This window comes from Variovorax sp. P5_A3 (assembly GCF_056400665.1).
The window spans coordinates 54,400-151,678 of record NZ_JBFUKW010000015.1 but is presented as its reverse complement, the minus strand read 5'-3'; the positions used below and the strand labels follow the sequence as shown (position 1 = coordinate 151,678).

Annotated in this window: 89 protein-coding genes and 1 pseudogene; 39 read left to right on the top strand and 51 right to left on the bottom strand. The window is 66.1% G+C overall.

Annotation, left to right across the window (positions count from 1 at the left end):
• The 5 genes from AC1D3B_RS22735 to AC1D3B_RS22715 all read right to left on the bottom strand — a co-directional run.
• Window positions 1-1,097 (bottom strand): tripartite tricarboxylate transporter permease (locus AC1D3B_RS22735; protein WP_478192936.1); only part of this gene is annotated, 1,097 nt, incomplete at its 3' end.
• A 10-nt stretch (window positions 1,098-1,107) separates the two neighbouring features.
• A complete protein-coding gene (locus AC1D3B_RS22730) occupies window positions 1,108-1,596 on the bottom strand; it encodes a tripartite tricarboxylate transporter TctB family protein (protein ID WP_478192935.1) in 489 nt (162 codons plus the stop codon).
• Window positions 1,597-1,814: 218 nt separating this feature from the next.
• Window positions 1,815-3,599, bottom strand: a complete 1,785-nt coding sequence (gene tfpB / locus AC1D3B_RS22725; protein WP_478192934.1) for a type IV pilus assembly ATPase TfpB — start codon at window positions 3,597-3,599, stop codon at window positions 1,815-1,817.
• Window positions 3,600-3,713: 114 nt separating this feature from the next.
• A complete protein-coding gene (locus tag AC1D3B_RS22720; protein ID WP_478192933.1) occupies window positions 3,714-4,457 on the bottom strand; it encodes a class I SAM-dependent methyltransferase in 744 nt (247 codons plus the stop codon).
• Window positions 4,454-4,987 carry a DNA-deoxyinosine glycosylase gene (locus tag AC1D3B_RS22715; protein ID WP_478192932.1) on the bottom strand — a complete coding sequence of 178 codons (534 nt, stop codon included), beginning with the start codon at window positions 4,985-4,987 and terminating at the stop codon, window positions 4,454-4,456. The genes AC1D3B_RS22720 and AC1D3B_RS22715 overlap by 4 nt, the downstream gene beginning before the upstream one ends.
• 47 nt (window positions 4,988-5,034) lie before the next feature.
• On the opposite strand from AC1D3B_RS22715, the gene AC1D3B_RS22710 reads away from it, so the two are divergent.
• On the top strand, window positions 5,035-5,862 hold the full coding sequence (locus AC1D3B_RS22710; RefSeq protein ID WP_478192931.1) for a mechanosensitive ion channel family protein: 828 nt from the start codon (window positions 5,035-5,037) through the stop codon (window positions 5,860-5,862).
• A 49-nt stretch (window positions 5,863-5,911) separates the two neighbouring features.
• Here AC1D3B_RS22710 and AC1D3B_RS22705 read toward each other — a convergent pair whose 3' ends face one another.
• The gene (locus AC1D3B_RS22705) at window positions 5,912-6,292 is read right to left on the bottom strand and encodes a hypothetical protein (protein ID WP_478192930.1); all 381 of its coding nucleotides are present in this window, start codon (window positions 6,290-6,292) and stop codon (window positions 5,912-5,914) included.
• A 128-nt stretch (window positions 6,293-6,420) separates the two neighbouring features.
• A complete protein-coding gene (locus AC1D3B_RS22700) occupies window positions 6,421-7,281 on the bottom strand; it encodes a TatD family hydrolase (RefSeq protein ID WP_478192929.1) in 861 nt (286 codons plus the stop codon).
• Window positions 7,282-7,367: 86 nt separating this feature from the next.
• Between AC1D3B_RS22700 and AC1D3B_RS22695 the strand changes: the two genes are divergently transcribed.
• From AC1D3B_RS22695 to AC1D3B_RS22675, 5 genes are all read left to right on the top strand, one after another.
• Window positions 7,368-8,360 carry a S1C family serine protease gene (locus AC1D3B_RS22695; protein WP_478192928.1) on the top strand — a complete coding sequence of 331 codons (993 nt, stop codon included), beginning with the start codon at window positions 7,368-7,370 and terminating at the stop codon, window positions 8,358-8,360.
• Window positions 8,361-8,389: 29 nt separating this feature from the next.
• Window positions 8,390-9,406: an AAA family ATPase gene (locus AC1D3B_RS22690; protein WP_478192927.1), complete on the top strand. Its 1,017-nt coding sequence runs from the start codon at window positions 8,390-8,392 to the stop codon at window positions 9,404-9,406.
• Window positions 9,387-10,376 (top strand): DUF58 domain-containing protein, encoded by a 990-nt coding sequence (locus tag AC1D3B_RS22685; RefSeq protein WP_478192926.1) that lies wholly within the window; start codon window positions 9,387-9,389, stop codon window positions 10,374-10,376. The genes AC1D3B_RS22690 and AC1D3B_RS22685 overlap by 20 nt, the downstream gene beginning before the upstream one ends.
• Window positions 10,373-11,413, top strand: coding sequence for a VWA domain-containing protein (locus tag AC1D3B_RS22680; RefSeq protein WP_478192925.1), 1,041 nt, complete (start codon window positions 10,373-10,375; stop codon window positions 11,411-11,413). The genes AC1D3B_RS22685 and AC1D3B_RS22680 overlap by 4 nt, the downstream gene beginning before the upstream one ends.
• Before the next feature lie 113 nt (window positions 11,414-11,526).
• Complete coding sequence (locus AC1D3B_RS22675; protein ID WP_478192924.1) at window positions 11,527-12,285, top strand: SDR family NAD(P)-dependent oxidoreductase; 759 nt, start codon at window positions 11,527-11,529, stop codon at window positions 12,283-12,285.
• Window positions 12,286-12,305: 20 nt separating this feature from the next.
• Here the strand turns inward: AC1D3B_RS22675 and AC1D3B_RS22670 are convergent, their stop codons facing one another.
• Together AC1D3B_RS22670 and dctP are read right to left on the bottom strand one after the other, a co-directional pair.
• The gene (locus tag AC1D3B_RS22670) at window positions 12,306-13,766 is read right to left on the bottom strand and encodes a metal-dependent hydrolase family protein (RefSeq protein ID WP_478192923.1); all 1,461 of its coding nucleotides are present in this window, start codon (window positions 13,764-13,766) and stop codon (window positions 12,306-12,308) included.
• Between the two features lie 89 nt (window positions 13,767-13,855).
• Window positions 13,856-14,299, bottom strand: a complete 444-nt coding sequence (gene dctP / locus AC1D3B_RS22665) for a TRAP transporter substrate-binding protein DctP (protein ID WP_478192922.1) — start codon at window positions 14,297-14,299, stop codon at window positions 13,856-13,858.
• Between dctP and AC1D3B_RS22660 the strand changes: the two are divergent.
• The 3 genes and pseudogenes from AC1D3B_RS22660 to groL all read left to right on the top strand — a co-directional run.
• Window positions 14,263-14,826, top strand: a pseudogene (locus AC1D3B_RS22660) (IclR family transcriptional regulator); the annotation flags it as partial. The gene dctP and the pseudogene AC1D3B_RS22660 sit on opposite strands and share 37 nt — an antisense overlap.
• A 350-nt stretch (window positions 14,827-15,176) precedes the next feature.
• Window positions 15,177-15,467, top strand: a complete 291-nt coding sequence (groES, locus tag AC1D3B_RS22655; RefSeq protein WP_442284792.1) for a co-chaperone GroES — start codon at window positions 15,177-15,179, stop codon at window positions 15,465-15,467.
• A 49-nt stretch (window positions 15,468-15,516) separates the two neighbouring features.
• The gene (groL, locus tag AC1D3B_RS22650; RefSeq protein WP_478192921.1) at window positions 15,517-17,166 is read left to right on the top strand and encodes a chaperonin GroEL; all 1,650 of its coding nucleotides are present in this window, start codon (window positions 15,517-15,519) and stop codon (window positions 17,164-17,166) included.
• Between the two features lie 95 nt (window positions 17,167-17,261).
• On the opposite strand, the gene AC1D3B_RS22645 is transcribed toward groL, so the two are convergent.
• From AC1D3B_RS22645 to tal, 3 genes are all read right to left on the bottom strand, one after another.
• Complete coding sequence (locus tag AC1D3B_RS22645) at window positions 17,262-17,612, bottom strand: DUF805 domain-containing protein (RefSeq protein WP_478192920.1); 351 nt, start codon at window positions 17,610-17,612, stop codon at window positions 17,262-17,264.
• Between the two features lie 76 nt (window positions 17,613-17,688).
• Complete coding sequence (gene pgi / locus AC1D3B_RS22640) at window positions 17,689-19,245, bottom strand: glucose-6-phosphate isomerase (protein WP_478192919.1); 1,557 nt, start codon at window positions 19,243-19,245, stop codon at window positions 17,689-17,691.
• A complete protein-coding gene (gene tal, locus AC1D3B_RS22635) occupies window positions 19,242-20,192 on the bottom strand; it encodes a transaldolase (RefSeq protein ID WP_478192918.1) in 951 nt (316 codons plus the stop codon). The genes pgi and tal overlap by 4 nt, the downstream gene beginning before the upstream one ends.
• A gap of 112 nt (window positions 20,193-20,304) precedes the next feature.
• Between tal and AC1D3B_RS22630 the strand changes: the two genes are divergently transcribed.
• On the top strand, window positions 20,305-20,976 hold the full coding sequence (locus AC1D3B_RS22630) for a lipocalin family protein (protein ID WP_478192917.1): 672 nt from the start codon (window positions 20,305-20,307) through the stop codon (window positions 20,974-20,976).
• On the opposite strand, the gene AC1D3B_RS22625 is transcribed toward AC1D3B_RS22630, so the two are convergent.
• From AC1D3B_RS22625 to AC1D3B_RS22610, 4 genes are read right to left on the bottom strand one after another with little or no spacing between them, the layout of a single operon-like run.
• Window positions 20,952-21,584: an HAD family hydrolase gene (locus AC1D3B_RS22625; protein WP_478192916.1), complete on the bottom strand. Its 633-nt coding sequence runs from the start codon at window positions 21,582-21,584 to the stop codon at window positions 20,952-20,954. The two genes, AC1D3B_RS22630 and AC1D3B_RS22625, sit on opposite strands and share 25 nt — an antisense overlap.
• A complete protein-coding gene (locus AC1D3B_RS22620) occupies window positions 21,581-22,627 on the bottom strand; it encodes an ABC transporter ATP-binding protein (protein ID WP_478192915.1) in 1,047 nt (348 codons plus the stop codon). Before AC1D3B_RS22620 ends, AC1D3B_RS22625 begins: the two co-directional genes overlap by 4 nt.
• 14 nt (window positions 22,628-22,641) lie before the next feature.
• Window positions 22,642-24,849 carry an ABC transporter permease gene (locus AC1D3B_RS22615; protein ID WP_478192914.1) on the bottom strand — a complete coding sequence of 736 codons (2,208 nt, stop codon included), beginning with the start codon at window positions 24,847-24,849 and terminating at the stop codon, window positions 22,642-22,644.
• Window positions 24,850-25,869, bottom strand: coding sequence for an ABC transporter substrate-binding protein (locus AC1D3B_RS22610; protein ID WP_478192913.1), 1,020 nt, complete (start codon window positions 25,867-25,869; stop codon window positions 24,850-24,852). It abuts the gene before it with no gap.
• Between the two features lie 137 nt (window positions 25,870-26,006).
• Here AC1D3B_RS22610 and zwf point away from each other — a divergent pair, with 137 nt between their 5' ends.
• Window positions 26,007-27,476 (top strand): glucose-6-phosphate dehydrogenase, encoded by a 1,470-nt coding sequence (gene zwf / locus AC1D3B_RS22605; RefSeq protein WP_478192912.1) that lies wholly within the window; start codon window positions 26,007-26,009, stop codon window positions 27,474-27,476.
• 9 nt (window positions 27,477-27,485) lie between these two features.
• Here the strand turns inward: zwf and AC1D3B_RS22600 are convergent, their stop codons facing one another.
• From AC1D3B_RS22600 to AC1D3B_RS22570, 7 genes are all read right to left on the bottom strand, one after another.
• Window positions 27,486-28,478, bottom strand: coding sequence for an ABC transporter ATP-binding protein (locus AC1D3B_RS22600; RefSeq protein WP_478192911.1), 993 nt, complete (start codon window positions 28,476-28,478; stop codon window positions 27,486-27,488).
• A complete protein-coding gene (locus AC1D3B_RS22595) occupies window positions 28,475-29,467 on the bottom strand; it encodes an ABC transporter ATP-binding protein (protein WP_478192910.1) in 993 nt (330 codons plus the stop codon). The genes AC1D3B_RS22600 and AC1D3B_RS22595 overlap by 4 nt, the downstream gene beginning before the upstream one ends.
• A 15-nt stretch (window positions 29,468-29,482) precedes the next feature.
• Window positions 29,483-30,394 carry an ABC transporter permease gene (locus AC1D3B_RS22590; RefSeq protein WP_478192909.1) on the bottom strand — a complete coding sequence of 304 codons (912 nt, stop codon included), beginning with the start codon at window positions 30,392-30,394 and terminating at the stop codon, window positions 29,483-29,485.
• Between the two features lie 109 nt (window positions 30,395-30,503).
• Window positions 30,504-32,087 carry an ABC transporter substrate-binding protein gene (locus tag AC1D3B_RS22585; RefSeq protein ID WP_478192908.1) on the bottom strand — a complete coding sequence of 528 codons (1,584 nt, stop codon included), beginning with the start codon at window positions 32,085-32,087 and terminating at the stop codon, window positions 30,504-30,506.
• 30 nt (window positions 32,088-32,117) lie between these two features.
• Entirely contained in the window at window positions 32,118-33,371 is a 1,254-nt protein-coding gene (locus tag AC1D3B_RS22580) for a M20 aminoacylase family protein (protein ID WP_478192907.1), read from the bottom strand.
• The gene (locus AC1D3B_RS22575) at window positions 33,371-34,351 is read right to left on the bottom strand and encodes an ABC transporter permease (protein ID WP_478192906.1); all 981 of its coding nucleotides are present in this window, start codon (window positions 34,349-34,351) and stop codon (window positions 33,371-33,373) included. Before AC1D3B_RS22575 ends, AC1D3B_RS22580 begins: the two co-directional genes overlap by 1 nt.
• A gap of 163 nt (window positions 34,352-34,514) precedes the next feature.
• On the bottom strand, window positions 34,515-35,792 hold the full coding sequence (locus AC1D3B_RS22570; RefSeq protein WP_478192940.1) for a porin: 1,278 nt from the start codon (window positions 35,790-35,792) through the stop codon (window positions 34,515-34,517).
• Between the two features lie 283 nt (window positions 35,793-36,075).
• Here AC1D3B_RS22570 and coq7 point away from each other — a divergent pair, with 283 nt between their 5' ends.
• Window positions 36,076-36,705 (top strand): 2-polyprenyl-3-methyl-6-methoxy-1,4-benzoquinone monooxygenase, encoded by a 630-nt coding sequence (coq7, locus tag AC1D3B_RS22565; RefSeq protein WP_478192905.1) that lies wholly within the window; start codon window positions 36,076-36,078, stop codon window positions 36,703-36,705.
• A gap of 18 nt (window positions 36,706-36,723) precedes the next feature.
• Here coq7 and AC1D3B_RS22560 read toward each other — a convergent pair whose 3' ends face one another.
• Window positions 36,724-37,173: an OsmC family protein gene (locus AC1D3B_RS22560; RefSeq protein ID WP_478192904.1), complete on the bottom strand. Its 450-nt coding sequence runs from the start codon at window positions 37,171-37,173 to the stop codon at window positions 36,724-36,726.
• 258 nt (window positions 37,174-37,431) lie between these two features.
• Here AC1D3B_RS22560 and ilvA point away from each other — a divergent pair, with 258 nt between their 5' ends.
• On the top strand, window positions 37,432-38,979 hold the full coding sequence (ilvA, locus tag AC1D3B_RS22555; protein WP_478192903.1) for a threonine ammonia-lyase, biosynthetic: 1,548 nt from the start codon (window positions 37,432-37,434) through the stop codon (window positions 38,977-38,979).
• Between the two features lie 3 nt (window positions 38,980-38,982).
• Here ilvA and AC1D3B_RS22550 read toward each other — a convergent pair whose 3' ends face one another.
• Window positions 38,983-39,495 carry a type II secretion system protein N gene (locus tag AC1D3B_RS22550; protein WP_478192902.1) on the bottom strand — a complete coding sequence of 171 codons (513 nt, stop codon included), beginning with the start codon at window positions 39,493-39,495 and terminating at the stop codon, window positions 38,983-38,985.
• A gap of 22 nt (window positions 39,496-39,517) precedes the next feature.
• On the opposite strand from AC1D3B_RS22550, the gene gspG reads away from it, so the two are divergent.
• The 12 genes from gspG (at window position 39,518) to AC1D3B_RS22490 (ending at window position 51,229) form a co-directional block, all read left to right on the top strand.
• Window positions 39,518-39,958, top strand: coding sequence for a type II secretion system major pseudopilin GspG (gspG, locus tag AC1D3B_RS22545; protein WP_478192901.1), 441 nt, complete (start codon window positions 39,518-39,520; stop codon window positions 39,956-39,958).
• A complete protein-coding gene (locus AC1D3B_RS22540) occupies window positions 39,933-40,436 on the top strand; it encodes a prepilin-type N-terminal cleavage/methylation domain-containing protein (RefSeq protein WP_478192900.1) in 504 nt (167 codons plus the stop codon). Before gspG ends, AC1D3B_RS22540 begins: the two co-directional genes overlap by 26 nt.
• Entirely contained in the window at window positions 40,433-40,807 is a 375-nt protein-coding gene (gene gspI, locus AC1D3B_RS22535; RefSeq protein WP_478192899.1) for a type II secretion system minor pseudopilin GspI, read from the top strand. Before AC1D3B_RS22540 ends, gspI begins: the two co-directional genes overlap by 4 nt.
• Window positions 40,807-41,454 (top strand): PulJ/GspJ family protein, encoded by a 648-nt coding sequence (locus AC1D3B_RS22530; RefSeq protein ID WP_478192898.1) that lies wholly within the window; start codon window positions 40,807-40,809, stop codon window positions 41,452-41,454. Before gspI ends, AC1D3B_RS22530 begins: the two co-directional genes overlap by 1 nt.
• Window positions 41,451-42,554, top strand: coding sequence for a type II secretion system minor pseudopilin GspK (gspK, locus tag AC1D3B_RS22525; RefSeq protein ID WP_478192897.1), 1,104 nt, complete (start codon window positions 41,451-41,453; stop codon window positions 42,552-42,554). The genes AC1D3B_RS22530 and gspK overlap by 4 nt, the downstream gene beginning before the upstream one ends.
• Window positions 42,555-42,685: 131 nt before the next feature.
• Entirely contained in the window at window positions 42,686-43,894 is a 1,209-nt protein-coding gene (gene gspL / locus AC1D3B_RS22520) for a type II secretion system protein GspL (protein ID WP_478192896.1), read from the top strand.
• On the top strand, window positions 43,891-44,457 hold the full coding sequence (gspM, locus tag AC1D3B_RS22515; protein WP_478192895.1) for a type II secretion system protein GspM: 567 nt from the start codon (window positions 43,891-43,893) through the stop codon (window positions 44,455-44,457). The genes gspL and gspM overlap by 4 nt, the downstream gene beginning before the upstream one ends.
• 5 nt (window positions 44,458-44,462) lie before the next feature.
• Complete coding sequence (gspN, locus tag AC1D3B_RS22510; RefSeq protein ID WP_478192894.1) at window positions 44,463-45,263, top strand: type II secretion system protein N; 801 nt, start codon at window positions 44,463-44,465, stop codon at window positions 45,261-45,263.
• A 2-nt stretch (window positions 45,264-45,265) separates the two neighbouring features.
• Window positions 45,266-47,539 carry a type II secretion system secretin GspD gene (gspD, locus tag AC1D3B_RS22505; protein ID WP_478192893.1) on the top strand — a complete coding sequence of 758 codons (2,274 nt, stop codon included), beginning with the start codon at window positions 45,266-45,268 and terminating at the stop codon, window positions 47,537-47,539.
• Window positions 47,540-47,548: 9 nt separating this feature from the next.
• Window positions 47,549-48,967, top strand: coding sequence for a type II secretion system ATPase GspE (gene gspE, locus AC1D3B_RS22500; RefSeq protein ID WP_478192892.1), 1,419 nt, complete (start codon window positions 47,549-47,551; stop codon window positions 48,965-48,967).
• Between the two features lie 126 nt (window positions 48,968-49,093).
• Window positions 49,094-50,326 carry a type II secretion system inner membrane protein GspF gene (gspF, locus tag AC1D3B_RS22495; RefSeq protein WP_478192891.1) on the top strand — a complete coding sequence of 411 codons (1,233 nt, stop codon included), beginning with the start codon at window positions 49,094-49,096 and terminating at the stop codon, window positions 50,324-50,326.
• Between the two features lie 3 nt (window positions 50,327-50,329).
• Window positions 50,330-51,229, top strand: a complete 900-nt coding sequence (locus tag AC1D3B_RS22490; RefSeq protein ID WP_478192890.1) for a 5'-nucleotidase — start codon at window positions 50,330-50,332, stop codon at window positions 51,227-51,229.
• Between the two features lie 18 nt (window positions 51,230-51,247).
• On the opposite strand, the gene phnX is transcribed toward AC1D3B_RS22490, so the two are convergent.
• Genes phnX through AC1D3B_RS22465 form a run of 5 tightly spaced genes read right to left on the bottom strand, consistent with a single transcriptional unit; the run spans window position 51,248 to window position 57,071 of the window.
• The gene (gene phnX / locus AC1D3B_RS22485) at window positions 51,248-52,075 is read right to left on the bottom strand and encodes a phosphonoacetaldehyde hydrolase (RefSeq protein ID WP_478192889.1); all 828 of its coding nucleotides are present in this window, start codon (window positions 52,073-52,075) and stop codon (window positions 51,248-51,250) included.
• A gap of 23 nt (window positions 52,076-52,098) precedes the next feature.
• The gene (locus AC1D3B_RS22480) at window positions 52,099-53,226 is read right to left on the bottom strand and encodes a TIGR03364 family FAD-dependent oxidoreductase (RefSeq protein WP_478192888.1); all 1,128 of its coding nucleotides are present in this window, start codon (window positions 53,224-53,226) and stop codon (window positions 52,099-52,101) included.
• The gene (locus AC1D3B_RS22475; protein WP_478192939.1) at window positions 53,223-54,920 is read right to left on the bottom strand and encodes a putative 2-aminoethylphosphonate ABC transporter permease subunit; all 1,698 of its coding nucleotides are present in this window, start codon (window positions 54,918-54,920) and stop codon (window positions 53,223-53,225) included. Before AC1D3B_RS22475 ends, AC1D3B_RS22480 begins: the two co-directional genes overlap by 4 nt.
• A 38-nt stretch (window positions 54,921-54,958) precedes the next feature.
• Complete coding sequence (locus tag AC1D3B_RS22470) at window positions 54,959-56,026, bottom strand: ABC transporter ATP-binding protein (RefSeq protein ID WP_478192887.1); 1,068 nt, start codon at window positions 56,024-56,026, stop codon at window positions 54,959-54,961.
• A gap of 10 nt (window positions 56,027-56,036) precedes the next feature.
• Window positions 56,037-57,071 carry a putative 2-aminoethylphosphonate ABC transporter substrate-binding protein gene (locus AC1D3B_RS22465; protein WP_478192886.1) on the bottom strand — a complete coding sequence of 345 codons (1,035 nt, stop codon included), beginning with the start codon at window positions 57,069-57,071 and terminating at the stop codon, window positions 56,037-56,039.
• Between the two features lie 197 nt (window positions 57,072-57,268).
• Between AC1D3B_RS22465 and AC1D3B_RS22460 the strand changes: the two genes are divergently transcribed.
• The gene (locus AC1D3B_RS22460; RefSeq protein ID WP_478192885.1) at window positions 57,269-59,044 is read left to right on the top strand and encodes an ABC transporter ATP-binding protein/permease; all 1,776 of its coding nucleotides are present in this window, start codon (window positions 57,269-57,271) and stop codon (window positions 59,042-59,044) included.
• On the opposite strand, the gene queC is transcribed toward AC1D3B_RS22460, so the two are convergent.
• From queC to AC1D3B_RS22445, 3 genes are read right to left on the bottom strand one after another with little or no spacing between them, the layout of a single operon-like run.
• On the bottom strand, window positions 59,023-59,724 hold the full coding sequence (gene queC, locus AC1D3B_RS22455) for a 7-cyano-7-deazaguanine synthase QueC (protein ID WP_478192884.1): 702 nt from the start codon (window positions 59,722-59,724) through the stop codon (window positions 59,023-59,025). The two genes, AC1D3B_RS22460 and queC, sit on opposite strands and share 22 nt — an antisense overlap.
• A 10-nt stretch (window positions 59,725-59,734) precedes the next feature.
• Window positions 59,735-60,202: a cyanophycin metabolism-associated DUF1854 family protein gene (locus AC1D3B_RS22450; protein ID WP_478192883.1), complete on the bottom strand. Its 468-nt coding sequence runs from the start codon at window positions 60,200-60,202 to the stop codon at window positions 59,735-59,737.
• Window positions 60,199-62,475, bottom strand: a complete 2,277-nt coding sequence (locus AC1D3B_RS22445) for a cyanophycin metabolism-associated ABC transporter (protein WP_478192882.1) — start codon at window positions 62,473-62,475, stop codon at window positions 60,199-60,201. The genes AC1D3B_RS22450 and AC1D3B_RS22445 overlap by 4 nt, the downstream gene beginning before the upstream one ends.
• Window positions 62,476-62,602: 127 nt before the next feature.
• Between AC1D3B_RS22445 and AC1D3B_RS22440 the strand changes: the two genes are divergently transcribed.
• The 5 genes from AC1D3B_RS22440 (at window position 62,603) to AC1D3B_RS22420 (ending at window position 70,102) form a co-directional block, all read left to right on the top strand.
• The gene (locus AC1D3B_RS22440; protein ID WP_478192881.1) at window positions 62,603-64,843 is read left to right on the top strand and encodes a cyanophycin synthetase; all 2,241 of its coding nucleotides are present in this window, start codon (window positions 62,603-62,605) and stop codon (window positions 64,841-64,843) included.
• Between the two features lie 233 nt (window positions 64,844-65,076).
• A complete protein-coding gene (gene cphA, locus AC1D3B_RS22435) occupies window positions 65,077-67,644 on the top strand; it encodes a cyanophycin synthetase (RefSeq protein WP_478192880.1) in 2,568 nt (855 codons plus the stop codon).
• A gap of 200 nt (window positions 67,645-67,844) precedes the next feature.
• The gene (locus AC1D3B_RS22430; RefSeq protein ID WP_478192879.1) at window positions 67,845-68,210 is read left to right on the top strand and encodes a hypothetical protein; all 366 of its coding nucleotides are present in this window, start codon (window positions 67,845-67,847) and stop codon (window positions 68,208-68,210) included.
• 107 nt (window positions 68,211-68,317) lie between these two features.
• On the top strand, window positions 68,318-68,572 hold the full coding sequence (locus AC1D3B_RS22425) for a hypothetical protein (RefSeq protein ID WP_435518570.1): 255 nt from the start codon (window positions 68,318-68,320) through the stop codon (window positions 68,570-68,572).
• 30 nt (window positions 68,573-68,602) lie between these two features.
• A complete protein-coding gene (locus tag AC1D3B_RS22420) occupies window positions 68,603-70,102 on the top strand; it encodes a CYTH and CHAD domain-containing protein (protein ID WP_478192878.1) in 1,500 nt (499 codons plus the stop codon).
• Here the strand turns inward: AC1D3B_RS22420 and AC1D3B_RS22415 are convergent.
• The 11 genes from AC1D3B_RS22415 to AC1D3B_RS22365 all read right to left on the bottom strand — a co-directional run bounded on the left by AC1D3B_RS22415 (window position 70,099) and on the right by AC1D3B_RS22365 (window position 84,006).
• On the bottom strand, window positions 70,099-71,103 hold the full coding sequence (locus AC1D3B_RS22415) for a polysaccharide pyruvyl transferase family protein (protein WP_478192877.1): 1,005 nt from the start codon (window positions 71,101-71,103) through the stop codon (window positions 70,099-70,101). The two genes, AC1D3B_RS22420 and AC1D3B_RS22415, sit on opposite strands and share 4 nt — an antisense overlap.
• Before the next feature lie 133 nt (window positions 71,104-71,236).
• Window positions 71,237-72,166 carry a dihydrodipicolinate synthase family protein gene (locus AC1D3B_RS22410; RefSeq protein ID WP_478192876.1) on the bottom strand — a complete coding sequence of 310 codons (930 nt, stop codon included), beginning with the start codon at window positions 72,164-72,166 and terminating at the stop codon, window positions 71,237-71,239.
• A 16-nt stretch (window positions 72,167-72,182) separates the two neighbouring features.
• Window positions 72,183-73,919: an IlvD/Edd family dehydratase gene (locus AC1D3B_RS22405; protein WP_478192875.1), complete on the bottom strand. Its 1,737-nt coding sequence runs from the start codon at window positions 73,917-73,919 to the stop codon at window positions 72,183-72,185.
• A 35-nt stretch (window positions 73,920-73,954) separates the two neighbouring features.
• Window positions 73,955-74,983 carry a galactofuranose ABC transporter, permease protein YjfF gene (gene yjfF / locus AC1D3B_RS22400; RefSeq protein ID WP_478192874.1) on the bottom strand — a complete coding sequence of 343 codons (1,029 nt, stop codon included), beginning with the start codon at window positions 74,981-74,983 and terminating at the stop codon, window positions 73,955-73,957.
• Window positions 74,980-76,023: an ABC transporter permease gene (locus AC1D3B_RS22395; protein WP_478192873.1), complete on the bottom strand. Its 1,044-nt coding sequence runs from the start codon at window positions 76,021-76,023 to the stop codon at window positions 74,980-74,982. Before AC1D3B_RS22395 ends, yjfF begins: the two co-directional genes overlap by 4 nt.
• Window positions 76,020-77,549 (bottom strand): sugar ABC transporter ATP-binding protein, encoded by a 1,530-nt coding sequence (locus AC1D3B_RS22390; protein ID WP_478192872.1) that lies wholly within the window; start codon window positions 77,547-77,549, stop codon window positions 76,020-76,022. The genes AC1D3B_RS22395 and AC1D3B_RS22390 overlap by 4 nt, the downstream gene beginning before the upstream one ends.
• Window positions 77,546-78,763 carry a multiple monosaccharide ABC transporter permease gene (mmsB, locus tag AC1D3B_RS22385; protein ID WP_478192871.1) on the bottom strand — a complete coding sequence of 406 codons (1,218 nt, stop codon included), beginning with the start codon at window positions 78,761-78,763 and terminating at the stop codon, window positions 77,546-77,548. The genes AC1D3B_RS22390 and mmsB overlap by 4 nt, the downstream gene beginning before the upstream one ends.
• Window positions 78,753-80,276, bottom strand: coding sequence for a multiple monosaccharide ABC transporter ATP-binding protein (gene mmsA, locus AC1D3B_RS22380; protein WP_478192938.1), 1,524 nt, complete (start codon window positions 80,274-80,276; stop codon window positions 78,753-78,755). Before mmsA ends, mmsB begins: the two co-directional genes overlap by 11 nt.
• Before the next feature lie 29 nt (window positions 80,277-80,305).
• Window positions 80,306-81,379, bottom strand: coding sequence for a multiple monosaccharide ABC transporter substrate-binding protein (chvE, locus tag AC1D3B_RS22375; protein ID WP_478192870.1), 1,074 nt, complete (start codon window positions 81,377-81,379; stop codon window positions 80,306-80,308).
• A 161-nt stretch (window positions 81,380-81,540) separates the two neighbouring features.
• Complete coding sequence (locus AC1D3B_RS22370) at window positions 81,541-82,506, bottom strand: ABC transporter substrate-binding protein (protein WP_478192869.1); 966 nt, start codon at window positions 82,504-82,506, stop codon at window positions 81,541-81,543.
• A 48-nt stretch (window positions 82,507-82,554) separates the two neighbouring features.
• Window positions 82,555-84,006: an aldehyde dehydrogenase family protein gene (locus tag AC1D3B_RS22365; protein ID WP_478192868.1), complete on the bottom strand. Its 1,452-nt coding sequence runs from the start codon at window positions 84,004-84,006 to the stop codon at window positions 82,555-82,557.
• 88 nt (window positions 84,007-84,094) lie between these two features.
• On the opposite strand from AC1D3B_RS22365, the gene AC1D3B_RS22360 reads away from it, so the two are divergent.
• The 6 genes from AC1D3B_RS22360 (at window position 84,095) to AC1D3B_RS22335 (ending at window position 89,648) form a co-directional block, all read left to right on the top strand.
• Window positions 84,095-85,054: a LysR family transcriptional regulator gene (locus AC1D3B_RS22360; RefSeq protein WP_478192867.1), complete on the top strand. Its 960-nt coding sequence runs from the start codon at window positions 84,095-84,097 to the stop codon at window positions 85,052-85,054.
• Window positions 85,055-85,383: 329 nt separating this feature from the next.
• Window positions 85,384-86,313 carry an SMP-30/gluconolactonase/LRE family protein gene (locus tag AC1D3B_RS22355; RefSeq protein WP_478192866.1) on the top strand — a complete coding sequence of 310 codons (930 nt, stop codon included), beginning with the start codon at window positions 85,384-85,386 and terminating at the stop codon, window positions 86,311-86,313.
• A gap of 448 nt (window positions 86,314-86,761) precedes the next feature.
• Complete coding sequence (locus AC1D3B_RS22350) at window positions 86,762-87,433, top strand: response regulator transcription factor (RefSeq protein ID WP_478192865.1); 672 nt, start codon at window positions 86,762-86,764, stop codon at window positions 87,431-87,433.
• A 38-nt stretch (window positions 87,434-87,471) separates the two neighbouring features.
• Entirely contained in the window at window positions 87,472-88,350 is an 879-nt protein-coding gene (locus AC1D3B_RS22345) for a sensor histidine kinase (protein ID WP_478192864.1), read from the top strand.
• A 102-nt stretch (window positions 88,351-88,452) separates the two neighbouring features.
• Window positions 88,453-89,412 carry a formylglycine-generating enzyme family protein gene (locus tag AC1D3B_RS22340; protein ID WP_478192863.1) on the top strand — a complete coding sequence of 320 codons (960 nt, stop codon included), beginning with the start codon at window positions 88,453-88,455 and terminating at the stop codon, window positions 89,410-89,412.
• Window positions 89,409-89,648, top strand: a complete 240-nt coding sequence (locus tag AC1D3B_RS22335) for a hypothetical protein (protein WP_478192862.1) — start codon at window positions 89,409-89,411, stop codon at window positions 89,646-89,648. Before AC1D3B_RS22340 ends, AC1D3B_RS22335 begins: the two co-directional genes overlap by 4 nt.
• On the opposite strand, the gene AC1D3B_RS22330 is transcribed toward AC1D3B_RS22335, so the two are convergent.
• The 3 genes from AC1D3B_RS22330 to AC1D3B_RS22320 are packed head-to-tail and all read right to left on the bottom strand — an operon-like array spanning window position 89,603 to window position 91,052.
• Entirely contained in the window at window positions 89,603-90,040 is a 438-nt protein-coding gene (locus AC1D3B_RS22330; RefSeq protein ID WP_478192861.1) for a glycine zipper 2TM domain-containing protein, read from the bottom strand. The genes AC1D3B_RS22335 and AC1D3B_RS22330 overlap by 46 nt on opposite strands.
• A 46-nt stretch (window positions 90,041-90,086) precedes the next feature.
• Window positions 90,087-90,641 (bottom strand): hypothetical protein, encoded by a 555-nt coding sequence (locus AC1D3B_RS22325; RefSeq protein WP_478192860.1) that lies wholly within the window; start codon window positions 90,639-90,641, stop codon window positions 90,087-90,089.
• A 12-nt stretch (window positions 90,642-90,653) separates the two neighbouring features.
• Window positions 90,654-91,052, bottom strand: coding sequence for a hypothetical protein (locus tag AC1D3B_RS22320; RefSeq protein WP_478192859.1), 399 nt, complete (start codon window positions 91,050-91,052; stop codon window positions 90,654-90,656).
• A gap of 557 nt (window positions 91,053-91,609) precedes the next feature.
• Between AC1D3B_RS22320 and AC1D3B_RS22315 the strand changes: the two genes are divergently transcribed.
• Window positions 91,610-91,999: a hypothetical protein gene (locus tag AC1D3B_RS22315; RefSeq protein ID WP_478192858.1), complete on the top strand. Its 390-nt coding sequence runs from the start codon at window positions 91,610-91,612 to the stop codon at window positions 91,997-91,999.
• Here the strand turns inward: AC1D3B_RS22315 and AC1D3B_RS22310 are convergent.
• Window positions 91,987-92,736: an acetoacetate decarboxylase gene (locus AC1D3B_RS22310; protein ID WP_478192857.1), complete on the bottom strand. Its 750-nt coding sequence runs from the start codon at window positions 92,734-92,736 to the stop codon at window positions 91,987-91,989. The two genes, AC1D3B_RS22315 and AC1D3B_RS22310, sit on opposite strands and share 13 nt — an antisense overlap.
• Window positions 92,733-93,884 (bottom strand): patatin-like phospholipase family protein, encoded by a 1,152-nt coding sequence (locus AC1D3B_RS22305; RefSeq protein ID WP_478192856.1) that lies wholly within the window; start codon window positions 93,882-93,884, stop codon window positions 92,733-92,735. Before AC1D3B_RS22305 ends, AC1D3B_RS22310 begins: the two co-directional genes overlap by 4 nt.
• A gap of 215 nt (window positions 93,885-94,099) precedes the next feature.
• Here AC1D3B_RS22305 and AC1D3B_RS22300 point away from each other — a divergent pair, with 215 nt between their 5' ends.
• Window positions 94,100-95,929 (top strand): tannase/feruloyl esterase family alpha/beta hydrolase, encoded by a 1,830-nt coding sequence (locus AC1D3B_RS22300; protein ID WP_478192855.1) that lies wholly within the window; start codon window positions 94,100-94,102, stop codon window positions 95,927-95,929.
• A 12-nt stretch (window positions 95,930-95,941) separates the two neighbouring features.
• Here AC1D3B_RS22300 and AC1D3B_RS22295 read toward each other — a convergent pair whose 3' ends face one another.
• Together AC1D3B_RS22295 and AC1D3B_RS22290 are read right to left on the bottom strand one after the other, a co-directional pair.
• Complete coding sequence (locus AC1D3B_RS22295; protein WP_478192854.1) at window positions 95,942-96,277, bottom strand: hypothetical protein; 336 nt, start codon at window positions 96,275-96,277, stop codon at window positions 95,942-95,944.
• Between the two features lie 65 nt (window positions 96,278-96,342).
• Window positions 96,343-97,227: a hypothetical protein gene (locus AC1D3B_RS22290; RefSeq protein ID WP_478192937.1), complete on the bottom strand. Its 885-nt coding sequence runs from the start codon at window positions 97,225-97,227 to the stop codon at window positions 96,343-96,345.
• Window positions 97,228-97,279: the final 52 nt, after the last annotated feature.

Genomic DNA, 97,279 nt, shown 5'->3' with positions numbered 1-97,279 from the left:
CACATCGAGGCGATCAGGCCCCAGAAGAGTTCGGGGTTGCTGGTCATCACCTGCGGGCCGGGCTGGATGTTGTGGATGGTCATCGCACCCACCATCAGCGCCATCACGGCGTTGGGCGGAATGCCCAGCGTCAGCAGCGGGATGAAGGAGGTCTGCGCGCCGGCGTTGTTGGCCGACTCGGGCGCCGCGACGCCGCGGATGTTGCCCTTGCCGAAGGGCACTTCGCCCGGATGCAGCTTGGTCTTCTTCTCGATGGTGTAGGCCGCGAAGGCCGCCAGCAGCGCGCCACCGCCCGGAAGGATGCCGAGTGCCGCGCCGAGGGAGGTGCCGCGCAGCACCGCGGGCAGCATGCGCTTGAAGTCTTCCTTGGTCGGGAACAGGCCGGACACCTTGGCGGTGAACACCTCACGCTCGTGCTCGGGGCGCGACAGGTTGGCAATGATTTCGCCGTAGCCGAACACGCCCATGGCGATGGTCACGAAGCCGATGCCGTCCGTGAGTTCGGGGATGTCGAAGCTGAAGCGCGCGACACCCGAGTTCACGTCGGTGCCGACCAGCCCCATCAGCAGGCCCAGCACGATCATCGCAATGGCCTTGAGCAGCGAGCCCGAAGCCAGCACCACGGCGCCGATCAGGCCGAGCACCATCAGCGAGAAGTACTCGGCAGGACCGAACTTGAAAGCCAGTTCGGTCAGCGGCGGTGCGAAGGCCGCCAGGATCAGCGTGCCGACGCAACCCGCGAAGAACGAGCCCAGGCCGGCAGCAGCGAGCGCGGGACCGGCCCGCCCCTTGCGCGCCATCTGGTAGCCGTCGATCACGGTCACCACGGAAGACGATTCGCCTGGCAGGTTCACCAGGATGGCGGTGGTGGAGCCGCCGTACTGCGCGCCGTAGTAGATGCCGGCCAGCATGATCAGCGCCGACACGGGGGGCAGCGCGTAGGTGGCGGGCAGCAGCATCGCGATGGTCGCGACGGGGCCGATGCCCGGCAGCACGCCGATCAGCGTGCCCAGGATGCAACCGACCAGGCAATACAGCAGGTTGGTGAAGGTGAAGGCGACGCCAAAACCCAGCGAGAGATTTGCTACGAGATCCATGTTGTCGTCCTCAACCCGTGATGAAGGTGGGCCACACCTGGATCTGCAGCTTCAGCGCCCAGATGAAGGCGATGTAGCTGCCGACGGCCAGCACCGTCGCGAGGATCAGCACCTTGCGGAGATCGAATTCGCTGCCCGCGAGGCTGGCGATGATCACGAGCGCATAGATCGCGATGATCATGCCCATCGCCGGCACGCCGATGCTCGGCAGGCCGCCGAGCAGCACGCCGAAGGCGAGGTTGGCGCCGATGATGTACACCACCTGCTTCCAGGCCCACTTGCCAATCAGCTCACCGTCCTCGGTCTCGACCGTGAGGCCGGTGAACATGATGGCGAGGCCGATGATGGCCATCAGGATGCCCAGCATCAGCGGGAAGTAGCCGGGCCCCATGCGGGCGCCGCTGCCGACGTTGTAGGTCGTCGCGCCCCAGGCGAACGCGACCCCGACGACGGCAAACATCACCCCCGAGAAAAAGTCTTTCTGACTCTTGATCTTCACGAATGGTCTCCACGAAAAATTTCGATCGGAGATTGTGTGGTCAGGCAGAAGTCAGGTGGATGTGGATTCCACTAATCGCGGGCTCCGGGTAATCCCGAGCTCGCCCCCAGGCTTACTCACTTCGTGTGGACGCCACCCCCTGCCGGGGGCAACACCGGCGGCCCGGCAAAGCCGGTTCCTCGGTGTTCCACGAAGGGGCCTGGCTGCGCCGGCCGCGACTATTCCAGCGGAGGCGTGGCGCTGAGGACTTCTTCTATGGTCGTGACGCCCTCCGCGACGCGCAGGGCGCCGGCGAGACGCAGGGGGCGCATGCCGTCGGCGACGGCCTGGCGACGCAGGGAGACCATGTTGGGCTCCTTGGTGACCTCGCCCTTGAACGCCTCGGTGATGCTGAGGAGTTCATACAGGCCCATGCGGCCCATGTAGCCGGTCATGCGGCAGTCGACGCAGCCGACCGGCTTGTACGCGCGCACGGAGCCGTTGATCTGCCACGGCGAGACGAACTCGGCGAGCTTCTCGCGGGTCACCGATTCGTCAGGTTCCTTGCAATGGGGGCACAGGGTGCGGACCAGGCGCTGGGCGAGCACGCCGAGCATCACCGCGTTGATCAGGTAGGACGGTACGCCCAGTTCCATCAGCCGCGTGATTGCGCTCGGGGCATCGTTGGTGTGCAGCGTGCTGAAGACGAGGTGGCCGGTCAGCGCCGACTGCACAGCCATCTCGGCCGTCGCCAGGTCGCGGATTTCGCCGACCATGATGATGTCCGGGTCCTGCCGCATCAGGGCGCGCAAGCCTTCGATGAATCCGAAGTCGAGCTGATGCTGCACCTGCGTCTGGTTGAAGGAAGGCTCGATCATTTCGATCGGGTCCTCGATCGTGCTGACGTTGACTTCCTCGGTCGCGACGCGCTTGAGCGTGGAATACAAGGTGGTCGTCTTGCCCGAGCCTGTCGGCCCGGTCACAAGGATGATGCCGTGCGGCCGCGACACGAGCTGCTCCCAGCGCCGCGCGTCATGCTGCGCGAAGCCGAGCGCGTCGAGGTCCTTGACCGCCGTGTCGGGGTCGAAGATCCGCATCACCATCTTCTCGCCGAAGGCTGTCGGCAATGTCGAGAGGCGCATTTCGACCTCGTCGCCGCGGATGTTGCGGGTCTTGATGCGACCATCGAGCGGCCTGCGCTTTTCGACCACGTCCATGCGGCCGAGCAGCTTGATGCGCGCGACCATCGCGTTCATCACGCCCATCGGCATCTGGTAGGCGGGATGCAATACGCCGTCGATGCGAAAGCGGATCACGCCCTGGTCGCGGCGCGGCTCCAGGTGGATGTCGCTCGCGCGCTGGTCGAAGGCGTACTGCCAGAGCCAGTCGACCACCTGCACCACGCTCTGGTCGTTGGCGTCGAGCTGCTTGTTGCTCTTGCCGAGCTCGACGAGCTGTTCGAAGCTCGCACCGCCCGTGTTGCCGCCGGCCTTCTGCGCCGCCCGGACCGACTTGGCCAGCGCAAAGAACTCGGCCGTGTAGCGCTGGATGTCGGTCGGGTTCGCGACCACGCGCCGCACCGAACGGCGCGATTGGCGTTCGACTTCAGCGATCCAGTCGGTGAGGAAGGGCTCGGCCGTGGCGACCACGACTTCGCTCGGGGTCACCTGCACCGGCAGCACCTTGTGCCGCTCGGCGTAGGCCGCGCTCATGGTGTCGGCCACCTTGCCCACGTCGACCTTGAGCGGGTCGATGCGCAGATAGGTGAGCCCCGCACGACCTGCGAGCCATTGCGTGAGCATCTCCAGATCGAGCGGCTTGCCGTCGCTCTCGCGCGTCATCGCCACGTTGGCCAACCGAACCAGCGGCGCCTGGCGGCTCTCGGCCTGCGCGCAGCGCGCGAGCGTGCGCTTGGCTTCCACCGGCGAGATCACGCCATCCTTCGCCAGCCATTCGATCAAATGGCGCAGATCGAGCGGGCCTTCGTGGCTCGAAGAGGCAGGTAGCGACACAGCAGCATTCATATCAAGACAATGTTCGTTCGAGAAACACCGCGGAACCGGCTCCGCCGGGCCGCCGGTGTTGCCCCCTGCAAGGGGGTGGGCGGCCACGCGAAGCGGGCAAGCCTGGGGGTGTGCTCATACTTGAGGTTTGAACACGCGCAGCCACTTGGGTGCGGGCAGGCCCCATCGAGTCTGGATGGTTTGGGCGCGCTCGGCAAGCGCGGGGCGCTTGGGCCGGCTGGCGTTGCGCTGGGCGACCACGACCGTGTTGCCCTCGCGCGTCGGCTTGAACGCCCAGACCGCGTCTTCGCCGAACACCGCGGAGATCTTCTCCAGGCTGCGCTCGTAGCTGGACGACCGGCCGAACAGGTTGACCGTCATGCAGCCGTCTTCGGTCAGCATGGCGCGGCAATCGGCATAGAAGTCCTCGCTGTCGAGCACGGGCGCTGCGGCCTCGTGGTCGTAGAGGTCGACCTGGAGCGCATCGACCGTGCCCGCCCACTGCGGTTTGCGGATCTCGACGGCCGCGTCGGCCACCACCACCTGGAGCTTGGTGTCATCGGCCGGCAGCTTGAACCACCCCCGGCATGCCGCGACGACCTGCGGGTTGAGTTCGACCGCCGTGGTGCGCATGCGGAGCGTCTTGCGGCAGAACTTGGTGAGGCTCGCCGCGCCCAGGCCCAGTTGCATCGCGTGACGCTTGGGCACGCTGGTGGCTTCGACGAAGAGCAGCCACGCCATCATCCGCTGCACGTATTCGAGTTCGATCTCGAAGGGCGCGTCGAGCTTCATCGAGCCCTGCACCCACTCGGTGCCCAGATGCAGGTAGCGCACGTCTCCCCAATCGGAGAAATTGACCTCGGGTAGGGAGACCTTCATGGAATGACCAGATACCTTTCGAACACCTCGCGCCATGCCTGGACCTTGCGCTCGAAGCTCCACGACGCATTGGCCGGGCTCGATGATGGCAGCCGATGGACCGGCACACCCAGCGTGCGCGTGTGCCGCGCATGCTTGAAACTCTCGCCGCCGTTGTGGGCGATCGCCGCCAGCTCCGGCAGTTGGAGACTCGCGATGTCGTTGACGACCGCATCGCGGATCGCCGAATCGAGGCTGCCCTCGCGCTCGCAACTGGCGTAGACATCCCACACGCCAAGCCCGCGGTCGAGCAACCACTTGCTACGCTTTTGATAGCTGTCTTCGCCCGCTGGAAGCGGGTTTCCGGGCCACAGGGCCTGCAAAATTCTCCAGAAGTGGTTCTGCGGGTGCGCATAATACCGCTGCTGCGCAATCGACCGAGCTCCTGGAAAGCTGCCGAGTACCAACAGGGCGGTGTTGCCAGAAACGATTGGCGCCAGCCCCGTGAGCACAGCCTTCGCGTCGCCTGGGTGCGAAGCTGGCTTATCCATAACGCTTGCCGGACTGCAGAAGCACCGGCACCTGTGAGGAGAAGAACATGAATACGGAAGCGATCTGGATTTTCCTGACGACGCAGGGGGTGGATTTTGGCCTGAAAGTGATCGGCGCCCTGATCGCCTGGGGCATCGGGCGATGGCTGATCGGGCTCGCGCAGCGCCTCGTAGCCAAGGCGCTGGCGCGCGGCAAGCGCATGGATCCGACGCTGAGCAACTACATGGTCTCGATCCTCGGCGTCATACTCAACATCGTCCTGATCCTCTCGATCCTGGACATGTTCGGCGTCAGGACGACTTCGTTCGCGGTGCTGCTGGCCGGCGCCGGTCTGGCGATCGGCACGGCGTGGGGCGGCTTGCTGACGCACTTCGCGGCAGGCGTGTTCCTCCAGGTGCTGCGGCCGTACAAGGTAGGCGACTACGTCACCGTCGGTGGCGGCATCAACGGGACTGTCAAGGAACTGGGCCTGTTCGGCACCACGCTGGTCACGCCCGACAACGTCATCGCTACGGTGGGCAACAACAAGGTGTTGTCGGAGACGATCCAGAACTTCAGCCAACTTCCGATTCGGCGTGTCGACACCACCGCGAAGGTTGCCAACGGCGTGGACGTGAACCAAGCCATCGCGTTGCTCAAGGCCGAGGTGAGCAATATTCCCAACGTCTCCAAGGAGCAGCCGCCCGATATCGAGATCCTCCAGTTCACGCCCGAGGGTCCGCTACTGGCCGTGCGGCCGTACACGCATACCGATCACTACTGGCAGGTGTATTTCGACACGCACCGCGCGGTAGTGAAGACGTTCGGGGCGGCTGGTTACCCGACGCCTGAGACGCCGTTCGTCCGCCGGGCCGTCGGAACCCCGGCGACATAAAGAAAAAACCCGCCGAGGCGGGTTTTTTCGTTCGAGGGCTGAACAAGGATCAGGGCTTCGCGCCCTGCTTGACGGCCTCGTTCTGAGCCGTGCCCGGGATCTTCTCGCCGATCTTGTCGCCGACCTTGCGTGTGCCCGCGGCAGCATCGCTGGCCACGTTGTCCACGGCCTTGCCGGTTGCCTTCGCGCCCTTCTCGGTCGCCTTCACGGCCTTGTGAGTGCCGCTCTTGGTGGCATCCCAGGCCTTTTCACTGCCGCTCTTGGTGGCGTCCCACGCTTTCTCGGTACCGCTCTTGGTCGCGTCCCAGGCCTTCTCGCCGGCGTTTTCGGCCTTCTGGGTGGTGCTTTGCGCAAATGCCGACCCGCCGATGCAGGCGAGGGCCACGGCCATGGAGGCCGACAGGGTGCGAACGTTGATGGATGAGGTCATTGGAAAGGTCCTTGTATGAATGAGTTGGAGTGACAGACTCGCCACTGTGATGCAACGAGTGCACAGGGCTCAAGGATGACACCGAAAACCGCGGCATCAGGTGCCGGGACGCAAATCGGGCGCTCTTCCTACGCGGCACCCGGGCGTCCGACCGACACGCCGATCAGCGAAGACAGACGAGGCAGGGCCGCGACGGCATTGCGAGTGGTCGCTTCGGCCAGAACCGCCGGCTCGATGCCGCGCAGGCCGGCCACCACCTCGGCGATGCGCGGCAGTTCGCCCGGTTCGTTGCGCCCCTGCGGCTCCCCCGCATCGCGCTGCGCCTGCGTACGGTAGATCCAGTGCGGCTGGATGTCGGGCGAATCGGTTTCCATGACGATGGACTCCAGCGGCAAAGTCGCCGCGAGCCGCCGCAATTGCAGCGCGCGCTCGAAGGTCACCGCGCCGCCGAAACCCAGCTTGAGCCCGAGGTCGATGCAGGCCTGCGCCTGTTGCTCGCTGCCGTTGAACGCATGCGCGATGCCGTGCCACGTCTGCCCCGGCGCGACCTGCCGCAAGTGCTTCAGGACCTTGTCCACCGAGCGCCGCACGTGGATGACCACCGGCAGCTCGTGCTTGCGCGCGAGTTGCAACTGAGTGTGAAAGAAGCGCTCCTGCTTTTCAGGATCCAGCCCCTCGACGAAATAGTCGAGGCCGATCTCGCCCACGGCCACCAGGCGGGGGTCGTCGCGCCGCTGACTGAGTTCGCCATCCAGTATTTCAAGATGCTCGTCCAGCGCCTCGCCCGTGCACAGCGGATGGATGCCGAGCGCATAGGCATCGCCCTGAAGATGGGCCAGTTCCCGGACCGCCGTGAAGTTGAACGCGGCCACCGCCGGAATGACGCAAAGCGCCACGCCCCGACGCGACGCGCGCGCCCGTATCTGGGGCATTTCCGCTCCGAATTCGGGCGCGTCGAGGTGGCAATGGGTATCGACGTAGGAGACCATCGGGCGATGATGCCCGAATGGATGCACGGCCGCGGAAAGCGTGCTACCGTGCCTCCTCAAGCGTTCTCTTTTGCCGGAGGTGCCCGATGCGCAGGCCTGCTTTCTACAGCCGCTCGCCCCGAGGGCCGCAGGATGCGGCCGAACCCGTGGCGCCCGGCGCTTCCGGTCCACCTGACGCGCCCGTCGTGCCTGCGGCAGTGGCTGCTCCACGCTGGCAACCCGGCCGCCGCAGCTTCGGCGCCCTGGTGGCCTTGGTCGTTGCCATGGGTGCCACCGGCGTCGCGATGTGGCCACGGCAGGGCACGCACACGCTCACGCAGAAAGACATCGACTCGGCCGTCTTGCGCACCTTGCAGACCGCCACCCTGCCCTCGCCCGCAGCCAAGGCAGCCGAGATCATCCGCCCGTCCGTCGTGCGCGTCGTCGGCTACGGCACCGAGAAGACCACGCCCGAAGCCAAGACCGAGAAGCGCGGGCGCAACCTCGCCAAGGGCAAGCCGCCGGAAGCGCCACCGGAACCGTCCGGACCCGGGCAACTGGTCGAGCGCGGCGTGGGCACCGGCGTGGTGATCGTCGACAAGGGGATCATCCTGACCAACCTCCACGTCGTTGCCGGCGCGGAGAGCATCAAGGTCACCTTCGCCGACGGGCTCGAAGCGCCCGCCACGGTGACCGGCGTGCAGCCCGAGAACGACCTCGCCGTGCTGCAGGCCCAGAAGCTGCCCGACGACCTCATCCCCGCGACGATGCGATCGACGGCCGACCTGATGCCAGGCGACCAGGTGGTGGCTGTCGGTTTCCCGTTCGGCATCGGTCCCTCGGTGTCGGCCGGCGTGGTGTCGGGCCTCAAGCGCTCGTTCCGCTCGCCGGAAGGCAAGCAGGAACTTGGGAACCTGATCCAGTTCGACGCCGCCGCCAATCCCGGCAATTCGGGCGGGCCGCTCATCAACATGAATGGCGAGGTGCTCGGCATTGTGACCGCCATCCTCAACCCGACCCAGCAGCGCACATTCATCGGCATCGGATTCGCCGTGCCGATCGAGAACGCCGCCAGCGCAGCCGGCTCACCGCCGTTCTGATTCCGACGACACCAACGAAAGCACTTCGCATGAGCACAGAGACCGAATCGCCCGGCGCCGCCACTGCCACTGCCGAACTGATGGAGCAGATCCTCTATCAGGTGAAGCGGGTCGTCGTCGGACAGGACCGCTTTCTCGAAAGAGTCATGGTCGCGATGCTGGCGGGTGGACACCTGCTGGTCGAAGGCGTACCCGGTCTCGCCAAGACGCTGACGGTGAGGACCCTGGCCGACACCGTGCGCGGGCAATTCAAGCGCATCCAGTTCACGCCCGACCTGGTGCCGGCGGACCTGGTCGGCACGCGCATCTACAACCAGAAGACCGGGGACTTCAGCACCTCGCTGGGCCCCGTCTTCGCGAACCTGCTGCTGGCCGACGAAATCAACCGCGCGCCGGCCAAGGTGCAGAGCGCATTGCTCGAGGTGATGCAGGAGCGCCAAGTCACGATCGCCGGCGAGACGCACAAAGTGCCGCGCCCGTTCCTCGTGATGGCGACGCAGAACCCGATCGAGACCGAAGGCACCTACCCGCTGCCCGAGGCGCAGGTCGACCGTTTCATGATGAAAGTGCTGGTCGACTACCCGACCGACGAGGAAGAGTTCGTGATCGTCGAGCGCGTGATCGGCCCGCTGGTCGAAGCCGCGCCGGTCGCGACCACCGACCAGCTCGCGGCCTTGCAGGCGGAGGCCCGCCGCGTCTACGTCGACCCTTCGCTGATCCAGTACGCGGTGAAGCTCGTGTCGGCGACACGCACGCCGGAGAAGCACGGCCTCAAGGAGATGCGCCGCTTCATCACCTTCGGCGCCAGTCCGCGCGCCAGCATCAACCTGACCGAAGGCGCGCGCGCGCTGGCGCTGCTGCGCGGCCGCAGCTATGCGCTGCCGGAGGACATGACCGCGCTGGTGCCCGACGTACTGCGCCACCGCGTGACGCTTTCGTACGAAGGGCTTTCCGAAGGGCTCACGCCGGACAGCCTGGTCGACAAGATCATGCGGGCCGTGCCCGCGCCAGCCAAGCCGCTCGAACATGAAAAGCTGGTGGCCTAGACGCGCGAAGGCAGCGAACGACGAACAACTCGCCGCGGCCGAAGCTGCGGCGAGCGGTGTCGAGCGCGCCCTGCGCCGCCTCGAGTGGACGGTCATCCGTCGGCTCGACGGCCTGTTGCAGGGGGACTACCGCACGCTGATGCGCGGCACCGGCCTCGACCTGGCCGACCTGCGCGAATACCAGCACCACGACGACGTGCGCCATATCGACTGGAACGTCACCGCGCGCCTGCAGACGCCGCACGTGCGCGTGTTCACCGAAGACCGCGAGATGGCCGCGTGGTTCGTGCTCGACCTGAGCCGCTCCGTCGACTTCGGCTCCGGCACCCGCGCCAAGCGCGAGATCTCCGCCGGTTTCGTCGGCGTCATTGCGCGCCTGCTGACGCGGCATGGCAACCGGGTCGGCGCGATGGTCTACGGCAACGATGTCGAGGCGGTGATTCCGCCGCGCAGTGGCCGGCGGCACGTGCTGCACCTGCTGCATGCCATGGAGCGCCGCGCGGACAAGATCGCGCCCAACCAGAAGGGCATGACCCGCCTCGCGGACCTGCTCAAGTCCGCCGCCATGCTGATGCCGCGTCGCTCGACCGTGTTCGTGGTGTCCGACTTCATGAGCGAGCCGGGCTGGGAACGCCCGCTGGCGCACATCGTGCAGCGGCATGACGTGGTGGCGGTGCGCCTCTTCGATCCACTCGAACTCGAACTCCCCGACCTCGGACTGGTCCCGCTGCGCGATGCCGAGACCGGCGAGCAACTCTGGGTGGACACCCACGACGCGGGTTTCAGAAAGCGATTCGCGCGCATCGCCGCGGAACGCGAAGCCACCTTGCGCGAGACGCTGGCCAAGATTGGTGTGGATGCGCTGGAACTCTCCACAGATGACGACCTGGTGGAAGCCATCGTGCGCTTTGCCGACATGCGCAAGCGCCGCGTGCGCGCCGGGCCGGCGAACCCCAAGGCGGCAGCATGACTTTTCTCTGGCCCCAATTCCTCTGGCTCCTGCTTGCGATTCCGCTGCTGGTGCTGTTGTATGTCTGGCTGATGCGCCGAAAGAAGAAGCTCGCCTTGCGCTACGCCAGCCTCTCGATCGTGCGCGAGGCGATTGGCGCCGGCCAAACCGTGCGCCGGCACATTCCGCCCTTCCTCTTCATGCTCGCGCTCGTCGCGATGCTGATCGCCGCCGCCCGGCCGATGGCCGTGGTTGTGCTGCCGTCGAACCAGCAGACCATCATCCTGGCGATGGACGTGTCCGGCAGCATGCGCGCGGCCGACGTGCTACCCAATCGGCTCGTCGCAGCACAGGACGCGGCCAAGAGCTTCATCAAGGAACTTCCGCGCACCGTGAAGGTCGGCATCGTCGCCTTCGCGGGAAGTGCACAGGTGGCGCAATTGCCGACCACCAATCGCGAGGACTTGATCACGGCGATCGACTCGTTCCAGCTTCAGCGCGCGACGGCGACCGGCAACGCCATCGTCGTCTCGCTTGCCACGCTGTTCCCGGACGCGGGCATCGACATCTCCGACTTCGGCCCGCAAAGCCGCGAGCGCGGCGTGGCGATCGATCGCGTCGGGAAGCCGCCGCCGAAGGAATTCACCCCGGTCACGCCCGGCTCGTACACCTCGGCCGCGATCATCATGCTGACCGACGGCCAGCGCACCACCGGTGTCGACCCGCTCGACGCGGCCAAGGTGGCGGCCGATCGCGGCGTGCGCGTCTACACGGTGGGCATCGGCACGGTCGACGGCGAGACGATCGGCTTCGAGGGCTGGTCGATGCGCGTGCGGCTGGACGAGGAAACGCTCAAGGCCATCGCCAACAAGACACAGGCCGACTACTTCTACGCGGGCACCGCGAACGACCTGAAGAAGGTCTACAACACGCTGAGCTCGCGCCTGACCGTCGAGAAGAAGGAGACCGAAATATCGGCGCTCTTCGCGATGGGCGCCGCCGCGCTGGCGCTGCTCTCGGCCGGCCTGTCGCTGCTCTGGTTCAACCGCATCCTGTAGCTGTCGCAATAATTCCACGCGCCCCGGCGATCCGTGCCGAGGCGGGGTTGCCGAGCCCGCCGCGCGCGGAGGCAAAGGGCAAGAACTAGAGCCCGTCCACAAAGGAGCACCGGATGTTTGATCTGACTGGGAAAGTCGCGCTCGTCACTGGCGGCAACGGCGGCATCGGCCTGGGTATGGCGAAGGGGTTGGCGAAGGCCGGGGCAAGAGTCGTCGTGGCGGCGCGCAATCCCCAGAAGTCGTCCGCCGCGGTCGATGCGCTCCAGGCGCTGGGCAGCGACAGCTTCGCGCTGGCGGCCGACGTGACCGATGAGGGTTCGGTGCAGACGCTCTTCGATGAGGCGGCCGCGCGTTGCGGGCGGCTCGATATCCTGGTCAACAACGCGGGCACCACGGTGCGCAAGCCCGTGGACCAGCTCACGCTGGCCGAGTGGAACCAGGTAATGGACACCAACCTCACCAGCGCCTTCCTCTGCTGCCGCGCCGCCTATCCGCACCTCAAGGCGGCCGGTGGCGGAAAGATCATCAACATCGGCTCGATGATGTCGATCTTCGGCGCGCCCTATTCGCCGGCCTACGGTGCGAGCAAGGGCGGTATCGTGCAATTGACCCGGTCGATGGCCACCTCGTGGGCGGCCGACGGCATCCAGGTCAATGCGGTGCTGCCCGGCTGGATCCAGACCGAGCTGACCGATGGCGCGCGGGCGCAGGTGCCCGGCCTCAACGAACGCGTGATCGCGCGCACCGCCGCAGGACGCTGGGGCCAGCCCGAGGACATGGCGGGCATCGCGGTGTTCCTCGCCAGCGCGGCTTCGGACTTCGTGACGGGCACCGCCATCCCTGTCGATGGCGGTTATTCCATCGCCGGCTGACCGCCTGCAGAGCTGGCCGCTCAGGCCTTGAGCGTGTTCTTGTGGATCTTGCCGTCCTTCATGACGATCAGAAGGCTGCTGTCGGGATTCGCCAGGAGCGCGATGTTCTCGATCGGGTTGCCGTCGACCAGCAGCAGATCGGCGTAGGCGCCCTCCTCGATGACGCCGAGCTTTCCCGGATAGGGATTGCGCGGCCCCGAGAGGTTCAGGAGCTCCGCATTGTTGGAAGTCGCCATCACGAGAATCTCGCTGTTCGAATACCACCTCGCCAGGTGCGACAGCATGATGCCCTGGCGCTGCGCGAGCGCCGCCGAGAACAGCATGTCGGAGCCCCACGCCGTCTTGATCTTGTGCTTCCTGGCGAGCTTGTAGGCGTTGTCGGTTCCCGCAAACACCTGCCGCGCGGCCACAAGATTCGGACCGCCCAGCGGCCCGGTGTCTTCCTCCGACAGGAAAGGCTGGATGCTGAGCCAGACGCCCTTGTCCGCGAACATCTTCGCGGTCGTCTCGTCCATCAGGTGCGCGTGCTCCACGCAGCGGGCGCCTGCCGTGATCGCGCGCTGCACGGTCGTCGACGCATAGGCGTGCACGGTGACGTAGGTGTTCCAGTCCTTGGCGACCTCGACGCCCGCGCGGAGTTCAGCTTCCGACAACGTGGTCAGGTCCAGCGGGCTGCGCGGTGACGAGACACCGCCGCCACCCACGAGTTTGATCTGCGACGCGCCTTGCGTGAGTTGCTCGCGCACACGCAGCCGGATCTCGTCGGGACTGTCGACGATGGCGGCGGCGCCGGTTTGCTCGACGAAGCTCGGGGTCCCCGGATTGCGCGGCACGTCGGACAGCGGGCGCAGGTCGCCGTGCCCGCCGCTGCCGGTGATCATTGCACCCGAAGGGTAGATGCGCGGGCCTGGTATCAGTCCCTCGTCGATCGCCTGTTTGAATGCGAACGCGGGACCGCCCAGGTCACGCACCGTGGTGTAGCCACGCAACAACGTGCGCTCGGCTTCGGCGCTGGCCGCAAGATGGATGTAACCGATGTTGCCCTGCAGGAGCACCGGGAGCGGCAAGCCCGCGAACAACGCGTGCCAATGGGCGTCGATGAGTCCTGGCATGACGACACGGCCACCGCAGTTGATCGTCTGTGCACCCGCGGGCGCGGCCGGCGCGCCGCTGCCGACCGACTTGATCCGGTTCCCTTCGACCACCAGATGGAGGCCATCGCGCAATGTGGCGCCCTTGCCGTCGAACAGGCGGAAGTTGGTCAGGACGATCGGCCCGGCCTGCGCAGGCGGCGCGGGCTGGGCGTTCACGCGGAACGGAAGCCCCAGCGAGGCCACCGAGGCGGCCATGCCGACGACGAATCCGCGCCGCGAGAGATCCGCGTTGATCCGACGGGTGAGGGCTCCGATTTCAGGCCGGTGACAAATACAGACGGCACGGCTGATCTCGGAGCCGTCTGCCATGGATTCGCATGCGTACATGAATAACCTCCAGTGCCCGACAGTCTGCCGTCACCCGCACTGAATGCCAAGGCGAACGAGCAGCCCTGCTCGTCGCCTCCCGGACTTCCCTACTTGCGAACCTTCGAGATTTCGGCCCTTAGTTCCTTGACGGTGTCTTCACCCACCGACGCCGTGTACTTCTCGACCACCGGCTTGACCTTCTCACGCAGCCTGGCCATTTCGGCCGGCGACAGTTCGGTGACGGTCATGCCAGCCGTCTTGAGCGCTTCGAGCGCGCTGTCCGCGGCACCGCGCGAAACCTGGCGCTGGAAGGTCGTTGCCTCGGCGGCCGCATCGGAGATGATCTTCTTCTCCTCGGCGCTCATGCCGTCCCAGGTCTTCCTGCTGACGATCAGCGCCTGCGGGTTGTAGATGTGACGCGTCTGCGTGAGGTACTTCTGCACCTCGGCGAACTTGGACGACAGGATCACGGTGTTGGGGTTTTCCTGCCCGTCGACTGCCTTCTGGTCCAGCGCTGAGCAACACCGGCGTCGTCGATGTCGCGCAGCCATTGCTCGATCGCCTCGCCGCGGAGTCCGGCGAACTGGTGCGCCTCGCGGTCGTCGATGGCGACGAGCTGACCTTCGTCGCCAAGGCGCAGGGCGCGACGACGGGCTTGCGCTACGACCCGGACATGGGTCTTTCGGTCAACCTGTCGTGCAGTTCCGCGGGCCATGCATGGTTCTCGACCATGACGGACGAAGAGGCCCTCAAGCTCGTCGCCAAGCAGGGTTTCGGCAAGCCGGAAGACTTCGGCCCGAAGGCGCCGACGACCGTCAAGGCACTCCTGACCTACATCCGCGCGGCACGCAAGCGCGGCTTCAGCATGATCAACGAGGTGTTCGCGCCCGCCATGGCGGCGATGGCCGCGTCGGTGCGCAGCGGCAATGGCGCAGCCATCGGCGTGATCACGATTGCGGGGCCGTCGGTGCGGCTGACGGAGGAACGCATGCTGGCGCTCGGCCCGGCCCTGCTCGCGACCGCCTATGACGTTGCGCTTGCCAGCGGCGGCTCGGCGATGTTCAAGCGCAGGGCCTGAAGCCCGCGACAGAGCGACGGAAACCTAGGACGCGCCGTCCGGACGGCCCTCCTGACGATACGCATCGCCCGATCGGGTGGATGCACAGCTTGCCACCGAAGCCGAACCGGCGCGAACGCAGCGCGTCCGCCCGCATGCGCGCGTCGTCGTCGAAATTGAGGCTCACGCCGTCGACCCCGCTGGCCACGGCGCAGGACCGATCGAAGCGGTCAAGCCTTGAAACCGTGAAAAACACCCTTATGATTAGCACTCGTTGAAGCTGAGTGCTAACAACACCTGTCTTCAGACGATGTGGCGCCGGCAACCACGCCAGTGCCCGAACAAAACCCCGTTTCTTATCAGGAGATGCAATGAAACTTCGTCCTTTGCACGATCGCGTGATCGTCAAGCGCATTGAAAGCGAAACCAAGACCGCCTCGGGCATCGTGATCCCCGACAACGCGGCCGAAAAGCCCGATCAGGGCGAAGTCCTGGCCGTTGGCCCTGGCAAGAAGAACGACAAGGGCGACCTGATCGCCATGAACATCAAGGTCGGTGACCGCGTCCTGTTCGGCAAGTACAGCGGCCAGACCGTCAAGGTCGACGGCGACGAACTGCTGGTCATGAAGGAAGACGACCTGTTCGCGGTCGTCGAGAAGTAATTTCTCGCCCCGGTCATCCCCCCATCCAACTGAATCTCGGAGAACTCTCATGGCAGCAAAAGACGTAGTCTTCGGCGGCGAAGCCCGCGCGCGCATGGTCGAAGGTGTGAACATCCTCGCCAACGCAGTCAAAGTGACCCTGGGCCCCAAGGGCCGCAACGTGGTGCTCGAGCGCTCCTTCGGCGCCCCCACCGTGACCAAGGACGGCGTATCGGTCGCCAAGGAAATCGAGCTCAAGGACAAGCTCCAGAACATGGGCGCCCAGCTCGTGAAGGAAGTGGCCTCCAAGACTTCGGACAACGCCGGCGACGGCACCACCACCGCGACCGTGCTGGCACAAGCCATCGTTCGCGAAGGTTTCAAGCTGGTGGCTGCCGGCATGAACCCGATGGACCTGAAGCGCGGCATCGACAAGGCGGTCACCGCCCTCGTCGCCGAGCTGAAGAAGGCTTCCAAGGCCACGACCACCTCCAAGGAAATCGCGCAAGTCGGCTCGATCTCGGCCAACAGCGACGAAACCATCGGCAAGCTCATCGCTGACGCGATGGACAAGGTCGGCAAGGAAGGCGTGATCACCGTGGAAGACGGCAAGTCGCTCGACAGCGAACTCGACGTCGTCGAAGGCATGCAGTTCGACCGCGGCTACCTGTCGCCCTACTTCATCAACAACCCCGAAAAGCAAAGCGCGATCCTTGAGAACCCGTTCGTGCTGCTGTTCGACAAGAAGATCAGCAACATCCGCGACCTGCTCCCCACGCTGGAGCAAGTGGCCAAGGCCGGCCGGCCGCTGCTGATCATCGCCGAAGAAGTCGAAGGCGAAGCCCTGGCAACGCTGGTCGTGAACACGATCCGCGGCATCCTGAAGGTCGTGGCCGTCAAGGCACCTGGCTTCGGCGACCGCCGCAAGGCCATGCTGGAAGACATCGCCATCCTGACGGGCGGCAAGGTCATCGCTGAAGAAGTGGGCCTGACGCTCGAGAAGGTGACGCTGGCCGACCTGGGCCAGGCCAAGCGCATCGAAGTGGGCAAGGAAAACACCATCATCATCGACGGCGCCGGTGCCGCTGGCGACATCGAAGCCCGCGTGAAGCAAGTGCGCGTGCAGATCGAGGAAGCGACCAGCGACTACGACCGTGAAAAGCTGCAAGAGCGCGTGGCCAAGCTGGCCGGCGGCGTGGCAGTGATCAAGGTCGGCGCTGCCACTGAAGTCGAAATGAAGGAAAAGAAGGCACGCGTCGAAGACGCCCTGCACGCAACCCGCGCTGCAGTGGAAGAAGGCGTGGTTGCCGGTGGTGGCGTGGCCCTGCTGCGCGCCAAGCAAGCCGTGGGCGACAAGCTCAAGGGCGACAACGCTGACCAGGACGCCGGCATCAAGCTGGTGCTCAAGGCCATCGAAGCGCCCCTGCGCGAGATCGTCAACAACGCCGGTGGCGAAGCCTCGGTGGTCGTGAACGCTGTGTTGGCCGGCAAGGGCAACTACGGCTTCAACGCCCAGAACGACAGCTATGGCGACATGCTCGAGCTGGGCATCCTGGACCCGACCAAGGTGACCCGCACCGCACTGCAGAACGCCGCTTCGGTGTCCTCGCTGCTGCTGACGACCGAGGCCATGGTCGCCGACGCACCGAAGGACGAAGCTGCCGGCGGCGGCATGCCCGACATGGGCGGCATGGGTGGCATGGGCGGCATGGGCATGTAATTCGCGCCCGGCTTCCAGCCAACTGAAAAACCCCGTGGCTCGCGCCGCGGGGTTTTTTTACTTTGAGAGACAGGTGACGGGCTTCGGTGCGCCGATCACGCGCCTACCGGCTCCAGCGCCGGCGGCGGCCCGTACTCGTTGGATTCGGGCTGGCTCGGCTGCACCGCGAAGTACAGGAGCACCAGGCCGCCGATCACCGGGATCAGTCCGAGCAGCAGCCACCAGCCGCTCTTGCCGATGTCATGCAGGCGGCGCGCGCCGGCCGCCAGTTGCGGCAGCAGGAAGGCGAGCACCACGATGAGATTCAGGTACTCGTGAATGAAGCCAGTGACAAACGCGGCGATGAAATACGCCAGGATGAACCACCAGTACTCGGGACGCGATGCCCGACCCGAAAAGTCGACGTACTTGCGAAAGCAGGTCTGAACGGCCTGTTGAAAGTTCATGTGCAAACTCCTCTCGTTGATTCCCACGGGAAAACCCCGCGGCCATCATATCGAGCGGCCGCCAACCCCGAACGCTTCAAACAGGCTGGCGCAGGCGTTCGAGCAACCCGGCGGTGGACGCGTCCAGTCCCTGGGCATTGCCCGAGGCCAGCCGCGGTTCGATGTCCTTCGCCAGCACCTTGCCGAGTTCGACACCCCATTGGTCGAAGCTGTTGATGCCCCAGAGCGAGCCGCTGGTAAACACGCGGTGCTCGTAGAGCGCAAGAAAGGCACCGAGCGATTCCGGCGTCAGCTTGTCCATGACGAAGAAGGTGCTGGGCCGGTTTCCGGGGAAATTCCGGTGGCCGCCCTCGTCGCGCTGGCCGACCATGAGCGCCTGGGCCTGTGCCAGCGCGTTGGCCAGCAGCTTGGGGTGATGGCCTTCGAGATCGTGCGCGGCATCGCGCACCGCGATGAATTCCATCGGAACGACGTCCGTGCCCTGGTGCAGCATCTGGAAATAGGCATGCTGCCCATTGGTGCCCGGCTCGCCCCACAGCACGGGCGAAGTTCCGAAAGTCAGCGTCGTGCCGGTCATGTCCACCTGCTTGCCGTTGCTCTCCATTTCGAGCTGCTGCAGGTAGGCCGGCAGGCGCTTGAGCGCGCTGTGATAGGGGGCGATGCCGCGGCTGGTGTAGCGGTGGAAGTTGCGGTACCACACGTCGAGCAGCCCCAGCCGCACGGGCAGGTTCTGCGCGAGCGGCGCAGTGCGAAAGTGTTCGTCCATCGCATGCGCGCCGGCAAGCAGGCTGCGAAAACCCTCCGCGCCGATCGCCAGCGCAATCGGCAGGCCGATCGCGGACCAGAGCGAATAGCGCCCGCCGACCCAGTCCCAGAAGCCGAAGGTCGTCTCGATCCCGAATGCGCGCGCAGCCTCGACGTTGGTCGTGAGCGCGGCGAAATGGCGGGCGATGTCCACACTGCCGGACTGTTCGAACCAGCGCTTGGCCGACAGCGCGTTCGCCATCGTCTCGGCCGTCGTGAACGTCTTCGACGCGATCAGGAACAGCGTGTGCTCGGGTGCCAGGCCGCGCAGCACGCCCGCCAGTTCGTGCCCGTCGACATTCGAGACGAAATGGAATCGCTTGCCCGGCGCCACGTACTCATCGAGCGCGAGCACCGCCATCTGCGGCCCGAGATCGGACCCACCGATGCCGATGTTGACCACGTCGGTGATCGTGTGGTCGGCGCGGACCTCCTCGGCGAACGCAAGCATTGCCGTCAGAGTGGCTTGCACGTCGCCGAATGCGCCGGCCAGGTCGCCAGCAACAGGCGCCGAAGCCGGCCGCCTGAGCAACGTATGCAGCACCGCGCGGTCTTCGGTCGCGTTGATGTGCTCGCCCGCAAACATCGCGTCCCGATGCGCTTCCAGGCCCGATTCGCGCGCGACGGCGAGCAGCAGCTCTTCGGTCCGCGCATCGGTCAGGTTCTTCGACATGTCGGCGAAGAGATACGGCGCCGACTGGCTCAACGCGCCGAAGCGCTTCGGATCGGCGGCAAAGGCCTTCCGAATATCGAAACCGAGCCCGACCTTGTCGTAGTGCAACTGGAGGTCGGCCCATGCGGCCGTTCGATCGCAACGGGTTCTCGTCATGTCGCCTCCATGAGCTTCTCGAGCTTGACCGCGTCCGCCGCGAATGCACGAATGCCCTCGGCCAGCTTTTCCGTCGCCATCGCATCCTCATTCAACGCGTAGCGGAACGCCGCTTCGTCCAGCGCCAGTTTCGGGATGTCGAGTCGCTTCGCGGCGTCCGCGTCGAGCGCATGCGTCAAAGGTGCTTCACTGGCAGCCAGCTCGGCCAGGAGTTCGGGACTGATCGTCAGCAGGTCGCAGCCGGCAAGCGCCGCGATCTGCCCGACATTGCGGAAGCTCGCGCCCATGACTTCGGTCGCCACGCCGTGCTTCTTGTAATAGTCGAAGATCTGGCGCACCGACTTCACGCCCGGATCGTTGGCGCCCGCGCTGGCGGCTTCGTTCCAGTTGCCGCCGGCCGATTTCTTGTACCAGTCGTAGATGCGCCCGACGAAGGGCGAGATCAGTTTCACCCCGGCCGCGCCGCAAGCCACGGCCTGCGCGAACGAGAACAGCAGCGTGAGGTTGCAGTGGATGCCCTTCTTCTCGAGCTGCCGCGCTGCCTCGATGCCTTCCCAGGTGGAGGCGATCTTGACCAGCAGCCGCTTTTCGATATCGACGCCCTCCGCGCGATAGAGGGCGACGATGCGCTCCGCACGGGCGATGGTGGCTTCCGTATCGAAACTCAACCGGGCGTCGACTTCGGTCGAGACGCGCCCGGGGATGATCGACAGAATCTCGGTGCCGAAGCGCACCAGCAACCGATCGATCACCTCGTCGACGGGCCGGCCCTTGTGCTTCTGGATGGCCTCGTCCAGCAGGGGACGGTATTCCGGCTTCTGCACGGCCTTGAGGATCAGCGACGGATTGGTCGTCGCGTCCCGCGGCTTGAACTGGGCCAGTTGACGGAAATCACCGGTGTCGGCCACGACGGTGGTCCATTGACGGAGTGCATCGAGTTGGTTCATACGGCCATTATCCCGCTGCAAAACTACAGATCGTGTGGTCCATGGCTGACGTGGCGGCGGGCGGGTGGTAACTAATCTTGCGAGTTGATCGACCTTCCCCCGGAGGAACTCCATGCCATTTCGCACTCATCGGGCCCCGCCGCCCACCGTCGTCTTCGATGACCGCGTCCATAGCGCGTCGATCGGTACATTGGCAACGGCCTTCTGCGTGGGCGGCGCGTTGACCCTGCTGGCATTGACAAGTACCCGGGCCATGCGTTCGGCAACCGTTGCAGGGCCGCCCGACGGCGCGCCGCTGATGCGCGCACCGCTCCAGGTCGTCGCGCCGGTCGACCTGAAGCGCTACGCGGGGCTTTGGCATGAACAGGCTCGCCTGCCCAACCGCTTCCAGCAGCAATGCGCAGGGCCCGTCACGGCCGAATACACCATGCTCGACGACGGCACGGTCGAAGTGCGCAATCGCTGCATCCTGGCTGACGGAAATTCCGACGAATCGGTCGGCTCGGCCCGTGTAGTGCCAGTGGCAGGACAGCCGGGCGCCGGCCGACTCGAAGTGCGCTTCGCACCCAAATGGCTCGGCTGGCTGCCCCTGGTGTGGGGCGACTACTGGATCCTGAAACTCGACCGTGACTACCAGGTGGCCCTCGTCGGCACGCCGAACCGCAAGTACCTCTGGGTGCTGTCGCGCGCGCCCCGGCTCGACGAGAGCCTGCTGCAGGCCGAACTGGACTACGCCCGCACGCTGGGCTTCAATGTCGATCAGGTGGAGTTGACCGGCAGATAGGCCGCCAGTTGCGCGGGCACGGCGCTGGGTCGCTCGCAATGGATTGCATGCCAGCCGAATTCACGCGCTGCAACCACGTTGGCCAGTGAGTCGTCGATGAACACCGTTTCCGAGGCAGTGAGCTCGTAGCGGCTGGCGAGCAGTTCGTAGATTTCCCGTTGCGGCTTGATGATGCGCACGTCCCCCGAAAAGATGCCGCCGTCGAACCACTGGAAGAAGGCGTGGCGATACTCCAGCGCGCGCGCATAGGGCGACGGCATGTTGGAAAGGTAGTAGAGCCGCAGATCCTCGCCCGCATCGCGGCGCGCGCGAAGCGAATCCAGCAGATCCACCGTGACGGCGATCGGCTCCAGTCGCTCACCCATCGGCGCCAGCACGTCGCTGAGCCGATCCGAAGGGAGCGCGAGCCGCAGGGCCATGCGGCCGATGGCATCGTCCAGGCTGTGCGTGCCACGGTCGAAGCCGAGCCAGTCCTCGTGATGGAACATCTGCATCGCCAGCGCATGAGCGGCTTCGGCGGTCGGCGCGTGCGGTTCGAAATTCGATTGCACCAGCGCCACCGGCTCCCAGGTCAGGAGCACGGCGCCCAGATCGAAGACGACATTCATAGCGCGGCCGGAACGACAGACACGCCGTGGCTTGTCAGGGACAGCGTGGTCTGCGCACCCGCGGCCAGGGGGTGGGCCAGGTCGGTCGACACCACGAACACGGAACCGAGCGCAGTGTCGAAAGCGTACTCGTAGAAATTGCCCAGGTACGCCGCCTTGCGCAAGATCGCCGGCAAGCCGACAGCCGCACCGATGTACCAGGCCTCCGGCCGCACGGCGACTTTGACGATGCCCGGGGCGATCGGATAGCCGGGCGTCAACATCAGCGGCCCCATCTGCACCCGCCCATCGGGCTGGGCCAGCGCGGGGAACACCATCGCCTCGCCCATGAAGCCCGCAACGAATTCGCTTTCGGGATGGCCGTAGAGCTGTTCGGGCGTTCCGCGTTGTGCGATGACGCCATGGTCCATCACGATGATCTGGTCGCTGACCGCGAGCGCCTCGCTCTGGTCGTGCGTGACGTAGGCGACGGTGAGCTGCAACCGTTGCTGGAGGTTGCGGATCTCTTCCCGCATCTCGCGTCGCAAGCGCGCGTCGAGATTGGACAGCGGCTCGTCGAACAAGAGCACGGCCGGCTCCAGCACCAACGCGCGTGCGAGCGCGACCCGCTGCTGCTGGCCGCCGGACAGTTCGCTCGGCAGCCGCTCGTCGAAGCCGACCAGGCCCACGCCCTTGAGCGCGTCGCGCGCCCGCGCCGCGGCCTCGTTCTTGCGCACGCCGCTCATCCGCAGGCCGTAGCCCACGTTCTCGATCACGTCCATGTGCGGGAACAGCGCGTAGCTCTGGAACATCATGCTCACATTGCGCTCGGCCGGCCCCAGCGTGGTGACGTCCCGGCCGCCCATGAGGATCGAGCCCGAAGTCGGGGACTCAAGGCCCGCGATCATGCGCAGGATGGTCGTCTTGCCGCAGCCCGAGGGGCCGAGGATGGTGGTCAGCGTGCCTGCGGGCACCTCGAAGCTCACCCCCTTCACCGCGAGCGGCGCACGCGCATCGTTGCCGTAGCGCTTGGTGATGTCACGAAGTTCGATGCCGTTGCTCATGGGTTCCTTCGTCATCAATGCACGGGGGCCGCGACGGCCGGCATGCCGACCCTTCGCCGCCCCAGCTTGCGCTCGCCGACGAGCAGTTGAACGAGCGCGATCGCGACCGACATCAGGACCATCAGCACCGTGCAGTATGCAAGCGCGAGGCCGTAGTCTCCGTTGCCCACGCGGCCGATGATGTAGGTCGTCGCGAGTTCGTTCTCGGCCGTGACCAGGAAGATCACGGCGCTCACCGTCGTCATGGCACGGACGAAACTGTAGATCAGCGCGGCCACCAGCGCCGGCTTCAGCAACGGCAGCACAACCCTGAACAGCGTCTGCGACGTCGAGGCGCGCAGCATCAGCGACGCCTCGTCGAGCGAACGGTCGAGTTGCTTGAATGCCGCGGTCCCCGCGCGCACGCCCACCGGCAGGTTCCGGAACATGAAGCACAGCACGATGATGAGTCCCGTGCCCGTGAGTTCGAGCGGCGGCACGTTGAACGCCAGGATGTAGCTCACGCCGAGCACCGTGCCTGGAATCGCGAAGGCGAGCAGCGCCGCGAACTCGAAGGCGCCCTGCCCCTTGAATTCGTTGCGCGCCAGCAGCCATGCGATCAACAGCCCGAGGCCCGCCGTCAGCGGCGCCGAGATGGCAGCCAGCTTCACCGTGGTGATCAGCGAGTTCCACGCCGTGCCTGCCCACACCAGGCCGAACTGTCCCCACTCGAGCGCGAAGGCATTGCGGAAGTGGTTGAGGGTGAAGGTGTAGTCGCGCCCCCAGGTCTGCACGAAGCCGCCCGCGAAGGCGAAGAGATAGACGACCACGGTGAAGGCGATCCACGGCAGAGCGATGCAGTAGATGGTCCGGCGCACGCCGTCGGGCAAGGCCATCGCGATGCCCGCGTCACCCTTGCCGCTCACCGTCGTGTAGACCTGCTTGCCGAGCACCCAGCGCTGGATCGCGAACACGCCGAGCGCGAAGATCGTCAGCACCCAGGCCAGCGAAGCGGCGCGGCCCTGGTCGTACTGGGCGCCGACGATCGCGAAGAAGATGTCCGTGGACAGCACGGAGAACTGGCCGCCGACGACGACGGGATTGCCGAAGTCCGCGATGCTCTCGATGAAGCCGACGAGGAACGCATTCGCGAGCCCCGGCTTGATGAGCGGCAGCGTGACGGTGAAGAAGGCGCGCCGGCGATCCGCGCGCAGCATCTGCGCGGCCTCCTCCAGGCTCGGTGAAACGCCCTGTACGACACCCCGCATGATCATGAAGGCGATCGGCGTGAACGCGAACAGTTGGGCAACGAGAACGCCCGGCATGCCGTAGAACCAGCGCGTGGGTTCGATGCCGAAGGTGCTTTCAAGCAACTGGTTCACCACGCCCGCGCGGCCGAACAACAGGATCAGGCCGAGCCCGACAACAAAGGGCGGCGTGATGATGGGCAAGAGGGCGAGCACGCGCAGCGGCCCTTGCCAGCGCCTGCCGCCGCGCTCGGCCATCAGCGCCATCAGCGTGCCGAGGAAGGTCGTGCCTGCGGCGGTCAGCAACGCCAGCACCAGCGTGTTCCACGCCACGCCGCAGCGAACGCCACCCGTCAGGCAGCCCAGCCCCCAAATCCGCTCCGTGGCGATGCGCGCGAAGAACGCCGCAAAGGACCATCGGCCGTCTTCATCGAGAAAAGCGCCAGCCAGCGCCTTGCTCACCGGATAGGCGATGAACAGCGCCATCAGCACGCCACAACCGACCACCGCCGCGGAAACGAACAGGTCGCCCTTGAAGAAGCCGAGTCGCGCAAGGCCGAACGCCGCAAGGAGCACCAGCGACGCCAGCGCCAGGGCGCCCCCTGCGCCGATGCCGAACTGATTGAGCGGCAACTCACCCAGGTGATTGTTGAGGAAGCCGAAGCTCCAGCCGCGAGAGCCGATGAGGAAACCACTCAGTGCCAACCCAACAGCGCCCACCGCGCCGCCGACCAGCAGCAGTTGGCCTTGCGCACGGCCCGCGCGCAACAAGCCGCCAAACGCGCACACGGCCAGTCCGATCAACCCGATATAGAGCCAGCTCCGGCCTTGCAGTGCCGCCTGCATGACACCGTTTGCACCTTCCGCCTGACCGAAGACCTGCGGCAGCGCTTCGTACCAGGAGGTGTCCTGGATCGCGTACCAGGGCAACGCCACGTAGCCGATCAGGCCGGCAGCGGTGCAGGCCCAGATGGGAGCGTTGGCGTGACGTGTCATTCAGCGGGGCAGCGAGTTGACGTCCTTCTCCCAGCGCGCGATCAGGCGTCGACGCTCGGCACTCGCGCCGTACTTGGCGTAGTCATAGTCGATCATCTTGATCTTCCTGAAGTCCGGCACATTCGCGTCCACCGGCGTCGCCTTGTTCGAAGGCAACTGGTATTGCTTCGCCGCGGCGCCGAAGGTCTGCGCCTGCGGCGTGAGTGCCCATTCGTAGAACTTCTTCGCCTGCTCCAGGTTGCGCGCGCCCTTCACGATGCTCATGGAGCCGATCTCGGCACCCGTGCCCTCCGATGGTGTCGTCGTCTCGACCGGGAAGCCCTGCATCTTTTCCTGCGGCGCGTCGTGCACGAAGCTGATCGACACGGCGGTTTCGCCACGGGCCACTGCCTTGATCGGGCCGGTGCCGGAGCGGGTGTACTGGCCGACGTTGCGATGCAGTCCCTTGAGGTAATCGAAGGCCTTGTCCTCGCCCATCAGTTGCACGAGCGTGGCGATCATCGTGTAGGCGGTGCCGCTCGACGCGGGGTTCGCCACCTGGATGTCCCCCTTGTATTCAGGCTTCAGCAGATCGGCCCAACTGCGCGGCACGGGCAGCTTCTTCTTTTGCAGCAACTCGGTGTTGTAGCCGAATCCCAGCGGCCCGGAGTAGATGCCCACCGTCTTGTAGCCCGACTGCTGCGCCTGCTGCTGTGCCCATGGATAGAGCTGCGACAGCGTCGGCGACTTGTACTCGAGCGTGAGACCCGATTCGGCTGCCTGCAGGTGCGGATCGCCGGTGCCGCCGAACCAGACGTCGGTCTTGGGGTTGTCTTTCTCGGCGATCAACTGCGCGAGCGCCTCGCCCGATCCCTTGAGAGCCATGTTGAGCTTGACGCCGGTGGTGCGCGCATACACCGTCGCGATCATGTTGCACCAGTCCGCCTGGACCGAACATATGACGTTGACGGTCTGGGCGGATGCCGCTGCCGACGCACCCATCAGCGCTGTGGCCACGGTCATACCGAAAAGTTTTTTCATCAGGACCTCGATCAAACAAAAAAGGCCCCGCGGGCCGGCCCACAGCTTAGCGTCGCGTCATGGACGGCCGGATCGGTACAAGTACCATTCGCTGGCGAGCCTGATGCTCGCCCCACACAACATAAACGGATGTATCCATGAGTTTCGACCTCGTCCTCTTCGGCGGCACCGGTGATCTCGCATGGCGAAAGCTGATGCCTGCCCTCTTCCAGGCCTTCCGGCACGGCAGCCTGCCCGAAGACGGCCGCATCATCGGCGTGGCACGCGACGATCTGTCCGACGATGCCTATCGGGAACTGATCCAGTCGCGCTTCGAGGCTGTCGAAGGGGCCAAGCGGCCGTCGCCCGAGGAGTTCAAGAAGTTCGCCTCGATGCTCTACTTCCTGCGCATGGACCTCTCGCAGCCGACGGACTACCAGAAGCTGGCCGAGAAGCTCAAGGCGCGCAACGCGGGAACGGTGGTGATGTACCTGGCCACCGCGCCCGCGCTCTTCACGCAGGTCGTCGAGCAGATCGCCACGGCGGGCCTGAACGGGCCGCACACGCGCCTCGTGCTCGAGAAGCCGCTCGGCCATGACCTCGCTTCGAACCGCGCGATCAACAAGGCCGTGTGCAAGGTCCTGGCGGAGCACCAGGTGTTCCGCATTGACCACTACCTCGGCAAGCCCTCGGTGCAGAACCTGTTCGCGATGCGCTTCGGCAACGCGCTCTTCGAGCCGATCTGGCGCCGCGAGCACATCGCGAACATCCAGATCACGATCGCCGAAGACCTGGGCGTCGAAAAGCGCGGGAGCTTCTACGACCAGACCGGCGCCCTGCGGGACATGGTCCAGAACCACGCGCTGCAGCTCGTCTGCGCGATCGGCATGGAGCCGCCGATCAACGCACATGCGGATGCAATTCGGGACGAAAAGCTCAAGGTGCTGCGCGCGCTCAAGCCGTGGACCGCCGAATCCATCGGCCTGCATGCAATTCGCGGCCAGTACACCGCGGGCACGGCCTATGGCAAACGCGTGCAAGGCTACCGCGACGAACCGGGCGTCGATCCCGAGAGCCGCACCGAGACCTTCGTGTCGCTTCGCACCGAGATCGCCAACTGGCGATGGGCCGGCGTGCCGCTCTATATCCGCACGGGCAAGCGACTGGCGTCGCGCGATGCGCGTATCGAAGTCAACTTCAAGCCGACGCCGCACGCGATCTTCCGGGCACCCGCGAACGCGGTCAACAAGCTCGTGATCAACCTCCAGCCCAAGGACGGCCTGGAACTGCACATGCTCGCGCAAGCGCAGGACAAGCGCCAGCGCAACGGCAATCGCCGCGCCGGGCCGCAACTGGCGCCGGTTCAGCTCGATCTCGATTTCGACAAGCGCTTCGGCTCGGAACGGGTAGGTGCCTACGAGCGCCTGCTCCTCGACGTGATCGACGGTCGCCTGAATCTGTTCGTGCGCAGCGACGAGCAGGAAGAAGCATGGCGCTGGGTCGAGCCGCTGATCGACAGCTGGTCGTCCGACGGTGCGCCCCGGCCCTATGCGGCTGGAACGTGGGGACCCAGCGCATCGAGCGCGATGATCGCCAGAGACGGTTACGCCTGGGGAGAGGAGCAGTAGCCCGCCGGGCTACGCCCGTCCTTCCTCTACCGCGTGGCAGGCGACCTGCACGCCACGCAGCATCTGCAGCGGCGGGCGCTCCGTCTTGCAGCGCTCATTGGCCAGCGGGCAGCGGGGATGGAAGGTGCATCCCGTCGGCGGATTGAGCGGATTCGGCACCTCGCCCTGCACCGGTGTGCGCCGTCGCCCGGTGTGCTTCATCTGCGGAATCGCATCCAGCAGCATGCGCGTGTACGGGTGCTGCGGTGAATCGAACAGCGTGTGCTTGTCCGCCACTTCGACCAGCCGCCCCAGGTACATCACGCCAACCTGGTCGGCGACATGGCGCACCACCGCGAGGTTGTGCGAGATGAAGAGGTAGGTCAACCCCTGCTCGCGCTGCAGGTCCTTCATGATGTTGAGCACCTGCGCCTGCACGCTCACGTCGAGCGCCGAGGTCGGCTCGTCGCACACGAGGAACTCGGGCTGCGTCGCCAGGGCACGCGCGATGGAAATGCGCTGGCGCTGGCCGCCGGAGAACTGGTGCGGGTACTTCACCATGTCCAGCGGACTCAGGCCGACCGACTTCAGCAGTTCGCCGACGCGCGCCTTGAGTTCCGGCCCCTTGCCCAGGATGCCATGCTCGCGCAGCGGCTCGCCGACGATGTCTTCGACGATCCAGCGCGGGTTGAGGCTCGCGTAGGGGTCCTGGAAGATCATCTGGATGCGGCGCCGGAGCGTGCGTCCCTGAGGCGTCTTGAACGCCGCGTGCGCGTCCTGGCCGTCGAACTGCATGCCACCCCGCGTGGGGGCATACAGGCCCACCAGCAGGCGCGCGACGGTGCTCTTGCCGCATCCGGATTCGCCCACCAGCGCAAGCGTCTTGCCGCGCTCGATCGAGAAGCTCACGCCATCGACAGCCTTCAGCAGCACGCGCGGCTTGCGCTCCAGCACCCGGTCGAGCCAGGGCGGCGAGACGTCGAAGCTCTTCGCCAGATCGTGGGCCTGTACCAGTGCCGTCATGCCGCGCCTCCGTAGGCGGGCGAAGCGGTGTGCGCTTCGTGCAGCCAGCAGGCGGCCCGGGTCGCGCCGGCATTCAGCAGGTCCGGTCGCTCGATCAGGCAACGATCGAACACGCGCGGACACCGGGGGTTGTAGGCACACCCCCTGGGGATGGCATTGAGCCGCGGCATTGCGCCGTCGATCTGGTTGAGCCGTTCGCGGTCCATCGTCATGTCGGGGATGGCGGCCATGAGGCCCGAGGTGTACGGATGGGCGGGCTGATGGATGACCTCGTGCACCGGACCGATTTCGGCCACGCGGCCCGCGTACATCACGGCCACCCGATCGCAGGTCTCGGCGATGACGCCCATGTCGTGGGTGATCAGCATCACGGCCGCGCCACGCTCCTTGCAGATGCCCTTGAGCAACTGGATGATCTGCGCCTGGATCGAAACATCCAGCGCCGTGGTGGGCTCGTCCGCGACGATCAGCTTCGGCTCGGCCGCCAGCGCGAGTGCAATCACGACGCGCTGGCGCATGCCGCCGGAGAACTGGTGCGGAAAGTGGTCGATGCGTTGCGCGGCGCCCGGAATGCCCGTGTCCTGCAGCAGGCCGATGGCGCGCCGGCGGGCCTCTTGCTCACCGACCGGCAGGTGCGTGCGGATGGTTTCGGTCAACTGCCGGCCGATCGTGTAGAGCGGGTTCAGCGAAGTCAGCGGATCCTGGAAGATCGCGCCGATCTTGCGTCCGCGAATGTGGCGCATCGCCTCATGGTCGAGGTTGTCGATGCGCCGGCCCTCCAGCAGAATCTGCCCGCCCGCCACGCGACCGGGGGGCTCGAGCAGCCCGATGATCGCCGCGCCGGTCAGGGACTTGCCCGCGCCCGACTCACCCACCACGCCGAGGATCTCGCCCGGCGCGATCTCGAAGGAAATGTCGTCCAGCGCGCGCAGCGTGCCGCGTCGATGCGGAAACTCGACGACCAGGTTCTGAACTTGAAGCAGGCTCATGGAATCGTTTCGCTCTCAGCGCAGTCGCGGATTGAGCGCATCGCGCAACCAGTCGCCCAGCAGGTTCACGCTCAGCGCGATCAGCACGAGCATCGCGCCCGGGAACACCGTGATCCACCACTCGCCCGAGAACAGGTATTCGTTGCCGACGCGGATCAGTGTGCCCAGCGACGGTTCGGTCGGCGGCACGCCCACGCCCAGGAAGGACAGCGTCGCCTCCGTGATGATGGCGGTCGCGACCTGGATCGTCGCGAGCACCAGCACGGGGCCCATCACGTTCGGCAGCACATGGCGCAGCATGATTCGCCAGGGCGACACGCCCGTCACGCGCGCGGCCTGCACGTACTCCCTGCTGCGCTCCACCATCGTCGAGCCACGCACCGTGCGCGCGTATTGCACCCAGCCGGTGAGCGATATGGAAAGGATGAGGACGCCGAAAGCCACGGAGGTGGGCGCGTTCGGGAACAGCGCTCGCCCAACGCCCGCGATGAGGAGGGCGACGAGGATCGGCGGAAACGACAGCATCACGTCGCACACGCGCATGAGAAGGGCGTCGAGCCAACCGCCCCAGAAGCCCGCGAGCAGCCCGAAGAGCACGCCGACGAAGACCGACAGCATCACGGACACCAGCCCCACGATCAGCGAAACGCGCGCCCCGTAGATCAGGGCCGAGAGAATGTCGCGCCCCTGGTCATCGGTGCCGAGCAGGTACTTGGTCGTCCCCTCTGCAGTCCACGCGGGCGGAAGTCGCGCGTCGCCAAGCTCGAGCGATGCAAGATCGAAAGGGTTGTGCGGCGACACCCATCCCGCGAACACGGAACAGAAGACGCAGACGAACGCGATCGCTGCCGCCAGCATCGCGACCGGCGAACTGCGAAAGCTGTGGCCGACATCGCTGTCAAGCCACCGGGCAATTGTTTTTTTCATCGGGAGGAGGAGATGCCGCGATCAGGCCGGCGCCGGGCCGCCCCAAGGCGGCCTGCGGCCCCCTCGGGGGCAGCGACGACGCGAAGTGCGGGAGCGCGGGCTCACATGTTCAAGGCTTGATGCTCATCCACTTGAACATCATCCAGTTGTCCGCAAGCTGGGTCAGTTCGACCTTCTTGCTCACGCCCCATGCAAGCGATTGCTGGTGCAGCGGCAAGTGACCGACATCGTCGGCGTGGATCGCGAAGGCTTCCTTGATCATCGCGTCGCGCTTGGTCTTGTCGGTCTCCGACTGGATCTTCTTGGTCAACTCGTCCACCTTCGGATTGCAGTAGGCGCCCAGGTTGAACTGGCCCGTGCCCTTGTCGTCGACGCAGGCCACGAGCGAACTGAGCGCGTTGTGCGAGTCGTAGGTGGTCGGTGTCCAGCCGAGCAGGTAGAAGCTGGTGTCGCGCCGCAGCACCTTCGGGAAGTAGGTGCCCTTTGTCTCGGTCGCCAGATTGATCTTGACGCCGATCTTGGCAAGGCTGGCCGCCACGCTCTGGCAGATCTGGCCGTCGTTCACGTAGCGGTCGTTCGGGCAGTTCAGCGTCACCTCGAAGCCGTTGGGGTAGCCCGCATCGGCCAGCAGCTTCTTCGCGGCATCGACGTCGTAGGGCAGGCGCTTGTCCTGCTCGGCCGTCCAGCCGTTGATGCCGGGTCCGACCAGCAGGCCGGTGGGACGCGAGGCGCCGCGCATCACCGTGCGCTGGATGCCGGCAATGTCGATGGCCTGGTAGAAGGCCTGGCGAACTCGCTTGTCCTTGAACGGGTTCTTGCCCTTCACGCTGGAATACAGCAGTTCGTCGCGCTTCTGGTCCATGCCCATGAAGATGGTCCGCAGTTCCGGGCCGGCAATGACGCGTGCGTTCGGGCTCGCGTTGACGCGCGCGACGTCCTGCACCGGCACCGGCTCCATCACGTCGACTTCGCCGGAAATCAGCGCTGCGACACGCGTCGCGGGATTGGCGATCGGCGTGAAGATGACCTCCTGCACGTTGCCTTCGATCTTGCCCCAGTAGTTGTTGTTGCGCACGAACACGGTGCGGACATTGGGCTGGCGCTCGCGCACGCGGAACGGCCCGGTGCCGTTGGCCTTGAACGATGCGGTGTTCTCGATGCCCTTGCGGCGATCGACCGGTCGGGTCGCCTGGTTTTCCTCGCACCACTTCTTGCTCAGGATCATCAACTGCGAGATCACGTCGGGGAGGATCGGGAAGGGGCCGCGGGTTTCGATCTCGACCGCGAGATCGCCCACCTTGCGCACTTCCTTGATGTCGGTCGTGTTGCCCTGCATGTCCGAGCCTTCGCCCGCGGCGCGCTTGAAGCTGAACACGACGTCGTCGGCCGTGAACGGCGTGCCGTCATGGAATTGCACGCCCTTGCGCAGTTCGAAGCGCCAGACCGTCGGCGAGGTCTGCTTCCAGCTCGTGGCCAGCAATGGCGCGAGGCTCAGGTCCTTGTTGCGACCGACGAGGGTTTCGTAGACGTTGGCCGTCGTGCTGAGCTGGAGGGACTCGTTGAGGGAGTGCGGGTCGAGTGAAAGTGCATCGCCCTGGTTGGCAATGCGAATGGTTTGCGCACCGGCCATCAGGCTCGTGGCCGTCAGCACGGCGAGTACCGCAGCGGAAACCAGACTTTTATTCAGACTCATGGGAAAGCACTCCTCGAGGGTTGGAAAGACTCAAGACGCCGTCGAGGCGATCTTGTTTTTGGGTTTGTCGACCGGCGCGGCCAAGGGCATGCCCTGCTCCACCAGGCCCGCATGCAACGCGGCGCCGAGCGGTAGGATCTCGTCGTTGAAGTCGTACCGGCTGTTGTGCAGGAAGGCGCCGCCCCTGGCGTCCTGTCCGATGCGCAGATAGGCGCCCGCCTTTTGCTGCAGCATGAAGGAGAAGTCTTCCGCGCCCATGCTCGGCTCCATGTTGCGCTCGACGTTGTGCGCACCGACCAGCGACTGCGCCACGTCGCCGGCAAACTGGGCTTCCGGCGCGGTGTTGATGGTGGCCGGATAGATTCGCTCGAACTTGACGTGGGCGGTTGCGCCAAAACCGGCAGCGACCGCGGCGCACAGTTCCGAGAGGCGTCGCTCGACCTGCTCTTGCACCCTGGAGCTGAAGGTGCGCACCGTGCCGACGAGCGTGGCCTTGCCCGGCACGACACTCATCGCGCCCAGGTCGCCGGCGCTCATCGCACAGATGCTGATCACCGCCGCGTCGATCGGCCGGACGTTGCGCGACACGATGCTCTGCACCGCCGTGATGATGTGCGCCGACACCACCACCGGATCGACCGTCAGGTAGGCATGCGCGCCGTGTCCGCCCTTGCCGGTGACTTCGATCGTGATGCGATCGGCTGCAGCCATCATCGCGCCGCGGTTGATGCCTACGGTGCCGGCAGGCATCCCTGGCCAGTTGTGCATCGCGTAGACCGAGTCGACGGGAAAGCGGTCGAAGAGTCCTTCCTCGATCATCACGCGTGCGCCGGCAAAGCCTTCCTCGCCGGGCTGGAAGATCAGGATCGCGGTGCCATCGAAGTTGCGCGTTTCGGCTAGATAGCGCGCCGCGCCGACGAGCATCGCGGTATGGCCATCGTGGCCGCAGCCGTGCATGAGGCCGTTCTTGGCGGAGCGCCAGGCGAAGTCGTTGTCTTCGCACATCGGCAAGGCATCCATATCCGCGCGCAGGCCGATCATGCGGCCGCTCGACGTCGAAGCGCCGCGAATCACACCCACGACACCCGTCTTGCCGATGCCGGTATGGATCTCGTCGACGCCGCACGCCTTCAATGCCTCCTGCACGCGGCCCGAGGTATAGACCTCTTCGAAGCCAAGTTCGGGATGCGCATGCAGGTCGCGACGGAACGCGGTGATTTCGGGATAGAAGCGAGCGATGTGGGCGAACGCCCTCCCCGCCGCTTGCAGACGCGGCTCAGTCATCAATGACCTCCAACGTTGCCAATACGCAACCGCGGGTCGACGACGAAGTAGAGCAGATCGACCACGAGATTGATGACGACAAAGATGAGTGCAATCAGGCACAGGTAGGCCGCCATCACGGGGATGTCGGCATAGGTCACGGCCTGGATGAAAAGCAGGCCCATGCCGGGCCACTGGAACACCGATTCCGTGATGATCGCGAAGGCGATCAGGCCACCGAGCTGAAGCCCGGTAATGGTCATGACAGGCACCAATGTGTTCTTCAATGCATGTCCAAAATGGATCACGCGGTCCGAAAGTCCGCGTGCGCGAGCGAACTTGATGTAGTCGGTGCGAAGCACTTCAAGCATTTCCGCACGCACGAGCCGCATGATCAATGTGAGCTGAAAGATAGCGAGTGTGACTGCGGGCAACACGATGTGCATCCAGCCATCGGTCTTCAGCAGGCCCGTACTCCACCAGCCGAGCTGTACGGTGTCACCGCGGCCGAAGCTCGGGAACCAGCCGAGCAGCACGGCAAACACGAGGATCAGCAGGATGCCGATCAGGAAGGTGGGCAGGGACACGCCAAGCAGCGAGATCGTCATGAACACCTGGCTCATGAAACTGCCGCGGCGCAGTGCCGTGTAGACGCCCATCGGGACGCCGATGGCCAAGGCGAGAACGGCGGCGACAAGCGCGAGTTCCAGCGTGGCAGGGAAGCGTTCGCCAATCAGGCGCGACACCTTCGAGCCTTGCCGCAGGCTGAGGCCGAACTCGCCTTGCGCCGCGTTGGCGAGGAAGTGCCAGAACTGCACGAAGAAGGGCTTGTCGAGGCCTAAGGCTTCGCGCAAGTCTCGGATCTGCTCGGGCTTGGCGTCCTGGCCCAGCAGGAACACGACCGGGTCACCCACGTACTGGAAGAGAAGGAAGGCGATGAAGGCGACCGCGACCATCACGATCACGGCCTGGATCAGGCGGCGCAGTACGAAAGCGATCATTCAACCGATGAAGTTTTGAAGAATGCTAGCAGAGCAAACTACGTGCCCATGCGGGGGTTCCCCGGGGGTGCAACGCTTGCATCGCCGCAAAGAAAAAAGCCATCCGACTTTCGTCGGATGGCTTCAAGAACTTCCCTTGATGCTGGCTTACACCAGCGTCAGATCAGAAAGCGTGACGGATACCGAAGTCGTAACCCATCGAGCTCTTCGGGGTCAGCGGGCCGGTAATGCCGGTCACTGGCGCGACGAACTGCGGGCCACCGGTCACCAGGTCAGCGCCGTCCTTGTTGTTGATGTAAGCAGCCGTTGCGTACAGAGCCGTGCGCTTCGACAGGTTGTGCACGTAGCCGACGGCGAACTTGTCAGCCTTCGGATCGGAGAACACGCCGAAAACCTGGTTCAGAGGTTGACGGGTGTTGTCGTACTTCACAGCCGAGTAAGCGATGCGGATCAGGCCAGGACCGACCGGCACGGTCGCACCCAGCAGCCAGCCCTTGGCACGCGGGTCGGAGAAGCCGAACGAATTGAACACGGTGATGCTGGAGTTGTCAGTCTTCAGCTTGGCATCCGAGTATTCGCCGAACAGCTTGACGACGCCGAAGTCGTACGAAGCGCCGATGTTGGCCGTGTCGAGGTTTTGCGTGCTGCCTGCGTAGAAGTTGCTGGCCACGGTGGATTCACCGTAGGCGACAGCAACGTCGAGCGGGCCGTTGGCGTAGCCGACGCGACCACCGACGTAGCGACCGGCACGTGCGTTGGTGCCAGGAGCAGTCGGGTTCGCGAGGAAGTTTGCAGCGCCAGGAGGCGTCAGGGTGCCCGGATCGTAGCTGGTGCTCTCGTTGAACGCGTACATCACCTGACCGTAGAAGCCACCGAGGTTCGGCGGCAGGAAGTAGCCGACCGAGTTGCTGGCGCGGACGTACTGGTTGTTCGCGGTGAAACCGTTGGTGAGCTGACCGCTGGAGCTGAAGCCGTTGGCCGTCGAGATCAGGTTGGTACCCACACCGTTGGTGCCGAACGGATCGAACACGGTATCGTTCCAGAACGTCGGGGTGTAGTCGCGACCGATGCGGACTTCACCGAATGCGCCCGACAAGCTCACCGTCGAACGACGGTTGAAGTTCAGGCCACCGCCGGTAACGAACGGAGCGTTGGAGCCACCTGCACCAGTGTCGTTGGCCAAGCCGGCTTCCAGCCAGAAGCTGGCTGCCAGGCCACCACCGAGGTCTTCCGTGCCACGGAAGCCCAGACGGCTGGAGTTGTAGCCGGAAGTGGTTTGTGCCCACTGGCTCGTCTTGAATTGCTGACCAAAAACGTTTTCGGTCTTTTGTTCGTAGTAGCTGACACCAGCATCAACCACACCGAACAGCGTGACAGACGACTGAGCCGAGGCAACGCCGGCGACAGCCAGAGCAGCCAGGGCAACTAGAGATTTTTTCATTGCAAGTTTCTCCAAGGTTAAACATAGGGCTCCGGTGCGAAGGGCTCACCGTGACTGGCACTTTTGTGCTCCCACCGGACCCCGGGCCAACCTCCTTTTGGGAAGTTGTCGCTATTGCACCAGAGCCGCTTCATCAGGGCAAAACAATTCGCCCGAAAACATGGGCGCTCCCGGCGTTTCGTTGCAGCAGTGCAACAAAGGTTCTGGGGCATTTGCGACACCACGATATGAAAGGAATCCATGCCGCAGTTGTGACTTTCTGTGTTTCGGGTCCAATCGCTCCATGACCCCATCCCTCGACTCCGCCCTGGCAGTGGCAGACGCGGCGCTGCGCACACTTTTCGCCAAGCCGCATGCCACCAGGGAAGCCCCCGCGCCGGCAACCCCTGCAGGCGCACTGACCGAGTCCGAGCGACGGGAAGCCGGGGCCCTGATGCGCGTCAACCATGTGGGAGAGGTCTGCGCGCAAGCGCTGTATACAGCTCAAGCGGCAGTGACCAGGGACGCGGCGCTGCGAATGCACTTCAGCGACGCAGCGCGTGAAGAAACGGACCACCTGGCCTGGACCCGGCAGCGCCTTGATGACCTGGGCGCCCATCCGTCGGCGCTGAATCCCCTGTGGTACCTGGGCGCGTTCGGCCTGGGCCTCGTGGCCGGGCGACTCGGCGATTCGTTGAGTCTTGGCTTCGTGGCGGAAACGGAGCGCCAGGTGGAGGCCCACCTCGACGGGCACCTCGACCGCCTTCCGGCGGGTGATACCGCATCGCGGGCGGTCATCAACCAGATGAAACTGGACGAAGCGCGACATGCGGCACAGGCATGGAGCGCGGGCGCGACGGAACTTCCGGCGCCGGCCAAGGCGATGATGCGCCTGGCCTCCAGGGTCATGACGACGGTCGCCCACCGGATCTGAGCGACCTTTGCGGCCGGCTCAGGTCTCGATCAGATCGAAGCTGGTCGTGATCTCGGCGGTCTTGGCCAGCATGACGCTTGCAGAACAATAAGTGTCGTGACTCAGGGCGATCGCGCGTTCCACCGCGGCGGTCGGAATGCCTTTGCCCGCGACGGTGAAATGCATGTGGATCTTCGTGAAGACCTTGGGATCCTTTTCGGCGCGCTCGCTGGTGAGCTTGACGCTGCATCGCTCGACCTGGTGGCGCCCGCGCTTCAGGATGAGCACCACGTCATAGGCCGTGCATCCGCCGGTTGCGGCAAGCAATGTCTCCATCGGACGGGGCGCAAGGTTCTGCCCTCCGTTTTCGGGCTTCGCGGCATCCGGCGCTCCGTCCATCATCAGGACATGGCCCGTACCGGTCTCCGCGACAAAGCCCATCGCCGACCGTGTTCCGGCATTGCCGGTCCAACTCACTGTGCATTCCATCTTTGCTGACTCCGGGACGCGCGACGAGGGCCAAGACCCTCCTTGCAACGTGATCAAGTGTTCGAAAAGCGCAACTCGCTTGTTGCAATGCAACAAACAGTCGATATACTTTATTTCATTGCACACCGACGCGTGTGCGCAGGTTGTCTCCTCCACCCTCCCAATTGGTGGATTTAGCCCCGAGCCGCAAGGCCCGGGGCTTTTTTCTTTGGCGCCCGCCCCCAGCGTCGGCAGGCCTATGATCGCGGCCCTATGTCCATGCCGACCACGCCTCTCACCCCCGCCGACTACCTCAAGAAAATCCTCAACGCGCGTGTCTATGACGTCGCGGTCGAATCGGCCCTGGAGCCCGCGCGCGCGTTGAGCGCAAGGCTCGGCAATACCGTCCTGCTCAAGCGGGAAGACCAGCAACCGGTGTTCAGCTTCAAGCTGCGCGGCGCGTACAACAAGATGGCCCACCTGAGCGCGGAGCAGCTCGCCAAGGGCGTGATCTGCGCTTCGGCCGGCAATCATGCGCAGGGCGTGGCCCTCGGCGCCCACAGGCTCGGCGCCCGCGCGGTCGTCGTGATGCCGGTGACCACGCCCCAGCTCAAGGTCGATGCCGTCCGGGCCCTTGGCGGGGAGGTGCATCTGCATGGCGACAGCTATTCCGACGCCTATGTGTACGCGCTCGAGCAGCAAAAGCAGCAGGGGCTGACCTTCGTCCACCCCTTCGACGACCCGGACGTCATCGCCGGACAAGGCACGATCGCCATGGAAATCCTCCGCCAGCACCAGGCACCGCTGGATGCCGTGTTCGTCGCCATCGGCGGTGGCGGGCTGATCTCGGGCGTGGCCAACTACATCAAGGCCGTGCGTCCCGAGATCAAGGTCATCGGCGTTCAGATGAACGATTCGGACGCAATGATGCAATCGGTCGCGGCCCATGAGCGCGTGACGCTGTCCGACGTCGGTCTCTTCTCGGACGGCACTGCGGTCAAGCTGGTCGGCGAGGAAACCTTCCGCGTCGCCAGCGAACTGGTGGACGAGTTCATCACCGTCGACACCGATGCGGTCTGCGCCGCCATCAAGGACGTGTTCATCGACACGCGCAGCATCGTCGAGCCCGCCGGCGCGCTCGCCGTGGCGGCGATCAAGCAATACGTCGAGGTTCGCGGCACGCGCGGCGAAACCTATGCAGCCATCCTCTGCGGCGCGAACATGAACTTCGACCGGCTCCGCTTTGTGGCGGAGCGCGCCGAAGTGGGCGAGGAACGCGAGGCCCTCTTCGCCGTGACGATCCCCGAGGAGCGGGGCAGCTTCCGCCGTTTCTGCGAACTGGTCGGCCAGTTGCCGGGCGCCTCCCGCAACGTGACGGAGTTCAACTACCGGATCAGCGATGCGAAGGAAGCCCACGTCTTCGTCGGACTGACAACCACCACGCGCGGGGAATCGAAGACGATCGCGGACACCTTCGTGGCGCACGGTTTCGGCGCCATCGACCTCACGCACGACGAACTTGCCAAGGAGCACATCCGCCACCTGGTCGGCGGTCGCACCGGCCTGGCCAGCGACGAGCGCTTGCTGCGCTTCGTCTTCCCGGAACGCCCCGGCGCGCTGCTGAAGTTCCTGAGCCTGCTGGGACCGAACTGGAACATCAGCCTCTTCCACTACCGGAACCAGGGGGCCGACTACGGACGCATCCTGGTCGGACTGCAGGTTCCCAGTGCCGAGAAGGCAGCCTTCGACGAGTTCCTCCAGGCGCTGGGCTATCCCTTCGTCGAGGAAACCGCCAACCCCGCCTACCGCCTGTTCCTGCAGGCCTGACCGCTAGCGCGGCGCACCCGGCGCGATCACCGGCGGCACCGTCGGCACGGCCGGCGGCGACATGACGGCCAGCGGTCGCGTGGGCAATTGAAGCGTGAACGCTGCCGCCGAATCCGCGCTGGCGCCGAACGACGCGGCACGCGTGGTGACCGACTGCAGCACGTATCCGTCTGCAACCTTCGCACCGACTCGAAACGGTTTCGGCGGCTTGCCATCTACCACGAGAAGCGCTGCGCCCTGGCCATCGCTGTCTGCCACGACGCCGAGCAGGGAGAAGCGGCTCGCGGCCTCCGGCGTTGCCACCACCGTCGCCTGGCTCGGCACGGCACCCAGCAACTGGGCCACCGCGGCGGGGTCCGCGACCGCCTGCGGCGCAGCCACGGCGGGCGGCGCGATAGCGTCGGAAGGCGCTGCCAGCCTCAGTCCCCAGAACACGATGCTCGCGGCGGCAAGCGCCCAGAGAACGGTCGTTGCGGTGGCTACGGGCCAGCGGGCAGGGGCATAGGGAACTGACATGGGGCCGGATTATGATTCTTTCATGCCCCTTTCTCATCGTTCTCTTTCGCGCAGCCTCCAGCGCGGCTTCACCCTGATCGAACTCATGGTCGTTCTGGTGATCATCGGCGTACTCGCCGCGCTGATCGTCCCGAACGTCATCGAACGCGCCGACGATGCGCGCGTGACCGCCGCCAAGACCGACGTCAACAACATCATGCAGGCGCTCAAGCTCTACCGGCTCGACAACCAGCGCTATCCCACGGCCGAACAGGGATTGCAGGCGCTTCTCGTCCGCCCCACGACCGGCCCTGCGGCCCCGAACTGGAAGCCTTATGTCGAGAAGCTGCCCAACGATCCATGGGGCCATGCCTACCAGTACCTGAATCCGGGCATCAAGGGCGAGATCGACGTGTTTTCGCTCGGCGCCGACGGCCAGCCCGGCGGCGAAGGCAAGAATGCCGATATCGGCAGCTGGCAGTAAGCCGCGCTGCCGTTCTCCCGAAAGCCCTCGCCGCAGGACCGGCGGCTTCACGCTGTTCGAACTGCTGGTGGTGATCGCGATCATCGCGCTGGCCACGGCCGGCGTCGGGATGGCGATGCGGGATTCCGGCCAGGCCACCCTGGATCGCGAAGCCGAGCGGCTCGCGGCCTTGCTCGAGGCCGCGCGCGCGCAATCGCGTGCCGCAGGCGTGGCGGTGCGTTGGCGCCCGACGCCCGACGGCCCGGGCAACTTCAGCTTCGATGGGCTGCCATCCAACTCGCTCCCCACGGCGTGGCTCTCCGACGGCATCACGGCCCAGCCGATGAACGCGGATGGCGTGGCCACGCCGGCGCTGCAACTGGGTCCCGATCCGATCATCGCCGCACAGCAGGTGCTGATCACATCCGACGGTCCGCCGAGCCGCAGCCTGCGCATCGGCACCGACGGCCTGCGTCCCTTCGCGGTGGTTTCGCCATGATCCGGCAACGCCGCCAAACCATGCTCGGCTTCACGCTGATCGAGGTGTTGGTCGCCCTCGGCATCGTCGCCATCGCGCTCATGGCGGGCACGCAGGCGACGATGGCGCTCACGCGCAATGCGCAGCGCCAGTCCGACGTGATGCTGGCCCAGATGTGCGCCGAGAACGAGCTGATCAAGGCCCGCCTGGCACGACAGCTTCCCGCGGTCGGCGATGCGGGCCTGATCTGCACGCAGGCGAACGTGAACTTCGGCGTCACGGTCTCGACCACGCCGACGCTGAACCCCAATTTCCGCCGGGTCGACGTGCAAGTGCGCGATGCCGACGACGCACCGGTGCTGCGGCTTTCCACCGTGGTGGGACGCTACTGATGCGGAAGACGCGCGGCTTCACGCTGATCGAACTCCTGGTCGCGATCTCGGTCATGGCTTTGCTCGCGCTCATCAGCTGGCGCGGTCTCGACGGCATGGCGCGCGCGCAGGCGCAGAACCGCGAACGCGGCGATGCCGTGCTCACGCTCCAGACCACCCTGACGCAATGGGGCGCCGATCTCGACGCCACCGTGGCGCTGTCGCAGATTCGCCCGATGGACTGGAACGGCCGCGTGCTGCGCCTCACCCGGCGCAGCACCGATGGCGGCACGGCGCAGGTCTACGTGGTGGCCTGGACCCTGCGCACGGACACAGCGGGAGTCAGCCACTGGCGCCGCTGGCAGTCGCCGGGCTTCGGCACACGGGCCGAGTGGCAGCAGGCCTGGGATCGCGCCGCCGCCTGGGGGGAGGACGGCAGCAACGCGGCGCGCGATGCGGAGGTCGACCTGATGCCGGTCAACGGCTGGCAGATCTACTACTTCCGCAACGACAGCTGGTCGCCCGCGGTCAGCGCAGAGGCATTGGGCACCAACACACCCCTGCCGGACGGCGTGCGGCTGGTGCTGAGCCTGCCGCCCGGTCCCGCGCTGGCGGGCCTCATCACCCGGGACTGGGTACGCCCTTCGGTCACGGTGCCCAAGACATGAAGCGCGGCCCGCATCCTGCAGCAGCCAGGCGTCAGCTCGGCGCCGCGTTGCTCACGGCCATGCTGACCGTCACGCTGGTCGCGACCTTCGCGACAGCGGCCCTCTGGCAGCAATGGCGCGCGACCGAGATCGAGGGGGCCGAGCGGGCGCGCGTCCAATCGGGCTGGATCCTGCTCGGGGCCCTCGACTGGTCACGGCTGATCCTGCGGGAGGACGCCCGCGCCAACGCCGCGACGAGCGGGGCCGACTATATCGGCGAGCCGTGGAGCCTACCGCTCGCGGAAGCGAAGCTGACGAGCTTCCTCGCCGCCGACAAGAACATCGCCAGCGATGCGTTGGAGGGTCTGCCCGATGCGTTTCTCTCGGGACGCATCATCGACGCACAGTCCAAGCTCAACGTGAGGAACCTGGTCGAAGGCGGCAAGCCGGTCGAGTCCGCCGTCAAGGCCTTCACCAAGCTGTTCCAACTGCTCGACCTGCCGGCCCAGGAAGTCCAGTTGATGGTCAGCAACCTGCAACGGGCCCTTCCGGCGACAGTGAGCGCTCCGGCGCCCACCGGCAGCACTGGCACCACGGGCACGACGGGCACGCCGGTGACACCCACACCCACACCCACACCAACACCGACGCCCACGGCGGAAACCGACACCTCCACTTCCCCGACCGGCCCGCTGATGCCGCAGCGCACATCGCAACTGGTCTGGCTCGGCCTGTCGCCAACGACCGTGGCGGCGTTGGAGCCCTATGTCACCGTGCTGCCGGTCAGTACGCCGCTCAATATCAATACCGCCAGCGCCGAAGCCCTCTTTGCCAGCGTGCCGACGCTGGATCTGGCGGGTGCCAAGCGGCTGGTCGAACAGCGCGCACGAGGCTATTTCCGCAGCCTCGCGGACGCGAGCAAGCTGGTCCAGCAAACCTCGTCGCAGTTCATCGAGAACCAGCACAGCATCGGGTCCATGTTCTTCGAGGTTCACGCCCGCCTGCGCCTCGAAAGCGCCTGGGTCGACGAACAAACGCTGCTCCGCCGCGACGGCATCGAGGTGCGAATCGTCTGGCGAGAACGTGGCGCCGGCGCCACGGTGGCACCGCCCAAATCCTGAAGCCAAGAGCCTCGTCGCCCCGATTGGATAAAAAATTAGCGCAGCGCCCGTAGCATCTGATTCAGCCGCTATCAATTCTGTAGCGGCCGCAATGACACCACTCCTACAATAGCGACCCTTTTGTTTTCTCCATGGCTTTGCTGCTTGTAACCATTCCCATCACGCCCGGATCGGCTGCCGCGGAATACGGCTGGGCGGTCTGGTCCAGCGATGGTCGCAAGTTGCGTTCACAGGGCAGTGCGCCGGCTGCGCTCCTGCCCACGAGCGACGAAGTCATCCTCGGCGTGCCCGCCGCGGCGCTCTCCTGGCACCAGGTCACTTTGCCGCAGGGCAGCATGAGCGGCGCGGTGCGCCTGCGTTCGGTGCTCGGCGGGCTGCTCGAAGACCGCCTGCTGGACGATCCCGAATCCCTTCACTTCGCGCTGGAACCCGGCGCCCGGGCCGGCGTGCCCGTGTGGGTGGCGGCTTGCGATCGCATCTGGCTTCGCAGCGCCGTGCAGGCACTCGAAGCTGCCGGCCGCCGCGTCATGCACATCATTCCAGAGTTCGCACCGCGGCCGGCAGGGACACCGTCGATGGTCTTCGCCATCGGCGAGCCGGGCTCCGCACTGTGCGTGGTTTGCGGCGCCGACGGTGTCACCATGCTGCCCCTCGACGGGGCCGCCCTCGCGCTCGCCGGGCCCCTGCCGCCGGGCTCGACCGCACTGGCCGAGCCCGCGGTCGCCGAACTGGCCGAAAGCGTGCTGGGCCAACGGGTGCCCATCGTCAAGCCGGCGGAAAGATGGCTCCAGGCCAGCGAATCGCCCTGGGACCTGGCGCAGTTCGATCTCGCCTCCACCGGCCGTGCCCGTGCGAGCAAGAAGTTCGTCGCCATCGCGCGGGCGCTTTGGCGCGGACCGCAGTGGCGCGCCGCCCGCTGGGGCGTCGTGGTGCTGCTGCTCGCGCAACTCATCGGTCTCAATGCCTGGGCGTGGAAGGAGCGCAATGCGCTCGATGCCAAGCGCAATGCGGTACGCAACATCCTGACCCAGACTTTTCCCGCGGTGCAACTCGTGGTCGACGCACCGGTCCAGATGCAGCGCGAAGTCGCCGCATTGCAGCAGGCGACCGGCGGCGTCACGGCCAGCGACCTCGAACCCATGCTCGGCGCCGTGGCCGCGAGCCTCCCAGGTGGCCGCGCACCCACTGCCATCGACTTCAGCGCCGGCCAGCTTCGGCTGCGCGGCCTCGGGCTGCAAGCCGGTGAACTCGGCAACGTGACGGCCGCGCTGGCATCACGTGGCTACAACGCTCGCAGCGAAGGCGACCTGCTCCTCGTGCAGGCGGAGGCCGCACGATGAAATGGCTCGAAGCCCTGGAAGCGCGCTGGCAGGCCTGGTGGCCCGAACTCGAAGCGCGCGAGCAACGCATGATCCTCGCCGCCGCCGCGCTGATCGTCCTGGCACTGCTGTGGTGGGTAGGGCTGGCACCCGCGCTGCGCACGCTGTCATCGGCACCGGCCGAGCACGCGCAAATCGACGTGCAACTGCAGCGGATGACCCAGCTTCAGACACAGGCCAAGGCCCTGCAGGCACAACCACGCGCCAGCCGCGACGACGCCATGCGCGGCCTCGAAACCTCGGTGCGCCAGAACCTCGGCCCCAACGCGCAGATGCAACCCGGAGGCGCCGGCGAAGGCGTGACCATCGCGCTGCGCGCGGCGCCGGCCGATGCCCTCGCCCAATGGTTCGCGCAGGCGCGCAGCAATGCGCGCGCCGTGCCGCGCGAAGTGCATCTGACGCGCTCGCAGGGCAATGCGCCGGCGGCGTCCCCGTCCCATTCTCCGACCAGTCCCGCAGCGGCAGGTGAATCGTCGCGCATCCGATGGGACGGCACGATGGTCATGAGCCTGCCGGCGCGCTGAACCCCATGGCGACCCGTTCATCCAGCCCCGACGCACCCGCCAGGACCGGCTGGCGCTGGGCCGTCCTCGGCATGCTGATCGGCGCCACACTGGCCCTCTCGCTGTACGCACCGGCCCGGTGGCTGGCCGCGGGCCTCGCCCAATGGAGCGACGGCCACCTGCAACTGGTCAATGCGCGCGGCACGGTCTGGACCGGCACTGCCGGCGTCGTGTTCTCGAGCGGCGCAGGCGGCGCGGAATCGATCTCGCTGCCCGGTACGCTCGCGTGGACCCTGAGGCCGCGCTGGGATGGCGTGACGGCCGCACTCGATCTCCCCTGCTGCGCGGCCAAGCCCTTGGCGTTCAGGGCCCGTCCGCGTGCGAGCGGCCTCGAGCTCGAATGGAGCGACGGCCAATCGCGCTGGCCCGCCGCGATGCTCGCCGGGTTCGGCGCGCCGTGGAACACGCTCAAGCTCGAAGGCGTGCTGGACATCTCGACGCAGGCCTTCGTGGTCCGCTCGAACGGACCGCAACTGGGATTCGAAGGGCGCGCAACCCTCGATGCCACCGACATCTCCTCCAGCCTGTCGACCCTGAAACCCATGGGCAGCTACCGCGTTGCCCTGGAGGGCGGCCCGACGCCGACCCTCCTCCTGACCACACGCGACGGAAGCCTTCAGCTCAGCGGCAGCGGCCGATGGAACGGCACCGCCTTTCGATTCGACGGCGAAGCCAGCGCAGCGCCGGGACGGGAAGACGCGCTTTCGAATCTGTTGAACATCATCGGGCGACGCGAAGGCGCGCGCTCGCTCATCACACTGGGTTGACCATGAAGCAAAAGACTTCGTTCGGCATCCGCATCGGAACCATCGCGCTCGCTGCGCAGATGCTGATCGCGGCCTGCATTCCCTCGGCGTTCGCGCAGGAAGCGCCCCCCCCGCAGCGCGGCGAACCGATCACGCTGAACTTCACCAACGCCGAGATCGAATCGGTCGCGCGCACGATGGCCGTGGTGACCGGACGCGACGTGGTGGTCGATCCCCGCGTCAAGGGCACGATCACGCTGCAGACCGATCGCCCGATCTCCCCCAACGCGGCCTTCAACCAGTTCGCAGCGGCATTGCGCCTCCAGGGTTTCGCGGTCGTGCAATCCGAAGGCCTCTACAAGGTGGTGCCGGAAGCCGATGCCAAGCTGCAAAGCAGCACGGTGACGACCTCAACGCCCACCACATCGAGCGTCAACGGCAACCAGATCGTCACGCAGATCTTCAAGCTCAACTACGAATCGGCCAACAATCTGCTGCCGGTGCTGCGCCCGCTGATCGCGCCCAACAACACGATCAACGTGAACCCGGGCAACAACTCCCTGGTCATCACCGACTACGCCGAGAACATGCGCCGCCTGGCACGCATCGTCGCCGCGCTGGACGTGCCGAACGCTTCCGACATCGAGGTGATTCCGCTCAAGCATTCGATCGCCACCGACATGGTGCCGCTGCTCACGCGGCTTCTCGAAGGCGGGGGGACCACCACCGCGGGCACCGCCACGCCGGGGTCCGTCGACTCGTCGTTCCGCACCACCCTGCTCGCCGAACCACGGGGCAACGCGATCATCCTGCGCGCGGCCAATCCGGCGCGTGCGCAACTGGTCCGCACGCTGGTCGACAAGCTCGACCGTGCACCCATTGACAGCGGCAACGGCGCCGCCGGCAATGTCTACGTGGTCTATCTGAAGAATGCCGACGCCGTGAAGCTCGCGACCACGCTGCGCGCAGCGATGTCGGCGGGCACCAGCGCCATCAACACCGGCACAGGCGGCCAGACCGGCACCGGCAACCAACCGGTGGCGCAGCAACTCAACAACCCGCAGGGCGGCCTGACCAGCGCGGCGGCAAGCACGCCGCTCAACAACGCCAACCAGCCATCGACCGGCGGCCAGGTCCAGGCCGACCCTTCCACCAACTCGCTGATCATCACGGCGCCCGAGCCGCAGTACCGGCAGTTGCGCGCCGTGATCGACCGTCTCGACGGCAAGCGCGCCCAGGTGCTGGTCGAGAGCCTGATCGTCGAGGTCAACGCCGACAAGGCGGCCCAGTTCGGCATCCAGTGGCAAGCCGGGCTCGGCAACAGCGGGGACCGCAACGTGGGCTTCCTCGGCACCAACTCCAGCACGCCGGGCCCGAACATCATCGACCTCGCGATCGGCCTGGCGACTGGCAACACCGCGACCCGGCCGGCGCAGGGCTTCAACTTCGGCATAGGCAGCAAGTACGGCGGCCAGTACATCCTGAGCTTCATCGCCAACTTTCTTCAGACGACCGGCGAGGGCAACGTGCTGTCCACGCCCACGCTGCTGACGCTCGACAACGAGGAAGCCAAGATCGTGATCGGCCAGAACGTGCCCTTCCTCACCGGCCAGTTCACCAACACCGGTGCGGCCAACGGCTCGGTGAATCCGTTCCAGACCATCGAGCGCAAGGACGTGGGCCTGACATTGCGTGTGCGGCCGACCATCAACGAGGACAACGTCGTCAAGCTGCAGATCTACCAGGAGGTCTCGACCATCCAGGCGTCGACCGTCAACAACGTGAACGGCCCGACCACCAACAAGCGCAGCATCGAGTCGAGCGTGGTCGTGGGCGACGGCAGCATCATCGTGCTGGGCGGCCTGCTGCAGGACGACTATTCCAACAGTACCGACAAGATCCCCCTCGCCGGCGACATCCCGATCCTCGGCAATTTCTTCAAGAGCGAGACGCGCACGCGCAACAAGACCAACCTGATGGTGTTCATGCGGCCCGTGGTGGTGCGCGACAGCGCCGTCAGCGACCAGCTCGCCGCCGACCGCTACGAGACGATCCGCGGCATCCAGCAGGCCGCGCAGCCCGAGAAGAACGTGATGCTGAACAGCGTGCAGGACTCCAACATCCTGCCGCCGCTGCCGCAGGTGCCGGCCGGCCAGAACGCGACCCGCCGCGTCGAGGGCACTCGCCTGGTGCCGCCGCCGATCACGCCGAGCGACACTTCGGCGCTGCGTCCCGGTCCCCTGAAGGGGGCATTGCCTCCCACGGCCGACCCGGCGTCCGGGCGCGAATTGCCCTAGAGTCCGGTCGTGCGCTATCCCCTCCCCTACGCCTTCGCGCGAGGCCAGCAACTGTTGCTGGAAGAATCGGACGAAGGCAACTACACGCTCTGGATGCCGAAGGTGCCGCCGCGCAGCGCGCTGGGCGAAGTGCTGCGCAAGTACCCGGTCAAGACCTTCGAGCCGCTGGCCCCCGACCAGCTGGCGCAGCGCATCAGCGCAGCCTACGCGCAGGGCGAATCGAACGCCGCCGCGGTGGTGAGCGAGGTACAGGGCGATGCCGACCTGTCGCGAATGATGCAGGAACTGCCGGCGGTCGAGGACTTGCTCGAATCGGCCGGCGACGCGCCGATCATCCGGATGCTCAACGCGCTGCTGACGCAGGCGGCGCGCGATGGCGCCAGCGACATCCACATCGAGCCCTACGAGCGGACATCGTCGGTGCGCTTCCGCATCGACGGCACGCTGCGCGAGGTGGTCCAGCCCAACCGCGCGCTGCACGCCGCGCTGATCTCGCGCCTGAAGATCATGGCCGACCTCGACATCTCGGAGAAGCGCCTGCCGCAGGACGGGCGCATCAGCCTGCGCATCGGCACCCGCGCCGTCGACGTGCGCGTGTCGACCTTGCCCTCCGCGCATGGCGAACGGGCCGTGCTTCGCCTGCTCGACAAGTCGGAAAGCAAGCTCACGCTCGAATCCGTCGGCATGCAGGGCGACACGCTCGCGCGCTTCGAGCAACTGATCGGCCAGCCGCACGGCATCATCCTCGTGACCGGCCCGACCGGCTCGGGCAAGACCACCACGCTCTATGCAGCGCTGAGCCGTCTCGATGCGAGCAGCAGCAACATCATGACGGTCGAAGACCCGATCGAGTATGAGCTGCCCGGCGTCGGCCAGACGCAAGTCAATGCCAAGATCGAACTGACCTTCGCCAAGGCCCTGCGCGCCATCCTGCGGCAGGACCCGGACGTCATCATGATCGGCGAAATCCGCGACTTCGAGACCGCGCAGATCGCCATCCAGGCGTCACTCACCGGCCACCTCGTGCTCGCGACGCTGCACACCAACGACTCCGTCAGCGCCGTCACGCGCCTGACCGACATGGGCGTCGAGCCCTTCCTGCTCAGTTCGTCATTGCTCGGCGTGCTGGCACAACGCCTGGTCCGCAAGCTGTGCCCCGTGTGCTCGGTCCCCGCCCCCGGCACCGAAGGCCAGCCCGTCGGCTGCGACGCCTGCGGCCAGACCGGCTACCAGGGCCGCACCGGCATCTTCGAACTGCTCGTCGCCGACGACACCGTGCAATCGCTCATCCACAACCGCGCCCCAGAGAGCCAGATCTTCGTCGCAGCCGAACGCGGCGGCCTCCGCTCCATGCGCGAGGACGGTGAACGCCTCCTCAAGGCCGGCGTCACCTCCAGAGCCGAGCTGCTGAGAGTCACCAGAGACTAGGCCAGCCGCCCGCCACGGCCTCCCTTCGCAGGTTGTCGCGGATCCGGCTCCGCCGGTCCGCCGGCAACGCCCCCGGAAGGGGGTTGGCGGCCACACGAAGTGGGCAAGCCTGGGGGAGAATAAGTGATGCCCGCCTATTCGTTTGACGCCATCGACCAGCAAGGCCAGCCCCGCAAGGGCGTGCTCGAAGCCGACACCGCCCGCAGCGCACGCGGCATGCTGCGCGCGCAGGCGCTGATCCCCCTCACGGTCACACCGGTCGGCAGTGTCGAAAGCGGCGTGCCCGCGACCGGCGGCTGGCGCCGGATGTACGGCGGCGGTCGCATCTTCAATTCGACGACCCTGGCGGTCTGGACGCGCCAGATCGCCGGCCTCGTGTCCTCGGGCCTTCCGCTCGAACGCGCACTGACCGCACTGACCGACGAAGCCGAGAGCGAAGCGCAGCGCAACCTCGTCGCCTCGCTGCGCGCCGAAGTCAACGCGGGCTCGCCCTTCGGTCGCGCACTGGCGCAACATCCGCGCGAGTTCTCGCCGATCTACACCGCGGTGATCGGCGCAGGCGAGCAGAGCGGCAACCTCGGCCTCGTGCTGGAGCGCCTCGCCGACGACCTGGAGCAACGACAGGCACTGCAGCAGAAGCTGGTCGGCGCGGCCCTGTATCCGGCGATCGTCACGCTGGTCGCGATCGTCATCGTGATCTTTCTCGTGAGCTACGTGGTGCCGCAGGTCGCCAATGTGTTCGCGGGCACCAAGCGCGCGTTGCCGATCCTCACGGTGGCGATGCTGGCGCTCAGCGACTTCGTGCGCAACTATGGCTGGCTGATGCTGGGGGTCATCATCGTCGGCGCCTTCGCTGCCCGCATGGCACTGGCCCGCGAGGCATTGCGCGAGAAGTTCGATGCGGCCTGGCTCAATCTTCCGCTCGTCGGCAAGCTGTCCCGCGGCTACAACGCAGCGCGTTTCGCGAGCACGCTGGCGATGCTGGCGACGGCCGGCGTGCCCATCCTTCGCGCGCTGCAGGCGGCTTCGGAAACGCTGGGCAACCGGGCCATGCGCGCCGACGCGCTCGACGCGCTCGTCCTGGTGCGCGAAGGCGCGCCGCTGGCGTCGGCGCTGGCGCAGAAGAAGCGCTTTCCCGGCATCGTCTCGATGTTCGCCCGGCTCGGAGAACAGACCGGCACCCTGCCGCTGATGCTGCAGCGCGCGGCCAATCAGCTCGGCGCCGAAGTGCAACGCCGGGCGATGCACCTTGCCACCATCCTCGAACCTCTCCTGATCGTCGCTATGGGTGGCGTCGTGATGCTGATCGTGCTCGCGGTACTGATGCCCATCATCCAACTGAATCAATTCGTGAAGTAGCGTATGGCGGTCTCCCTCGACGACAAGCTGGTGGTGGCGATCTCCTCGCGCGCGCTCTTCAATCTCGAAGAGGAAAACCGCATCTTCGAATCGGGCGACGACGCCGGCTACATGAAGCTGCAGCTCGAACGCCTCGATGTGCCGGCCCAGCCGGGCATCGCCTACTCGCTGGTGCGCAAGCTCATGCGTTTCAACGACGACGGCAAGCAAAGGGTCGAGGTCGTGATCCTGTCGCGCAACGATCCGGTATCGGGAATGCGGGTGTTCCGTTCCGGCATCGCCAACGGCATCTCGCTGCAGCGTGGCGTGTTCACGCAAGGACGACCACCGTTCGGCTACCTGCGACCGCTGCGCGCGCACCTGTTTCTCTCGGTCAACGCGGAAGACGTGCGGGAAGCGCTGATCGCCGGCTTCCCCGCTGCACGGGTGCTCGTCGAATCGGTGCATGCGAGCGATGCCTATCCGAACGAAGTGCGCATCGCTTTCGACGGCGACGCGGTGCTCTTCAGCGACGAGGCCGAGCGCGTGTTCCAGGCCGAAGGCCTCGATGCCTTCCAGTTGCACGAATCGAGCAAGGCCGAACTGCCACTGCCCGAAGGACCGTTCAAGCCGTTGCTCTCGGCGCTGCATCGGCTGCAGCAGGCGAGCAGTCCGGCCATGCGCATCCGCACGGCGCTGGTCACGGCACGCAGCGCGCCGGCGCACGAGCGCGCCATCCGCACGCTGATGAACTGGAACATCAAGGTCGACGAGGCGATGTTCCTCGGCGGCTTGCCCAAGGGCGAGTTCCTGCGCGAATTCGAACCGGACTTCTTCTTCGACGACCAGACCGGCCACGTCGATGCGGCTGCGCGCCATGTGCCGTCCGGGCATGTGGCGAGCGGCATCAGCAACCCGCGCTGAGCCGCGCAGTACCAGCGGTCAGGCGAGCGTTGCCGGCCGTTCGCCGCGCGCGAGCCTCGCCTCGATCTGGTCGAGCACTGGGAGCAGGTCGGCCACGCTGTCGATCACGTAGTCGGCGTTCGCCTCGCGCAGCAGCGCGGTCGCCTTGGCGCGGCGGGCGGCCTGCTCTCCGGCGTCCAGCGCCTTCCACTCGGCCAGGGTGAGGCCGAGCGCATTGCCGCTGATCGCCACGCCAACGGTCCACGTGCCGGCGTTCATGCCTTCGGCAACGCCCACGGCGGTGTCGTCGACTTTCACCACTGTGTACGGCGGCCACACGCCGAGATCGGCGAAGCTGCGGTACATCATCAGTGGCGACGGTCGGCCGGCGGCGAGGTCTCCCGCGCAGACCAGGTTGTCGGGCGTGTAGCCGGCAGTCGCCGCGATGGGCGTCACGACCTCCATGATCGGACGGTTGTAGCCGGTGGTCGAGCCGATCTTGAGCCCTCGTGCGCGCACGGCATTGACTGTCTCCAGCGCACCGGGAATGAAGTCCATGTGGTCGCGCACGCTGGCAGCGTTCATGGGTGTGAACACGTCATACAGCCGGTCGACATCGGCATCGACGAAGGGCCGGCCATGCCGCTCCTGCCACTGGGCGGCCACGGCCGGCAAGGTGCCCACCGATTTGATGTGGTCCCACTTGGCCATGCCCATGGGGCCGCGCGCCTGGTCGATCGTGATCTCGACGCCGAACTGTTCGAACAGCTTCACGAAGGCGCCCATGGGCGCGCAGGAACCGAAGTCGACGATGGTGCCCGCCCAGTCGAAGACGACGGCTTGCAGGGTTTTGGCTTGAGCGTTCATTGGAGTTTCAGTGGAGGTCGAAGTCACCAGGCCTGGAAGACGTCGTGTGCGATGCCGAAGCCGGTGCTTGCGCCCGTGCCGCTCGTCACCAGGACCACGCGGGTGGCCTCGTCCGGCGCATCGATCACGCAGGGCTCGCTCGGAGACGAGGGGTAGACGCCGGTCCAGCGCTCGGTCACCTGCGCCTGTTCGAGGTCGAGGGTGGAACGAAGATGGCGCAGGATGAGCCTGTCCACCTCCTCCATCGCGAAGGGCTCGGGCGCCGCGCTGTAGTGGTGCGAGTCACCGACCACAAGCGAGCCGTCGGCGCTCTGCACGACGATCAGGTGGATGCCGTGCTCCAGCGACGCAGCTTCCTCGCGCTCGAGGCGCGCGCGCAGTGCGGCGGCTTCAGGCAGCGTGCTGTAGCCCTCGTAGCGAACAAGGCTCAAGTCCATCATCACCGAGCCTGGGAGGCGGAAGCCGGGCTCGGGCTGCACGCGCAGCATCTGCAATCGGCACAAGCGAAGTTCGTGCGCCGCGATCCGCTCGGCAAAGAGCCCGTGGAGATCGGTGTTCGTGCACACGACGACGCGCTCCGCGTGCAGGGTTCGGCGCGAGGTGCGCACGCGTGGCGTCTCGACTTCGAGCACCGCCTCGCCGAAGCGGAACCCCACGCCGCGGGCTTCTGCCAGCCAGCGCGTCAGAAGGCCGATGGCGGTGCGGGATTCCACCCGCAGTTCGTGCGGACTGAAGAGTACCGAGCGCGCCTCCTCGAGGCGCAGCGCAGGCGACTTGGCCTGCGCCTCGCGCGCTTCGATCAATTGGCAGGCCTCGCCCATCGAAGTGCGCAGGAAGGCTTCGAGCACGGCATGCGCTTCGGGCCGGTAGGCGGCCAGCCACAGGTGACGGTGGACGATGTCGATGCCCGCCTCGGGCGCGATGGCCGCCCACACGCCGCGCGAATGCATGGCGCGGCGCCAGGTGTCGCCGGGCGCCTGGCCGGTCACCGTGACGAAGCCGAAATTGCGGATCGACGCGCCGATGCATGCCGCATCGCGCTCCACCACGCAGACCTTGAGGCCGCGCGCGGCCGCCGTGTAGGCGTGGGCCAGGCCGACGATGCCGGCGCCCACCACGATCACATCGAACCGGTCGTCCGACAAACTCATCGATTTCTCCATGCCTGGGTCCTGGCGAGCGCCGAACGGCCCGCCAGCGCAAAGACGCCGCGCCCGATGGCAGCGGTGAGCATGATGAGCGACGCCATCGCCGCAGCGGGCGCCACGTCGCCCGCATCGTCCATGTTCAGCACCGCGATGGCGGCCAGCGTTGTTTGGGGTGAATACAGGAAGACGACCGCCGAGACCGTCGTCATCGCGTTGACGAAGAAGTAGCCCGCGACGTTGAGCACGGTCGGCAAGGCCACCGGCACGTGCACGCGCCACAGCGTGCGCCAGAAGGGCACGCCCATCGATTCCGAAACCAGTTCGTACTCGCGGTCGAGCTGGCGCAGCGCGGTGAGCGAAGTCAGGTGGGCGACCGAGAAGAAGTGCGCCACCGTGCAGATCACGAGGATCGCCATGCCGCCGTAGAGCCCCCGCAGCGGATTCGACGGCGAGTTGAAGAAGAAGATGTAGCCCACGCCCAGCACCAGGCCCGGCACGGCGAGCGGCAGGTTCGCCAGCAGGTTCAACGCCTCGCGCAACAGGCCGAAGTGACGCGGCTTCTCGACCAGATAGGCCGATATGAACGTGGCGATCGCGCCCGCCACGGCGGCGAACACCGCAAGCCGAAGCGAGTTGAAGTAGCTGCCCCAGCCGCCGCCGTCCATGTTGCTGAAGTCGTAGTTCTTGAGCGAGGGCGTGAGCTTGTAGGGCCAGTAGGTCGCCAGCGATGCGAACACCGCCATGCCGATCATCACGACGATGCAGAAGGCGATCAGGAGGCACGCGGCCAGCAGCGCGCGGTCGCGCACCGGGACCGGGTCCGGCATGTAGGGCGTGGCGCGCGCGGACAACGCCGCGGCCTGCTGGCGGCGCACCCGGCGCTCGACCAGGAAGGACAGCACGGCGGGAATCAGCAGGACGAAGCCGACCACCGCGCCCATCTGGAAGTTCTGCTGGCCCACGACCTGCTTGTAGATGTCGGTCGCGAGCACGCCGGTCTGCCCGCCCACCACCTTCGGCACGCCGAAGTCGGTGATGACCAGCACGAACACGACCATGCCGGCGACGATCAATCCGTAGCGCGACGCCGGCAAGGTCACGGTGCGGAAGATGCGCCAGCGCGATGCGCCGAGCGTCTGGGCCGCTTCGTAGAGCCGGCCGTCGGACGTGGCCATCGCCGTGGTGAGAATCAGCAGTGCGTGCGGCAAGGTCCAGAAGACCGAGCCCAGCACGATCCCCAGCGGCCCGTAGATCGAGACATCGCCGAGCCAGCCCTTGAACACGCCCTGGTTGCCGAAGAGGTAGACCAGGCTGATGGCCGGCAGCAGCGACGGCGCAAGCAGCGGCATCAGCGCGACGGCACGCAGCAGGCCCTTGCCGCGCATGCACGAGAGCGTGAGGCCATAGGCGTACACGTAGGCGATGCCCGTGCACAGCGCGGCGCTCACGACAGCGAGCCAGACGCTGTTGAAAGCCGACTGGACGAGCGCGGGATTGTCGACGTAGCGTGCGAAGTTGGAGAGTCCGACGAACGCCCCCGCACGGTCGAAAAAGCTCTGGCCGACCAGCGCACCCACCGGCAGGGCAACGATCACGACCAGCAGTGCCACCACCAGCAGCACGCCGGCGCCGGTCAGCCACCGATCACGATCGAAGGCACTGCGCCGGTGCAGCAGGTCGGTCGACGGGGCAGCGATCGTCGACACGGCCACGGGTGCGACGTGGGGCGTGGCGCTCAACGCGCCAGCACCGACAGGGCGTGCTGCGGCAGCTGGATATGCACCATGCTGCTGGGCACGAGCGGATCCACGTCGCGATGGTCGGCCGGCAAGTCGGCCTCGATCTCGATGCCGAGCGGTTCGCAAACAAGGCGCGCGGCCGTCCGGTTGCCGAAGAATTCCGTGTCCAGGAGCCGCGCCGCAAAGCTGTTGATGCCATGGTCGTCGCCGAAGCGCCGCACCACCACATTCTCCGGACGTATGCCGATCGTGGCCTGGGCGCCCACGCCGATCTCGCCCGGCGCGCAGACGAGTTCGCTGTCGCGCACGCGCATCCTGCCATCGGGCAGCACCGTCGCGGGCAGCATGTTCATGCGCCCGACGAAGCTCGCGACAAAGCGCGTGCGCGGCCGGTGGTAGAGCTCGTCGGGCGTGCCGGCCTGCTCGATGCGGCCGTTGTGCATCAGCACGACGCGGTCCGCCATCGAAAGTGCTTCTTCCTGGTCGTGCGTGACCATGATCGTCACGACGCCGAGGCGCTTCTGCAATGCGCGGATCTCGCTGCGCAGGCTGGTGCGCACCTGCGCGTCGAGCGCGGACAGGGGTTCGTCCAGCAGCAAGAGGCGCGGATTGGGTGCGAGGGCCCGCGCCAGCGCCACGCGCTGCTGCTGGCCGCCGGACAGTTGCACCGGGTATTTGTCGGCGTGCGCGGTCAGGCCGACGAGATCGAGCATTTCGCGCGAACGCTTGGCGATCTCCCGCGCCAGCGCGCCGGTCGGCTGCAGGCCATAGGCGATGTTCTGTGCCGCCGTCAGGTTGGGAAAGAGCGCGTACGACTGGAACACCACGCCGAAACCACGCGCCGCGGGTGGCAGCCCCGCGATGTCCTGATCACTCAGCAGGAGTTGACCGTGGTCGGCGCGTTCGATGCCGCACACGATGCGCAGCAAGGTGGTCTTTCCACAGCCGGAGGGCCCCAGCAGACACACGAACTCGCCGGGCTCGACATCGAGGTCGATCCCGTCGAGCACCCGCGTGCTGCCGAACGACTTGCCGATGCCGCGCAGGGTGAGAAAGCTCGTCATTCGCAACCCGTCACTGCGGTGCCTTCTTCTCCGACTTCGACTCGTAGCGCTTGGACCACTCGGCCAGGATCCGCTCGCGGTTGGCGGCAGCCCAGTCGAAGTCGTTCTTGGCGAGCAGCTTCTCGACGTCGCCCGGCACGAATTCCAGCTTTTCCTGGATGCCCGGCAGCGCGAGCACGGCGAAGTTCTTGGCGTAGAGCTCGTTCGCCTGCTTCGTCACGGCCCAGTCGGCCAGCGCCTTGGCGGCCTCGGGCTTCTTCGTGGTCTTCATGATGCCGGTGGCTTCCATGTCCCAGCCGAGGCCCTCCTTGGGCAGCACGATGTCGATGGGTGCGCCGTCGCGCTTGGTCTTGTTGGCGCGGTACTCGAAGGACATGCCGACCGCGAACTCGCCGGCACCTGCCTGGCGGCAAGGCTTGCTGCCGGACTGGCTGTAGATGCCGATGTTCTGGTGCAGGGCGTCCATGTACTGCCACGCCTTCTGCTCGCCCATCATCTGGATCCAGCCGGAGACCATCAGGTAGCCGGTGCCGGAAGCCGCAGGGTTCGGCATGGTGATCTGGCCCTTGTAGACGGGGTTCGTCAGGTCGGCCCAGCTCGTGGGCTTGGGCAGGTTCTTCTTCTGCGCCTCGGCGGTGTTGAAGCACAAGGCCGACGACCACACGTCCATGCCGACCCACTTGGGCGGGTTCGCGCTGTCGCGCATCGTGGACTTGACGGCCTCCAGGCCCTTCGGCGCGTAAGGCTGAAGCATGCCTTCCTTGTCGAGCAGCATCAGCGAGGTGGCGGCCAGGCCCCACACGACGTCGGCCTGCGGATTGGCCTTTTCGGCGAGCAGCTTGGCCGTCACGATGCCAGTGGAATCGCGCACGAACTTCAGCTCGATGGAGGGGTTGTCCTTCTCGAATGCCGCCTTGTAGGCCTGCACCTGGTCGGCTTCGAGTGCGGTGTACACCAGCAATTCGGTGCGGCCTTGGGCGGCCGCTCCGACACCGATGGTCAGCAGGACGGCGGGCAGGGCCCATTGGAAAGTGCGACGCAACATGAGGATCCTTTTGGGCAAAACCTCTGGATGATGGGGAGTCTGTGTGACAGGCATTTGTCAAATCCCCAACGCCACGACGCCCTGTCACGGCCTTGTCACGCCGCCGAAACCTTTCAGCGCGGATTAAGGATGCGGCGCATGCAGCACGCTAGGATGAAAGCAACGCGCCGTTTCCGGCGTGAACCCACGCTCACGCCATGACTGCCCTGACACGCACAAAGAACCTGTTGTCGATCCTGCGCAACATCGGGACCCTCGCGGCGCCGTACTTCCGATCCGAGGAAAAATGGAAAGCGCGCGCCCTGTTGGTCGCCGTGGTCGCCCTGAATCTCGGCTCGGTGTACGTCACCGTTCTGCTCAACGACTGGAGCCGCGTCTTCTACGATGCGCTGGAAGCCCGCAATCAACCGGTCTTCTGGACCCAGCTCCTGCGGTTCACCTACATCGCCATGGCAGGGATCAGCGTCGCGATCCTCAAGTTCTACCTGACCCAGCTCCTGCAAGTGCGCTGGCGCGCGTGGATGACACGCAGCTACATGAGTCGCTGGCTCGCCAACCGCACTTTCTACCGCCTCGAATTGGCACGCTATGCCCGACAGCCGAAAAACGCCGGCGGTATCCAGGCCAATCCGGACAACCCGGACCAGCGCATCCAGGAAGACATGCAGCTCTTCACCGACTACACGGTGAACCTGTCGATGGGCATCCTCAACTCGGTGGTCACGCTGGCCAGCTTCATCGGCATTCTCTGGGGGCTCTCCGGTCCGTTCTCCTTCGCCCTGGGCGGGCATGACGTCTCGGTGCCTGGGCTCATGGTCTGGGTGGCGCTCGTCTATTGCGGTATCGGAACCATCATCACGCACTACATCGGGAGGCCGCTGATCGGACTCAACTATCAGCAGCAACGCTACGAGGCGGACTTCCGGCATCACCTGGTCCGGGTTCGCGAGTACAGCGAGGCCATCGCGCTGGACCGTGGAGAACAGGTCGAGCATTCGCAGCTCGACACCCGGTTCTCCAGCGTGCTGCGCAACTACCTGTCCCTGATCAAGCAGCAGAAGAACCTCGTGGCCTTCACTTCCCTGTTCGGGCAGCTGGCCGTCGTGTTCCCCTTCTTCCTGGTGGCGCCGCGCTTCTTCAGCGGCGCCATCCAGTTCGGCGAGGTCATGCAGATCGCCCGCGCCTTCAACACGGTACAGGACGCGCTGTCCTGGTTCGTCGACAACTATGACCGCGTCGCGGTATGGCGCGCCACCGCTGACCGCCTGACCTCTTTCGACGAAGCCATGCGAACGCACGAGGTGACCGACGGTACCGTCGAGCGCAACAGCGGCACGTCGCTGCATACCGCCGACCTCGACGTCGCGCTGCCGGACGGCAGCCAACTGCTGACGGGTGCCGCCCTCGCGGTGCAGCCCGGCGAGAACGTGCTGCTGCAGGGCCCTTCAGGCAGCGGCAAGTCGACCCTGTTCCGCTCCTTCGCCGGGATCTGGCCTTTCGCGGACGGCAAGGTCACCATGCCCGCCAACGCGATGTTCATTCCGCAACGGCCCTACGTCCCCGACGGCCGCCTGCGCGATGCGCTCGCCTACCCCGAGCCCGCCGGCAAGTACACCGACGAGCAACTCGTGCAGGCCCTCGACGATGCCCTGCTGCCTGACCTCGCCCGCCGGCTCGACGACAGCGACGCCTGGAGCCAGAAGCTCTCCGGTGGCGAGCAACAGCGCCTGGCCATCGCGCGCGTGCTGCTGCGCAAGCCGGCCTGGCTGTTCGCCGACGAGGCGACCAGCGCCCTGGACGCCGAAGCGGAAGAGACCCTTTACAAGCGGCTCGCCGCAGGGGTCCGTGCTGCCGGCGGCGCGATGGTGTCGATCGCGCACCGCGCGTCGGTCGGCGCTTTCCACGACAAGCGCTGGACGCTGGTGCCCGAATCCGGCGGCGCGTCCGCGCGCTACAGGGTCGAGGCCACGTAGCGCTCCCACCCCCGCGCGCGCAATTCGCAAGCGGGGCAGTTGCCGCAGCCATAGCCCCAGGCGTGGCGCTTGTCGCGGTCGCCCAGGTAGCAGGTATGGGTGTCCTCGACGATCAGGTCGATCAATGGCTCGCCGCCGAGGCGGTGCGCCATGGCCCAGGTCGCCGCCTTGTCGATCCACATCAGCGGCGTCTCGATCACGAGGCGCCGATCCATTCCCAACGAGAGCGCAAGCTGCATGGCCTTCATGGTGTCGTCGCGGCAATCCGGGTAGCCGGAAAAATCCGTCTCGCACACACCGGTGACGATTACGTCGAGCCCACGCCGATAGGCCAGCGCGCCCGCCAGCGTGAGGAACAGCAGGTTGCGTCCCGGCACGAAGGTGTTGGGCAGTCCGTTGGCCTGCATCTCGAAGGCGATGTCCTGCGTGAGCGACGAGGCGCTGACCTGCCCGAGCACATCGACCGACAGCATGTGGTCCTCGCCGAGCCGTGGCGCCCAGTGGGGAAAGCGTTCGCGCAGATGCGCCAGCACGGTGATCCGCGCCTCGAGTTCGACACGATGGCGCTGGCCATAGTCGAAGCCGATGGTCTCGACGCGCTCGTACTTGTCGAGCGCTTCGGCCAGGCAGGTCGTGGAGTCCTGGCCACCGGAGAAGAGGACGAGTGCGGTGGTGTGCATGGGAAGCACTTTAGAGGAAGCGCTCAAGCAGCTTGCGCGACGCACGGTCCAGCACCTTTACATCGGGGATCCGGAACTGCACGCCGTGCGCGCTGGCGATCAACAGTTCGCCGCCTTCGAGGCGCCGGATGTCTTCTTCGGCCTTGAGCACGAAACTGCTCTCGCCTCGGTCGGTGCTCACCCGCCAGGTGCTGGGCACACCGAAACTCGACACGCCGTGGAGCTTCAGCAGCGTCGGGGCGAAATCGCGCGCGCGCAGGTCTTCGTCGAGCAACTGGCGCAGGGGCGTGGGCAACGCGTCGATGTGGTCGATCCACACGAGCTCACGCCCGTCGCCACCGACCAGCGAGATACCGTCGTCCGGAGCGGTCAACGGAAACGCGCGCACCGGGACTACGCCGACATGGCGAACGCCCTCCGCGTCGGTCAGCACGAGACGGCCGAAGGCATCTCGCTCCAATTCGAGTCGTTCGTTCATGCTTCCCCCGCCGGATGGGCCGCGTGGCCGCCCAGGGCCATGGCGACTGCGGCGCGCTCGTCGGCAGCACCCGCGCTCTCGTCGTCGGCCTGCCGCAGTTGCGCCTGGTAGAGCCGCCAATAGGCGCCTTGCCTTTCCATGAGCTCATCGTGCGGACCCACTTCGACGATCTCGCCGCGGTCCATCACCACCAGCCGATCGGCCTTGCGCAGCGTCGACAGGCGGTGCGCGATGGCGATCGTCGTGCGACCCTGCACCAGGTTGTCGAGCGCCTTCTGGATTTCCTTCTCGGTCTCCGTGTCGACCGCCGAGGTGGCCTCGTCCAGGATGAGGATGCGCGGGTCGATCAGCAGCGCCCGCGCGATGCTGATGCGCTGCCGCTCTCCCCCCGAAAGCCCCTGCCCCCGCTCGCCCACCAGCGAGTCGTAGCCGTGCGCCAGCCGCAGGATGAAGTCGTGCGCATGCGCGGCGCGCGCCGCGGCGACGATTTCCTCGCGCGTGGCGTCAGGCTTGCCGTAGGCGATGTTCTGCGCGATGGTGCCGAAGAACAGGAAGGGCTCCTGCAGCACCAGCCCCACGTGCCGCCGGTAGTCGGCGACCGCGAAGCGTCGGATGTCGGTGCCGTCGACCTTGATGGCACCGTCGGTCACGTCGTAGAAGCGGCAGATCAGGTTGACCAAGGTGCTCTTGCCTGATCCGCTGTGTCCCACGAGGCCGATCATCTCGCCCGGCTCGATGACGAGATCGAGGTCCCGGATCACCGCGCGACTGCCGTAGCGAAAGCCCACGTCGGCCATCTCGATGCGGCCCTGGACGTGCGCGAGCTTCACCGGATTGACCGGCTCGGGCACGTTGCTCACGTGGTCCAGGATGTCGAAGATGCGCTTTGCGCCCGCCGCCGCCTTCTGCGTGACCGAGACGATGCGGCTCATCGAGTCGAGCCGCGTGTAGAAGCGCCCGATGTACGCGATGAAGGCCGTGAGCACACCGACCGTGATGCGCCCGCGCGCCACCTGCCAGATGCCGAAGCCCCAGACCACGAGCAGGCCGATTTCCGTCAGCAGCGACACGCTCGGCGTGAACAGCGACCAGGTCTTGTTCAGCTTGTCGTTGACCTGCAGGTTGTAGGCGTTGGCGGCGTGGAAGCGGCGTGCTTCCCGCTTTTCCTGCGCGAAGGCCTTGACCACGCGGATGCCGGGGATCGTGTCGGCCAGCACGTTGGTGACCTCGCTCCACACGCGGTCGATCTTCTCGAAGCCGGTGCGCAGGCGGTCGCGGACGACATGGATCATCCATGCGATGAAAGGCAAGGGCACCAGCGTGACGACCGCCAGCAGCGGGTTGATCGATATCAGGATCGCCGCCGTCATGACGATCATCAGCACGTCCGTCAGGAAGTCGAGCGCATGCAGGGACAGGAACACGTTGATCCGGTCGGTCTCCGAACCGATGCGCGCCATCAAGTCGCCCGTGCGCTTTCCACCGAAGTAATCCAGCGGCAACGTCAGCAAGTGTTCGTAAGTGGTGGTCCGCAGGTCCGCGCCGATGCGTTCGGAGACCAGCGCCAGCAAATAGGTGCGTGCCCACCCGAGCGCCCAGCCGACCAGCGCGGCAGTGAGCAGCGCGGCGAGGAACATCACGACCTTGGCAACGGCGATCTTCTGCCCGTTCTGGAACGGGATCAGGATGTCGTCCATCAACGGGATCGTCAGGTACGGCGGTACCAGCGTCGCGGCGGTCGAGGCGAGGGTCAGCAGGAAGCCAATGATCAATTGCTTGCGATAAGGCTTGGCAAAGCGGCCCAATCGCAGCAGCACCCAGGTCGACGGCGGGGCCTGGAGCTCGGATTCCGGCAGCACCGTGTCGTCACCGTCGGCGCCCGAGGCTGTCACCTGCGCGACTGCCTCCGCCCGCTGATCGAACAGTTTTTGAAGCCGCAATGCTGCAGATTGGTGCGCCAGCGTGTAGCGCCAGCGCGCCAGGCGGCCTCCTGAATCGACCAGATCCAGCGTCCCTATGCCTGCGTGGTCGACCAGTTGCAGTTCCAGGCCGGCCGCGTGGAGCGGCCAGTCGGCCCAGGTGCCATCCGGCGCACGGGCCAAAAGACGGCGATCCGTCAGCGCCAGCAGGCCCGAGGCAAACCGAAGCTGATCGTCGAGGTCAACCGGCAAGGTCGCCAGAACGTTTTCAGCGCCTGTGAGCCGGCTTTTCAGAGCGTCTGAGGCCTCCTCCGCTTCGCCCCCCGGGGTGCCTACTGGATCGTGATGTTGCATTGTGTTTCTGTATCTCTGGCCCGCCAACGGACCCTTCATGGCGCTCGCCGGGCGCCGATTCTGACCGATGACCATGGGCGCGCTTGAAGGTGCCGCAGTGCTCGGTCAAAGCACATCGAACGTTTTCATGACCCGTTTCGACGACATACGCCTGCTGCGCATCAACTATTTGCGCGGCCCCAACCTCTGGACTTACCGCCCCGTGCTGGAAGTCTGGCTCGACCTTGGCGCGCTCGAGGACTATCCCTCCAACAAGATCGACGGCTTCACCGACCGCCTGACCACCTTGCTGCCGGCGCTGATCGAGCACCATTGCGGTGTCGGCGAGCGCGGCGGCTTCATCCAGCGCCTGAACGAAGGCACCTGGGCCGGCCACGTGCTGGAGCACGTCGTGATCGAGCTGCTCAACCTGGCCGGCATGCCGACCGGCTTCGGGCAGACGCGCAGCACCTCGCAGCATGGCGTCTACCGCATGGTCTTCCGTGCGCGCGACGAGCAGGTCGCCCGCGTCGCGCTGGCCGAAGGTCACCGGCTGCTGATGGCGGCCATCAACAACGGCCCCTTCGACGCGGCCGACGTGCAGCGCGCCGTCGAGGCGGTCAAGGCCAAGGTCGAGGACTGCTACCTCGGCCCGAGCACCGCCTGCATTGTCGGCGCGGCGACCGATCGCGGCATCCCGCACATGCGCCTCAACAGCGGCAACCTGGTCCAGCTCGGCTACGGCGCCAACCAGCAACGCATCTGGACGGCCGAGACCGACTACACCAGCGCCATCGGCGAATCCATCGCCAGCGACAAGGAACTGACCAAGTCGCTGCTCGCGAGCTGTGGCGTGCCGGTGCCCGAGGGCCAGGTCGTCGCCAATGCCGACGAAGCCTGGGAAGCCGCCGAGGACATCGGCCTCCCGGTGGCCGTCAAGCCGTCGGATGCCAATCATGGCCGCGGCGTCTCGCTCGAACTCCACACCCGTGAAGAAGTCATCGCCGCCTTCGCCGTCGCCGAGCCCGAAGGCAGCGACGTGATGGTCGAGCGCTTCATCCGCGGATCGGAACACCGCCTGCTGGTGGTCGGCGGACAGGTCGTCGCCGCAGCACGCGGAGAGATCATCACCGTGACCGGTGACGGAACGTCGACCGTGGCGCAGCTGATCGAGAGCCAGCTCAACAGCGACCCCCGCCGCGGCGCGGAAGAGGAATTCCCGCTGGACGTGATCGTCCTGGAGACTGACGCCAAGCTGCAGCTCGAACTCAAGCGCCAGGATCTCGAAGGCAACTCCGTGCCCGCATCGGGCCGGGTCGTCACGATCCAGCGCAACGGCAACATGGCCATCGACTGCACCGACCAGGTTCATCCCGAAGTCGCGCATGCCGCCGTGCTCGCCGCCCGCGTGGTCGGCCTGGACATCGCCGGCGTGGACCTCGTGGCCCTGGACATCTCGCGACCGCTCGCGGCGCAGGCCGGCGCCATTGTCGAAGTCAATGCCGGCCCCGGACTGCTGATGCACCTGAAGCCCGCCGTCGGTTCGCCGCGTCCGGTAGGTCGCGCGATCTGCGATCACCTGTTCCCGGACGATGCCCCGGGCCGCATTCCCGTGGTCGGCGTCGCCGGCTCGCGCGACACGGCCGTCCTGTCGCGCCTCCTCGCCTGGCTGATCGGCCTCGGCGGACGCCACACCGGCCTGGCCTGCCGCGATGGCCTGTTCCTCGAACGCCGTCGCGTCGACGCGCGCGACAGCGCCAACTGGGCCGCTGGCCATCGCCTGCTGGTCAACCGCGCCGTACAGGCCGTGGTGATCGAGAACGGCGCCGAAACCATCCTCCGCGACGGCCTCGCCTACGACCGCTGCGAAGTCGGCATCGTGACCGACCTCGACGGCGCCGAAGCGCTCGCCGAATTCGACATCTCCGAGAGCGACCAGATGGTGCGCGTGCTTCGCACGCAGGTCGACGTCGTGCTGCCCGAAGGCACGGCGGTCCTCAACGCCGCCGACCAGCGCGTGGCCGGACTCGCGCCGTTGTGCGACGGTGAAGTGATCCTCTATTCCGCCGACCCACAGGCCGAAGCACTGACCAAGCACCAGTCCGGCGGTGGCAAGGCCGTGCTCGTTCGGCAGGACCGCGTGGTGCTCGCCAACGGCAGCAGCGAATCCTTCCTGCCTGGACTCGGCCGGCTGACCATCTGGCGCGCCACGCACGCGGGCGTCAGCCTCGAAAGCCTTCTCGCCGCAGTCGCCGCAGCGTGGGCCATGGGCATTCCGCTGAACCTGATCGGCGCCGGCGTCGAAGCCTTCGAAGCCGACCTGCAGGCGGCGCTCGCCTCGCTGCAACTGTCGCAGACCCTGGTCTCACCCGAACACCAATTCGCCTGATTAATGCACACCCCCAGGCTCGCGCACTTCGTGTCGCTCTCCACCCCCTTGAAGGGGGCAATACCTGCGGCCCGGCAAAGCCGGTTCCGCGGTATTTCTCGGACCGACTCCGGTGTGCCCTGCACGCCCATGCCAGGGCTGCCGCGGAACCGGCTTTGCCGGGCTGCAGGCAGCGCCCCCTCGAGGGGGGAGGCGGCTACGCGAAGCGAGCAAGCAACGGGGGGGAGATAAATATGGAAGTCACTCGCATTCGCGCGTTGCGCGGTCCCAACCTGTGGAGCCGCCACACCTGCTTCGAGGCGATCGTCACCTGCAAGGGCGATGAAAATGCCATCGGGCGCCTCGCCGGCTTCGAAGCCCGCCTGCGCGCGCTGTTCCCGAACATCGGCGAACTCCACCCGATCGTCCTCGGCCAGCCGCTCGCGCTCGCCCATGTGCTCGAAAACGCCGCCGTGGCGCTGCAGGCGCAGGCGGGCTGCGCGGTGAACTTCGGCCACACCTCGCGCACGGTCGAGGAAGGCGTCTACCAGGTCACCTTCCAGTACAGCGAAGAAGCCGTCGGCCGCCGCGCGCTCGAACTCGCGAAGGCGCTCATCGATGCCGCACAGAACGGCACCGAATTCGATGCCACTGCGGCGATCACCGAACTGCGTGACCTCGATGAATCCGAACGGCTGGGCCCGAGCACCGGGTCCATCGTCGACGCGGCGGTTGCGCGAGGCATCCCGTACCGGCGCCTCACCTCCGGCAGCCTCGTGCAGTTCGGCTGGGGCTCGAAGCAGCGACGCATCCAGGCAGCCGAAGTCGACAGCACCAGCGGCGTGGCCGAAGCGATCGCGCAGGACAAGGAACTGACGAAGCAACTGCTCAACGCCGCCGGCGTTCCGGTGCCGCTCGGCCGGCCCGTCACCGATGCGGACGATGGCTGGGCCGCGGCGCAGGAAATCGGCCTGCCGGTCGTGGTCAAGCCGCAGGACGGCAACCAGGGCAAGGGCGTGACGGTCAACATCACGACGCGCGAGCAACTGATCTCCGCCTACGACTCGGCGGCTGTCCACGGCGAAGTGATGGTCGAGAAATTCCTGCCCGGCTTCGATTTCCGCCTGCTGGTCGTCGGCGACCGCCTCGTGGCGGCTGCCCGGCGCGACCCGCCGCAGGTGATCGGCGACGGGACGAAGACGATCCGTGAACTGGTCGACGTGGTCAACCAGGACCCGCGCCGCGGCGAAGGCCACGCGACCTCGCTGACCAAGATCCGGCTCGACGACATCGCCGTCGGCCGTCTGGACGCACAGGGCCTCAGCCCCGACAGCGTACCCGCGCTCGGCCAGCGCGTGGTGCTGCGCAACAACGCCAACCTCTCGACCGGTGGCACCGCCACCGACGTGACCGACACGGTGCACCCCGAAGTGGCGGCGCGTGCCGTCGATGCGGCCCAGATGGTCGGCCTGCACATCTGCGGCGTCGACATGGTCTGCGAGAACGTCCTGCGCCCGCTCGAAGAGCAGCACGGCGGCGTAGTCGAAGTCAACGCCGCGCCCGGCCTGCGCATGCACATCTCGCCCTCCTTCGGCCGCGGCCGCGCGGTCGGCGAGGCGGTGATGGACACCCTGTTCGCGCACGGCGACGACGGCCGCATCCCCGTCGTGGCCGTTACGGGCACCAACGGCAAGACCACCACGGCCCGCCTCATCAACCACATGCTCGCCAGCAGCGGCCTGCGCACCGGCATGACCAACACCGACGGCGTCTACGTCGACGGCCGGCAGACCGACAGCGGCGACTGCAGCGGTCCCAAGAGCGCGCGCAACGTGCTGCTGCATCCCGACGTCGATGCGGCCGTGTTCGAAGTGGCACGCGGCGGCATCCTGCGCGAAGGCCTCGGCTTCGACCGCTGCCAGGTGGCGGTGGTGACCAACATCGGTAGTGGCGACCACCTCGGCCTCAACTACATCACGACGGTCGAAGACCTCGCGGTGCTCAAGCGCGTCATCGTGCGCAACGTGGCGCCCAACGGCTATGCGGTGCTGAACGCCGCGGACCTGAACGTGTCGGCGATGGCCACGACCTGCCCCGGCAGCGTGATCTTCTTTGCCGCCGACCGGCAGCATCCGGTCATGGCCACGCACCGCGCACAGGGCAAGCGCACGGTCTACGTCGACCAGGACACGCTCATCGCCGCCGAGGGCTCGTGGCGCGAGCGCATTCCGCTGCGCGACGTGCAGATCACGCGCAACGGCACCATCGGCTTCCAGGTCGACAACGTCATGGCAGCGGTCGCGGCCGCGTGGGCGGTCGGCCTCGACTGGGACACCATCCGCAGCGGCCTCGCGAGCTTCAAGAACGACGCCGCCGGCGTGCCCGGTCGCTTCAACGTGATGGACTACCGCGGCGCGACGGTGATCGCCGACTACGGCCACAACACCGATGCGATGCGTGCACTCGTCGCCGCGGTCGACACCATGCCGGCCAGGAAGCGCTCGGTGGTGATCAGCGGCGCCGGCGACCGCCGGGACTGCGACATCGTGGACCAGACCGCGATCCTCGGCGAAGCCTTCGATGACGTGATCCTCTACCAGGACGCGGCGCAGCGAGGCCGCGCGGATGGCGAAGTCATGGCTCTGCTCCGGCAGGGCCTCGAAGGCGCGCAGCGCACGCGCTTCATCGACGAGATCCGCGGCGAATTCATCGCGATCGACAGCGCACTCGCACGGTTGGAGCCCGGCGACCTTTCCCTGATCCTGGTCGACCAGGTCGAGGAAGCGCTCGCTCACATCGCCAAGCGCATCGCGGCGGGCTGAACCAGACAGAAGCCCGTTTGCCGACGCGGCGGGCTTCTGCGAGCCGTCTGCCCGTCCGATTGCGGGAACTGTCCGACAAGAACGCGCGCCTGCCGGGACTGGGCGACGGCCGCGATCTCCCACACACTTCTCTTTTTCGGGGCGCCACACTGCGTTCCCACTGCGGTGCAAGTCGGCGCCGCCAAGCCAAGGAGTGATTCATGTCCAATGTTCTTCGTTCGTGTCTCGCGGCGCTCCTCGCTGCCGGCAGTCTTGCCGGCGCATCGTCCGCACTCGCGCAGGGGTCCGTTTCCGGATCCCTCGTGTGCGACGGCGTCCAGCAGAACAAGGAGGCGTGCCTGCGCGAAAGAGGCGCTGCGCAACAGGAAGCGCGCCGCGGCGGGCTGACGAGCCCCGATACCGCGACCCTGCAGGCGAACGCCCTGGCGCGCTGCAACAGGCAGCCTCCTGAAGATCGCGCTGCCTGCGAAGCACGCGTGATGGGAACCGGCCAGACCAGCGTTACCGGCAGCGTCCTTGGCGGCGGCGTGATTCGCACGACTGTCGTGCCTGTCCCTGCGCAATAGCGGCGCCGCGGCGTAGAACCAAAGCCCTAAGTTGTCACCAGACTGTCACAAATGGTGTGGAGGCGCTGGATATAGTCAAAGGCTTCTGTCCAAGAGGAAAGCCCCCCATGAACGCCATCAAGGTCGCTCGCCGATTCATTGAAACGGACCCGGCCAACGAGTCGGCAAAGATCCTCGCCAGGCTGGTGCTGGCGCTGGAGTCGGAGCACAGCTTCGAACTGGTCACGCTGTATGAACTCGACTACAAGAGCTTCCAGTTGGCAATGGACATCCTCAAGGAATGGCGCCTCGACCGCTACTACGCCAGCAAGTCCAAGCTGTTCGACCTGTCGATGCAGGTCAATGAGCTGCAGCAAAACTGATTCCGGCATGCTCGCGCTGCCGTCCGTGCAGTGACCGAGTTCGAACTCAAGTTCCAGATCGACCCCGCGCAACGCGCGGCGGTCGAAGCCGCGGTCGCGAGGGGAAAGTCCCAGCGCATGCGTCTGCGCGCCCGCTACTTCGACACCGCGGATGGCGCGCTGGCTGCACGTCGCATCGTGCTGCGCCTGCGCAAGGAAGGCGGCCAATGGATGCAGACGGCCAAGGCGCCGACGGACGATCCGCTCCAGCGTCACGAGCACAACTTCGAGCTGCCCGCGATGGGCGCGCGCGATGTCCCCCTGCCCAGCATCGCGCGGCATGAAGGCACGCCCGTCGGCGAGCTGATCGCCAAGGCATTGGAGGAGGCCGGTCACGACGCGGCGACGGTCGAACTCATCCCCCTCTACGGCACCGACGTGTGGCGCACGACGCGCGAAATGCGAACGGGCGACGCGCTCGTCGAACTCGCCTTCGACCGTGGCGAAGTGCGTGCAGGCGCGCACACGCACGCGCTGTGCGAACTGGAGATCGAGCTGAAGCACGGCAGTCCGCAATCGATGCTCGAACTCGCGCAGCGCTGGCGGAACCGCTACGCGCTCTGGCTCGACACGGTATCGAAGTCCGCGCGCGGCGAACGGCTGGCAAAGGGCATCGAGCACGGATCGCCGACCAAGGCGAAGCATCCGACGTTGGACAGCGCGCTCACCGGGCGGCAGATCTTCCGTGCGGTGCTGAACACCTGCCTGGCCCAGATTCTTCCCAATGCGAGCGAGGTCGCGGCAGGCAGCACGGACGCGGAGCATGTGCATCAACTGCGCGTGGGCATCCGGCGATTGCGGACCGCGCTGCGAGAGATGGCCGATCTGGCGCCAGGCATCGATCCCGCCTGGGAGACGGCGCTCGTCGACACGTTCCGCACATTGGGACTTGGGCGTGACCGCGAGCATCTGATGCAGACGGTACAGCCGCAGATCGAAGCCGTGGGCGGGCCGTCCGTCACATGGCCGGCGTCTTCCGGCGACATTCCGGAACCCGCCGAGGTGGTGCGCGTCGCAGCGTTCCAGACCGTATTGATGGCGCTGATCACTGCGTCGCTGCCGGCAGAAGGCGCGGACGATGCCCCCGAGGAAGGCGTCTCCGCCCGCGGCGTCTTGCGCAAGCGCCTTTCCGACCTGCACGAGAAGGTGGTGCGCGACGGCCAACGTTTCGAAGCGCTGGAACCCACCGCGCAGCATCGCGTGCGCAAACGCCTCAAGCGCCTGCGTTATCTTGGCGAATTCGTCGCTTCGCTGTTCGGCGAAAGGGAGGCCACGCGCTACCTGAAGGGGCTGGAACCGGCGCAGGACGCGCTAGGCAAGCACAACGACGATGCCGTGGCGATCGCCGCGTATCGGGAGGTCGCCGACCACGACGGGCGCGCATGGTTCGCGGTCGGCTGGCTGAGCGCGCGGCAGCCCGCCGATGCGGTGGAGTGCCGCAAGGCGCTCGACAAGGTGGCCGACGCGCGGCCGTTCTGGAAGAAGCGCTAGCTGAAGTTCGCTTCCGCAGCCGCTTTTTGCCTGGCCACGGCCTGCGCCATGAAGTCGCTTGCAGCCTGGACCTTGTCGCGGTCCTCCGCTCCAGCCGCCTTGTAGTCGAACAACTCCGCGAACGGCCGCAACTTGTTGGCCGATCCACGGGTGTAGATGACGCGGCGTCCGAGCAGCGCCCCGATGATCAGGCCATGCAGCCGACCGGTGATGATCCAGCGGGCGCGGCCGTACGGCTCCAGCAGGCCGTGCTCGATGCCGCCGCGCGCAATCACTTCCACCGTCACAGGCAGGGCCTTCTGAACGGCCGCTTCGAGCGTCCGGCAGAAGTCCGAGCCGAGTGTCGATCGCGCGTCGTGCGACACGACGATGACGTGCTTCATCTCGAAGCGCTCGAGCAGCGCGCGGAGGACTCGCAGGATTTCCGATGGATCTTCCATCCGGCCCTCGCGGACATCGATCCCCGGTGATACCAGGCAAGTGAACGGCTCCATCCGGTCTGAAGGCAGATCCAGGCATCCGTCCAGGAATGCCAGGTCGCCTGCCAACTGCACTTTTCCGCCGAGCGCCGGGAAGTCCGCGGTCAGGGACCTCGCTGACAGCGGATCGCGCACGCAGGTCTTGTCGCAGGAGGTGAGCACCTGCCCGAAAAGCCAGCGCCGCCACCCTGACCGGATCGGAGTCACCCCGGAACCGATGAGCCGCACGCCTCGGCCCGACAGCTTTGCCAGCCGCGCCACGACCGCGGTAAACAACAACCAGCCCAGTGAAACCTCGTTCCGGACGGCGTGGCCGCCCCCGATCCAGATCGAACCCGAAGCGCAGGCGCGCAGGGCAAGCAAGGATTGATCACGCATCGCGATGACCTGGAAGCCTTCCTTCTCGAATTCTTCACGCACGTCATCGCTCGGCCGGCGATAGGGCAGGACCACGACCTGGGCACCGTCTCGCGCGAGTCGACGCGCCGCGGCCAGGGAGAGCATCGCATCCCCCAGGTTCACGAACTCTCCCGGGAGCAGCGAGGACCTCGAGGGAGCGAATCGGGTCATGTTTCAGGCCAGCAGAAATCGTGCCCGGTTACCTGGAAGAAAGCAGTCGTGCGTCCCAGGGCCTTGTGGACGCCCGTTCCAGCAGCTAGCGTCCCCAGCGCAACACCAGCGGATCGAGCCGACGCGCGGTCTCGATCAGTCCGGCCCGCGTGTCCGGATGCAGGGCCGCCAGCGGATGACGCGGCGCCTCGCAGTCGATCACCCCGCCCTCCTTCATGAGCGCCTTGCACGCCAGCAAGCCCGCCTGCCTGTTCTCGAAATTGATCAGCGGCAGCCACTGCTGGTAGCGCTCGAAGGCCTGCTCCCGCCGTCCCGCGAGGTGGTCCATGATGATCGGCCTGATGCCATCGGGATAGCCACCACCCGTCATGGAACCCGTCGCGCCCGCATCGAGGTCCGGCATCAGCGTGATGGCTTCCTCGCCATCCCATGGTCCTTCGATCGCCTCGCCGCCGAGCCGGATCAGCTCACGCAACTTCGCCGCCGCGCCCGCCGTCTCGATCTTGAAGTAGGCGACGTGCGCGATCTCCTTCGCCATGCGCGCGAGGAACGGCGCAGACAGCACGGTGCCGCTGGCCGGTGCGTCCTGGATCATGATGGGGATGTCGACCGCATCGGACAGACGTGCGTAGAACGCGTGGATCTGCGGCTCCGACACACGGAAGGTCGCACCGTGGTACGGCGGCATCACCATGAGCATCGCCGCGCCCAATTCCTGCGCGCGACGGCTGCGTTCGGCGCACACCTTCGTGCTGAAGTGCGTCGTCGTGACGATCACCGGCACGCGGCCCGCGACGTGTTCGAGGATCGTGCGCGTCAGCACCTCGCGCTCCTCGTCCGACAGCACGAACTGCTCGGAAAAGTTCGCGAGGATGCAGATGCCGTCGGAGCCCGCGTCGATCATGAAGTCGACGCAGCGCCTCTGGCTTGCGAGGTCGAGTTCGCCCGATTCGGTGAAAGTGGTCGGCACGACCGGAAAGATGCCCTGGTAGCGGCGCTTCGTCGAGGAGGTCATGGGGAAAGTCTCCGGTTCAATGCGAATGGCGTGGCACCGCGGCGCCGCGGCAGCCGACGAGAAAGTCGAAATCGCAGCCTTCGTCCGCCTGCAGCACGTGCTCGACGTAGAGGCGCTGGTAGCCGCCGCCCTTGAGCGGTGCGATGTCGGCAGCAATCGCTTCCAGGCGCGTCGCCAATTCGGCATCGCTGATGTCGAGATGCAGGCGGCCCTCATGGCAATCGAGTTCGATCCAGTCGCCGTCGCGCACCGCCGCGAGCGGGCCCCCGTCCGCTGCCTCGGGCGCGACGTGCAGGACCACGGTGCCGTAGGCGGTGCCGCTCATGCGTGCGTCGGAGATGCGCACCATGTCCTTGATGCCCTGGCGCAGCAGCTTGGGCGGCAGGCCCATGTTGCCGACCTCGGCCATGCCGGGGTAGCCCTTGGGGCCGCAGTTCTTCATCACCAGCACCGAGCTTGCGTCCACGTCGAGTTCTTCGTCGACGATGCGCTCCTTGTAGTGCTCCAGGTTCTCGAACACCACTGCGCGGCCGCGGTGCTTGAGCAGCTCAGGCGACGCGGCCGATGGCTTCAGCACCGCACCACGTGGCGACAGGTTGCCGCGCAGGATGCAGATGCCGCCGTCGTCGATGAGCGGCCTGTCGAGCGGGCGGATCACCTCGTCGTTGTGGCTCGGCGCATCGCGCACGTTCTCCCACAGCGTCTTGCCGTTGACCGTCAGCGCATCCGGATGCGGCAGCAGTCCATGCTCGCCGAGGCGGCGCAGCACGGCCGGCAAGCCGCCCGCGTAGTAGAACTCCTCCATCAGGTAGCGGCCCGAGGGCATCAGGTCGACCAGCGTCGGCGTGCCGCGCCCGATGCGCGTCCAGTCCTCCAGCTCCAGCGGCACGCCGATGCGGCCCGCGATCGCCTTCAGGTGGATGACCGCATTGGTGGAGCCGCCGATCGCAGCATTCGTGCGGATGGCGTTCTCGAAGGCTTCGCGGGTGAGGATCTTCGACAGGGTCAGCCCTTCTTTCGCCATCTCGACCGCCCGCATGCCCGACATCTGCGCCAGCACGTAGCGCCGCGCATCGACCGCCGGAATCGCAGCGTTGTGCGGCAACGATGCGCCCATCGCCTCGGCCATGCAGGCCATCGTCGAGGCCGTGCCCATGGTGTTGCAGGTGCCGGCCGAGCGCGACATGCCCGCCTCCGCCGACAGGAACTGATGCACATTGATCTCGCCCGCCTTCATCGCCTCGTGCAATTGCCAGACTGCCGTGCCGGAGCCGATGTCGCGGCCCTCGAGCTTGCCGTTGAGCATCGGGCCACCGGTGACAACGATGGCCGGGATGTCGCAACTCGCGGCACCCATCAGGAGCGCGGGCGTGGTCTTGTCGCAACCGGTGAGCAGCACGACGGCATCGATGGGGTTGCCGCGGATGGCCTCCTCGACATCCATGCTCGCGAGGTTGCGCGTAAGCATCGCCGTCGGACGCAGGTTGGATTCGCCGTTGGAGAACACCGGGAACTCAACGGGGAAGCCACCCGCTTCCGAGACGCCGCGCTTCACGTGCTCGGCGATCTTGCGAAAGTGCGCATTGCACGGCGTCAGTTCCGACCAGGTGTTGCAGATGCCGATGATCGGGCGCCCATCGAACTCGTGTTCGGGGATGCCCTGGTTCTTCATCCAGCTCCGGTACATGAAGCCGTTCTTGTCAGCCGTGCCGAACCATTCGGTCGAGCGCAGATTTCTCGGGGATGCGGACATGCGATGGAATTCCATGAAAGGGAGTGAAGCCGTCGTCAGCGCCGCTCCGCGGCACGCGCGGAAAACAGGCGTTGCAACAGGCAGAAGACAAAGAGCAGCACGCCGACCACGATGCGCGTCCACCAGGAGCTCAGCGTGCCGTCGAAGGAGATCAGCGTCTGGATGATGCCCAGCATCAGCACGCCGAACAGCGTGCCGACCACATAGCCGACCCCGCCCGTGAGCAGCGTGCCGCCGATCACCACGGCGGCGATCGCGTCGAGTTCGAGCCCGACCGCGTGCAGCCCGTAGCCCGACAGCATGTAGAACGTGAACACCACCCCGCCCAGTGCGGAGCAGAAGCCGGAAAGCGTATAGACCCCGATCACGGTGGAGCGCACAGGCAAGCCCATCAGCAGCGCCGACTGCTCGCTACCGCCGATGGCGTACACCGTGCGACCGAATGGTGTGTAGTGCGCGACGAAGACCGCGAGCGCCACCATCGCCAGCGCGATCAGCCCGCTGATCGTGATCGACGCGCCGCCCCACACCGGCAGCCGCCACTGCGAGACCTCCGAATAGAACTCGTTGGTGATGCTGATCGAGTCGATGCTGATGAGATAGCAGAGACCGCGAGCGAGGAACATGCCGGCCAGCGTGACGATGAAGGGCTGCAGGCGGAAGCGCTCGATCAGCAGCCCCATGAAAGCGCCGAACAGCGTGCCCATCACCAGCACCAGCGGGATCACGATGGCCGGGCTCCAGCCATGTTTCTCCACCAGCGAGGCCGAGACCATCGTGGTCAGCGCGATCACGGAACCGACCGAGAGATCGATACCGCCCGACAGGATCACGAAGGTCATGCCGACCGCGACGATGCACAGGAAGGCGTTGTCGATCAGCAGGTTCAGGAACACCTGCGGCGAGAAGAAGCCGTCGTAGAAGACCGAGCCCAGCGTTGCCATCAGCACGAAGAGCGAGATGGTCGCGGCCAGCGGAAGGTATTTGGGGTTGAACCGCGTAGGCGACCGCGGCGCCGGCGCGTTCGGTGCATGCGCGGTCGATTCGGGCACTACGGCGCTCATCGAACCATCTCCCCACGCGCCGGCCGCTGCACCAGTTGCCGAAGACTCGCGCGGAACTCCGCCGATTGCAGCAGCATGACCACAAACACCACCGCCGCCTTGACGACCAGGTTGATCTCCGGCGGCACGCCCAGCGAATAGATACCGTAGGTCAGCGTCTGGATGATGAGCGCGCCGATCACGCTGCCGACCAGGCTGAAGCGCCCGCCCGTGAGCGCCGTGCCGCCCAGCGTAACGGCCAGGATCGCGTCGAGTTCCAGCAACTGCCCCGCGTTGTTGCCGTCGGCGCTCTTCACGTTCGAGCTGATCAGCAAACCAGCGACGCCCGCACAGAAACCGCAGAACATGTAGGCGCACACGATGATGCGCCGCGCACGCACTCCGGCTACGCGCGCCGCATTCGGATTGATGCCGACCGACTGGATGAACAGGCCCAGCGCGCTGCGCGTGATCGCAAAGTACAGCGCGGCGAACACCACCGCCGCGATGTAGACCGAGAACGGCAGCCCGAAGAGGTAGCCGCTGCCGATGAAGAAGAACGGCGCGTAGTAGATCGTGATGATCTGCCCGCCCGTGATCAGTTGCGCGATGCCGCGCCCCGCGACCATCAGGATCAGCGTCGCGATGATCGGCTGCATGCCCACGCGCGCCACCAAGAGGCCATTCCACAACCCGCAGACCGCCGCCGCGACGAGCGCCGCGACGATGGCGAGCCACATCGGAAACCGGCTGACTTCGGCCGCCGCACCGTTGTTGACGACCAGCGACCCTCCGATCATCCAGGCGGCAAGCGCCGCCGTGATCGCCACGACGGCGCCGACGGAGATGTCAATACCGCGCGTGGCGATGACCAGCGTCATGCCGAGCGACACCAGCACCAGCGGCGCCGCGCGATTGAGGATGTCGATCAGGCTGCCGTACAGATGCCCGCTGCGCACTTCGATGTGCAGGAAGCTGGAATTGAAGCCCGCATTGATCCCCAGCAGGATCAGCAGCGTGATGACCGGCCAGGCGAGCCGATGGCGGAAGACCCGAGTCATGCGTCCGCCGCGATCAAATCGTAGACCGCGTCCTCGGTCGTACCTGCGGGGAGTTCGCCTACCTTCCGCCGTTCCCGCATCACGGCGATGCGGTGCGAGACGCGCACAACCTCGTTCATCTCGGACGAGATGAACAGCACCGCCATGCCGCTGCGCGCGAGGCGCAGGATCTCGTCCATGATTTCCTGCTTGGCCGCGACGTCGATGCCGCGTGTCGGCTCGTCGAGGATCAGCAGGCGCGGCTCGATCGCCAGCCAGCGCGCCAGCAAGGCCTTCTGCTGGTTGCCGCCGGACAACAGGCCGATGGGGGTGTCGACGCTGGCCGTCTTGATGCCCAGCGCCTTGACGAATCGTTCCGCCAGCGCCGTCTGCTCCGCACGCGACATCGTGTTGCGCACGCCCAGCCGTGCCTGCAGGGCAAGCGCGATGTTCTCGCGCAGGGAAAGGTCGGCCACGATGCCATCGGTCTTGCGTTCCTCGGGGCAGAGTGCAAGCCCATGCTTCACCGCATCCGCAGGGCTTGCGAGATCGACCGCGATGCCATCGATGCGCAGGCTGCCGGCATCGGGCTTCGCGAGCCCGAACAGCAGGCGCGCGAGTTCGGTGCGGCCCGAACCGAGCAACCCGGCGAGGCCCACGATCTCGCCTGCGCGCACGCTGAGATCCACGGGCTGCAACTGGCCACGCTGGCCCAGCCCTTCGGCCTGAAGCACCGCAGGCGCACCCGCCTCGATGGGCGGAAGCTGCGCATGGCCCGTGGCCTGCGCGGCCAGTTCGCGCCCGACCATCGCGGCGATCAGCGCCTGCGGTCCCAGGTCGCCCGTCGCCCATTCGCCGACCCACGCGCCATTGCGCAGCACCGTGATGCGGTCCGACACCGCGTAGACCTGGTTCAGGAAATGCGTGACAAACAGGATCGCCATCCCCTCCCCACGCAGCCGTCGCAGCACGGCGAAGAGGCTCTTCACTTCCTCGTCGTCCAGGCTCGATGTCGGCTCGTCGAGGATCAGCACCTTCGACGACAGGCCCAGCGCACGCGCAATCGCCACGAGCTGCTGGACCGCGACCGAATAACTGGAAAGCAGCCGCGTGACATCGATGTCCACGTCCAGCCGCGCCAGCAGGGCACGTGCCTGCCGATTGACTTCCGCCCAGTCAATGCGATAGCCCTGCGCCAGCCCGCGACGTGGATAGCGCCCCGAGAAGATGTTCTCGGCCACCGACAGGTTCGGGCAGAGATTCACCTCCTGGTAGACCGTGCTGATGCCCATGCGCTGCGCTTCGAGCGGCGACGCGGGCCGTATCGGCTGGCCAGCCAACACCATCTCGCCGCTGTCGGCGGCGTAGACCCCGGTTAGCACCTTGATGAGCGTCGACTTGCCCGCGCCGTTCTGCCCCATCAGCGCATGGATCTCGCCCGCGCGCAGCCGCAATGCCACGCCACGCAGCGCCGGCACGCCGTTGAACTGCTTGTCGATGCCCGTGAGCTGAAGCACGGGTGACGCGGATGCGGAGGCGTCGTTCATTTGTTTTTGTTGTAGACGTCGATGAAGACTGCCGCGAGCAGCACAAGACCCTTGATGACCTGCTGGTAGTCGATGCCGATGCCAAGGATCGACATGCCGTTGTTCATCACCCCCATCACGAAGGCGCCGATTACCGCGCCCATGACCTTGCCCACGCCGCCCGAAGCCGATGCGCCGCCGATGAAGCAGGCAGCGATCACATCGAGCTCGAAACCCAGGCCCGCCTTGGGCGTCGCCGTGTTGAGCCGCGCCGCGAATACCAGCCCCGCCAGCGCCGCCAGCACGCCCATGTTGACGAAGGTCAGGAAGGCGAGCCGTTGCGTCTTGATACCCGACAGCCGAGCCGCCTTCTCGTTGCCGCCGAGCGCGTAGATGCGGCGGCCCACCGTGGTGCGGTTGGTGACGAAGTCGTAGCCCACGATCAGCACCGCCATCACGATCAGCACGTTCGGCAGCCCCTTGTAGGTCGCCAGCAGGTAGCTCAGCAGCAGGATGACAGCCGCGAAGAACAGATTCCTGGCGAGGAAGAAGGCATAGGGCTCCTGCGCCATGCCGTGCTGCGCAAGCTTCGCGCGCCCCCGCAGCTTGAAGAACACCAGCGCCGCCGCGGCGAGCGCGCCGAGCAGCAAGGAAGTCGTGCGAAGGCTCTCGCCGCCGAACACATCGGGCACGAAGCCCGAGCTGAGCTTCTGGAACGCCTCGGGGAACGGCCCCACCGACTGCCCCGCGAGAAGCGCCAGCGTGAGCCCCTTGAACACCAGCATGCCGGCCAGCGTGACGATGAAGGACGGGATCCTGAAGAAGGCCACGAACCAGCCCTGCGCCGCGCCGATCACGCCGCCCGCGATGAGGCACACGATGAAGGTCGGCACGAAGTGCCACTCGTACTCCACCATCAGCACCGCCGCGAGCGCGCCGATGAATCCGCAGACGGAACCCACCGACAGGTCGATGTGCCCGGCCACGATCACCAGCAGCATGCCGAGCGCCATGATCACGATGTAGCTGTTCTGCAGCAGCAGGTTGGTGAGATTCAGCGGCCGCATCAGCGTGCCGTCGGTCAGCACCTGGAACAACACCATGATCGCGACCAGCGAGATCAGCATCCCGTATTCGCGCAGGTTGTTCTTGAGGAAGCCGGCGTGCTCCCCGCCCGTCGAGGCGGGCGCGCTGATCGGGGTGGCCGGCTTCACGGCATCTACTTCAGGCGGCATGGACGCTGCTCCCCGAAGCCACTATGACTCGCATGATCTTTTCCTGGCTGGCCTCCGACGCAGGAAACTCGGCGACGAAGCGCCCTTCGTTCATCACGTAGATGCGGTCGCACATACCGAGCAACTCCGGCAGTTCGGAAGAGATCATGAGAATGCCTTTGCCCTCGCTCGCGAGCTGGTCGATGATGGTGTAGATCTCGTACTTGGCGCCGACGTCGATGCCGCGCGTCGGTTCGTCGAGGATCAGGAGCTCGGGCTTGGCGAACAACCACTTGCTCAGCACCACCTTCTGCTGGTTGCCGCCCGACAGGTTGACCACGCGCTGGTCTACGCCTGCGCAGCGGATATTGAGCGCACGGCGATAGTCGTTCGCCACCTTGAACTCGCGGCCTTCGTCGATCACACCGCGCTCCGACACTGCAGTCAGGTTGGCAAGGCTCACGTTCTTGCGGATGTCCTCCTCCAGCACGAGGCCCGCGCTCTTGCGGTCCTCGGTGACGTAGGCGATGCCGTGGTCGATCGCCTTGCGGATCGTGCTCACGTCGATTTCCTTGCCGTGCATGTGGACCGAACCGCTGATGCGCTGCCCGTAGGAGCGTCCGAAGACGCTCATCGCGAACTCGGTGCGGCCCGCGCCCATCAGGCCGGCGATGCCGACGATCTCGCCGCGCCGCACGTGGAGGTCGACACCCTTGATCTGCTCGCGGTCGGCGTGCAGCGCATGGTGTACGTGCCAGTCTCGCACCTCGAAGATGGTCTCCCCGATCTTCGGCGTGCGGTCCGGGTAGCGATGAGCCATGTCGCGCCCGACCATGCCGCGGATGATGCGGTCCTCGCTGATCGGCGCGGCGCGGCATTCCATCGTCTCGACGGTCGCGCCGTCGCGCAGCACCGTGATCGAGTCCGCGACCTTCGCGATCTCGTTGAGCTTGTGCGAGATCAGGATGGATGCGATGCCCTGCGCCTTGAGTTCCAGCAGCAGGTTCAGCAGCGCATCGCTGTCGCTTTCGTTCAGGCTCGCGGTCGGCTCGTCGAGGATCAGCAGCTTGACCTCCTTCGAGAGCGCCTTCGCGATCTCGACCAGCTGCTGCTTGCCGACGCCAAGGTTGGTGATGAGCGCGGTCGGCTGCTCCTTGAGCCCCACCTTGGCAAGCAGCTCCCGCGTGCGGGCATAAGCCTCGAACCAGTCGATCACGCCCCCGTGCGAGATCTCGTTGCCGAGGAAGATGTTCTCCGCGATGGACAGCAGCGGCACCAGCGCCAGCTCCTGGTGAATGATGATGATGCCCAGCTTCTCGCTGTCGGCGATGTCCCTGAAGCGGCGCAGCTCGCCCTCGAAATGGATCTCGCCTTCGTAGGAGTCGCAGGGGTACACGCCGCTGAGCACCTTCATCAGCGTGGACTTTCCCGCGCCGTTCTCGCCGACCACCGCATGGATCTCGCCGGCGCGCACCGCGAGGTTGACGTTGTCCAGCGCGTTCACCCCCGGAAAGGTCTTGGTGATGCCGCGCATCTCCAGAATGACTTCGTTCACCCTGTCTCCTACTTGATCTGGCTCTCCTTGTAGTAGCCGCTGTCGACCAGCGTCTGCTTCCAGTTCGACGCATCGACGCTCACCGGCTTGAGCAGGTATGAAGGCACGACCTTCACGCCGTTGTTGTAGGTCTTGGTGTCGTTCACTTCGGGCTGCTTGCCCGCGAGCATCGCATCCACCATGCCCACCGTGACCTTGGCCAGTTCGCGCGTGTCCTTGAACACGGTGGAAGTCTGCTCCTTCTTCAGGATCGACTTCACCGAGGGTACTTCGGCGTCCTGCCCCGTCACCACCGGCATCGGCTGCTGCGCCGTGCCATAGCCTACGCCCTTCAGCGAGGAAATGATGCCGATCGACAGTCCGTCATAGGGTGAGAGCACGGCGTCCACGCGGTCCTTCGTGTAGTAGGCCGACAGCAGGTTGTCCATGCGCGCCTGCGCCACCGCGCCGTCCCAGCGCAGGGTCGACACCTTGTCCATGCCCATCTGCTTGCTGCGCACCACCAGCTTGCCGCTGTCGATGTAGGGCTTGAGCACGGACATCGCGCCGTTGTAGAAGAAGAAGGCGTTGTTGTCGTCGGGCGATCCGCCGAAGAGCTCGATGTTGTAGGGGCCCTTGCCCTCCTTGAGCTTCAGCGCCTGCTCGATGTAGCTGGCCTGCAGCACGCCGACCTGGTAGTTGTCGAAGGTCGCGTAGTAGTCGACATTCTTAGAGCCCTTGATGAGCCGGTCATACGCGATGACCTTCACCCCTTTGTCGGCGGCCTTCTGCAGCACATCCGACAGCGTGGTCCCGTCGATCGCCGCGATCACCAGCACCTTCGCGCCCTTCGTCACCATGTTCTCGACCTGCGCGAGCTGGTTCGGAATGTCGTCATCGGCGTACTGCAGGTCGGTCTTGTACCCCTTCTCGTTGAAGTACTTGACCATGTTCGACCCATCCGCAATCCACCGCGCCGACGACTTCGTAGGCATCGAGATCGCCACCAGCCCCTTCTCCTGCGCATGAACCAGCGGCGCCACGCCGAAAACCAGGGTCGCCGCAGCACCCGCAAGCAGTGTCTTCAAAAAGTTTCGCTTCATCTCAGTCTCCTGTAGGTAAAAAAAGATCCACTGCCCTCAAGCCAGGCGGCCGCGAAGCGCGCCGCCCCTCGCAGGCTGCCGCGGAACCGGCTCCGCCGGGCCGCAGGCAGCGCCCCCAGGAAGGGGGGAGGCGGCCACACGAAGTGGGCAAGCAACGGGGGTCAGTACTTCCTATTCGGGAACTCGGCCTTCGCGACTTCCATCGGGAAGATCCCTTCCTTCGTCAGGATGCGCTTCGGCAGCGGCTTGCCGGCCTTGATGTCCTTCACGGCACTCATCAGTTGCGGGCCAAGCAGCGGGCTGCATTCGACCGACACGTTGAGCTTGCCGGCCATCATGGCCTCGAAGGCGCCCTTCACGCCATCGATCGAGATGATGATGATGTCCTGTGCCGGCTTCATCCCCGCTTCCTCGATGGCCTGGATGGCGCCGATGGCCATGTCGTCGTTGTGCGCGTAGAGCACATTGATCTTCTTGCCCTCGGCCTTCAGGAAGGCTTCCATCACCTCCTTGCCCTTCGCGCGGGTGAAGTCGCCGGTCTGCGAGCGGATGATCTTGAACTTCGGATCGGACTTGATGATTTCCTCGAAGCCCTTCTTGCGGTCGATCGCCGGCGCCGAGCCCACCGTGCCCTGCAGTTCGACGATGTTGATCGGACCCGCATTGCCTTTCTCCTTCTCGACCAGCCAACGGCCGGCCTTGCGGCCTTCCTCGACGAAGTCCGAACCCATGAAGGTCACATAGAGCGAGTCGTCCTTGGTGTTGACGGAGCGGTCGGTCAGCACCACCGGGATGTTGGCGGCCTTGGCTTCCTTCAGCACGGTTTCCCAGCCCGACTCGACCACCGGCGAGAAGGCGATGACGTCGACCTTCTGCGCGATGTACGAGCGGATCGCCTTGATCTGGTTCTCCTGCTTCTGCTGTGCATCGGAGAACTTGAGATCGATGTCGGACTCCTTCGCGGCCGACTTGATCGACTCCGTGTTGGCAGTGCGCCATTCGCTTTCCGCGCCCACTTGGGCAAAGCCCAGGACGACCTTCTTCTGCGCAAACGCCGTGGCGGGTAGCAGCGAGGACAGGGACGCGCTCGCGAGCGCGATGTTGAGCGTGCGACGGTTCAGTTTCATGTTGTCTCCTGGTTGACGTGGTGAAAGAAACTTTTCTTCTCTTGTCGCTCAGGCCAGCACGTAGCCGGTCTTGACGGTGGTGTAGAACTCCGCGGCATGGCGGCCCTGCTCGCGCGGTCCGTAGCTCGATGCCTTGCGCCCGCCGAAGGGGACGTGGTAGTCCACGCCGGCGGTCGGCAGGTTGACCATGGTCATGCCGACCTTGGCATGGCGCTTGAAATGCATCGCGCGCGACAGCGACGTCGTGCAGATGCCGGCGCACAGGCCGAAGGGCGTGTCGTTGGACAGCGCCAGCGCGTGCTCGTAGTCGTCGGCGCGCAGCACGCAGGCGACGGGGCCAAAGATCTCGTCGCGCGCGACGCCGTGCTCGGGCCGCGCCAGAAACAGTGCCGGATTCATGTAGTAGCCCGGCGTCGCGCGGTTGACGCGTTCGCCTCCGCCCACATGCTCGGCGCCTTCCGCGTTCGCAGCTTCGATCGCGGCGAGGTTTCGCTCCAGTTGGTGTCTGTCGACCACCGGCCCGATGTCGGTGCCCTGTGCCAGCGCGTGCCCGATCTTGAGCGCCGCAAGCCGATGGCGCACGCGCGCCACGAAGGCGTCATGCACAGGCGCCTCGACGATGAGGCGGCTCGACGCCGTGCAGCGCTGACCGGTCGAGAAGTACGCGCCCTGCACGGCGCAGTCGACGGCCCGGTCGAGGTCGGCATCGGCAAGCACCACCAGCGGGTTCTTGCCGCCCATCTCCAGTTGCACCTTGGCATGCCGGCGCATGGCGGCCTGCAGGACGTGTTCGCCGGTCGCCACCGATCCGGTGAAGCTGATCGCATCCACCAGCGGGCTGTCGACGATGGTCTGACCGACCTCGCGCCCGCTGCCCATCACGAGGTTGAAGGTGCCGGCCGGCAGTGCCGCGCGACTGATGATCTCGGCCAAAGCCCAACCGCAGGCCGGCACCAGCTCGGCCGGCTTGAACACCACGCTGTTGCCATAGGCCAGGGCCGGTGCGATCTTCCATGCCGGAATCGCGAGCGGAAAGTTCCAAGGCGCAATGAGCCCGACAACGCCGAGCGGCTCGCGCGTGATGTCGACCTGCACGCCGGGTCGCACGGAAGCGACGGTCTGGCCATCGCCGCGCAATGCCTCGCCGGCAAAGAACTTGAAGATGTGCCCGGCGCGCGCCGCCTCGCCGATGGCCTCGGGCAGTGTCTTGCCTTCCTCGCGGGCGAGGAGCGCGCCGAGTTCTTCGCGGCGGGCGAGGATTTCGCTGCCGATCTGGTCGAGCACGTCGGCGCGCCGCTGCGGCGTGGTCAGACTCCAGTGGGGAAATGCATCGGCCGCGGCGCGGATTGCCAACTCGGTCTGGTTGCGGTCGGCACGCGCATATTCCGCGACCACTTCGCGGGTGTCGGACGGGTTTTCGCTGATGCCCGTGGTGACACCCGTCTCCCAGCGGCCGTTGATGAACTGCCGTGCATTCTGTTGGAGATCACTTCGCTTCAAAGTGGGGCGAGTGTAGGAATCGCACCAATATCTTTCCAATCATTATTTGGATGGAATGGATACCAGAACCAGCATTCAGGTAAACCCCATGACCAACTACACGCACTGGTTCATCCGTGCGCGACTCAAGACCCGGCAGCTTCTGCTGCTCGTGGCCCTTGCCGAAGAGGGCAATATCCATCGGGCCGCGCAGGTCCTGAACATGACGCAACCGGCCGCCTCGAAGCTGTTGAAGGATCTGGAAGACGTGCTCGAGGTCCCGCTGTTCGACCGCCTGCCGCGCGGCATGCGGCCCACCTGGTATGGCGAGACGATGATCCGACATGCCCGAATTGCACTCGCGAGCCTCAACCAGGCACATGACGAACTCACCGCGCTCAAGGCGGGCAGTGCCGGGCAGGTGAACATCGGTGCGATCACTGCGCCGGGCCTGGTGTTGCTGCCGCCAGCGGTCGCGGCGGTCAAGCGCGACCATCCGAACCTTCGCATTTCGCTGGACATCGAGACCAGTCCGGTGCTGCTGGAGCGGCTCGAACAGGGCAAGCTCGATCTGCTGGTGGCGCGCCTTTTCGCGGAGCACGACAAGACGAATATTCGCTACGAGGCGCTCACGGAGGAACCTGTCTGCGCACTGGTGCGACCGGGGCATCCCCTCCTGGGCATGACGGGCCTCGGACTGCGCGACTTGGTGTCGGCGGGCTGGATCGTCCCGCCAGCGGGCAGCGTGCTGCGCCATCGATTCGAACTCATGTTCCAGGAGGAAGGACTCGCACCGCCCATCAACGTGATCGAAACAGCCGCCCTGCTCTTCATCACGCGCATGCTGCAACAGAGCGACATGGTGGCCGTGCTCGCAACCGATGTGGCGCGCTACTACGCGGCGCATGGCATCGTGGCGCTGCTGCCTGTCGATATGCCGTGCCACATGGATGCGTTCGGGATCATCACGCGCACGGACCGACTGTTGTCGCCTGCGGCCAAGGTGATGATGAAGGCTTTGAAGGTTCAGAGCTTCAGTGCTTATGGACGGCGGCTTGAGGTTGATTGAAATGGCCGTCGACGTTCGAGACGCCCACAACCGTTGTTCACCCACAGAGCCCGGCAGGCGGTGCGGCCTGGGCGACCCCTCTGCGCCGCTGAGGAGCGGAGCTTCAGGCGGATAAGGGCCGCGCGTGTTTGAGCCGCAGGCGAGTTTGCGCGGACCCCGCCTGAAGCGAGCACCGGAAGGGAGCCCGAAGGGCCGGCGTAGCGGGGTCGCCCAGGCCGCACCGCCTGCCGGGCGCCCTCCCCAACGCACGCAGACTTCCCATACCCCCCAGAAAAGTACAAAGTGCGGGCTTTGTCGCAGCAGGCACCACTCACACGAGGAGACAGACTTTGAACACAACACAATCGACCGCCTGCCCCCGGACCCCGGCAATCCTAGAAGCCCCGCGTTGCATCTGGCCCGCTGCTGCGACGTTGGGCGAAGGCACCTTGTGGTCGCAGCGCGAGCAGGCGCTCTACTGGGTCGACATCCTGGATCGCAAGCTGCACCGGTTCGACCCGGCCAGCAATGCCCAGTCGACCTGGAACTTCGACCAGGAAATCTCCGCCGTCGCCGAACGCGCCCACGAACCCGGCCTCATCGTCACCCTGCGCCGCGGCTTCGCCCTCTTCGACCCGGCGACGCCAGACGTCCCACCCAAGTACCTGCATCAACCCGAACCCGAACTCACCGCCAACCGCTTCAACGACGGTAAGTGCGACGCCCAGGGCCGCTTCTGGGGCGGCACCATGGACGCCGCATGCGAGGCCCCGACCGGTTCGCTCTACAGCTTCGACCCCGACGGCCGCTGCACCCGCCACGACCAGGGCTTCGCAGTCACCAACGGACCGACCTGGTCGCTCGATGGCCGCACGATGTACTTCAACGACACCGTCACCAGCCGCACCTACGCCTACGACTTCGACGGCGATTCCGGCACCCTGTCCAACAAGCGCCAATGGAACCGCTTTGCACGCGGCGACGGATTCCCCGACGGCATGACCACCGATGCCGCCGGCCGCCTCTGGATCGCCCACTGGGGCGGCGCCTGCGTCAGTTGCCACGACCCCGTGAGCGCCGACGAAATCTGCCGCATCAAACTGCCGACCAGCCACATCACCAACTGCGCCTTTGGTGGCCCCGATCTGCGCACCCTCTACATCACCAGCGCAACCAGTGGCCTCACGCCCGAACAACGCCAAGCCGAACCCGAATCCGGCGGACTCTTCGCCGTACAGCTCGACGTCCCCGGCCTGCCCGCACCGCTGTTCGGCGGCTGAGCGCGGCCCTCACGCCCGCAGCCGGACCTCCTGGGCGAGCGCATCGGCAAGCCCGGCCTGCCCTACGTCCGGCTCTCCGACGCCGGGATGGCCGACGTGCTCGTCGGCGCAGGCCTTCCACCCAACTTTGCCGGCCTCTACCTCGAAAGGACACACGCCTTTAACGCGAACACGGTCCACTCGGACGCTGGCTCCACACACCGAAGCGGCACGCCAACCGGCTTCGAGGACTTCGCCGCCCAGCTCGCCACCCCCCACGAAGCGTTACTTTCGCCCTCATCATTCCGTAAGACAAAATAGCTACGTTTTCAAGCCCCCTTGGAGTGCCTTACACCAAAGGGCAGGTTGTCATGCACCTTCGCTGCGTGTTCAATGCACCTCGAATCCTCGCTGTATCAGCGCCAACCTTGCAGGGCCGTCTCCGGGCGACGGGCCCGGGAGATGTGGAATGAGTGAACCGACAGCTTTGATTCCAGCGGAGGTGGAGACACCCATCATTCGTCTGATCGACGACGATGTGTCCTTCAGGCGTGCCGTCCAGAGGCTGCTCCGTGCTGCCGGACATTGCGTCGCGGAATACGGATCCGTGGGCGAAATGCTGCTCGAAGGCATCGGAAGCGCACCGGGCTGCCTCGTGCTGGACATCCACATGCCCGGCCCCAGCGGGCTGGACCTGCAGGAAATGGTCGCCACGCAGCCCGAGCCACTGCCGGTGATCTTCGTGACCGCCGAGGCGACGGTGCACGAGACGCTCCGCGCGATGAAGGCCGGCGCGGCCGACTTTCTCTTCAAGCCGGTGGATGGTGATGCGCTTCTCTCCGTCGTGAACAAGGCCGTCCAGGAAGACGCCGTACGGCGCCAGGCACATCGCCGGCTGTCGGCATTGCAGACGCGCTACTCGCGGCTCAGCCCGCGCGAGCGCCAGGTGCTCGATATGGTCGTCAACGGCGCACTGAACAAGCAGATCAGCGCCGAACTCGGCGCTGCCGAGCGCACGGTGAAGGCCCATCGCGCGCACGTCATGGAGAAGATGGAGGTCAGCTCGCTGGCCGATCTGGTCCGGGCGGTCGGGCAACTGGGCACGGTGCCCGAGTCCTCCTACGGTCGCGTCAGCGCCTGAGGCGCTTGGCGTATCCGACCTCAACAGGCGCCATTCACATGTCGCCCAAGCCGGCCGCGGGGATCGCGGTCTCCGTGCTGATCGCCTTGCTGCTGGCCGGTCTCTGGCCCTCGTTGAGCGCGAGGCGTGCGCCCATCGGGGGCCGGCCCGCGCAGCGACGACCGGACAGGGGAAATTCCGGCCCGATCCACGGCGTCGATGAACTCGCGGCGTCCATCACCCACGAAATCAACCAGCCGCTGAGCGCCATCCTCGCGAACGTGGATGCCGGCGCCCTCCTGTGGAAGCAGCAGCCGCTGCCGGCCGATGAGCTCCGGAACATCCTCACGGACATCCGCGACGATGTGATTCGGATCAAGCAGATCATCCAGAAGCTCAGGACCCTGCTCGGCAGGCGCTCGCTCGACGCCACGATGCTCGAACTGAACGACGTGATCACCACCAGCAAGGGCCTGCTCGGCCAACTCGCCAGGCGACACCAGACGTGCCTGCAGTTCGATCTCGCAACCGGTCCGCTGCCTGTCATGGGCGACAGCACGCACCTCCAGCAGGTGCTGGTGAACCTTGCGACCAACGGCATGGAGGCGATGGGCCAGTTGCCGCCGGGCCAGCGAACGCTCAAGGTCACGACGGAAGAGGGCGACAAGGGCACCGCCGTGTTCACGGTCGCCGACTGCGGACCCGGCGTGGGCGCCGGAAAGCTGCCCGAGATCTTCAAGGTCTTCTATTCGACCAAGCCCGAAGGCATGGGGATGGGCCTGGCCATCGTGAAGACCATCGTCGACGCGCACGGCGGCAAGATCGAAGTCGGATCCAACGAACAGGCGGGGACGCTGTTCAGGGTGTCCTTGCCGACGATCGCCGTGGCGCACAAGCGGACGCGTCGCAAGGCCGCCGCCGGAATTCCGTCGACCTAGGTGCGCCGGCTGCCCGAAAGTGCAGGCCTTGCTGCCCATCGGGCCGATGGGCAATGCACACTGGTGCCTCCATCATCGATTCACTGAGACTGGCGATCCATCATGACGACTGAACTGAAGAGCGCAACGCGGACCGAGGGCATGGTCTGGATTCCCGACGGCACCTTCCTGATGGGATCGGACAAGCACTATCCGGAGGAAGCACCGACCCACAAGGTCGCGGTGAAGGGCTTCTGGATCGACACGCACACGGTGACCAACACCGAGTTCAAGCGCTTCGTCGAGGCGACCGGACACGTCACGCTGGCCGAGCGTCCGGCCAGGGCGGAAGACTATCCCGGCGCCGATCCCGCGATGCTTGCGCCCTCCTCCGTCGTATTCCAGAAGACACCTGGACCCGTGGACATGGGCAATCCCCACAACTGGTGGACCTACCAGCGCGGCGCCGACTGGCGACATCCGCGCGGACCCGGCAGTTCGCTGCAAGGGCTGTGGAAGCACCCGGTCGTGCACGTCGCGTTCGAGGATGCCGAAGCCTACGCGAAGTGGGCGGGCAAGGAACTCCCGACCGAAGCCGAATGGGAGTACGCCGCGCGCGGCGGCCTCGAAGGCGCCGAATACACGTGGGGCGACGAGTTCAGCCCCCGCGGAAAGATGATGGCCAACACCTGGCAGGGCCAGTTCCCCTGGCAGAACCTGCTGCAGGACGGCTACGAGTTCACCGCACCGGTCGGCTCCTTCCCGCCCAACGCGTACGGCCTCTACGACATGGCCGGCAACGTCTGGGAATGGACCACCGACTGGTACCAGGAGCACGGAAAGATCACCCACGCATGCTGCACGCTCGACAACCCGCGCGGCGCCGCGATCGACGACAGCTACGACCCGCGAACACCCGAGATCCGCATTCCGCGCCGGGTGATGAAGGGCGGCTCCCACCTCTGCGCACCCAACTACTGCCATCGCTACCGCCCAGCCGCCCGGATGGCGCAGCCGATCGACACCGCCACCTGCCACCTGGGTTTTCGCTGCATCGTGCGAAGCGAACAGACGCCTTCATGAAAGAAAGAACAACGACGAAGCGCCTCGTGCGGCACACCCTCTGGCCGGCCATGATGCAGGCCTCCTTCGGCGCCGCGGCGACCGAGGGCGGTATCGGACGCCCCATCACCGCCCAGCAGGCGGCGATCAGCACGCCGCCGAGAACCGCGCGCAACGTGGCCAAGTGCTTCGGTTCACGTCGCCCGGTCGATCACTGCGGCAGGACGCGCGCGCCTTCGCCGGCGCCTTCGATGTAGACGCGCTGGCCGACACGCAGGCCCGGGTTGATCGGCTGGGTCACCGTCACGAGCACGCCGCTCTTGGTACGAACGATGATCTGCTGGCCCGGCTGGGGACGGTCGTAGCGCTTGGCGATCTCGCCGCCGGCAACGGCGCCGCCGACAGTGCCCAGGACCATCGCGACGTCGCGTCCCGTGCCGCCGCCGATCAGGCTGCCGATGCCCAGGCCCGTGAGGCCGCCGACGACAGCGCCCACGCCTGTGTGCGACGGACTCTGGATGTCCGCCGGCATGATCTGCTCGATCACACCCTGGCGCACCTCCATCGAGCTGCCGGATTGCGGCGCCGCGCAGGCTGCCAGCACGAGGGCCAGTGCAAGGGCTGCAATGCGTGAGAAAAGTTGGGTCATGATGAGATCGCTCCTTCGAAGTTATGGGATCAGCCAGGGAAAGAAATCATGGGCGTTTCAAGCGAAAGCCCGTGACGAGGAACGTCAGGCCCAACGCCAGGGCGAAGAGTCCAACGAGCATTCGCCGACCGTCGACGGTCGAGAATCCGAACATCAGGGCCGCGCCGAAGGCCAGCGTGCAGACGCTCGCGATGGCCGCGGGCATGTGCCCTTCACGCGGCCCCTCCGGCGAGGCGCCACGGTTCACCATCACCGAGATCAGGCCAACGACGCCCAGCGCGATGCACACGGTGATGAGCGCGCCGAAGAACGCCACGGCGCCCACGATGCGCTCCTCCAGGTTCGGATAGGCGAAGGACACCACGCCGACCACGATGCGCACCACCGCATCGGCCAGCGCCAGCGCGAAGAGCCATCGGGCCGGTGGATACCTTTTCAGCGCGAATGCCAGGGTCACGCCGAGGACCCCGTCGATGAAGCCGAAGTAGCCATTGCGACCCAGCAATTGCCCCAGTTGGGCCACCGGCGGCGCGACCAGCACGTACAGCGCGAACAACACGCTGAAAGCACCACGCACCAACAGGACCAAGCGCAAGTTCATGGCGGCTCCGCGCTAGTTGGCAAGTCCGACCACTTTCCAGGGCGTGGCCTTGGCGGTGCTCTTGTCCTGGTTCCTGCACAGGATGTAGGTGGCCGTGTTCTGCAGGGAGCCGTGGCTGTTCTCGATGCGTGCCAGCCGGCATCCCGCGCGCCCCTGCGGATCCTTGAGAGGGGTGACCGAGCCGCTGTTGGGCGTGCCGGGGCTCTCCCACTTGACCGTGACACCGTCTTCGCCGCTGTCCATGGTGCGATTGACCGTCTTGGTCATCAGGTCGATGTCGACCTTCTTGAAGTGCGTGATCGGCAGGTCGCGCATCCCGTTGTAGATGTCCAGCGGCCTCGCCATGGCCGGCACCGCCGCCAGCATCGCCACGACGATTGCCATCCCCCTCAATCCCTCGTTGACTCGCATTTTTGGACTCCTCATTTCGGCAGAATGATATTGACTTGACAGCGCACGAACCAATCCGATGCATTGTCCGGCCGGATGACGTTGTAACCGCCCCCGCCACGAAGTTCATCGGATCAAAGCTCTCCGGCTTGACCAGCAGCGAATATGACACGCCGAGCGGCACTGTCCAGCGCTGGCTCGATCGTTTTTCATTCCTCCACTGGAACGGCAAGGTCACGAGGTCGGCCACCGGATCGACGAGCTGCTTCTGGAGTTCCTCGTCGCGTATGGAGACGCACCGATCTTGGGTGTGGGCGTGAAAGCTGCAAATTGGCCCAACGGGCAAGCGCGCCTGCACCTTCGGGCAATTGCCGGGATTCCGCCGGCGACCAAGCGACCCGCGCCGCAATGCACATCGCGGTGCGAGGCAACGGCGCCAGCGCTTTCGTGCGAGGCGCGACACCTCGGAACGAAAGTCGAATCCGATCCGCAATAGTTCACATGGCAGATGGCACAACACTCGGGCGCCCCTTTACGATGAAACGGCAAAAAAGCGTTATCGACTCAGGGGGGTTTACATGAAAGCGCACATCGAAATCGGAGCCATCTTCTCGGCACTGGCTGCGGTCGCACCGTTCACGGCGGCGGCACAGTCACCAGGAAGCATGGGCGCCTTCCTGTCCAGCGAACAGCAGGAGGCCGACTACCGCGTGATCGCCGCGCGGTGCGGCACGCCGGGCTACGAGAAGGCCTTCTTCAGGCAATCGAAGGCGGCCGTCGCTGCCGGACTGATCTCGAAGAATCGCGATCCGGTGGAAGTCGAGAAGACCATCACCGCCCTGCGGCGCAGCCCTTTCGTGCTGGTCGCCGCGCCGGCCGACTGCGCCGATCAACTGAAGATGCTCGCGGAAGTCCAGAAAAGTCGCCGCAGCTTGATCAGGACGAAGCGCGGCGCTCAGGCGAGGTAGTCGTATTCGACGGTACCGAGCGCGAGGGTCATGTCGGCGATGTAATGCACGGCCGATTCGACCTTGAGCACCGGCAGGTCCGCCACCGGCGCCAGCGCATGCGGATGCAGCTCGAGCGAAGCCGGCCCGCCCCACGCGCCATGCAGCGTGACATCGACCATGTGGTAGCGCACCAGCTCGCAGATGCGGGCCGTGCCGTCGACGTGCGGGATGATCTTGAGCAGGAAGTTGGGTTGCGCGATGCCGGCAAGGATCGGCGCGTGTTCGAGCGTGCGGTGCTTGAAGCCCATCGTGGCCTTCGCGATGCGCACCTTGCCGAAGTCGAGCGTACCGACCACGACGTCGGTCTCGTAGTCGAGCACGGGTGAGGCCAGCTTCTTCGGAAAGCCCCACAGCTCGCGTCCGCCGGCGATGGGCGGGTGGTCGTCGAGGTACATGGCGTGCACGTACGCGCCCTGCTCCACGCCCTTGTCGGTGCGCAGTTGCACCGGGATGACCTGGCCGGATTCGGTGTAGTCGCCGAAGCCGGTCGAATCGGGCATGCGGATGAACTCGTACTTGACGAGCGGCTCCACCACTTCGAGCGGCTCGGGCACGACCGCGCGCAGGGCGTCCATGTCGGTGCGGTAGGTGATGACGAGGAACTCGCGCCGCACGAAACGGTAGGGCCCCGGCGGAAACGCCGGGTTCGTGAGCGGCATGGCGAAAGCCGTTCGCTTGACGTCTTCAATGTTCATTTCAGGCTTTCTTGCGTCAACGGCCGCTTGACCCGGATTTCATCCGGGTCGCTCAGGTCGTAGGTGGTCACGCCATTGTTCTGCGCATCGCTGCGCAGCGATTCCGGATGCGCGAACGTCGCACGCATATCGCGTGCCCCGGCCTCCCAGTGCTCGTCGACCGTGGCACGCGAGAACTCGTAGTCCTTCGACTCGCGCTCGTAGACCTTGTCGCGGTAGATGAGGTGGAAGATGTCGATCGGCTCGTGCGAGAGCTGCTCGCGCACCGCCTGCACGCTCGCGTCCTTGCGCAGGGCGGCCGGCAGCTTGGCGAGCAAGTCCGCAATGGCCTGCTGCAGGTTCATGTTGGCCGCCAGCGCGTCGGTGTTCATGCGTGTGCGGCTCGAATAGGTGATGTCCTTCTGCCGGCCCAGCACGTCCGACAGCGTGGCCGGCATCGATCCCTGCGCATTGAACAGGTCGACCTGCAGCACGACCAGCGCCTCGCTGCGCGGATGGCTGTCCAGCACGTATTGCAGCGGCGTGTTCGACACCAGCCCACCGTCCCAGTAGGACTCGCCGTCGACCTCCACCGGCGCGAAACCGGGCGGCAGCGCGCCGCTGGCCATGACGTGTTCAGGCCCGATCTTTTGCACCGTGTTGTCGAAGTAGACCGAATTGCCGTTGCACACATTGACGGCACCCACGCTGAAACGCATCTCGCGCGCGTTGATCCGGTCGAAGTCGACCAAGCGTTCGAGCGTCTGTCGCAGCGGCGCGGTGTCGTAGTAGCTCAGCAGCGGTGCGGCGCCGCCCATCAGCAGCGAGGCGGAAGCCCGTGGCTGGAAGAAGCCGGGAATGCCGAACAATGTGGCGAGGCTCGCGCTCCACTGGTTCAGCACGGCGCGGTCACCCATCCAGGACGGCAGTTGCTGCGACGGACTGGAAGACACAAGTTCCCAGAATTCGCGCAGGCGCTGGACCCGCTTCTCCGGCGCATTGCCGGCGATCAGTGCCGAGTTGATCGCGCCGATCGACACCCCGGCAATCCACTGCGGCGTTTGCTTCTGTTCGCTCAGGGCTTCGTAGACGCCGGCCTGGTAGGCGCCGAGCGCGCCGCCGCCCTGAAGGACCAATGCCTTGCGGCCCGCGCGGTGCAGCGCGCCCATCAGCAGGCCCCGGCCTCGTGAACGCCGCTTGAAATCAGATCGCTCATGGGCCGGGATTCTCGATCAAAAGGCCCTGTCGTGGTGACTTGAATTTCCACCATGTAGGTATGGGTCGCCGATAGGGATGGGCGACTTCCTACGCTTCGGATTCGCGACAGGATGCATCAACTTGTCAGCGCCGGGCGGTGGCCGGCGCATTCAACAAGGAGACTTTCATGCGCACATCTTGCGGCGTTGAATCCCGGGCGCGCGCCCTGGCCCGGCTGGCTTCCCTCGTCCTCGCGGGCGGCGTGGCGGCTTGCGGCGGCGGAGGTGGTGGCGGCGGCGGATTCCCGGTCATTCCGGGGCAGGCCAAGCTCACTTGCGACGACACGATGAAGACACGTTTCACCCCGGACCCGTTGACGCAGGTCCTGCTCGTCAAGTCCTTCAAGGCCGGCGATCCGCTGCTGCTCTCGGGCACGGCATCCGCCACGACGCCGACGGCCACGAGCGACGTGTGCGTCGTGAAACTGCTGGTCAAGCCGGGCAACCCGGGGCCGGCGGACGCGCCTTCGACTTCGCAGGGCATCGGCATCGAGGTGTGGCTTCCCAGCGAGAGCAAATGGAACCAGCGGATCCATGTGAAGGGCGGCGGTGGCTGGGCGGGCGGCGTGCAGACGTCGCTGACGGCGCTCGCCGGCATTGCGGGCAGTACTTCGGGCGCGCCGGCCACGACCGCGATGGTCGAAGGCGCGGTCTCCGCCAGCACCGACACGGGCCATGCCAACACGGCGAACGGCGGCTCCTTCGCCATGAATCCCGACGGCTCCATCAACACGGTGCTCTGGAACGACTTCGCGCAACGCGGCATCCACGAGATGGCCGTCAAGACCAAGGCCCTGACGCAGGCCTACTACGGCGTGGCGGCGAAGCGCGCGTACTGGAATGGCTTCTCGACCGGCGGCCGCCAGGGTCACATGGAGGCCCAGGCCAACCCGGCCGACTTCGACGGCATCCTGGCCGGCGCACCCGCCATCAACTGGACAAAGTTCATCACCTCGGAGTTGTATCCGCAGATCGTCTACCAGCGCGACCTCGGCGGCGTGCCCCTGACCACCGGGCAGATTGCGTCACTGGGCAATGCCGCGATCAATTCCTGCGACGCGGTCGGCAACGTGCACCTCGGCTACATCCCGGACCCGTTCGTCTGCCGCTATGACCCGACGCAGGACCTGAACGTGATCTGCGCGACGAGCGGCGGCAACGCGCCGGCGGGCGACTGCGTGACCCAGGTCCAGGCCGTGGCGATGAACAAGATCTGGTACGGGCAGACGGCCGACGGCTCGGTGCCCTCGCCTTCGACCGACAACGGCACCGCGCTCGAACCGCAAGGCGCCCAGCGCTGGTACGGCCTGACCCGCGGCACCAACATCGGCGGCCTCGGCGGCCCGACGCCTTTCACCATCGCGAGCGACATGGTGGCGCTGGAACTGCAGAGCCCAAGCTTCGCGACGATCAACTTCGTCAACGCCACAGGCAACGGCACGGACCGCTGGAAGGGGATGTCGTACCTCGACCTGTCGAACGCCTACGACAAGGGCGTGTCCCTGCAGACCTCTTTCGCCAACATCAACACGGACGACAACAACCTGGCGCCGTTCGCGGCGCGCGGCGGCAAGATGCTCGTCTACCACGGGCTCGCGGACACACTCATCCCGCCGCAAGGCACGCTCAACTACTACAACCGCTTGACGGCGAAGATGGGCGGGGACCAGGTGGTCAAGAACTTCTACAGGCTGTTCCTCGTCCCGGGCATGGCCCACGGCTTTGCGAACGGCACGACCAACGCGGCCGCGACGATTCCGCTGCCCACGATTGACCAGCTCTACCTGGCGTTGACGACCTGGGTCGAACAGGACCAGCCGCCGAGCCGGATCGACATCACGTCCCAGAAGACGCCGGCCAGTCCCGGCGAGGCCTCACGGCCGATCTGCATGTACCCGACGAAGCCGGTTTTCGCCGGCACGGACCCGCTGGCGGCGAGTTCGTACAACTGTTCTTGAGCGAGGGCCGGGCTAGAGCGCGCCGTAGATGCTCGCGTCGGGGTCGGCGCGGTCGTGCTTGCTGGCGGCCGTGCGCAGGCTGAGCACCCACAGGCGCGCGTGGCGCTGTTCGCGGCTCTCGAAGTGTTCGGTGAAGCGTCGGATGCCGGGGCGCTCGATCGCGGCGATGGTCATCCAGTCGGTGCCGCCGAAAGACTCGGCGTCACTACTTCGGTCGACCAGCGCCGGCCGCAGCGACATCACCCATTCGGTGGGAACGCGCGGGTCGCGGTCCAGCATGCGCAATGCGATCTTCGCGGCCTTCGGGCTGAGGGCCTGTACCTTGTGCAGGTGGAAATCAACATCCATGGGGCACCGTCCTTTCAGACACACAAGGATACATGTGTATCGATTTGGAACGCAAGGGTGCTTTCCTAGGAGCCTCCGCTCGTCATGCGCTTGTATTCGTTGCGCTTCATGGTGAGGTAGTCATTCCGCTCTACTTCGTGCAGCTGCCGCGCATAGCGCTCGGTGCTGTCGAACCAGGTGTCGAGGCGCGACGGGAGCTGCTTGGGGTCGGGGGCACCCAGGTAGGCGTCGATGGCGAGGTAATAGCGCATGGTGTTGCGCTCCACGACGCCCCGCACCCCGCCCACGTAGGCCTTCTCGCCCGATGCGTTGGTGCCCGTCGACGTGAAGCCGACCTTGTCGCTGCCGATCGTCGAGAGGTAGCCCTGCATGGCGATGCGCGCCGCCGTGCCGTAGGCATAGCTGTAGCCGAGATGGATGAAGGTCTTGCCGCCGTCCAGTGGCGTCGCCTCGAGTTCGATCCGGTAGTCGCGGGTCGACAGCGGCCCCTTGTCGGCACTCAGTCGCGCATTGAAATAGTCTGCCGTCGTGGTCACCGGCTGCCAGACGAAATCGACCTTTTGCGCCTCCGACAAGGGTTGGTCGAACTTGCGGCCCACCGCGACGGCCACCGTCTTGGTGCCGCCGGTGTCGCGCACGGCGCAGTGCTTGGTGTTGAGATGAAGCATCAGCACCTCGCACCAGCCGGCCGGCGTGCCCAAGGCGCTGCTCACCTGGTCGAAGGGATAGGCCACCTCCGCGAAGATGTTGCCGCTCAATTGCCCGGACGCTTCGGTGGATTCGAGCGCCAGCGGGCGGCCGAAGACGTTCTGCTCGAGCTGCCCCTTCAGGGCGTCGTGCTTGGCCTGCATCGCCGCGGCGCTGCCAAGCTGCGACTGCGCCAGCGCGATGGCCGGCAACAGAAGCAACCAGACCCAGAGCAACGCCCGGCGAATCGTCGCGTGATTCATGATGCGGCGAATTGTCACGCCGTATCACGCTTCTGGCTAGCGTACGCCGCCG

Excerpts from the sequence above, each read along its gene's own strand:
- ilvA (WP_478192903.1), top strand. The coding sequence starts at position 37,432 with ATGCCGACCACGCCTCTCACCCCCGCCGACTACCTCAAGAAAATCCTC.
- AC1D3B_RS22645 (WP_478192920.1), bottom strand. The coding sequence starts at position 17,612 with ATGAACTTTCAACAGGCCGTTCAGACCTGCTTTCGCAAGTACGTCGAC.
- AC1D3B_RS22695 (WP_478192928.1), top strand. The coding sequence starts at position 7,368 with ATGCGCAGGCCTGCTTTCTACAGCCGCTCGCCCCGAGGGCCGCAGGAT.
- tfpB (WP_478192934.1), bottom strand. The coding sequence starts at position 3,599 with ATGAATGCTGCTGTGTCGCTACCTGCCTCTTCGAGCCACGAAGGCCCG.
- tal (WP_478192918.1), bottom strand. The coding sequence starts at position 20,192 with ATGAACCAACTCGATGCACTCCGTCAATGGACCACCGTCGTGGCCGAC.
- AC1D3B_RS22560 (WP_478192904.1), bottom strand. The coding sequence starts at position 37,173 with ATGGAATGCACAGTGAGTTGGACCGGCAATGCCGGAACACGGTCGGCG.
- chvE (WP_478192870.1), bottom strand. The coding sequence starts at position 81,379 with ATGAAGCGAAACTTTTTGAAGACACTGCTTGCGGGTGCTGCGGCGACC.
- cphA (WP_478192880.1), top strand. The coding sequence starts at position 65,077 with ATGGAAGTCACTCGCATTCGCGCGTTGCGCGGTCCCAACCTGTGGAGC.
- AC1D3B_RS22530 (WP_478192898.1), top strand. The coding sequence starts at position 40,807 with ATGCGGAAGACGCGCGGCTTCACGCTGATCGAACTCCTGGTCGCGATC.
- AC1D3B_RS22550 (WP_478192902.1), bottom strand. The coding sequence starts at position 39,495 with ATGTCAGTTCCCTATGCCCCTGCCCGCTGGCCCGTAGCCACCGCAACG.
- yjfF (WP_478192874.1), bottom strand. The coding sequence starts at position 74,983 with ATGAGCGCCGTAGTGCCCGAATCGACCGCGCATGCACCGAACGCGCCG.
- AC1D3B_RS22360 (WP_478192867.1), top strand. The coding sequence starts at position 84,095 with ATGACCAACTACACGCACTGGTTCATCCGTGCGCGACTCAAGACCCGG.
- AC1D3B_RS22295 (WP_478192854.1), bottom strand. The coding sequence starts at position 96,277 with ATGGATGTTGATTTCCACCTGCACAAGGTACAGGCCCTCAGCCCGAAG.
- AC1D3B_RS22685 (WP_478192926.1), top strand. The coding sequence starts at position 9,387 with ATGAAAAGCTGGTGGCCTAGACGCGCGAAGGCAGCGAACGACGAACAA.
- phnX (WP_478192889.1), bottom strand. The coding sequence starts at position 52,075 with ATGAACGCTCAAGCCAAAACCCTGCAAGCCGTCGTCTTCGACTGGGCG.
- AC1D3B_RS22335 (WP_478192862.1), top strand. The coding sequence starts at position 89,409 with ATGAAAGAAAGAACAACGACGAAGCGCCTCGTGCGGCACACCCTCTGG.
- AC1D3B_RS22330 (WP_478192861.1), bottom strand. The coding sequence starts at position 90,040 with ATGACCCAACTTTTCTCACGCATTGCAGCCCTTGCACTGGCCCTCGTG.
- AC1D3B_RS22395 (WP_478192873.1), bottom strand. The coding sequence starts at position 76,023 with ATGACTCGGGTCTTCCGCCATCGGCTCGCCTGGCCGGTCATCACGCTG.
- mmsA (WP_478192938.1), bottom strand. The coding sequence starts at position 80,276 with ATGCGCGGCATCACCAAGACCTTTCCGGGGGTGAACGCGCTGGACAAC.
- AC1D3B_RS22575 (WP_478192906.1), bottom strand. The coding sequence starts at position 34,351 with ATGATCGCTTTCGTACTGCGCCGCCTGATCCAGGCCGTGATCGTGATG.
- gspG (WP_478192901.1), top strand. The coding sequence starts at position 39,518 with ATGCCCCTTTCTCATCGTTCTCTTTCGCGCAGCCTCCAGCGCGGCTTC.
- AC1D3B_RS22445 (WP_478192882.1), bottom strand. The coding sequence starts at position 62,475 with ATGCAACATCACGATCCAGTAGGCACCCCGGGGGGCGAAGCGGAGGAG.
- coq7 (WP_478192905.1), top strand. The coding sequence starts at position 36,076 with ATGACCCCATCCCTCGACTCCGCCCTGGCAGTGGCAGACGCGGCGCTG.
- AC1D3B_RS22615 (WP_478192914.1), bottom strand. The coding sequence starts at position 24,849 with ATGACACGTCACGCCAACGCTCCCATCTGGGCCTGCACCGCTGCCGGC.
- AC1D3B_RS22540 (WP_478192900.1), top strand. The coding sequence starts at position 39,933 with ATGCCGATATCGGCAGCTGGCAGTAAGCCGCGCTGCCGTTCTCCCGAA.
- AC1D3B_RS22715 (WP_478192932.1), bottom strand. The coding sequence starts at position 4,987 with ATGGATAAGCCAGCTTCGCACCCAGGCGACGCGAAGGCTGTGCTCACG.
- AC1D3B_RS22345 (WP_478192864.1), top strand. The coding sequence starts at position 87,472 with ATGTCGCCCAAGCCGGCCGCGGGGATCGCGGTCTCCGTGCTGATCGCC.
- AC1D3B_RS22690 (WP_478192927.1), top strand. The coding sequence starts at position 8,390 with ATGAGCACAGAGACCGAATCGCCCGGCGCCGCCACTGCCACTGCCGAA.
- AC1D3B_RS22585 (WP_478192908.1), bottom strand. The coding sequence starts at position 32,087 with ATGAGTCTGAATAAAAGTCTGGTTTCCGCTGCGGTACTCGCCGTGCTG.
- AC1D3B_RS22425 (WP_435518570.1), top strand. The coding sequence starts at position 68,318 with ATGAACGCCATCAAGGTCGCTCGCCGATTCATTGAAACGGACCCGGCC.
- gspL (WP_478192896.1), top strand. The coding sequence starts at position 42,686 with ATGGCTTTGCTGCTTGTAACCATTCCCATCACGCCCGGATCGGCTGCC.
- gspD (WP_478192893.1), top strand. The coding sequence starts at position 45,266 with ATGAAGCAAAAGACTTCGTTCGGCATCCGCATCGGAACCATCGCGCTC.
- queC (WP_478192884.1), bottom strand. The coding sequence starts at position 59,724 with ATGCACACCACCGCACTCGTCCTCTTCTCCGGTGGCCAGGACTCCACG.
- pgi (WP_478192919.1), bottom strand. The coding sequence starts at position 19,245 with ATGACGAGAACCCGTTGCGATCGAACGGCCGCATGGGCCGACCTCCAG.
- gspN (WP_478192894.1), top strand. The coding sequence starts at position 44,463 with ATGGCGACCCGTTCATCCAGCCCCGACGCACCCGCCAGGACCGGCTGG.
- groL (WP_478192921.1), top strand. The coding sequence starts at position 15,517 with ATGGCAGCAAAAGACGTAGTCTTCGGCGGCGAAGCCCGCGCGCGCATG.
- gspF (WP_478192891.1), top strand. The coding sequence starts at position 49,094 with ATGCCCGCCTATTCGTTTGACGCCATCGACCAGCAAGGCCAGCCCCGC.
- AC1D3B_RS22370 (WP_478192869.1), bottom strand. The coding sequence starts at position 82,506 with ATGAAACTGAACCGTCGCACGCTCAACATCGCGCTCGCGAGCGCGTCC.
- AC1D3B_RS22700 (WP_478192929.1), bottom strand. The coding sequence starts at position 7,281 with ATGGTCTCCTACGTCGATACCCATTGCCACCTCGACGCGCCCGAATTC.
- AC1D3B_RS22600 (WP_478192911.1), bottom strand. The coding sequence starts at position 28,478 with ATGACGGCACTGGTACAGGCCCACGATCTGGCGAAGAGCTTCGACGTC.
- AC1D3B_RS22705 (WP_478192930.1), bottom strand. The coding sequence starts at position 6,292 with ATGACCTCATCCATCAACGTTCGCACCCTGTCGGCCTCCATGGCCGTG.
- AC1D3B_RS22450 (WP_478192883.1), bottom strand. The coding sequence starts at position 60,202 with ATGAACGAACGACTCGAATTGGAGCGAGATGCCTTCGGCCGTCTCGTG.
- gspI (WP_478192899.1), top strand. The coding sequence starts at position 40,433 with ATGATCCGGCAACGCCGCCAAACCATGCTCGGCTTCACGCTGATCGAG.
- gspM (WP_478192895.1), top strand. The coding sequence starts at position 43,891 with ATGAAATGGCTCGAAGCCCTGGAAGCGCGCTGGCAGGCCTGGTGGCCC.
- dctP (WP_478192922.1), bottom strand. The coding sequence starts at position 14,299 with ATGGCTGCGCGACATCGACGACGCCGGTGTTGCTCAGCGCTGGACCAG.
- AC1D3B_RS22480 (WP_478192888.1), bottom strand. The coding sequence starts at position 53,226 with ATGAGTTTGTCGGACGACCGGTTCGATGTGATCGTGGTGGGCGCCGGC.
- groES (WP_442284792.1), top strand. The coding sequence starts at position 15,177 with ATGAAACTTCGTCCTTTGCACGATCGCGTGATCGTCAAGCGCATTGAA.
- AC1D3B_RS22410 (WP_478192876.1), bottom strand. The coding sequence starts at position 72,166 with ATGACCTCCTCGACGAAGCGCCGCTACCAGGGCATCTTTCCGGTCGTG.
- AC1D3B_RS22325 (WP_478192860.1), bottom strand. The coding sequence starts at position 90,641 with ATGAACTTGCGCTTGGTCCTGTTGGTGCGTGGTGCTTTCAGCGTGTTG.
- AC1D3B_RS22465 (WP_478192886.1), bottom strand. The coding sequence starts at position 57,071 with ATGTTGCGTCGCACTTTCCAATGGGCCCTGCCCGCCGTCCTGCTGACC.
- AC1D3B_RS22405 (WP_478192875.1), bottom strand. The coding sequence starts at position 73,919 with ATGTCCGCATCCCCGAGAAATCTGCGCTCGACCGAATGGTTCGGCACG.
- AC1D3B_RS22720 (WP_478192933.1), bottom strand. The coding sequence starts at position 4,457 with ATGAAGGTCTCCCTACCCGAGGTCAATTTCTCCGATTGGGGAGACGTG.
- AC1D3B_RS22350 (WP_478192865.1), top strand. The coding sequence starts at position 86,762 with ATGAGTGAACCGACAGCTTTGATTCCAGCGGAGGTGGAGACACCCATC.
- AC1D3B_RS22300 (WP_478192855.1), top strand. The coding sequence starts at position 94,100 with ATGCGCACATCTTGCGGCGTTGAATCCCGGGCGCGCGCCCTGGCCCGG.
- AC1D3B_RS22580 (WP_478192907.1), bottom strand. The coding sequence starts at position 33,371 with ATGACTGAGCCGCGTCTGCAAGCGGCGGGGAGGGCGTTCGCCCACATC.
- AC1D3B_RS22625 (WP_478192916.1), bottom strand. The coding sequence starts at position 21,584 with ATGAATGTCGTCTTCGATCTGGGCGCCGTGCTCCTGACCTGGGAGCCG.
- gspK (WP_478192897.1), top strand. The coding sequence starts at position 41,451 with ATGAAGCGCGGCCCGCATCCTGCAGCAGCCAGGCGTCAGCTCGGCGCC.
- AC1D3B_RS22670 (WP_478192923.1), bottom strand. The coding sequence starts at position 13,766 with ATGTACGCATGCGAATCCATGGCAGACGGCTCCGAGATCAGCCGTGCC.
- AC1D3B_RS22620 (WP_478192915.1), bottom strand. The coding sequence starts at position 22,627 with ATGAGCAACGGCATCGAACTTCGTGACATCACCAAGCGCTACGGCAAC.
- AC1D3B_RS22315 (WP_478192858.1), top strand. The coding sequence starts at position 91,610 with ATGAAAGCGCACATCGAAATCGGAGCCATCTTCTCGGCACTGGCTGCG.
- AC1D3B_RS22675 (WP_478192924.1), top strand. The coding sequence starts at position 11,527 with ATGTTTGATCTGACTGGGAAAGTCGCGCTCGTCACTGGCGGCAACGGC.
- AC1D3B_RS22290 (WP_478192937.1), bottom strand. The coding sequence starts at position 97,227 with ATGAATCACGCGACGATTCGCCGGGCGTTGCTCTGGGTCTGGTTGCTT.
- AC1D3B_RS22460 (WP_478192885.1), top strand. The coding sequence starts at position 57,269 with ATGACTGCCCTGACACGCACAAAGAACCTGTTGTCGATCCTGCGCAAC.
- AC1D3B_RS22305 (WP_478192856.1), bottom strand. The coding sequence starts at position 93,884 with ATGGGCGCGCTGCACCGCGCGGGCCGCAAGGCATTGGTCCTTCAGGGC.
- AC1D3B_RS22570 (WP_478192940.1), bottom strand. The coding sequence starts at position 35,792 with ATGAAAAAATCTCTAGTTGCCCTGGCTGCTCTGGCTGTCGCCGGCGTT.
- AC1D3B_RS22590 (WP_478192909.1), bottom strand. The coding sequence starts at position 30,394 with ATGAAAAAAACAATTGCCCGGTGGCTTGACAGCGATGTCGGCCACAGC.
- AC1D3B_RS22320 (WP_478192859.1), bottom strand. The coding sequence starts at position 91,052 with ATGCGAGTCAACGAGGGATTGAGGGGGATGGCAATCGTCGTGGCGATG.
- AC1D3B_RS22595 (WP_478192910.1), bottom strand. The coding sequence starts at position 29,467 with ATGAGCCTGCTTCAAGTTCAGAACCTGGTCGTCGAGTTTCCGCATCGA.
- AC1D3B_RS22630 (WP_478192917.1), top strand. The coding sequence starts at position 20,305 with ATGCCATTTCGCACTCATCGGGCCCCGCCGCCCACCGTCGTCTTCGAT.
- AC1D3B_RS22680 (WP_478192925.1), top strand. The coding sequence starts at position 10,373 with ATGACTTTTCTCTGGCCCCAATTCCTCTGGCTCCTGCTTGCGATTCCG.
- zwf (WP_478192912.1), top strand. The coding sequence starts at position 26,007 with ATGAGTTTCGACCTCGTCCTCTTCGGCGGCACCGGTGATCTCGCATGG.
- AC1D3B_RS22390 (WP_478192872.1), bottom strand. The coding sequence starts at position 77,549 with ATGAACGACGCCTCCGCATCCGCGTCACCCGTGCTTCAGCTCACGGGC.
- AC1D3B_RS22340 (WP_478192863.1), top strand. The coding sequence starts at position 88,453 with ATGACGACTGAACTGAAGAGCGCAACGCGGACCGAGGGCATGGTCTGG.
- AC1D3B_RS22610 (WP_478192913.1), bottom strand. The coding sequence starts at position 25,869 with ATGAAAAAACTTTTCGGTATGACCGTGGCCACAGCGCTGATGGGTGCG.
- mmsB (WP_478192871.1), bottom strand. The coding sequence starts at position 78,763 with ATGCCGCCTGAAGTAGATGCCGTGAAGCCGGCCACCCCGATCAGCGCG.
- AC1D3B_RS22710 (WP_478192931.1), top strand. The coding sequence starts at position 5,035 with ATGAATACGGAAGCGATCTGGATTTTCCTGACGACGCAGGGGGTGGAT.
- AC1D3B_RS22440 (WP_478192881.1), top strand. The coding sequence starts at position 62,603 with ATGACCCGTTTCGACGACATACGCCTGCTGCGCATCAACTATTTGCGC.
- AC1D3B_RS22310 (WP_478192857.1), bottom strand. The coding sequence starts at position 92,736 with ATGAACATTGAAGACGTCAAGCGAACGGCTTTCGCCATGCCGCTCACG.
- AC1D3B_RS22490 (WP_478192890.1), top strand. The coding sequence starts at position 50,330 with ATGGCGGTCTCCCTCGACGACAAGCTGGTGGTGGCGATCTCCTCGCGC.
- AC1D3B_RS22430 (WP_478192879.1), top strand. The coding sequence starts at position 67,845 with ATGTCCAATGTTCTTCGTTCGTGTCTCGCGGCGCTCCTCGCTGCCGGC.
- AC1D3B_RS22470 (WP_478192887.1), bottom strand. The coding sequence starts at position 56,026 with ATGACGAGCTTTCTCACCCTGCGCGGCATCGGCAAGTCGTTCGGCAGC.